The sequence below is a fragment of the Pseudomonas sp. VA159-2 genome (assembly GCF_024126635.1).
Classification (GTDB): Bacteria; Pseudomonadota; Gammaproteobacteria; order Pseudomonadales; family Pseudomonadaceae; genus Aquipseudomonas; species Aquipseudomonas muyukensis.
In genome coordinates this window covers 280,948-366,100 of record NZ_JAMYBV010000002.1, presented here as the reverse complement: position 1 = coordinate 366,100, position 85,153 = coordinate 280,948, and the positions used below count along the sequence as shown (strand labels likewise).

General features: G+C 64.4%; 75 protein-coding genes, 1 pseudogene and 1 riboswitch. Of the genes and pseudogenes, 52 read left to right on the top strand and 24 right to left on the bottom strand.

Annotation, left to right across the window (positions count from 1 at the left end; all coding sequences use genetic code 11):
* Positions 1 to 762: 762 nt before the first annotated feature.
* From NJG22_RS03605 to NJG22_RS03565, 9 genes are all read left to right on the top strand, one after another.
* Positions 763 to 2,406 carry an acetolactate synthase large subunit gene (locus NJG22_RS03605; RefSeq protein WP_134691802.1) on the top strand — a complete coding sequence of 548 codons (1,644 nt, stop codon included), beginning with the start codon at positions 763 to 765 and terminating at the stop codon, positions 2,404 to 2,406.
* 184 nt (positions 2,407 to 2,590) lie between these two features.
* The gene (locus NJG22_RS03600) at positions 2,591 to 4,534 is read left to right on the top strand and encodes an FAD-dependent oxidoreductase (protein ID WP_253092618.1); all 1,944 of its coding nucleotides are present in this window, start codon (positions 2,591 to 2,593) and stop codon (positions 4,532 to 4,534) included.
* 134 nt (positions 4,535 to 4,668) lie between these two features.
* Positions 4,669 to 5,565 carry a nitrilase family protein gene (locus NJG22_RS03595; RefSeq protein ID WP_253092617.1) on the top strand — a complete coding sequence of 299 codons (897 nt, stop codon included), beginning with the start codon at positions 4,669 to 4,671 and terminating at the stop codon, positions 5,563 to 5,565.
* 12 nt (positions 5,566 to 5,577) lie between these two features.
* Entirely contained in the window at positions 5,578 to 6,732 is a 1,155-nt protein-coding gene (locus NJG22_RS03590; RefSeq protein WP_253092615.1) for a hypothetical protein, read from the top strand.
* A complete protein-coding gene (locus NJG22_RS03585; protein ID WP_253092613.1) occupies positions 6,729 to 7,715 on the top strand; it encodes an asparaginase in 987 nt (328 codons plus the stop codon). Before NJG22_RS03590 ends, NJG22_RS03585 begins: the two co-directional genes overlap by 4 nt.
* A 155-nt stretch (positions 7,716 to 7,870) precedes the next feature.
* Positions 7,871 to 8,425: a UPF0149 family protein gene (locus NJG22_RS03580; RefSeq protein WP_253092611.1), complete on the top strand. Its 555-nt coding sequence runs from the start codon at positions 7,871 to 7,873 to the stop codon at positions 8,423 to 8,425.
* A 162-nt stretch (positions 8,426 to 8,587) separates the two neighbouring features.
* Complete coding sequence (locus NJG22_RS03575; RefSeq protein WP_253092610.1) at positions 8,588 to 9,217, top strand: glutathione S-transferase family protein; 630 nt, start codon at positions 8,588 to 8,590, stop codon at positions 9,215 to 9,217.
* An 18-nt stretch (positions 9,218 to 9,235) separates the two neighbouring features.
* Positions 9,236 to 11,251 carry a pyridoxamine 5'-phosphate oxidase family protein gene (locus tag NJG22_RS03570; RefSeq protein ID WP_253092608.1) on the top strand — a complete coding sequence of 672 codons (2,016 nt, stop codon included), beginning with the start codon at positions 9,236 to 9,238 and terminating at the stop codon, positions 11,249 to 11,251.
* A gap of 46 nt (positions 11,252 to 11,297) precedes the next feature.
* Entirely contained in the window at positions 11,298 to 12,197 is a 900-nt protein-coding gene (locus tag NJG22_RS03565) for a LysR family transcriptional regulator (protein WP_253092636.1), read from the top strand.
* A 72-nt stretch (positions 12,198 to 12,269) separates the two neighbouring features.
* Here NJG22_RS03565 and NJG22_RS03560 read toward each other — a convergent pair whose 3' ends face one another.
* Positions 12,270 to 13,751 carry a PLP-dependent aminotransferase family protein gene (locus NJG22_RS03560; RefSeq protein WP_253092606.1) on the bottom strand — a complete coding sequence of 494 codons (1,482 nt, stop codon included), beginning with the start codon at positions 13,749 to 13,751 and terminating at the stop codon, positions 12,270 to 12,272.
* A gap of 358 nt (positions 13,752 to 14,109) precedes the next feature.
* Here NJG22_RS03560 and NJG22_RS03555 point away from each other — a divergent pair, with 358 nt between their 5' ends.
* Together NJG22_RS03555 and NJG22_RS03550 are read left to right on the top strand one after the other, a co-directional pair.
* Positions 14,110 to 14,580, top strand: coding sequence for a GNAT family N-acetyltransferase (locus NJG22_RS03555; protein ID WP_253092604.1), 471 nt, complete (start codon positions 14,110 to 14,112; stop codon positions 14,578 to 14,580).
* A gap of 260 nt (positions 14,581 to 14,840) precedes the next feature.
* Positions 14,841 to 15,158: pseudogene (locus NJG22_RS03550) on the top strand (helix-turn-helix transcriptional regulator).
* A 39-nt stretch (positions 15,159 to 15,197) separates the two neighbouring features.
* On the opposite strand, the gene NJG22_RS03545 reads toward NJG22_RS03550, so the two are convergent.
* Positions 15,198 to 15,737, bottom strand: a complete 540-nt coding sequence (locus NJG22_RS03545; RefSeq protein WP_253092602.1) for a Bro-N domain-containing protein — start codon at positions 15,735 to 15,737, stop codon at positions 15,198 to 15,200.
* A 499-nt stretch (positions 15,738 to 16,236) separates the two neighbouring features.
* On the opposite strand from NJG22_RS03545, the gene NJG22_RS03540 reads away from it, so the two are divergent.
* Genes NJG22_RS03540 through NJG22_RS03530 form a run of 3 tightly spaced genes read left to right on the top strand, consistent with a single transcriptional unit; the run spans position 16,237 to position 19,380 of the window.
* On the top strand, positions 16,237 to 17,286 hold the full coding sequence (locus NJG22_RS03540) for a protein phosphatase 2C domain-containing protein (RefSeq protein ID WP_253092600.1): 1,050 nt from the start codon (positions 16,237 to 16,239) through the stop codon (positions 17,284 to 17,286).
* Entirely contained in the window at positions 17,270 to 18,316 is a 1,047-nt protein-coding gene (locus NJG22_RS03535; protein WP_253092599.1) for a serine/threonine-protein kinase, read from the top strand. The genes NJG22_RS03540 and NJG22_RS03535 overlap by 17 nt, the downstream gene beginning before the upstream one ends.
* Complete coding sequence (locus tag NJG22_RS03530; RefSeq protein WP_253092598.1) at positions 18,313 to 19,380, top strand: serine/threonine-protein kinase; 1,068 nt, start codon at positions 18,313 to 18,315, stop codon at positions 19,378 to 19,380. Before NJG22_RS03535 ends, NJG22_RS03530 begins: the two co-directional genes overlap by 4 nt.
* 102 nt (positions 19,381 to 19,482) lie before the next feature.
* On the opposite strand, the gene NJG22_RS03525 is transcribed toward NJG22_RS03530, so the two are convergent.
* Positions 19,483 to 20,733: a ribonucleotide-diphosphate reductase subunit beta gene (locus NJG22_RS03525; RefSeq protein WP_217853374.1), complete on the bottom strand. Its 1,251-nt coding sequence runs from the start codon at positions 20,731 to 20,733 to the stop codon at positions 19,483 to 19,485.
* Between the two features lie 586 nt (positions 20,734 to 21,319).
* Positions 21,320 to 24,199, bottom strand: a complete 2,880-nt coding sequence (locus NJG22_RS03520) for a ribonucleoside-diphosphate reductase subunit alpha (RefSeq protein WP_253092596.1) — start codon at positions 24,197 to 24,199, stop codon at positions 21,320 to 21,322.
* Positions 24,200 to 24,960: 761 nt separating this feature from the next.
* Here NJG22_RS03520 and NJG22_RS03515 point away from each other — a divergent pair.
* A complete protein-coding gene (locus NJG22_RS03515; RefSeq protein WP_253092594.1) occupies positions 24,961 to 25,656 on the top strand; it encodes a response regulator transcription factor in 696 nt (231 codons plus the stop codon).
* Positions 25,653 to 27,257, top strand: coding sequence for an ATP-binding protein (locus NJG22_RS03510; protein ID WP_253092591.1), 1,605 nt, complete (start codon positions 25,653 to 25,655; stop codon positions 27,255 to 27,257). The genes NJG22_RS03515 and NJG22_RS03510 overlap by 4 nt, the downstream gene beginning before the upstream one ends.
* Here the strand turns inward: NJG22_RS03510 and NJG22_RS03505 are convergent.
* Both NJG22_RS03505 and NJG22_RS03500 read right to left on the bottom strand, forming a co-directional pair.
* On the bottom strand, positions 27,254 to 27,949 hold the full coding sequence (locus NJG22_RS03505; RefSeq protein ID WP_253092589.1) for a 4'-phosphopantetheinyl transferase superfamily protein: 696 nt from the start codon (positions 27,947 to 27,949) through the stop codon (positions 27,254 to 27,256). The two genes, NJG22_RS03510 and NJG22_RS03505, sit on opposite strands and share 4 nt — an antisense overlap.
* Before the next feature lie 158 nt (positions 27,950 to 28,107).
* On the bottom strand, positions 28,108 to 28,899 hold the full coding sequence (locus NJG22_RS03500; RefSeq protein ID WP_253092587.1) for a dienelactone hydrolase family protein: 792 nt from the start codon (positions 28,897 to 28,899) through the stop codon (positions 28,108 to 28,110).
* Positions 28,900 to 29,020: 121 nt separating this feature from the next.
* Between NJG22_RS03500 and NJG22_RS03495 the strand changes: the two genes are divergently transcribed.
* From NJG22_RS03495 to NJG22_RS03480, 4 genes are all read left to right on the top strand, one after another.
* Positions 29,021 to 29,626: a hypothetical protein gene (locus NJG22_RS03495; RefSeq protein ID WP_253092585.1), complete on the top strand. Its 606-nt coding sequence runs from the start codon at positions 29,021 to 29,023 to the stop codon at positions 29,624 to 29,626.
* Positions 29,627 to 29,746: 120 nt separating this feature from the next.
* On the top strand, positions 29,747 to 30,424 hold the full coding sequence (locus tag NJG22_RS03490; RefSeq protein ID WP_253092583.1) for a response regulator: 678 nt from the start codon (positions 29,747 to 29,749) through the stop codon (positions 30,422 to 30,424).
* Positions 30,421 to 31,761 carry an ATP-binding protein gene (locus NJG22_RS03485; protein WP_253092581.1) on the top strand — a complete coding sequence of 447 codons (1,341 nt, stop codon included), beginning with the start codon at positions 30,421 to 30,423 and terminating at the stop codon, positions 31,759 to 31,761. The genes NJG22_RS03490 and NJG22_RS03485 overlap by 4 nt, the downstream gene beginning before the upstream one ends.
* Positions 31,762 to 32,120: 359 nt before the next feature.
* The gene (locus NJG22_RS03480) at positions 32,121 to 33,443 is read left to right on the top strand and encodes a dicarboxylate/amino acid:cation symporter (protein WP_217853383.1); all 1,323 of its coding nucleotides are present in this window, start codon (positions 32,121 to 32,123) and stop codon (positions 33,441 to 33,443) included.
* A 203-nt stretch (positions 33,444 to 33,646) separates the two neighbouring features.
* On the opposite strand, the gene NJG22_RS03475 is transcribed toward NJG22_RS03480, so the two are convergent.
* Together NJG22_RS03475 and NJG22_RS03470 are read right to left on the bottom strand one after the other, a co-directional pair.
* Positions 33,647 to 34,141: a SprT family zinc-dependent metalloprotease gene (locus tag NJG22_RS03475; RefSeq protein WP_253092579.1), complete on the bottom strand. Its 495-nt coding sequence runs from the start codon at positions 34,139 to 34,141 to the stop codon at positions 33,647 to 33,649.
* A 123-nt stretch (positions 34,142 to 34,264) separates the two neighbouring features.
* Positions 34,265 to 34,864: a Yip1 family protein gene (locus tag NJG22_RS03470; protein WP_134691826.1), complete on the bottom strand. Its 600-nt coding sequence runs from the start codon at positions 34,862 to 34,864 to the stop codon at positions 34,265 to 34,267.
* Between the two features lie 260 nt (positions 34,865 to 35,124).
* Between NJG22_RS03470 and ttcA the strand changes: the two genes are divergently transcribed.
* Complete coding sequence (gene ttcA / locus NJG22_RS03465; protein WP_253092577.1) at positions 35,125 to 35,949, top strand: tRNA 2-thiocytidine(32) synthetase TtcA; 825 nt, start codon at positions 35,125 to 35,127, stop codon at positions 35,947 to 35,949.
* Positions 35,950 to 35,953: 4 nt separating this feature from the next.
* Entirely contained in the window at positions 35,954 to 36,625 is a 672-nt protein-coding gene (locus NJG22_RS03460) for a DNA-3-methyladenine glycosylase I (protein ID WP_253092575.1), read from the top strand.
* Between the two features lie 114 nt (positions 36,626 to 36,739).
* Here NJG22_RS03460 and NJG22_RS03455 read toward each other — a convergent pair whose 3' ends face one another.
* The 3 genes from NJG22_RS03455 to arsC are packed head-to-tail and all read right to left on the bottom strand — an operon-like array spanning position 36,740 to position 38,101.
* A complete protein-coding gene (locus NJG22_RS03455) occupies positions 36,740 to 37,153 on the bottom strand; it encodes a DUF2069 domain-containing protein (RefSeq protein ID WP_253092573.1) in 414 nt (137 codons plus the stop codon).
* Positions 37,146 to 37,751: an NAD(P)H:quinone oxidoreductase gene (gene wrbA / locus NJG22_RS03450; RefSeq protein WP_217853388.1), complete on the bottom strand. Its 606-nt coding sequence runs from the start codon at positions 37,749 to 37,751 to the stop codon at positions 37,146 to 37,148. The genes NJG22_RS03455 and wrbA overlap by 8 nt, the downstream gene beginning before the upstream one ends.
* Entirely contained in the window at positions 37,748 to 38,101 is a 354-nt protein-coding gene (arsC, locus tag NJG22_RS03445) for an arsenate reductase (glutaredoxin) (RefSeq protein ID WP_253092571.1), read from the bottom strand. The genes wrbA and arsC overlap by 4 nt, the downstream gene beginning before the upstream one ends.
* 86 nt (positions 38,102 to 38,187) lie before the next feature.
* On the opposite strand from arsC, the gene NJG22_RS03440 reads away from it, so the two are divergent.
* On the top strand, positions 38,188 to 38,655 hold the full coding sequence (locus NJG22_RS03440; protein WP_253092569.1) for a TlpA disulfide reductase family protein: 468 nt from the start codon (positions 38,188 to 38,190) through the stop codon (positions 38,653 to 38,655).
* 91 nt (positions 38,656 to 38,746) lie between these two features.
* Here NJG22_RS03440 and NJG22_RS03435 read toward each other — a convergent pair whose 3' ends face one another.
* The 4 genes from NJG22_RS03435 to NJG22_RS03420 all read right to left on the bottom strand — a co-directional run bounded on the left by NJG22_RS03435 (position 38,747) and on the right by NJG22_RS03420 (position 43,539).
* The gene (locus tag NJG22_RS03435; RefSeq protein ID WP_253092567.1) at positions 38,747 to 39,151 is read right to left on the bottom strand and encodes an META domain-containing protein; all 405 of its coding nucleotides are present in this window, start codon (positions 39,149 to 39,151) and stop codon (positions 38,747 to 38,749) included.
* Positions 39,152 to 39,586: a hypothetical protein gene (locus NJG22_RS03430; protein WP_253092566.1), complete on the bottom strand. Its 435-nt coding sequence runs from the start codon at positions 39,584 to 39,586 to the stop codon at positions 39,152 to 39,154. It lies immediately after the preceding gene.
* Between the two features lie 31 nt (positions 39,587 to 39,617).
* Positions 39,618 to 40,607 (bottom strand): 2-hydroxyacid dehydrogenase, encoded by a 990-nt coding sequence (locus NJG22_RS03425; RefSeq protein WP_253092564.1) that lies wholly within the window; start codon positions 40,605 to 40,607, stop codon positions 39,618 to 39,620.
* Positions 40,608 to 40,782: 175 nt separating this feature from the next.
* On the bottom strand, positions 40,783 to 43,539 hold the full coding sequence (locus NJG22_RS03420) for a response regulator (RefSeq protein WP_253092562.1): 2,757 nt from the start codon (positions 43,537 to 43,539) through the stop codon (positions 40,783 to 40,785).
* 233 nt (positions 43,540 to 43,772) lie between these two features.
* Between NJG22_RS03420 and NJG22_RS03415 the strand changes: the two genes are divergently transcribed.
* The 7 genes from NJG22_RS03415 (at position 43,773) to NJG22_RS03385 (ending at position 52,101) form a co-directional block, all read left to right on the top strand.
* Entirely contained in the window at positions 43,773 to 44,489 is a 717-nt protein-coding gene (locus NJG22_RS03415) for a response regulator transcription factor (RefSeq protein ID WP_217853395.1), read from the top strand.
* A gap of 3 nt (positions 44,490 to 44,492) precedes the next feature.
* Positions 44,493 to 45,881, top strand: coding sequence for a sensor histidine kinase (locus tag NJG22_RS03410; RefSeq protein ID WP_253092560.1), 1,389 nt, complete (start codon positions 44,493 to 44,495; stop codon positions 45,879 to 45,881).
* Positions 45,882 to 45,993: 112 nt separating this feature from the next.
* Positions 45,994 to 46,893, top strand: a complete 900-nt coding sequence (cysM, locus tag NJG22_RS03405; RefSeq protein ID WP_253092558.1) for a cysteine synthase CysM — start codon at positions 45,994 to 45,996, stop codon at positions 46,891 to 46,893.
* Positions 46,893 to 48,251, top strand: coding sequence for a 23S rRNA (uracil(1939)-C(5))-methyltransferase RlmD (gene rlmD / locus NJG22_RS03400; RefSeq protein ID WP_253092556.1), 1,359 nt, complete (start codon positions 46,893 to 46,895; stop codon positions 48,249 to 48,251). The genes cysM and rlmD overlap by 1 nt, the downstream gene beginning before the upstream one ends.
* 99 nt (positions 48,252 to 48,350) lie before the next feature.
* On the top strand, positions 48,351 to 50,591 hold the full coding sequence (relA, locus tag NJG22_RS03395) for a GTP diphosphokinase (protein WP_134691841.1): 2,241 nt from the start codon (positions 48,351 to 48,353) through the stop codon (positions 50,589 to 50,591).
* A gap of 111 nt (positions 50,592 to 50,702) precedes the next feature.
* On the top strand, positions 50,703 to 51,536 hold the full coding sequence (mazG, locus tag NJG22_RS03390; RefSeq protein ID WP_253092554.1) for a nucleoside triphosphate pyrophosphohydrolase: 834 nt from the start codon (positions 50,703 to 50,705) through the stop codon (positions 51,534 to 51,536).
* Positions 51,537 to 51,561: 25 nt separating this feature from the next.
* The gene (locus NJG22_RS03385) at positions 51,562 to 52,101 is read left to right on the top strand and encodes a DUF2058 domain-containing protein (protein ID WP_253092552.1); all 540 of its coding nucleotides are present in this window, start codon (positions 51,562 to 51,564) and stop codon (positions 52,099 to 52,101) included.
* 46 nt (positions 52,102 to 52,147) lie between these two features.
* Here NJG22_RS03385 and NJG22_RS03380 read toward each other — a convergent pair whose 3' ends face one another.
* The 4 genes from NJG22_RS03380 to purM form a co-directional block, all read right to left on the bottom strand.
* Entirely contained in the window at positions 52,148 to 52,330 is a 183-nt protein-coding gene (locus NJG22_RS03380) for a hypothetical protein (RefSeq protein ID WP_217853401.1), read from the bottom strand.
* Positions 52,331 to 52,639: 309 nt separating this feature from the next.
* Positions 52,640 to 53,350: a DUF3108 domain-containing protein gene (locus NJG22_RS03375; protein ID WP_253092551.1), complete on the bottom strand. Its 711-nt coding sequence runs from the start codon at positions 53,348 to 53,350 to the stop codon at positions 52,640 to 52,642.
* 8 nt (positions 53,351 to 53,358) lie between these two features.
* Positions 53,359 to 54,003: a phosphoribosylglycinamide formyltransferase gene (purN, locus tag NJG22_RS03370; protein ID WP_253092549.1), complete on the bottom strand. Its 645-nt coding sequence runs from the start codon at positions 54,001 to 54,003 to the stop codon at positions 53,359 to 53,361.
* The gene (purM, locus tag NJG22_RS03365) at positions 54,003 to 55,061 is read right to left on the bottom strand and encodes a phosphoribosylformylglycinamidine cyclo-ligase (protein WP_253092547.1); all 1,059 of its coding nucleotides are present in this window, start codon (positions 55,059 to 55,061) and stop codon (positions 54,003 to 54,005) included. The genes purN and purM overlap by 1 nt, the downstream gene beginning before the upstream one ends.
* A gap of 319 nt (positions 55,062 to 55,380) precedes the next feature.
* Between purM and NJG22_RS03360 the strand changes: the two genes are divergently transcribed.
* The 6 genes from NJG22_RS03360 (at position 55,381) to NJG22_RS03335 (ending at position 62,551) form a co-directional block, all read left to right on the top strand.
* Positions 55,381 to 56,436: a DUF2066 domain-containing protein gene (locus NJG22_RS03360; protein WP_253092545.1), complete on the top strand. Its 1,056-nt coding sequence runs from the start codon at positions 55,381 to 55,383 to the stop codon at positions 56,434 to 56,436.
* Positions 56,437 to 56,448: 12 nt separating this feature from the next.
* On the top strand, positions 56,449 to 57,522 hold the full coding sequence (locus NJG22_RS03355) for an AI-2E family transporter (RefSeq protein WP_253092543.1): 1,074 nt from the start codon (positions 56,449 to 56,451) through the stop codon (positions 57,520 to 57,522).
* A gap of 205 nt (positions 57,523 to 57,727) precedes the next feature.
* Complete coding sequence (gene hda / locus NJG22_RS03350; protein ID WP_031314897.1) at positions 57,728 to 58,432, top strand: DnaA regulatory inactivator Hda; 705 nt, start codon at positions 57,728 to 57,730, stop codon at positions 58,430 to 58,432.
* 127 nt (positions 58,433 to 58,559) lie between these two features.
* Positions 58,560 to 59,195 carry an NlpC/P60 family protein gene (locus tag NJG22_RS03345; protein ID WP_253092541.1) on the top strand — a complete coding sequence of 212 codons (636 nt, stop codon included), beginning with the start codon at positions 58,560 to 58,562 and terminating at the stop codon, positions 59,193 to 59,195.
* A gap of 141 nt (positions 59,196 to 59,336) precedes the next feature.
* Positions 59,337 to 59,873 carry a C40 family peptidase gene (locus tag NJG22_RS03340; protein WP_253092539.1) on the top strand — a complete coding sequence of 179 codons (537 nt, stop codon included), beginning with the start codon at positions 59,337 to 59,339 and terminating at the stop codon, positions 59,871 to 59,873.
* A gap of 110 nt (positions 59,874 to 59,983) precedes the next feature.
* Entirely contained in the window at positions 59,984 to 62,551 is a 2,568-nt protein-coding gene (locus NJG22_RS03335) for a DUF6543 domain-containing protein (RefSeq protein WP_253092537.1), read from the top strand.
* Between the two features lie 20 nt (positions 62,552 to 62,571).
* Here the strand turns inward: NJG22_RS03335 and NJG22_RS03330 are convergent, their stop codons facing one another.
* The gene (locus tag NJG22_RS03330; protein ID WP_253092535.1) at positions 62,572 to 63,150 is read right to left on the bottom strand and encodes a hypothetical protein; all 579 of its coding nucleotides are present in this window, start codon (positions 63,148 to 63,150) and stop codon (positions 62,572 to 62,574) included.
* Between the two features lie 151 nt (positions 63,151 to 63,301).
* Positions 63,302 to 63,520: riboswitch (cobalamin riboswitch) on the top strand.
* A 110-nt stretch (positions 63,521 to 63,630) separates the two neighbouring features.
* Between NJG22_RS03330 and cobO the strand changes: the two genes are divergently transcribed.
* The 14 genes from cobO to NJG22_RS03260 all read left to right on the top strand — a co-directional run bounded on the left by cobO (position 63,631) and on the right by NJG22_RS03260 (position 76,310).
* Positions 63,631 to 64,242, top strand: a complete 612-nt coding sequence (gene cobO, locus NJG22_RS03325; protein WP_253092533.1) for a cob(I)yrinic acid a,c-diamide adenosyltransferase — start codon at positions 63,631 to 63,633, stop codon at positions 64,240 to 64,242.
* Positions 64,239 to 65,534, top strand: a complete 1,296-nt coding sequence (locus NJG22_RS03320; protein WP_253092531.1) for a cobyrinate a,c-diamide synthase — start codon at positions 64,239 to 64,241, stop codon at positions 65,532 to 65,534. The genes cobO and NJG22_RS03320 overlap by 4 nt, the downstream gene beginning before the upstream one ends.
* Positions 65,531 to 66,181, top strand: coding sequence for a 5,6-dimethylbenzimidazole synthase (bluB, locus tag NJG22_RS03315; RefSeq protein ID WP_253092529.1), 651 nt, complete (start codon positions 65,531 to 65,533; stop codon positions 66,179 to 66,181). Before NJG22_RS03320 ends, bluB begins: the two co-directional genes overlap by 4 nt.
* A gap of 2 nt (positions 66,182 to 66,183) precedes the next feature.
* Complete coding sequence (gene cbiB, locus NJG22_RS03310; protein WP_253092634.1) at positions 66,184 to 67,086, top strand: adenosylcobinamide-phosphate synthase CbiB; 903 nt, start codon at positions 66,184 to 66,186, stop codon at positions 67,084 to 67,086.
* Positions 67,079 to 68,071, top strand: a complete 993-nt coding sequence (gene cobD, locus NJG22_RS03305; RefSeq protein WP_253092527.1) for a threonine-phosphate decarboxylase CobD — start codon at positions 67,079 to 67,081, stop codon at positions 68,069 to 68,071. Before cbiB ends, cobD begins: the two co-directional genes overlap by 8 nt.
* On the top strand, positions 68,068 to 69,531 hold the full coding sequence (locus NJG22_RS03300; protein ID WP_253092525.1) for a cobyric acid synthase: 1,464 nt from the start codon (positions 68,068 to 68,070) through the stop codon (positions 69,529 to 69,531). Before cobD ends, NJG22_RS03300 begins: the two co-directional genes overlap by 4 nt.
* Positions 69,524 to 70,045: a bifunctional adenosylcobinamide kinase/adenosylcobinamide-phosphate guanylyltransferase gene (cobU, locus tag NJG22_RS03295; protein WP_253092523.1), complete on the top strand. Its 522-nt coding sequence runs from the start codon at positions 69,524 to 69,526 to the stop codon at positions 70,043 to 70,045. Before NJG22_RS03300 ends, cobU begins: the two co-directional genes overlap by 8 nt.
* Positions 70,042 to 71,097, top strand: a complete 1,056-nt coding sequence (gene cobT, locus NJG22_RS03290) for a nicotinate-nucleotide--dimethylbenzimidazole phosphoribosyltransferase (RefSeq protein ID WP_253092521.1) — start codon at positions 70,042 to 70,044, stop codon at positions 71,095 to 71,097. The genes cobU and cobT overlap by 4 nt, the downstream gene beginning before the upstream one ends.
* Positions 71,094 to 71,663, top strand: coding sequence for an alpha-ribazole phosphatase family protein (gene cobC, locus NJG22_RS03285; RefSeq protein ID WP_253092520.1), 570 nt, complete (start codon positions 71,094 to 71,096; stop codon positions 71,661 to 71,663). The genes cobT and cobC overlap by 4 nt, the downstream gene beginning before the upstream one ends.
* A gap of 1 nt (position 71,664) precedes the next feature.
* Entirely contained in the window at positions 71,665 to 72,393 is a 729-nt protein-coding gene (locus NJG22_RS03280) for an adenosylcobinamide-GDP ribazoletransferase (RefSeq protein ID WP_253092518.1), read from the top strand.
* A gap of 389 nt (positions 72,394 to 72,782) precedes the next feature.
* The gene (locus NJG22_RS03275) at positions 72,783 to 73,895 is read left to right on the top strand and encodes a cellulase family glycosylhydrolase (RefSeq protein ID WP_253092632.1); all 1,113 of its coding nucleotides are present in this window, start codon (positions 72,783 to 72,785) and stop codon (positions 73,893 to 73,895) included.
* Between the two features lie 42 nt (positions 73,896 to 73,937).
* Positions 73,938 to 74,342, top strand: a complete 405-nt coding sequence (locus NJG22_RS03270) for a MarR family winged helix-turn-helix transcriptional regulator (RefSeq protein WP_253092516.1) — start codon at positions 73,938 to 73,940, stop codon at positions 74,340 to 74,342.
* Positions 74,343 to 74,406: 64 nt separating this feature from the next.
* Positions 74,407 to 75,609, top strand: a complete 1,203-nt coding sequence (locus tag NJG22_RS03265) for an MFS transporter (protein ID WP_253092513.1) — start codon at positions 74,407 to 74,409, stop codon at positions 75,607 to 75,609.
* Positions 75,610 to 75,758: 149 nt separating this feature from the next.
* Positions 75,759 to 76,310, top strand: a complete 552-nt coding sequence (locus NJG22_RS03260) for a glutathione peroxidase (protein ID WP_253092511.1) — start codon at positions 75,759 to 75,761, stop codon at positions 76,308 to 76,310.
* A 66-nt stretch (positions 76,311 to 76,376) separates the two neighbouring features.
* On the opposite strand, the gene NJG22_RS03255 is transcribed toward NJG22_RS03260, so the two are convergent.
* The 3 genes from NJG22_RS03255 to NJG22_RS03245 form a co-directional block, all read right to left on the bottom strand.
* Positions 76,377 to 77,675, bottom strand: a complete 1,299-nt coding sequence (locus NJG22_RS03255; protein ID WP_253092508.1) for an outer membrane protein transport protein — start codon at positions 77,673 to 77,675, stop codon at positions 76,377 to 76,379.
* Between the two features lie 145 nt (positions 77,676 to 77,820).
* On the bottom strand, positions 77,821 to 78,303 hold the full coding sequence (locus tag NJG22_RS03250; protein ID WP_253092507.1) for a hypothetical protein: 483 nt from the start codon (positions 78,301 to 78,303) through the stop codon (positions 77,821 to 77,823).
* A 245-nt stretch (positions 78,304 to 78,548) separates the two neighbouring features.
* Positions 78,549 to 78,773: a hypothetical protein gene (locus tag NJG22_RS03245; RefSeq protein WP_134691870.1), complete on the bottom strand. Its 225-nt coding sequence runs from the start codon at positions 78,771 to 78,773 to the stop codon at positions 78,549 to 78,551.
* Between the two features lie 940 nt (positions 78,774 to 79,713).
* Between NJG22_RS03245 and NJG22_RS03240 the strand changes: the two genes are divergently transcribed.
* Together NJG22_RS03240 and rmuC are read left to right on the top strand one after the other, a co-directional pair.
* Positions 79,714 to 80,124 (top strand): sel1 repeat family protein, encoded by a 411-nt coding sequence (locus NJG22_RS03240; RefSeq protein WP_253092505.1) that lies wholly within the window; start codon positions 79,714 to 79,716, stop codon positions 80,122 to 80,124.
* 214 nt (positions 80,125 to 80,338) lie between these two features.
* On the top strand, positions 80,339 to 81,697 hold the full coding sequence (gene rmuC / locus NJG22_RS03235) for a DNA recombination protein RmuC (protein ID WP_253092630.1): 1,359 nt from the start codon (positions 80,339 to 80,341) through the stop codon (positions 81,695 to 81,697).
* Here rmuC and NJG22_RS03230 read toward each other — a convergent pair.
* Positions 81,669 to 85,145: a PAS domain-containing hybrid sensor histidine kinase/response regulator gene (locus NJG22_RS03230; protein ID WP_253092503.1), complete on the bottom strand. Its 3,477-nt coding sequence runs from the start codon at positions 85,143 to 85,145 to the stop codon at positions 81,669 to 81,671. The genes rmuC and NJG22_RS03230 overlap by 29 nt on opposite strands.
* Positions 85,146 to 85,153: the final 8 nt, after the last annotated feature.

Sequence of the window (85,153 nt, the reverse complement as noted above, 5' to 3'; positions counted from 1 at the left end):
ATCGCCGATGGTAGTGTGGGGCTTCCCCATGTGAGAGTAGGTCATCGTCAAGATTCATTTCGCAAAACCCCTATCTGCGCGAGCAGGTAGGGGTTTTGTCTTTGTGGCGCAAAAACCCCAGGCAGGTGCGGTCCTTGTAGGAGCGGCCTCGTGTCGCGAAAGGGCCGCAAAGCGGCCCCGGCAATCTTGGCATGAAGGCTGCGTCCCGGGTCTGCTGCGCAGCCCTTTCGCGACACAAGGCCGCTCCTACAGGGGGCGTGGCAGGGTTTACGCAGCGCAGGTTAAAGAAAAGTGCTCAACCCTTCGCCAGTTCCGCCAGATTTTGTCTTTGTGGCGCAAAAAGCCCCAGGCAGGTGCGGCCCTTGTAGGAGCGGCCTCGTATCGCGAAAGGGCCGCAAAGCGGCCCCGGCGCTCTTGGCATGAAGGCTGCGATCCTGGGTCTGCTGCGCAGCCCTTTCGCGACACAAGGCCGCTCCTACAGGGGCCATTGCCGGGCCCGGGCCAGACAGACCGCGTCGCTTGGTTCGCCAGCAAGGCTGGCTCCTACACGACCCACACCGCGGTTTGGCTCGTCGGCTATCTCACCGCCCACTCGTCAAGGGTGCGACAATTATTACTGTTCGTTGACGTGACTTCCCCGTACCCACCCTGCGTCAAGACTTAGGTTCGGGGCAATCCTGGCCCCCGGACAGCGCGATGCCAGCGTACCGTGCTGCGCATTTCTGGACTTTCACCGTCCTATTACTTGAGGTAAGAAGCAAGATGGCCAAGGCCGCCGATGTCGTTGTGCAATGCCTGGAAAACGAAGGTGTCGAATATGTGTTCGGCATCCCCGGCGAGGAAAACCTCGACCTGCTCGAGTCCCTGCGCAAATCGAAGATCAAGCTGGTACTGACCCGCCACGAGCAGTCCGCAGGCTTCATGGCTGCCACCTATGGCCGCCTGACCGGCAAGACTGGTGTTAGCCTGTCGACCCTCGGCCCCGGCGCCACCAACCTGGTGACCGCCAGTGCCTACGCCTATCTGGGCGGCATGCCGATGATGATGATTACCGGCCAGAAGCCGATCAAGAAGTCCAAGCAAGGTCGTTTCCAGATCATCGACGTGTGCGGCATGATGGACCCCATCACCAAGTACACTCACCAGTTCGCCTCGGCCGACAACATCCCGGCGCGCATGCGTGAAGCTTTCCGCCTGGCCGAGGAAGAGAAGCCGGGTGCCGTGCACCTGGAACTGCCGGAAGACATCGCTGCCGAGCAGACCGACGCGTTGCCGATCCCGCGCAGCCTGCACCGTCGCCCGCTGGCCGAGCACGTGGCCATCGAAGCGGCCGTCGAGAAGCTGAAGAACGCCCGTAACCCAATCCTGGTGATCGGTGCCGGTGCCAACCGCAAGATGACCGCCAAGGTCCTCAAGCAACTGATCGACAAGACCGGCATCCCGTTCATCACCACCCAGATGGGTAAAGGCGTGGTCGACGAGCGTCACCCGCGCTTTTTGGGCAACGCCGCGCTGTCCTCGGGCGACTTCGTCCATCGCGCCGTCGAAGCCGCCGACCTGATCGTCAACATCGGTCACGACGTCATCGAGAAGCCACCATTCTTCATGGTGCGTGGCGGCACCGAAGTGATCCACGTGAGCTTCCGCTCGGCCGAGGTGGATGCGGTGTACTTCCCGCAGGTGGAAGTGATCGGCGATATCGCCAACGCCGTCTGGCAGATCAGCGAAGCGTTGACCGACACCAGCCACTGGGACTTCACCCGCCTGATGGCCATTCGTGAAGCCAACGAAGCACAGATCGCCGAAGGCGCCGACGACGACCGCTTCCCGGTCTACCCGCAGCGCATGGTCGCCGACATCCGTCGCGCCCTGCCGTCCGAAGGCATCGTTGCCCTGGACAACGGTATCTACAAGATCTGGTTCGCCCGCAACTACAAGGCGCACAAGCCCAACACCGTACTGCTGGACAACGCCCTGGCGACCATGGGCGCCGGCCTGCCATCGGCCATGGCTTCGCACCTGGTCTACCCGGATCGCCCGGTCATCTCGGTCTGCGGCGACGGCGGCTTCATGATGAACAGCCAGGAACTGGAAACCGCGGTACGTTTAGGGATGCACATCACCGTGGTGATCCTGCGTGACGATGGCTACGGCATGATCCGCTGGAAACAGGCCAACATGGGCTTCACCGATTTCGGCCTGGACTACGGCAACCCGGACTTCGTCAAGTACGCCGAAGCCTATGGGGCCAACGGTCACCGCGTGGAAAGCGCCGAAGCCTTCCTGCCGCTGCTCGAGCACTGCATCAAGACCCCAGGCGTGCATGTGATCGATTGCCCGGTGGACTACAGCGAGAACGACCGCATCCTCAACAGCGAGCTGCGTGAGCGCGCGCTGGCGGTCTAAACGCTGATGCACCTATCGCGGGTCAAGCCCGCTTCCACACGGCCAATACAGGCCTTGTGGGAGCGGGCTTGACCCGCGATTGCTTCAGCTTTGGCAACAGGCTCCTCAGCGATATCTATCTACCGATCTCCACTGGCTTGTGCGCAGCATGCTCCATGGTCTCATCACTGAAGAGCCCAAGACCATGACCATCGGATCCACGCACAACCATCCTGCCGATCTGGCGATCGAGCCAATCGCTCCAGTGCTGCCCTGGGCTGCGCGTTTCCCTAACCCCCCCGACCTGTGTTTCGACTACCGCCGTCTGGTCGAGCAGCACGACGGTATTGCCCAGGCCAACCGGCCTGATCATCGCATCTGTATCGTCGGCGCTGGCATCACCGGCCTCACGGTCGCCCGGGAGCTGCTGCGCTGCGGCTTTACCCAAATCACTCTCATCGAGCAGGCACAGCGTGTGGGGGGCCGTCACCTGACCGTGGTCAATCACGATGAGCAAGGTCAACCGTCGGCTCCGTTCGAGATGGGCGCCATGCGCATGCCATTTTTCAATCGCACTGGAGAGCCTCCCAAGGACGGGCGCTCGCTGATGGCGTTCTACGCTGATCTGTTCGACCTGCGCATCTCGGACTTTCCCAACCCAGGGACGCCTTGGGTCAATGCAACGGGTATCTATTTGCGCGAGGGGCAGCTGGATGGAGAGAGCGAGCCCGAACTGTTGATCTGGAAAAACCCTGAAGGGCATACGCCGCCACCTACCGAAAAGCTGCAAAAAGTGCATGGCAAATGGCAGCGCTTTGCTCAACGCTTTGCGCAGCAGGTCGCTGCGATCTACGGTACCGAGCAATGGCGCTCGCAATGGGCTGCCATTGTCGAGCGTTATCACCGGCTGTCGTTCCGTGACCTGGTACTGCTGCCGGCCGTGGAGGTTTGGAGCCCGACAGCACCGGGCGATTTTGGCGGCCTGGGTATGGACGCCGAGGAGTCGTCGATCTTCTATGCAATCGGTATTGGTGATGGCAGTTGGGGCGCGTTCTACGATGTATGTTGCCTTTACCCCTTGCGCACGGCGATTTTTGGTTTCAGTAGCCATTTGCAGCTGGTTCATGGACGGGTGGATGAACAGGGTGTTCCGCTCCCTGCGCCCTATGCGGCGCTGCAAACGGTACCCGACAGCCGAGGGCTGCAGTTCCAGGCTCCGTCCTATATAGGCCTGGCCGCGATGGACGAGGCACTGCTGTTCATGGACATCCAGACGCTGGGCACGTCCTTGTACCGCCAGTGCCTCGAGCGGGAGGATGGGTTGTTGACCGACAGTTCGGTGTGTGGGCTGCACAAGCTAGCCGATGGACGCATAAGGGTCGAATACCGCTGGCAGCATAGCGCTCCGGCCAGGGCAAAAAACCTGAGTGCCGAGTTCGATAGCGTGGTGCTGACCACGCCGTCCTGGCTGATCGAAACAGGAATGCGCCTCGAGGGCTTCAACCGCGAAATGCTGCCGCAATCGATCATCGACGCCTGGAAGCACGCGCATTGGGAAACCAGTTGCAAGGTCTATGCGCCCTTGCACAAGCGCTTTCTGGAGCAACACCCAAACCTGCCGCAGATCTTGGTCACCGACAGTTTCGTGCACGATGTCTACGCCTATCGCTATGACGCCAGCCACGCCCAGGACTGCATCCTGCTCAGCTACACCTGGGAAGACGATGCCACCAAGCTTGCGCTGTTCAGCGACCAGGCGCTCGCAGCCAAGTGCGTGCAGGAGCTCGACCGGATCCTGCTGCGCTGCACCAACGTCGCTGAACCGATCTCGCCTTACATTGATACCCGAAACATTCGCATACAACGGTGGATGTCAGATCGTAATGCACTGGGCTGTGCGAAATTGTACCGGGCGGGGACGTACTACGACGCCGTGAGCCTGATGAAATACAACCGCGACCTGAGCGAGTGCTCGGGGCTCTACCTGGCCGGCGAGTCCTTTTCGGTCGATGCGGGCTGGACGGAGCCCTGCCTGCGTACCGCCATCGATACGGTGATCAACCTGTGCGCCCATACCGGTGCATCGTTCAACGCAGGCTTCACCCTCGACCATTACCCCGAGTACGCACTGGCGCCACAACAGGTTTGAAACAACCTTGTAGGAAAGCCCTTGCCAGAGGTTTCGTAATCTCTGCCAAGGGCAAGCGAGTCGCCTGACTGCCGCACCCGGGGTAACCCAGCTCTACTGACGGCCTTCCACAACAACCACAAGAGGAAGTCGTCATGCAGGAATCCAGCATTCCCGTTAGCCCTGTGCGCATCGCTGTCATCCAGTACGATCCCCAGGTGGGGGTCGAGCATTGCGAAGGTAACCTGAACCGGGGCCTGGCCCTGACCCGGCGCGCAATACGTGAAGGTGCCAACCTGATCGTGCTGCCCGAGTTGGCCAACACTGGCTATAGCTTCCACTCGCGGGCCGAAGCGTATGCCCATGCCGAGCCATTGCAGGGCGGTGACAGCTTGCGGGCCTGGGCCGACCTTGCCCGTGAGCACAAGGTCTATCTGGCTGCGGGGTTCGCCGAACGGGATGGCCTCAAGCTTTATGACAGCGCGGTGTTGTTCGGCCCCGAGGGGTTGCTCGGCCATTACCGCAAGGCCCATCTGTGGAACCAGGAAAAACTTTGGTTTACCCCCGGTGACCTGGGCTTTCCGGTGTTCGAAACCCCAATCGGCCGCATCGGCCTGCTGATCTGCTGGGACATCTGGTTCCCGGAGGTGCCTCGGTTGCTGGCGGCACAGGGCGCCGACATCATCTGCAGCCTGAACAACTGGGTATGGACGCCGCCACCGCTGTTCGATGAAGCGGGGCGCTGCATGGCGTCATACCTGACCATGACCGCCGCCCATGTCAACAACGTCTACATCGCCGCCGCCAACCGCATAGGTCGTGAGCGCGGCGGGCGCTTCCTCGGTTGCTCGCTGATCGCCGGCACCCATGGCTGGCCGCTGGGCGAGGTGGCCAACGCCGAGGAGGAATGCATCCTGTACGCCGATGTGGATTTGAGCGCCGCGCGCTCGGCACCGATCTGGAACAGCCTCAACGACCTGCCTCGTGACCGGCGCACCGACCTGTACGACGCCACGCTGGGTTATCGCCTGCATCCGGCGATGCCACGTTGAGGAGGTGGGCGCATGGAACAGGTTCTCATATTGCGTCGCTCGCCGTTGCCCTTGCTGATCCTTGTCATCCTGGCGGTGCTGCTCGCCGTCAGCCTGGTGATTGGGCAATGGCCTGACTATGCCGCCCTGGCGGCAAGCCTGGATCAGCCGTTGAGCAGGTTGCGCTGGATCATCGGCGACATCAGCGAAGTCGCTTTCTACAAGCACGAGTTGCCGGCCCTCGGCCTGTTGCTGGGGGCCGCCCTGGCGCATTGGGCGCATGTGCGCGGCTATCGCTGGCAAGGCTTTGCGATCTGCTATGGCACTGGCCTGTGGCCCTGGTTGTTCACCAGCTCGCTACTCGGTCTGTTGCTCAGCCATGCGCTATGGGGCTGGACCTTGGCCAGTGGTACCTGGCAGCCGACCTTCGTCGCCTTCGTGTCGTTGCCGGCGGCGATGGTGCTGCTGTTCGGCGGCGGGTGGCGGGTCACGCTCACGGGGGCCATGCTCGGGGCCCTGCTGGTGACCCCGGCCAGCCTGCTGCTGGTCAACTACCTGTGCTATCCGTTGCAACTGCCGGTGGTGATCGGCAACGTCGGCGGCATGGCGCTGGCCAGCGTGTTGGCCTTCAGCTTGTGCAAATACTTGCCATCGCTGGTGCGCGATGCGTTGCCCGCTGTTACCCCGCAGGCCATTGCGCGCAAGCCCGACTACGGTGTGGTGTGGACTTTGCGCCGGGTCCTGGCGGACTTCAGCGAGGCGCCGTTCTTCGGTAACGAACTGGCCAGCCTCGGGCTGCTGTTGGGCGTATTGCTGGCCTATGTGCTGGCACCGGGCGCACCGGCCTACGGATCGCAACTGGTGATACAGATCGTGGCTGGGCAGGCGCTGGCCTCGTTGGTTGGGGTGCTGTTCTGGCGACGCCAGTGGATGGCGCGGGGTTGGTATCCCACCTATATTCCTATCGTCTCGATCGTACCCGCCGCGGTGCTGACCTTGGGTGGCCAGTGGCAGGTGGTGGTGACCAGCGCTGTCCTGGGCGCGTTGATCGCACCGCCTCTGGCCGTCGCTATAAGCCAGCGCTTGCCGGGCCATATTCACGGTTATGTCGGCAATGTCCTGTCCATGGCGATCAGTACTTTGGGTATCGTGCCGTTGGTCGCTCTGCTGGCAGGAGGTCACTCATGAGCCAGGCGCCATTGCCCAGGCTGGTGATCGCCAGCCTGGGTGGCACGGTCAGCATGCAGGCTGTCGCGCCCGGCCAGGGCGTGACACCGCAACTCGATTGCGCAGCGTTGCTGGCCTCGCTGCCGCAGTTGGCCGCACTTGCGCAGATCGATACCGCCACGCTGTGCTTGTTGCCGAGTGCCTCGCTCGGTTTCCAGGGCTTGTTGGAGGTGCTGGCCTGGGCCCGCGCGCAAGTGCAGGGCGGAGCGCAGGCCGTGGTATTGACCCAAGGGACCGACACATTGGAAGAAACGGCCTATTTCCTCGACCTGCTATGGCCATTCGAGGCGCCGTTGGTCATGACCGGTGCCATGCGCGCGGCCAGCCAGCCGGGGGCCGATGGGCCGGCCAACCTGTTGGCAGCAGTGCAGGTGGCTACGACGCAGGCCAGCAGGGGGCGGGGCGTGCTGGTCGTGATCAATGATCAGATCCACCTGGCCGCCCGGGTGCGCAAGACGGCAAGCCTGGCGTTGGCCGCGTTCGAGTCCCCGGGTGAAGGGCCGTTGGGCGTGCTGGCCGAGGGCATCGCCCGCTATCGTCAGCCACCTTCTCCACGTCGAGTCGTGCCTGAACCGGGAAGGGTTGCTCCGCGTATCGCCTTGCTGGAGGCCTGCCTCGATGCCGACACGATGCTGCTCCAGGCCTTGCCCGACCTTGGCTATACAGGGCTGGTGGTCGCGGGCTTTGGTGCTGGGCATGTGTCCGCGGCGTGGGCCGATGCACTGGCCGATATTGCCCGTCACATGCCGGTCATCGTTGCGACGCGCACCGGGAGCGGGCCGACAGCCAGGGCCACGTACGGTTTCGTTGGCGGTGAAATCGACCTGCTGGCCAGGGGGATCCATATGGCGGGTAGCTTGTGTCCGCGCAAATGCCGCATCCTACTCTGGCTGCTGAGCGCTGCGGGCGAGGCGGATTCGCTGGAGGGCTGGCTGCTGAACTAGGGTCTTTATGAAAAGTCTTGAGGCGAAGGTCAGGCATTGCGAGGCGGTTTTCAACGCAGCATGAACGAGTATCAAGGCTTTTCGTTCAGAGCCTAGGCACAGAGCTGGCGGGGACTTGTGCTAGGGTGCTCGGACATTTATCCAGGACACCCGCCATGCTCCCCGCACTCAGCGAAAAAGAACTCGACCGCCTAGAAGACCTGCTTATCACCTACGGCAACGACTATTCGGTGCTGAACCTTGCCGAGCTCAACGGTTTCTTTACCGCTCTGGCCAGCTCTCCCAACAAGGTCAACCCCGAGCAATGGCTGCCCGCTGTCGCTGGCGGCAAGGTGCCGAAGTTCAAGAAGCCTGCCCATGAAGAAGCGTATACCGCGCTGATGCTGCGTTATGCCAGCCAGGTGTCGCAAGAGCTGGCCGATGACCTAGAGCGCTTCGAACCGCTATTCGAGGAAAGCGAAGGCGAACAGGGACCGGCGATCATTCTAGAGGAATGGTGCTTCGGCTACATGCGCGGTACCCAGGTGGCCGAGTGGAGCGAGCTGCCGCCGGAGCAGGATCGCTTGCTCAGGGCCATTTCCCTGCACGGCCTGGAGGACAATTTCGAGCTGCTCGATTCGATGAGCGTCGATGAGCTTCAGGCCTGTGTGCCGCAGGTGGTCGAGGCGGCGCGGGGGGTGTATCAGTATCAGCAACAGCACCGTCATTGAGATCGCAAGCGCGGGCGCCTTGGAGCGGGCGTGCCCCGGGATGATGATTATTCCACTAACCGAAATACTGGATTGCTCCCTGCACTGATTCTGCTGCCCGACGATCCAGTGCAGCATGGTCTCCAGCAGCGCCACCCCCGGCGCTGACCTGGAGCCCCGCACATGCCAAGCCCGATCAAGCTCTACAACTTCCCCAAGTCCGGCCACGCCCACCGCATCGAGCTGATGCTGTCGCTGCTCGAACTGCCTACCGAGCTGGTCTTCGTCGACCTGGCCAAGGGCGCGCACAAGCAGCCCGAGTTCCTCGCCATCAACCCCTTCGGCCAGGTACCGGTGATCGATGACAATGGCATCGTCATTGCCGATTCCAACGCCATCCTGGTCTACCTGGCCAAGGCCTATGGTGGTGCGCGCTGGTTGCCCGAAGACCCAGTCGGCGCCGCCCGCGTGCAGCGTTGGCTATCGGTGGCGGCAGGCCCGCTGGCCTTCGGCCCGGCCGCCGCGCGCCTGGTGACAGTGTTCGGCGCCTCGTTCAATACCGACGAAGTGATTGGCCGTGCCCACACCCTGCTCAAGGTCATCGACGCCGAACTGGCCAAGGGGCCGTTCCTGGTCGGCGACCAGGCGACCATCGCCGACATCGCCAACTACTCGTACATCGCCCACGCCCCCGAGGGCAATGTGTCGCTGGAGCCGTACGCCAATGTGCGCGCCTGGCTGGCCCGGATCGAGGCGCTGCCGGGCTTCGTGCCGATGCCACGCACTGTCATCGGTTTGCAGACCACGCTCTGAACCCAGAGGAATGCCGCCATGCGCTCGCCCTGGCATGCAGGTGAAATACGGCTGCAGGAGCACGCCGGTGTTGCGCAGCGCATGGAGGCATTCGGCCAGAAGGTCATCCGTGACTTCATGCCCGACCAGCATCGCGCGTTCTACCAGCAGTTGCCGTTCCTGGTGGCCGGCGCCGTGGATGCTGCTGGCACCCCCTGGGCGACGCTGCTCGAAGGCGCGGAAGGCTTCGTCAGCTCACCCGATCCCCGGCAACTGCTGATCGGCTCCGCGCTTGCCGCTGATGACCCGGCCACCCCGGGCCTGGTGGTCGGAGGGGCCATCGGCTTGCTGGGGATCGAACTGCATACCCGGCGACGCAACCGGCTCAATGGCCTGATCCGCAGGGCCAGCGCCGGTCAGCTGGAGGTGATGGTCGAGCAGTCGTTCGGCAACTGCCCCCAGTACATCCAGCTGCGCGAATACACCCGCGTCGACGAACCGCCGCAGGCGCGTCGGGACTCATCGGCACTCGATGCCGCAACCCGCGCCATGATCGAAAACGCCGACACCTTCTTTGTCGCCAGTTACGTCGAGCAGGAAAACGGCCACCGTGCCGTGGACGTGTCCCACCGTGGTGGCCGGCCCGGTTTCGTCAGGGTCGAAGGCAATCGCCTGACCATCCCCGACTATGCCGGCAACCTGCATTTCAACACCCTCGGCAACCTGCTGGTCAACCCGGTTGCCGGCCTGTTGTTCGTCGACTTCAGCACGGGCGATGTACTGCAGGTTTCAGGGCGAACCGAGGTGATTCTCGACAGCCCGCTGATCAGCGCGTTCGAGGGGGCCGAGCGAATCTGGACCCTGGACATCGAGCAGGTGGTGGTCCGCCCGGCCGCGGTGTCGTTGCGCTGGGCCTTCCAGGCGTACGCCCCCACCAGCCTGATGACCGGCACCTGGAGTGAAGCCGAACAGCGCCTGCAACAGCGTGAGCGCCAGCGCCAATGGCTGACCTGGCGCGTGCTGCGCATCGAGCAGGAAAGCCGCGATATCCGTTCGTTCTATCTGCAACCCGAGGAGGGTACGACGGTGGCCTTCGCGCCCGGCCAGCATATTCCCGTGCGCTTGCAGGTGGATGGGGAGGCACCGCTGATCCGCACTTACAGCCTGTCCAGCGCACCGTCCGATGGCCACCTGCGTATCAGCGTCAAGGCGCAAGGGCCTGGTTCAAACTATCTGCACCAGCAGTTGCAGGTGGGCGACCTTTTGCAGGTGCGCCTGCCCATGGGCAGTTTCACCCTGGATCACACCAGCGACCGGCCCCTCGTGCTGGTTGGGGCGGGCGTTGGTATCACCCCGTTGATCGCCATGCTGCGCGAACAACTGGCCTTGGGGCTGGGGCGGCGCATCTACCTGTTCCACGGTGGCCGTTCGCTGGCCGACCTGCCTTTCCAGCAGGAACTGACCGAACTCCAGCAGCATGCCGGTGGCCTGCTGAGCATTCACCGCGCGCTGAGCCTGCCCGAACCCCAAGCCGTGCAGGGCCGCGACTACGCCTTCGCCAGCCGCCTGGGCATCGAACAGATCAAGGCCACCTTGCCCCTGGACGACTACGACTTCTACCTGTGCGGCCCGGCCAGCTTCACCCAGGATCTCTACGAGGGGCTGCGCACGGTGCATGTGCCCGACGCCCGCATCCATGCCGAAGCCTTCGGCCCTTCGACTCTGCGCCGCCATACCGACGACAACCAACCCACGCTGCAGCAACCGCCGCCCGCCAGCGAGCCGGTGCCGGTGTACTTCGCCAGCTCAGCCAAGGAAGCGCGCTGGGTGCCGGACAGCGGCACGCTGCTGGAACTGGCGGAAAACCGTGGCCTGTCGCCGGAATTCAGCTGCCGAGGGGGCTCCTGCGGCACCTGTAAGACCAAGCTGGTCAGCGGCCAGGTCCACTATCCGAACCCGCCCGCCGAGCTGCCCGAAGCCGGTAGCGTGCTGATCTGTTGCGCGGTTCCGGCCCAGGCCGAGGACGGCGTGCAGCCCTTGGTACTGGAGCTCTAGCGTGACCACGGCGATAATCACCCCACGACAACGCGTGGGGCGCGGCATGGACCAGATCCACCTGATGAAAGTGTTCGTGGCCGTGGGCGAGCTGGAAAGCTTCGCCGCCGCCGCACGTCGCCTGGCCATCTCGCCGGCGGCGGTGACCCGCGCGGTCACTGCCCTTGAGGAACAGCTCGGGGTCAAGCTGCTGCTACGCACCACCCGCAGCGTGCGCCTGACCGAGGCCGGCGGGCGCTACCTGCAAGACACCCGGCATATCCTCGCCAGCATCGTCGAGGCCAACGAAGCGGCTGCCGGCATCAACGCCGCGCCCAAGGGCGACTTGGCGGTGACCGCGCCTATCCTGTTCGGCAAGAACTTCGTCATGCCCTGCATCGTCCGCTACCTGCAGCAGTACCCCGAGGTGGATGTGTCGGCGTACTTTCTCGACCGCGTGGTGAACCTGGTGGAGGAGGGCCTGGACGTGGCCGTGCGCATCGGCCAGTTGCCCGACTCCGGCCTCAAGGCGCTGCGCGTGGGCAGCATGCGCCGATTGCTCTGCGCCTCGCCCGAATACCTCGAACGCCACGGCACGCCGCGCCATCCCTCGCAATTGCAGGAGCACGAGGTGATCGCCGCCGGGACGCTGTCACCGCGCACGGACTGGCGCTTCGGCGCCATCGACGACCCGACGCTGATCCGCATGAAACCGCGCCTGACCGTGACCAGCAACGACGCCGCCATCGCCGCGGCCAGTGCCGGCCTGGGGATTGCCCGGTTGCTGTCGTACCAGGTGGCCGACGAGCTGGCGGCTGGGCGGTTGCAGGTGATCCTTGCCGAATACGAGGAAGCGCCCTGGCCGATCCATATCCTGCATCGCGAGAGCAAGTACGGCTCGACCAAGGTGCGGACCTTTATCGACATGCTGGCCGAGCATTTGCGTAGCCAGGCGCACCTGGCTTGATGCCATGACCTGAGCGGGCATTCCGGTTACATGCCGCATGGGGGTTGACTGTACTGCTTGCACGCAGCGTGGTTATCTCGCCAAACCTGCCAGCACCTTTCCCAGCTTCAGCACCGCCTCCCTCATCTCGGCGGGCGTGAGTGCCGCAAAGCCCATCAGCACGCCGGTAGCGTTGCTCGGCACTGCGTACAAGCTGCCCAGGCCCAGCAGATCGATTCCTGCTCCGCGTGCTGCCCTGACCACAGCGTCTTCGGCCAAGTCCTGAACGAAGTGGCAGGGCATCTGCAGCCCACCCACCGGCACTTGCGGGCGTAGCAACGCCCCCAAGTGCTGCTGCACCAGGCCCGCCAGCACGTCGCGTCGCTCGGCATAGAGGCTGCGCATGGCCCGCACATGGGCGTTGAAGTGCCCGTCTTCCATGAACCGGGCCAGGGTCAGCTGGGCGATGGACGCGTTGTGGCCATCTTGCAGGGTTCGCGCGGCGGTCATTGGCGCGACGAGCTGGGGTGGCAGCAGCAGGTAGCCGATGCGCAGCCCGGCGCCCAGCGTCTTGGTGAAGGTGCCGATGTACAGCGTGCGTTCGTGCGGGTCCAGGCCCTGCACGCAGGCGGTGGGGCGACCGGCGTAGTGGAACTCGCTGTCGTAGTCGTCCTCGATGATCCACGCCCGTTGCTGGCGCGCCCATTCAATGGCCAGCAGACGCCGGTCCAGCGACAGGGTGGCGCCGGTCGGGTATTGGTGCGAAGGGGTGAGGAACAGCGCCCGGGCATCCGACGCTAGCTGGGCCATGCCGTCCACCTGCAGGCCGTGCGCGTCCACCGGCACCGGCACGCCTTGCAGCCCGGCGGCGCTGATGGCCTTGCGCGTGCCTTGGTACAGCGGGTCCTCGACCAGCACCCGGTCGCCTGCGTCCATGAGTACCTGGGCGCACAGGCCCAGCGCCTGCTGCGAGCTGGTAAGAATCAGGATACGGTCGGCGGATGCCTGCGCGCCGCGTTCGAGGTTGAGGTAGTCGGCGATTGCCCTGCGCAAGGCGAGCAGGCCCTGGGGCTCGCTGTGTTCCAGCGCTCGAGTGCCGTACTCCTTGTACACCTGCCGCTCCAGCTTCTCCCAGATGACCAGGGGGAAATGCCGGGTTTCGGCCACGCCCGGGGCGAAGGGGCGGGGCGACTGGAAGTTGTGGACGCCGCCGCTGTGCAACAGCGCTTCACCCCGGCGGCTCAACTGTACCGGGGCTTCGTTGTGTGCCGGGCGCTGGCGCTTGCGCGACGGCAGGCAGCGGGCCCGTTGCGACACGAAGCTACCGCTGCCCACGCGCCGCTCGATGAAGCCCTCGGCGTGCAACTGGCTGTAGGCCGACTCCACGGTATCCCGCGAGACGCCCAGGGACTGGGCCAGCGGGCGCGAGGCGGGCAGCGCCTTGCCCACCGGCAGTGCGCCATCGAGGATCAGCTGGCGGATCGCCCGCTGGATGCGCACATGCAAGGCCAGCGCGCCATGGGTGGGGTCGTTGATCCAGGCTTTCACCGATTCCAGCTGCGCGTGTTTGAACATTGGCCTGGTTCCTTGGCTGATGGATCTGATTAATGGCTGCCCATGCCGGGGGCCGCTTCGCGGCCTTTTCCGACCGGTCCGGCGCCCCGGCAAGGCCGCTCCTACAGGCGACCGCGCCCCCCTGTAGGAGCGGCCTTGTGTCGCGAAAGGGCTGCAAAGCAGCCCCGGCAATCTCAAGCCTTACGCCTATCTAGACTCGCACAATGGTCTGGCCACTACCGGTCAATTGGCAGGTAAAAACCAACCATTTATCCGCTATAAAACCCAAGCCCGCAAGCAACCACCAAGGAAGGCAAGCGCTACGGGCAGGCCGGCCTCTTACTCATTCACGCAGTCTTGTCCCAAAGGGGTTCCAACCATGACCACCACCCAACAGCCCGTTTTCATTCGAGAAGTGAAGCAAGCCGACCTGCACCCATGGCGCGACCACTGGGCGCAATACCAGGCCTTCTACCAAGTGGACCTGGGCCCAGCCATCACCGAGCGCACCTGGGCGCGCTTCTTCGACCCGGCCGAGCCCATGCACTGCGCCGTGGCCACCGATGGCGAGCGGGCGTTCGGTTTCGTCCACTATGTGTTCCACCGCTCGACCTGGGGCCGCAACGACTTCTGCTACCTGGAAGATCTGTTCGTCTGCCCGAGCGCCCGGGGGCGGATGATCGGCAAGCAACTGATCGAGTACGTCCAGGACCAGGCCCGGCAGCAGCAGTGCGACCGGCTGTACTGGCATACCCAGCAGACCAACAAGACTGCGCAGCGCTTGTATGACTGGATTGCCGAGAAGCCGGGGGTGATTGAGTACCGGATGCAGCTGGATGTCGCTCACTAAGGCCATTGTGCTAAGTCCATTGTGAGCAGATGAGGGCGTGGGAGCGGACTTGCCCCGCGAAGGGGAGCACCGGCTTTGCGGTGCAATCTCCTGGGGCGCAGCGCCGCTCCCACGCCCCAGTCATCAGAAATCTTCCTTCGAAATCTGCCTGATTCTTACGGTGCTGTCAGACCATTCAGAAAGACGACCCCTCCCTGGCAGAGAAATACTTAATCCAATATTTTGTGGTTTAACTGCGATTTTTTGAGATAACACGCATGATGTTGGATTTAAGTCTTACCAAACCCAGCGAACTCATGATGGCCTTGTGCGAGCGCTTGCGCACCGAGCGGCTCGCTCAACAGATGTCGCAAGCGGAAGTGGCTGCTCGTGCCGGCATCGGCACCAATACCGTGTCCAACCTTGAAACGGGACGAAATGTCGGTTTTGAAAATCTGATCCGAGTGGCGATGGTTCTAGGCCGAAGAAAATAGCTTGAGGCGCTGTTTTTGCCGAAGGTGGAGTGCATAGCCGACATCACTCGCTATGAGCTTGGTGCCAAGCGCCAGCGTATCCGGAAGAAGTCAGGGCAGGATTGAACAGGGCTGCATGGCAGCCCTTTCAGTGGATCGTAGGGTTCAATCGCCAACCCCATGCAACCGCAACGCCCGCTGCGCACATTCCTTCCAGCTCAGCTTGCGCCGCTCGGGCACCACCACAGGCCTCTCCGCCGCCATCACCACCGGCATATCCCGCATCCGTACCCAAGGCTCACTCTGCCAATACAACAGACTCGCCGTATGCCCACCCGGCCAGCACATCCTGCCCAGGCGCGGCAGGTCTTCCAGCGCCGAGTCCTGCCCATCGCGCAGCACCGCCACCACCTCATGGGTCAGCCAGTGGCGCAGGTGGCGGTTTTCCGGAATGTGATGATGGGCCAGCAGGGTATAGGCCCCGGACTCGCTGACCATGGTGGTCTCGCCGTACTGGCCGTAGCGCAACAGCTGCACGGTGCGATGCTGGTCCGGGTCGAGCTTGCGGATGCAGTGTTCGTCGAAGAAGCGCCCGGTCATCCGGCCGAGTTCGTGGGCGCAGAACCAGGCTTGGGATTCGAGCCAGAGTGTGTGGAGGGGGCGGTTGTGGCGGGTGAAGAGGGTGGGGTCGTGGAGGTCAGTCATGGCTGGCCTCCCTAGTCCTGAGGGTTTGGAGCAGGCGGGACGCATGTGCGAAAGGCCTGCGAACGCTAGTCTCGATAGGCATTTCCTTTACCTCTACGTGATTACCAGCTTTCTTAGGGCTGGGTGTCGGGAGTTAAGAAAACCCACGTAGAGGCCGGACGTATTTCCCTTTCGGGTCTTGTATTGGTCCACTCCCGACATAACACGTTTTTCGCGCGCAGGATTAGACCACAGGCACAAAAAAACCGCATCTGTCGGGAGCGGAACGACCGCTACGTGAGGCGTTTCTTAGGCGCCGACGGCAAATCTAGGTGCCACACTCGATAAGGTCAATAGCTTTCGTGTAGGAGATTTCCGTAAATGGCTAGAGTTTCTAATGCCAAGGTGTAGACAAACGATCAGAAAAAATTCTAGTCTGATGGCTATTTAATGGCTTTATTTAGGGGTTGTCTATTCAATTTGGTAGAGGTTAAGTGGATTTGAATCATAAGGAGGAAGAGTGGGAATACTATTAAGCGAGTCTATAAGGAAGTGGCTATCAAGAAAGGTGCCAGGTCGTGGTGTTCAGTCATGTTACGACATTCCAGTAATTATTAGTACAGATATAGGCCTTCAAAGGAAGAGCAATCAAGACAGAGCAGCAATGCTCAGGCTTGGAGCAGTAAAAGGTGGTCGTGGGATTTTGGCTGTTGTACTGGCTGATGGTATGGGAGGGATGCAGGAAGGAGATAAGTGTGCTGAGTTGGCTATAGCAAGCTTCTTTAGCTCACTGTTAGCATATAGAGATTTCAATCTCCAATCGCGGGTGAAGTTTTCTATATTGGAGGCTAATGATCGAGTTAATCATGCTTTTGAGGGGAGAGGGGGGGCTACCTTAACAGGGTTGATCGTAGATGACGAAGGGAGAGCTTTAATTGTACATGTCGGCGACTCAAGGGCCTATGAGTTTGGTGGCGGAGGCAGAACCAAACGATTGACTATAGATGATTCTCTACAAGAGGCAGTTGGCGGACATGGGCGGGAACTGCTTCAGTTTGCCGGGATGGGGGCAGGGATCTCACCTCACTTAGTAGATGTCTCGTCAGACGCTCAAAGTATTGCGATTACAACTGATGGGGTGCATTACGTCGATTCCAAAACGTTTGACGATATTTTGCACTATTCGCCTGACATTAAATCTGCGTCAGAAAGAATCTCCGCTCTGTCACGGTGGTGTGGTAGCCCAGATAACGCCTCATCTGCCCTCATGGATCTGCCTGGGCTTAAGGTTAAGGTCTTAGAGTCGGAACCTGATTCGGTGGAGCTTTGGGATGCTTTTGGGCATGTGTCATTCGCTGAAGTAATAGTTCCAAAAAGCAATCTTGAACTGATTCAGCATGAGCTTGGATTGCATGGAAGGAAGGACGAATCTCTAACAAATAATGAGAGCCAGCGCACAAAGAAGATTAAGTCTTCTAAGGTGAAAAAGAGAGCATCTCATGAATTTGAGTTAGATGTAGAGATTAACGGTGGCTCTGCTTCGGAGGGTGGAGATGTTAGTCGCAAATAGGTACGAGGTGTCATCGGGTGGAGCTGCCGGTGGAATGGGGGAGGTAGTACAGTGTTTTGACACTAACCTTCAGCGTCGCGTTGTTATGAAACGGCTCCAGCCAGGGGTGGATACTCGCAGGATTGTTGATGAGCAGATGTCGTTGGCTAAGCTTCGTTCCAAAAACGTGGTGCAGTTATATGATGTTGTTAGTTTAAGTGATCGAGGTGTTTCGGAAGTTGGTATTGTATTGGAGTATATAGATGGCAAGGATTTAGAGCCTGGAGGCTACGAAGTAGGTGTAGAGTATTTAAGGGTTTTGTGGCAGATTGCTTCGGGTCTGTCAGATATTCATGATGTTGGGATTATTCATCGAGATATTAAGCCAGAAAATATTCGAATTGATCATGATGGCGTTGTAAAGATTTTTGACTTCGGGCTGTCTCGTTTCGAAGATGAGGCTAAAACGGTTAGTGTTATTGGTACTGCGGCATACATGGCTCCTGAACTATGGGCGCAGAAACCAATATCTTTCACAAAGGCCGTCGATGTTTATGCATTTGGGGTTCTCTGTGTCTCACTTGTGAATAGAGATTTTTCTCTTGTGAGTAAGCTGAGAAGTCGAAGAGAAGATATTGATGGTGTTTCCTACCATTTGAAAGGTTTGCACGAAGATATATTGCTTATGATTTCAGCATGCCTGAGTAAAGAGCCTGCTGAGAGGCCTGTAATGAGCGAGGTGGCTCGTATGTTGGCGAAGCACCTTTTGAAAAATAAGCATAAGGCTCTAGTTGTGATGAGCGGAAAGGTTCATCAACTTGATGCTGAGAACAAGAAGATTGGTTTGAGAGCTCAGGATGTCGGCGAGATAACTATAGTTTATGATGGCTTTGACTTTAAGGTGGAAACGACTAGTGGTGCGGTTTATTTGAATAATACCAGGGTTTCTCCTGGGGATTTAGTTCCAGGATGTTGTGTCATCACATTCGGTGCGGCGGGTAAGAGAAGGTTTGTGACATTCGATGTCTCAAATCCGGAGGTTTTGGTATGAGCCATATTGTAGCCCAGCGATATGAGATTTTAAGGCATATTGGAAAGGGTGGGATGCAAGATGTCTTTCTTGCTAAAGACCATTTATTGCAGTGTGAAGTTGCGCTTAAAACACCTCAGGCAGGCCAGGTTCTGAGGCGATTCAGTCAAAGTGCAATTATTGCGGCAAAGGTAAATCATCATAATGTCGCAAAAACATTAGATTATTTTGAGAGTGAAGGAAAAGCTTACCTGATTGAAGAGTATGTTCCTGGGCGGACACTTGAAAAGGTAATTGAGGAGTTTGGAGCGGTAGATCCTCATCTCGGGGCACGAGTATTTCTCCATTTGGCAAAGGGTGTTGCCGCATCCCATTACGTAGATGTCATTCATCGTGATTTGAAACCTAGTAATATAATTGTCGGTCCAGGAGTGAATCTTCATCAGCTAAAAATAACAGACTTTGGTATTGCTACTTTTACCAAGGAGGTGTTGGATGAGGCTGCAAAAGATGGTGGTGATCTGACAAATTCAACCTCAGGCACTATTAAAGGGGCGCTGCCTTATATGGCGCCAGAAATGATGTTCCGCACTCCTGGGGATCATCCAGGGAAAAGTACAGATATCTGGTCACTTGGTGCTTTGATGTTTAGAGTGTTGACTGGAGACTACCCGTTTGGTGTGTATTTAGAGGCGGCTGTAAATGTTAAGACTGGCCAGCGTGCCGCTTGGCCAGGTTTTATGACGAGTAATCCTCAGTATAAGATTCTTTCAGAGCAACTGCAGTTGATAGTTGAAAGCTGTTTGCAATCTGACTTAAAGGCACGACCTACTGCCGGGGAGCTTGTAAAGTCGTTATCGGATCTTTGCTTTATTTGTGGCGACCGCTACGAGGGAGAGTTACTTAATCTTATTCAAAATGGTTATAGTGGTTTTGTAATGGGCGGGGATGGGTTGCAATCATTCTTTAGTATGGAAAGTATTTATGGGTTGCAGAAGCCTTCAAATGAGCGAAAGAGGGTTTGCTATTCAAGGTTCCCTGGGTCACCTCATTTCAGAGGGCATCCGATGGTCGTTATGAGATAATGTGGTTTTAATTAATGAATTTTCGTGTTGCTAAGTTTTGAAGATGAATGGTTGCCGAATATAAAAAGGCTGCCTTGGGCAGCCTTTTTATTCAAATAAACGTCAATCCCAGCTCAACGCCCCACCAGTCTGATACTCAATAACCCGAGTCTCAAAGAAGTTCTTCTCCTTCTTCAAGTCCATGATCTCGCTCATCCAAGGGAACGGGTTGGTAGTCCCCGGATACTCTTCCTTCAGACCAATCTGGGTCAGACGACGGTTGGCAATGAACTTGAGGTAATCCTCCATCATCGCCGCATTCATGCCCAGCACGCCGCGTGGCATGGTGTCACGGGCGTATTCGATCTCAAGCTGGGTACCCTGCAGAATCATCTGGGTAGCCTCTTCCTTCATCGCGGCATCCCACAGGTGCGGGTTCTCGATCTTGATCTGGTTGATCACGTCGATGCCGAAGTTCAGGTGCATGGACTCGTCACGCAGGATGTACTGGAACTGCTCGGCGACGCCGGTCATCTTGTTGCGGCGGCCCATCGACAGGATCTGGGTGAAGCCGCAGTAGAAGAAGATGCCTTCCAGTACGCAGTAGTAGGCGATCAGGTTGCGCAGCAGCTCTTTGTCGGTTTCGACGGTGCCGGTGTTGAACTCCGGATCGGAGATGGCGCGGGTGTACTTCAGGCCCCAGGCGGCTTTTTTCGCGACCGATGGGATCTCGTGGTACATGTTGAAGATCTCGCCTTCATCCATGCCCAGCGACTCGATGCAGTACTGGTAGGCGTGGGTGTGGATCGCCTCTTCGAAGGCCTGGCGCAGGATGTACTGGCGGCACTCCGGGTTGGTGATCAGGCGGTACACGGCCAGGGCCAGGTTGTTGGCCACCAGCGAGTCGGCGGTGGAGAAGAAGCCGAGGTTGCGCATCACGATGCGGCGCTCGTCTTCGGTCAGGCCGTCCATGCTCTTCCACAGGGCGATGTCGGCGGTCATGTTGACCTCTTGCGGCATCCAGTGGTTGGCGCAGCCGTCGAGGTACTTCTGCCAGGCCCAGTCGTACTTGAACGGCACCAGCTGGTTGAGGTCGGCGCGGCAGTTGATCATGCGCTTTTCGTCAACGGCGACGCGGGCCGAGGAGCCTTCCAGCTCGGCCAGGCCTTCGGCGATGTCCAGGGCGTCCAGGGCAGCCTTGGCGCGCTTCACGGCGTCGGAGTCGGCGGCGGTGGCGGCGCGGGCTTCCAGGGCGGCGGCACCGCCGGCGCTGTCGAGCTTGTCCAGCGTGGTGGTGGCAGTGGCCTGTGCGGCGGTGTTGCCTTTGGCGGCGACTTCACCGTCTTCTTTGTCGAATTCGTCCCAGCTCAGCATGGTTTGGCTCCTGCTTGAGGGTCGCCCTGGGGCAACCGGTTGGATTTTAAGAATGTGATGCCTGACGCAAGGCCGTTACGGCGTATGGACAGCTCGAGAGGCTGACTCTCGTTACATCTGGACTCGTGCCTGGCCAGGCCTCGGGGAGGGGCCAGGGACATGAATGGGTGCCCTTTTCAGAGGGGGCGCAGTATACCGGAATTCGCTTTCGATCGGGGCGCGTGTCTGGCGGGCGAGGGTAAATTTTCGACCGGTTCTGTGCGCGTCCGTTCAGGGAATCTCGTGTCGTACTTTACGGTGAGGGAGTTTAGCGGCAAATAGTGCGAAACACTACATGTGGTGGCTTTTTATTTTTTACAGCACAAGATGCTGGGTTAGCGAAACCCTTGTAGGAGCGGCCTCGTGTCGCGAAAGGGCCGCAAAGCGGCCCCGGCAATCTCGCGGTGGGGTCGAGATCCTGGGGCTGCTGCGCAGCCCTTTTGCGACACAAGGCCGCTCCTACAAAGGCGGCGTTTCAGCGGGCCATTTTGCGGATGCAAAAATGCCGCAAGGGGCACCCATTGGGCACCCCTTGCGGCATCAGGCCTTATTGGCAGGCTTCGCAATCCGGCTCGTCGATGGCGCAAGCCTTCGGTACCGGGGCAGGGCCCGCGGCCTGGACCGGGGCGCTGTCGCCGCCGCTCGACACGGCATTGAGCTTGCCGGTGTTGATGGTCGACTTCTCGGTGCTGGTCGCGGCCAGGGCACGGAGGTAGTAGGTGGTCTTCAGACCACGGTACCAGGCCATGCGGTAGGTCACGTCGAGCTTCTTGCCCGAAGCGCCGGCGATGTACAAGTTCAGCGACTGGGCCTGGTCGATCCACTTCTGGCGACGCGAGGCGGCATCGACGATCCACTTGGTCTCGACTTCGAACGCGGTGGCGTACAGGTCCTTGAGCTCTTGCGGGATACGCTCGATCTGCTGCACGGAACCGTCGTAGTACTTCAGGTCGTTGATCATCACCGAGTCCCACAGGCCGCGGGCTTTCAGGTCGCGGACCAGGTACGGGTTGATCACGGTGAACTCGCCCGACAGGTTCGATTTCACGTACAGGTTCTGGTAGGTCGGCTCGATCGACTGCGACACGCCGGTGATGTTGGCGATGGTCGCGGTTGGCGCGATGGCCATGATGTTCGAGTTACGAATACCTTTCTTGACCCGCTCGCGCACCGGGGCCCAGTCCAGGCTCTCGGTCAGGTCGACGTCGATGTACTTCTGGCCACGGGCCTCGATCAGGATCTGCTGGCTGTCCAGCGGCAGGATGCCCTTGGACCACAGCGAACCCTGGAAGGTCTCGTAGGCGCCGCGCTCGTCGGCCAGGTCGCAGGAAGCCTGGATCGCGTAGTAGCTGACCGCTTCCATCGACTTGTCGGCGAACTCGACGGCAGCGTCGGAGCCGTACGGGATGTGCTGCAGGTACAGCGCGTCCTGGAAGCCCATGATCCCCAGGCCGACCGGGCGGTGCTTGAAGTTCGAGTTACGCGCTTGCGGCACCGAGTAGTAGTTGATGTCGATCACGTTGTCGAGCATGCGCACGGCGGTGTTCACGGTGCGTTGCAGCTTGGTGGTGTCCAGCTTGCCGTCGACGATGTGGTTCGGCAGGTTGATCGAGCCCAGGTTGCAGACCGCGATCTCGTCCTTGTTGGTGTTCAGGGTGATCTCGGTGCACAGGTTCGAGCTGTGGACCACGCCCACGTGCTGCTGGGGCGAGCGCAGGTTGCACGGGTCCTTGAAGGTCAGCCACGGGTGGCCGGTCTCGAACAGCATCGACAGCATCTTGCGCCACAGGTCTTTGGCCTGGATGGTCTTGAACACCTTGATCTTGTTGTACTCGGTCAGGGCTTCGTAGTACTCGTAGCGCTCTTCGAAGGCCTTGCCGGTCAGGTCGTGCAGATCAGGCACTTCCGATGGCGAGAACAGGGTCCACTTGCCGTCATCGAAGACGCGCTTCATGAACAGGTCGGGGATCCAGTTGGCGGTGTTCATGTCGTGGGTACGACGACGGTCATCACCGGTGTTCTTGCGCAGCTCGATGAACTCTTCGATGTCGAGGTGCCAGGTTTCCAGGTAGGCACACACCGCGCCCTTGCGCTTGCCACCCTGGTTCACGGCCACGGCGGTGTCGTTGACCACTTTCAGGAACGGCACGACGCCTTGCGACTTGCCGTTGGTGCCCTTGATGTACGAGCCCAGTGCACGCACCGGAGTCCAGTCGTTGCCCAGGCCACCGGCGAATTTCGACAGCATGGCGTTGTCGTGGATCGCGTGGTAGATGCCCGACAGGTCGTCCGGCACGGTGGTCAGGTAGCAGCTGGACAGCTGCGGACGCAGGGTACCGGCGTTGAACAGGGTCGGGGTCGAGGCCATGTAGTCGAAGGACGACAACAGGTTGTAGAACTCGATCGCACGGGCTTCCTTGTCTTTCTCTTCCAGCGCCAGGCCCATGGCCACGCGCATGAAGAACACCTGCGGCAGCTCGAAGCGCACGCCATCCTTGTGGATGAAGTAGCGGTCGTACAGGGTCTGCAGGCCCAGGTAGGTGAACTGCTGGTCGCGCTCGTGGTTGATCGCCTTGCCCATGCGCTCCAGGTCGTAGCCTTTCAGGGCTGGGTCGAGCAGTTCGAACTCGACGCCTTTCTCGACGTAGGCCGGCAGGGCCTTGGCGTACAGCTCGGCCATCTCGTGGTGGGTGGCGCTCTCGGCGACGTTCAGGAAGCCCAGGCCTTCGGCGCGCAGGGTGTCCATCAGCAGGCGGGCGGTGACGAACGAGTAGTTCGGCTCGCGCTCGACCAGGGTACGGGCGGTCATCACCAGGGCGGTGTTGACGTCCTTCAGGGCCACGCCGTCGTACAGGTTCTTCAGGGTTTCGCGCTGGATCAGCTCGCCGTCGACTTCGGCCAGGCCTTCGCAGGCTTCGCTGATGATGGTGTTCAGGCGCGCCATGTCCAGCGGCGCCAGGCTGCCGTCGGCCAGGGTGATGCGGATGCTTGGGTGCGGCTCGACCACGCTGTCGGCGTTGGAACGGGTGGCACGCTCCTTGGCGCGCTGGTCGCGGTAGATCACGTAGTCGCGGGCGACTTTCTGCTCGCCGGCGCGCATCAGGGCCAGTTCGACCTGGTCCTGGATTTCTTCGATGTGGATGGTGCCACCCGATGGCATGCGACGCTTGAACGTGGCGGTGACCTGCTCGGTCAGGCGCGCGACGGTGTCGTGGATGCGCGACGAGGCGGCGGCGGTGCCGCCTTCAACTGCGAGGAACGCCTTGGTGATGGCCACGGTGATCTTGTCGTCGGTGTAGGGGACGACAGTGCCGTTGCGCTTGATCACGCGCAGTTGGCCAGGCGCGGTGGCTGCCAGATCCTGGTTCGAATCGGCGGCCTGCGGCGCTTTGCCCTGCGGGTTCTCGCGAGTTGTGTCGGTTTGCATGGGTGGGTGTCTCCACAGTTTCTATAGTGTTCAGGCGCCTGTTGGGCGCCCACCGTTCCGTCCACTTGCTCGATGGCCGTCGCGGGGATGCGGCATGCGCACGCATCCGCCGCTCGGGCTTACCGACTTCGGGACAGATCAGGAATAAGGGGCAATAACCTGCCGCTCCCTGGCCGAAGTCAAAGGTTCTGGGCGTACCCAAAATCTGTTGCTGATGAGTGCTGGGCCTTGCCTGCAACACTCATACCCGAACAAGGGCATCTAGGGCCTTGCCTCGGTCGCCGCCGCTGGAGCGGTTTGGCTGCTGAAATCACGTTAAGTTCAGCCAGAAAATTCGCTTGAATTTGCCTGTTGACTTGTGTTTGTGATTTTGCGCGAAACCCAATATCTAGTGGTTCGCTGCGATGGGGATACAAGATAATGCGGTCTTGGGGGCTTTGCAACTCGATCGCCTGTGGATAAGTTGTGTGTACTTTGTGGGTCATTCGTGGGTATCGGCTGTAGGCCTTGTCCCAAGTGGTTTGCACTATTTTTCCCGCTGCCGCGCCCCCGCGCAGATTTCTGCGGGCGCGCACCCTATCACAAAAAACGGTTCAGTCCAGCGCCATGCGATGTGGTTGGCAGGGGTGGGGGCGGGACGTAGTATCGGCAGGCGATGTTGCGCTTTGGTGAAGGTGGATTTTCGCTGGAATCAAAGGGTTGTATCGGCCTTGATACAGCCAACAGCAAGGCCCGACAAAAACCAGAAGAAGGGTAAGGCCATGGACCAGCCAATCAACCGCATCCTCATCGTCGAGGACGACCAGCGCCTCGCCGAGCTTACCGCCGAGTACCTCCAGGCCAACGGCTTCGAGGTGGCGGTGGAGGGCGACGGTGGCCGCGCCGCGCGGCGCATCATCGACAGCCAGCCGGACCTGGTGATCCTCGACCTGATGCTGCCCGGCGAAGATGGCCTGAGCATCTGCCGCCGGGTACGCGGCCAGTACCCTGGCCCCATCCTCATGCTCACCGCCCGCAGCGACGAGCTCGACCAGGTCCAGGGCCTGGACCTGGGCGCCGACGACTACGTGTGCAAGCCCGTGCGCCCGCGCCTGCTGCTGGCGCGCATCAATGCCCTGCTGCGTCGCAGCGAGGCCCCCGAGCGCCGCCCGGACCTGAGCTTCGGCCCGCTGCATATAGATAGCCGCCAGCGCGAGGCGCGCCTGCACGGCCAGTTGATCGAGCTGACCGGCGCCGAGTTCGACCTGCTCTGGCTGCTGGCCAGCAACGCCGGGCGGGTGCTGTCGCGCGAGGAGATCTTCACCTCGCTGCGCGGCGTCGGCTACGACGGCCAGGACCGCTCCATCGATGTGCGCATTTCCAAGATCCGCCCCAAGATCGGCGACGACCCGATCACCCCGCGGCTGATCAAGACCCTGCGCAGCAAGGGCTACCTGTTCGTCGGCGAGGCGCCATGAACTCGATCTTCCTGCGCATCTACGGCGGCATGCTCGCGGTGCTGGTGCTGGTGGCCGTGCTCGGCGTGCTCAGCCTGCACCTGCTCAACGAGATCCGCGCCGGCCAGCACCGCGAACGCCTGGCCCAGGGCACCTTCAGCCTGATGGCCGACAACCTGGCACAGCAGAACGCGGTGGAGCGCACCCGTTCGCTGGTGATCTGGGCGCGCCTGCTCGGCGTGCCGCTGGGCCTGCAACCGCAGTCGGCGTTCACCCTCGACGGCAGCCAGCGAGCGCGCCTGTACCGCGACCTGGTGGTGGTGGAGAAGACCGGCCCCCATGCCGCCCGGGTGCTGCGCCGGGTCGGCCACGAAGACCTGCTGCTGGTGGCCGAGGTCAAGCAGATCAGCGAGCAGCTGGCCCGCGCCACCCTGTACCTGCTGGCCGACGAGCTGGTGCGTTATCCGGTGACCGAGCAGCCGGCTCGCCTTGCGCAACTGCGCCGGGACAAGGGCTTCGGCTTCGATGTGGCCTTGCAGCGCATCGAGCGCGCCGCCCTGGACGACGACCAGCGGCGCCGGGTGGAAGAGGGCGACACGGTGATGGCGCTGGGCCGCGATGGCGACTCGATCCGCGTGTTCTCGGGGCTGTCCGGCTCACCCTGGGTGCTGGAGATCGGCCCGTTGTACCAGCTCAACCCTTATCCGCCGCAGCTGCTGATCCTGATCGCCTTTCTCGGTCTGTGCCTGATCGGCCTGGTGGTCTACCTGCTGGTGCGCCAACTGGAACGCCGGGTCTCGGGCCTGGAGGTGGCGGCCACGCGCATCGCCCAAGGCAGCCTGGACACCCGCGTGCCGGCCGGCGATGCCGACTCGGTGGGGCGCCTGGCCGAGGCCTTCAACGGCATGGCCGAGCACCTGCAGCGCTCGCTGACCATGCAGCGCGAGCTGGTGCGGGCGGTGTCCCACGAGCTGCGCACACCGGTGGCGCGGCTGCGCTTCGGCCTGGAGATGATCGAGAGCGCCAGCACCGAGCAGGCCCGGGCCAAGCACCTGGCCGGCATGGACGGCGACATCCAGGACCTGGACAAGCTGGTCGACGAGATGCTGACCTACGCGCGCCTGGAGCAGGGCGCGCCGGCGCTGAGTTTCCAGGCGGTGGACCTGGACGCCTTGCTGGCGCGGGTAATCGACGAACTGGCGCCGCTGCGCGCCGAGGTGCGCGTGCTGCGTGGCCAATGCCACGGCCTGGACGGCGGCGGCGCCTGGGTCGAGGCCGAGCCGCGCTACCTGCACCGGGCCCTGCAGAACCTGGTGCGCAACGCCATGCGCCATGCCGAGGGCGAGGTGCGCCTGAGCTACCAGCTGGGGCAGGAGCGTTGCCGGATCGATGTCGAGGACGACGGCCCGGGTATTCCAGAAGGGGTGTGGGACCGCATCTTCACCCCCTTCACCCGGCTGGACGACAGCCGCACCCGCGCCTCGGGCGGGCATGGGTTGGGCCTGTCGATCGTGCGGCGGATCATCTACTGGCACGGTGGCCGGGCGCTGGTCGGGCGCAGCGAGCAGTTGGGCGGGGCGTGTTTCAGCCTGAGCTGGCCGCGGGAGCAGCCACGCGATTAAACGCTGACCAGGCTCAGCAGATGACCGTCCTGCAGGCAGAACTGGCCGCCCAGCTCGACGCCGTGGCGCCACTCGGCCGACAGGTCGGTGAGCAGGCGCAGGCGGGCGTGGCCGTCGGCGGACCATTCCAGTAGTTCGGCATGCTCGAAATAGAAACGCTGGCCGGTGATGGGGTACAGCGCCTTGAACAGGCTTTCCTTGAGCGAGAAGGTCAGGGTCACGGCCAATGCCTGCTGGCCGCGATCCAGGCGTTCGAGCTCGGCGGGGGTGAGGATCTCTGCGGCCAGGCGTGCGGCGCGCTCTTCGCTCAGCAGGGTTTCCTGGTCCAGCCCCAGCCCTGTGCCTTGGGCTGTCACAACGGCTGCCGCCCAGCCCTGGCCATGGGTGATCGACCCATGGATGCCCGTCGGCCAGATGGGCGAGCGGTCTTCGTGGGTGGCTGGCACATAGTCACGGCCATCCAGCCGCCGCAGCGCCTCGCGGGCGCATACCCGGCCGGCCAGGTATTCGGCCTGGCGCTTGGCCACCGAGCGTTGCAGATTGGCGGTTTGTACGACGCCGGCGCGCTGGAAATCGTCGGCTGCCAGCAGGGCTGGGTCGAAGGCGCAGCTGACCAGCACCGCGCCAGGGACCGGGTGGGGCAGGGGCCAGTGGTGCTGGAGCGGGGCGCAGCAGGTGGGGAGTCTGTTCATGGCGAGTATTGTGCCAGCCTGTTGGCGGGTGGTGGAGTACAGATTTTGGGGTCGCTTTGCGGCCCTTTCGCGACGCAAGGCCGCTCCTACAGGAGAGCGCATATCCCTGTAGGAGCGGCCTTGTGTCGCGAAAGGGCTGCACAGCAGCCCCAAAATCTTCAGTCAAACGCGGTCTTCAAGAACGCCTGCATATCCTTCCACGAACGCTCATCAGCCGCCTTGTCATAGCCGATATCCGGCCCGCCATGCCCACCATGGCTCAACCGATCGGCATCCGGGTTGGTGAACCCATGCTTGGCCCCAGGGATGCCGACGAACTTCATGTCGGCCCCGGCATCGTGCATTTCCTTCTTGAACGCCGCCACCTGCTCCGGGGTGACCATGCTGTCGGCCTCGCCATGCTCCACCAGGATCTTGGCGCGAATCACCCCAGGCTTGGCTGGGGTCTGGGTCACCAGCGCGCCATGGAAACTCACCACGGCATCGAGCTTCTCGCCCCGGCGCGCGGCATCGAGCACCACCTTGCCGCCGAAGCAGTAGCCGATGGCTGCCAGCTGGTGCTTGTTGGTGTTGGGCTGGATCTTCAGCAGCTCCAGCCCGGCATCGAAGCGCCGCGCCGCCGCTTTCGGGTTCTTCATCGCCGCGGCCATGAACGCCTGGGCGTCGGCGGGGTGCTCGGTGTGCTTGCCGTCGCCGTACATGTCGATGGCCAGGGCGTTATAGCCCAGCGCCGCGAGGTCGCGGGCGCGGCGCTTGGCGTAGTCGTTCAGGCCCCACCACTCATGCACCACCACCACCCCCGGGCGTTTGCCCTCGAGGGCGTCGTCGTAGGCGTAGTAGCCGACCAGGCGATTGCCGTCATGGTCCTGGTAGGGGATCTCGCGGGTCTGCACCGCCGCCTGGGCGAGGGCGGCGCTGCACAGCAGCGCCAGGGCAAGCAGGGTACGCATGGTCAGGTTCCTCGTTCGATTCGTTCAGCCTGGGTTCAGGCCGGGTTCAGCCAGGGTTCAGGGCGACCTCCCTACTCTAGTCCCCAGACAGAAACAACGCATCCAACCGGAGTACCCAACCATGAAAACGCTCAACACCCTGATCGCCGCCATGGCGGTTTGCGCCGCCGGCCTCACCACCGCCGCCCAGGCCGACGATAACTTCGCCAGCCTGACCTACGGCCAGACCAGCGACAAAGTGCGCAAGTCCGGCATGCTGCAGAGCAACACCGATGGCCTGAACGCCGACGGCATCATCGGCAAGGACGGCACCTGGGGCGCGCGCCTGGGCAAGATCAACGACCAGGGCCGCTACTACCTGACCTACGACAACGTCTCGGGTGACCACGGCGGCGTCAAGCTGCGCCAGGAAAACCTGCTCGGCAGCTACGACCTGTTCCTGCCGGTGGGCGATACCACCAAACTGTTCGGCGGTGGCAGCCTGGGCGTGACCAAGCTGACCCAGGACTCGCCAGGCGCTCGTCGCGACACCGACTACGGCTACGCCGTGGGCCTGCAGGCCGGGGTGATCCAGGAAGTCACCGACAATACCGCGGTGGAGCTGGGCTACCGTTACCTGCGCAGCAACGCCGCCACCGAGATCGGTGCCCATGGGGGGCCCAAGGACGGTACCCTGCGCCTGAAAAGCAGCGCGCAGACCTACCTGGCGGCTACCTACAAGTTCTGAGGCCGCTGTTATCCTGTACTGGCTTCAGCGCGGGGCAAGCCCGCTCCCACGTATCGCCGTGGGAGCGGGCTTGCCCCGCGCTTACAATCGAACAGGCGTATCCACGTTAAGGAGATCTGCATGAAATTGCTGGTGGTCGAGGATGAGGCGCTGCTGCGGCATCACCTGTTCACCCGCCTCGGCGAAGGCGGCCATGTGGTCCAGGCGGTGGCCAATGCCGAAGAAGCCTTGTACCAGGCCGAACAGTACAACCACGACCTGGCGGTGATCGACCTGGGCCTGCCGGGCATGAGCGGCCTGGACCTGATTCGCCAGTTGCGCAGCCTCGGCCAGACCTTCCCCATCCTGATCCTCACCGCCCGCGGCAACTGGCAGGACAAGGTCGAAGGCCTGGCCGCCGGCGCCGACGACTACGTGGTCAAGCCGTTTCAGTTCGAGGAGCTGGAGGCGCGCCTGAACGCCTTGCTGCGCCGTTCCAGCGGTTTTACCCAGTCGACCATCGCCGCCGGCCCGCTGATGCTCGACCTCAACCGCAAGCAGGCGACGCTGGACGAGCAACCACTGGCGCTGACCGCCTACGAATACCGCATTCTCGAATACCTCATGCGGCATCACCAGCAAGTGGTGGCCAAGGACCGCCTGATGGAGCAACTGTACCCGGACGACGAGGAGCGCGACCCCAACGTCATCGAGGTGCTGGTCGGACGCCTGCGGCGCAAGCTCGAGGGCGCCAACGGCTTCAAGCCGATCGACACCGTGCGTGGCCTGGGCTACTTGTTCACCGAGCGCTGCCGATGATCCGCTCGCTGCGGCTGCGCCTGATGCTGGCGGCGGCGCTGCTGGCGCTGTTGTTCATGCTGGCGCTGCTGCCAGCGTTGCAGAAGGCCTTCAGCCTGGCGTTGCAGGAGTCGATCGAGCAGCGCCTGGCCTCGGACGTGACCACCTTGATCTCCGCCGCGCGCATCGAGCACGGCCAGTTGCAGATGCCGGCGCTGCTGCCGGACGAGCGCTACAACCTGCCCTACACCGGCCTGCTCGGCTACATCTTCGACCGCCAGGGCACCTTGGTGTGGCAGTCGCGGGCCACGCGCAACCGCAATATCAACTACCACCCGCGCTACGACGGGCGCGGCAACGAGTTCGCGCGCATCCACCAGGACGATGGCGAGGAGTTCTTCGTCTATGATGTCGAGGTCAAGCTGCTGGGCGGCAAGAGCGCGGCGTTCAGCATCGTTGCCCTGCAGCCGCTGCGCGAGTACCAGGACACCCTCAATGGCTTGCGCGAAAAGCTCTACTTTGGCTTTGGCGCGGCGTTGCTGGCGCTGATGGTGCTGCTGTGGGCCGGCCTGACCTGGGGCTTGCGCTCGCTGCGCCGGCTCAGTTCCGAGCTGGACGAGGTGGAAAGCGGCGCCCGCGACGGCCTGAGCCGCGAACACCCGCGCGAGTTGCTGCGCCTGACCGGCTCGCTCAACCGCCTGCTGCACAGCGAGCGCGAGCAGCGCCAGCGTTACCGCGACTCGCTCGACGACCTGGCCCACAGCTTGAAGACCCCGCTGGCCGTGTTGCAGGGCGTGGGCGAGAGCCTGGAGCACGGTGACCGCGAACAGGCGCGGGTGTTGCAGAGCCAGATCGAGCGCATGAGCCAGCAGATCGACTACCAATTGCAGCGCGCCAGCCTGCGCAAGAGCGGCCTGGTGCGCCACCAGGTCGAGCTCAAGCCACTGCTCGACAGCCTGTGCAGCACCTTGGCCAAGGTGTACCGCGACAAGCAGGTGCTGGTCAGCCTCGAGGTCGCGGATCAGGCACGGGTGCCGATGGAGCAGGGCGCCTTGCTCGAGCTGCTCGGCAACTTGCTGGAGAACGCCTACCGGCTGTGCCTGGGGCAGGTGCGGGTGCGCCTGCATGAGGCGCCGGGGCAATTGGCGCTGTGGATCGAGGACGATGGCCCGGGCGTGCCGCCCGACCAGCGCGAGCGCATTCTCGAACGCGGCGAGCGGCTGGACCGCCAGCACCCGGGGCAGGGGATCGGCCTGGCGGTGGTCAAGGACATCATCGACAGCTATGACGCTGAGTTGAGCCTGGGCGATTCCGAGCTGGGCGGGGCTGCGTTTCGTATCCTGTTCCGCCTGGATTGACACCTTGTAGGCGCCCGCGTGCTGGCGAAGCGGGCCGACGCTGTGCGCCCGCACGCGGCTTCCCAGAGAGCGTGTGCGGGCGGAAAACCGCCAATGTCCCTGTACGATTTCCGCCATCAGGCGGGAATCCGCCATTCCCTATCGGCTTTTTCGCTCCGTCCCGGGGCACTCACACCCTGTAATCATGGGCTATGCACCGCGAGCGGGCATTTTGGCATCGCCCTTGCTATTCACCTGGCAGACGCCTGCCCAGGCGCTCAAACACAACGACAAATCCCTCCGGGTGCAGGAGGGTTCGCGATTCAGGTGCCCCGACATCCTGGGAAGGATGCGCCGGCCCACTTGAGGAAAATCTAGCCATGACGACTCGTCAGCCGCTGTACAAATCGCTGTATGTCCAGGTGATCGTCGCCATCACCATCGGTATCCTGCTCGGCCACTACTACCCGGAAACCGGGGTTGCCCTCAAACCGCTGGGTGACGGCTTCGTCAAACTGATCAAGATGGTCATCGCCCCGATCATCTTCTGCACCGTGGTCAGCGGCATCGCTGGCATGCAGAGCATGAAGTCGGTCGGCAAGACCGGCGGTTACGCGTTGCTGTACTTCGAAATCGTCTCCACCATCGCCCTGATCATCGGCCTGGTCGTGGTCAACGTGGTCCAGCCTGGCGCCGGCATGCACGTCGATGTCAGCACCCTGAACGCCAGCAGCGTGGCCGCCTACGCCGCCGCCGGCGCGCAGCAGACCACCGTCGGCTTCCTGCTCAACATCATCCCCAACACCGTGGTCGGCGCCTTCGCCAACGGCGACATCCTGCAAGTGCTGATGTTCTCGGTGCTGTTCGGCTTCGCCTTGCACCGCCTGGGCAGCTACGGCAAGCCGGTGCTGGACATGATCGACCGCTTCGCCCATGTCATGTTCAACATCATCAACATGATCATGAAGCTGGCCCCGGTCGGTGCCTTCGGTGCCATGGCCTTCACCATCGGCCAGTACGGCGTGGGCTCGCTGGTGCAGCTGGGCTACCTGATGGCCTGCTTCTACATCACCTGCCTGCTGTTCATCCTGGTGGTGCTGGGCGGTATCTGCCGCGCCCATGGCTTCAGCGTGCTCAAGCTGATCCGCTATATCCGTGAAGAACTGCTGATCGTGCTGGGCACCTCGTCCTCGGAGTCGGCCCTGCCACGCATGCTGGCCAAGATGGAGCGCCTGGGCGCGAAGAAATCCGTGGTCGGCCTGGTGATCCCTACCGGTTACTCGTTCAACCTCGACGGTACTTCGATCTACCTGACCATGGCCGCGGTGTTCATCGCCCAGGCCACCGACACCACCATGGACATCACCCACCAGATCACCCTGCTGCTGGTGCTGCTGGTCGCGTCCAAGGGGGCTGCGGGCGTTACCGGCTCGGGCTTCATCGTCCTCGCCGCGACCCTGTCGGCGGTTGGCCACCTGCCGGTCGCCGGCCTGGCGCTGATCCTGGGTATCGATCGCTTCATGTCCGAAGCCCGCGCCCTGACCAACCTGATCGGCAACGCCGTGGCCACCGTGGTCGTGGCCAAGTGGGTCAAGGAACTGGACACCGACACCCTGCAGGCCGAACTGGCCTCCGGTGGCGCGCCGTTGATCGACACCCGTCCGACCGACGACCTGGGCGTCGCGGAAGGCCCGGCGCGTTGAGCGACGTGTGAAAGGCCAAGAGGCGACCTTCGGGTCGCCTTTTTTGCGTCTAGGGGATACGCCTACCCCTGTAGGAGCGGCCTTGTGTCGCGAAAGGGCCGCGCAGCGGCCCCGGCGCTCCTTGCATCAACGCCGAGATCCTGGGGCCGCTTTGCGGCCCTTTCGCGACACAAGGCCGCTCCTACAGGGGGGGCAACCGGCCTCTACTCGACGCGGGTCTGGCCGCTGTACACCAAAATCTCCCGACACCGCCGGCACAGGTAGCGTCGCCCCTGGCGCACCAGCTTGTGCCGCTGGGCGGTGAACGGGAAATCGCTTTGCGGGCACGGGCACCGGTAGATGTAGCGCGTGGCCACGCGCCGCTGCACTTCGTAGTTGTGGCAACGGTTCGGCGGCAGCTCGTACACCCCGCGCATGATCAATTGCCATTCCTCGCCATGGGCCTGGATACGCTCGCCAAACAGCTGGTGGGCAACCAGGTGGGCCACTTCGTGGGCCACGGTCTGACGCAGGAAGTCGTCCTGGTTCTCGCGGTACAGCTGCAGGTTGAAGCGCAGCAGGTTCTCGTGCAGGTGGGCGACGCCGGCTTTTTGCCCGCGCAGCTTGAAGCTCACCTGTGGGCGCGGGAAGGGGCGTTTGAAGAAGGCTTCGGCTTGCTGGTAACAGGTTTCGACGCGTTGTTTGAGCAGCTCGGGCATGGCGGGGCAATTCTCCTGACCGGGCATTATGCCGCAAGCGCGGCCCAGGCGCCGAACCGCTGGTCAACACGAAACGAGGCCGCCTTGCGGCGGCCTCGGCTGATGCCCCAGTGTTGGTTCGATCTAGTTGGTGTACACAGGCCCCACGCCCAGGCCCCAGATGATCACGGTGGCGGCCATGATCGCCACCAGTACCACCAGGCCTACCGCCAGCACGGAGCTGGAGAACAGGAAGCCTTCGTCGGACGGAATGTTCATGAAGGTCGGCAAGCCGACATACAGCAGGTACACGGTGTAGCAGATCGCCGCGGTGCCGATCAGCATGCCCAGCCACAGGTGCGGGTACAGCGCCGCGAGGCCGCCGATGAACAGTGGGGTGGCGGTGTAGGTAGCGAAGGCGATGCATTGCGCCATGCTCGGGTTGGCGTCGTAGGTGCGTGCCATCCAGTGGATGAAGGCGCCCATCACCGCCACCCCGGCGAGCATCGCCAGGTACGACATGATGCTCATCCAGATCGCGCTTTCCATGGTCAGCATCACCGCCGGCCGGTCACCGATCACCCAGCCGACCTGGGTGGTGCCGATGAATGCCGAGACGGCGGGAATCGCCGCGAGGATCAGGGTGTGCGTCAGGTACATGTGGCTGATGCTTTCTTCTTCGCCACGGATTTCCCGCCACTCCTGGTCGGGATGGGTAAACAGCCCCACAACGTGATGAATCATGCCGGTCACTCCTATTGGTTGCCAAACGCCCCCCAGATGGAGCGCCTGCGGCCCGAGGCCGAACACCGATGCAAGCGGTAATGTGGCCTTATGTCGCAGTATAGGAAGCCGTTCCCCGCATAAAACCGGCTTTTTAGAGCAAATTGCGCTGTCAGGCCCGGTGCTGATTCCCTTGAAGTCTTTATCGGATTGGCCTACTGCCCCGCCCGGTTTGTGCGTAAAATAGCCGCCTTTTGTCACACCTCGCGGATTCAAGCGCTATGGGCACCCTCTCGGTCAACCAGAACAAACTGCAAAAACGCCTGCGTCGTCTCGCTGGCGAAGCCATCACCGACTACAACATGATCGAGGATGGCGACAAGGTCATGGTCTGCCTGTCCGGCGGCAAGGACAGCTACACCATGCTCGACGTTCTGTTGCACCTGCAGAAGGTGGCGCCGATCAAGTTCGACATCGTCGCGGTGAACATGGACCAGAAGCAGCCGGGCTTCCCCGAGCACGTGCTGCCGGCCTACCTGAAGGAACTGGGCGTCGAGTACCACATCGTCGAGAAGGACACCTACTCGGTGGTCAAGGAGCTGGTACCCGAGGGCAAGACCACCTGCTCGCTGTGCTCGCGCCTGCGCCGCGGCACTCTGTACACCTTCGCCGACGAGATCGGCGCGACCAAGATGGCCCTGGGGCACCACCGCGACGACATCGTCGAGACCTTCTTCCTCAACATGTTCTTCAACGGTGCGCTCAAGGGCATGCCGCCGAAGCTGCGCGCCGACGATGGCCGCAACGTGGTGATCCGCCCGCTGGCCTACTGCAGCGAGAAGGACATCCAGGCCTATTCGGACATGAAGGAGTTCCCGATCATCCCGTGCAACCTGTGCGGTTCGCAGGAAAACCTGCAGCGCCAGGTGGTCAAGGACATGCTGGTGGAGTGGGAGCGCAAGCACCCGGGCCGTACCGAGAGCATCTTCCGCGCGATGCAGAACGTGGCGCCGTCGCAGTTGGCCGACCGCAACCTGTTCGACTTCACCAGCCTGAAGATCGACGAGAGCGCCACCCCGCGCTTCCTTGACGTGGTGAACCTCTGAGCCCATGCGCGACTACCAGTGGCTGCATGCATACTGCCTGAACCGCTTCGGCTCGGCCCAGGCACTGGAGGCCTTCCTGCCGCAGCCGCGCACCGCGGCGCAGCTGCGCGACATCGCCGACGACCGCTACCTGTCGACCCTGGCCCTGCGCGTGTTCCGCGCCGGGCTCAAGCACAGCCTGGTGGATGCCAAGTGGCCGGCCTTCGAGCAGGTGTTCTTTGGCTTCGACCCGCAGAAAGTGGTGTTGATGGGCGCCGAGCACCTGGAGCGGTTGATGCAGGACGAGCGCATCATCCGCCATCTGGGCAAGCTCAAGAGCGTACCGCGCAATGCGCAGATGATCCTCGACGTGGCGAAGGAGAAGGGCAGCTTCGGCGCGTTCATCGCCGACTGGCCCGAGACCGACATCGTCGGGCTGTGGAAGTACCTGGCCAAGCACGGCAACCAGCTCGGCGGGTTGTCGGCGCCGCGCTTCCTGCGCATGGTTGGCAAGGATACCTTCATCCCCACCGATGACATGGCGGCGGCGTTGATCGCGCAAAAAGTGATCGACAAGGCGCCGACCAGCCAGCGCGACCTGGCGCTGGTGCAGCAGGCGTTCAATCAGTGGCAGGCAGAGAGCGGCCGGCCGCTGTGCCAGTTGTCGGTGATGCTGGCGCATACCGTCAACCACTGAGATCGCTGGGGCCGCTGTGCGGCCCTAGCGCGACACAAGGCCGCTCCTACAGGATGATGCGTTCCCCTGTAGGAGCGGCCTTGTGTCGCGATGGGCTGCAAAGCCGCCCCGGAATCAGCTCCCTTCGCCGGCCATGCGCCGCTCGAACTGAAACTTCCAGCGCACATACAAAAGCCCGGCCACGAACAACCCCAGGCTCACCAGCACCTCGACCCAGCCGAACAGCGCCCGCGCCGGATCGAACGCCGCCAGCACGCCCTTGATGAAGTAGATGTTGACCACGAAGCAGGTCCAGGCATGCGCCCGGGCGCTGCCCATGAGCATGCCCGGCAGCAGCAGCAACAGGGGGATCAGCTCGATGGCCAGGATTACCTCGACCCGCGCCCCGTGCAGGTTGGCGAACCACAGGTTGTTCACCACCAGCAGGGCGATCAGGCCAAAAAAGCAGGCCAGGCTCAGGGCGCGGGCGACCCGCACCCGCGGGGCTAGCCAGTCCAGTGGCGGCAGGATCTTGGGTTTTCTAGCCACGCTGGCCACCCAGGGCCTTGGCGGTATTCGCCAGGCGTTGGCCAAGGGCGCGGCACAGGGTGATCTCGTGTGGGTCCAGCTCACGCTTGCCGTCGGCGCCGGCATGGTGGCTGGCGCCATAGGGGGTGCCGCCGCCGCTGGTCTCGAGCAGCGCCGATTCGCTGTAGGGCAGGCCGGTGACCAGCATGCCGTGGTGCAGCAATGGCAGCAGCATCGACAGCAGGGTGGTTTCCTGGCCGCCGTGCAGGCTGGCGGTGGAGGTGAACACTGCCGCCGGCTTGCCCACCAGCTCGCCGCCCAGCCACAGGCTGCTGGTGCCGTCGAGGAAGTACTTGAGCGGTGCGGCCATGTTGCCGAAGCGGGTCGGGCTGCCCAGGGCCAGGCCCGCGCAGTGGCGCAGGTCGTCGAGGGTGGCGTACAGCGCGCCGCTGGCCGGAATGTCCGGGGCTACGGCTTCGCACTCGGTGGAAATCGCCGGCACGGTGCGCAGGCGTGCTTCCAGGCCAGCCATCTCGACGCCACGGGCGATGTGCCGGGCCATCTCGCTGGTCGAGCCATGGCGGCTGTAATACAGCACCAGGATGTAGGGCTCGCTCACGGCAGGATCTCCAGCACTTTCTCCGGTGGCCGGCCGATCACCGCCTTGTCGCCGACGACCAGGATTGGCCGTTCGATCAGCTTGGGGTGCTGGACCATGGCGTCGATCAACTGGGCGTCGCTCAGGGCCGGGTTGGCCAGGTCGAGGGCCTTGTATTCATCCTCGCCGCTGCGCAGCAACTGGCGCGGGGCGATGCCCAGCTGGCCGAGCAGGCGCTTGAGGGTAGCGGCATCCGGCGGGGTCTCGAGGTAGCGCACGATGGTCGGCGCCAGGCCGCGTGCCTCGAGCAGCTCCAGGGCGCCGCGGGATTTCGAGCAGCGCGGGTTATGATAGAGGGTCAGTTCGGTCATGACGGGTCGCATCCAGCAGGGTGTGGCGGCTATTCTAACCGCAGCGACCGACTTCAATGCTTGAAAACTTCGAGAAGGATTGACCCATGGCAAGGCGTTTGGCAGCTGCACTGGCCATCACCGCGAGCCTGCTGCTCGGCGGCTGCGGTGCCGACTACGGCGTGGACCAGCACGGCAACACGGTAAAGGCCGAGCAGATCGACGGGCACTGGCTGGTGCTCAACTACTGGGCCGAATGGTGCGGCCCGTGTCGTACCGAAATCCCCGAGCTCAATGCTGCGGCCAAGCAGTGGGATGCCCAGGGCATTCGCGTGGTGGGGGTGAACTTCGATGGCCTGCAGGGGCCGGACCTGAAAGCCGCCGCCGATACGCTGGGCATTGGTTTCACCGTGCTGGCCCAGGACCCGGCCGAGCGCTACGAGCTGCCGCGTAGCGAGGCGCTGCCGGTGACCTACATCATCGACGACAAGGGCAAGGTACGCGAGCAGCTGATGGGGGAGCAGACGCTAGAAGGGCTGCAGGCGAAGATCAAGGCGTTGAAAGGCGGCGCCTGATCGATCTTGGGGCTGCTTTGCAGCCCTATCGCGACACAAGGCCGCTCCTACAGGGTTTCGCATTCACCTGTAGGCGCGGCCCCGGCGGTTGTCAGCCTTCCTCGGGCCAGAACCGCAGCGGCTTGCCTTCGGCAGGCCAGAAGCGAATCTGCTCGATCGGCGACACATCCCAGCGCTGCACCGTCTCCAGTGCCTGCAGGAAGCGTTTTTCCTGGTCCATCAGCGCCGGGGCGCACAGCTTGCGGGTCTTGCCGACCTTGCCGAAGCTGATGCGTTGGCCGTCCAGCGTGTAGGGCGCGAACCAGTGGTTGCAGCCGGCATTGCCATAGGCCCGGCCATCGCTGGCCAGGGTCAGGGTCAGATGGCTGTAGTCGATCAACGGGCGTTCGCCGATCCACTCCAGCAGGTAGCTTTGCTCCTGCTGCAGTTTCGACGGCTGCGCGGCACAGCCCAGCAGGCCGCTGGCGATCAGCACGGCGGTCAGTAGCTGTTTCACTCAGGTGCGCTCCTGGCACTGTGGGCACAGGTGCTTGTCGCCCAGGCTGGTCCAGCCCAGTTCCTGGATCCGGGCGCTGGCCGCCGGCGCGTGGCCCTTCTTGCCGAGCTTGGCTTCGGCGGCGAACTCGAAGTCCAGCACGGCGTCGCAGCGATCGCACTTGACCTGCCACTCGTGGATTTCCAACTCATTGAACACTGGCCCTTGGGCCACGGCCACCCACTGCCCGGTGGGGTTGATCAGGTGGCGCACGCTGTCCACGGTCAGGCGCATGCAGAGGGTTTTGCTGCCTTTGAGCGAAACCAGCAGGGCGTCGCCCTTCTGGATCGAGCCGCCGTTGCCGGTAACCTGGTAGCGGCCCGGTACCAGGGCGCGGCACTCGATCAGGGTGTGTTGCGGGTTGAAAAGGGTGTAGCGGAAATCGTGTTCGACCATGGGTCCTCCAGAAATGCCGCGTATCCTAGCATCATCCCGTGACCAGATTCTGCGGATTGCCTGCCGCCCAGCGGGCGATGTTGTCCAGGGTGGTGGCGGCGATGGCATCCAGCGCCTCGTGGGTGAGGAACGCCTGGTGCGCGGTGACGATCACGTTGGGGAAGGTCAACAGCCGCGCTAGCACGTCGTCCTGCAGCGGCTGGTCGGAGCGGTCCTCGAAAAACAGCTGCGCCTCTTCTTCGTACACATCCAGCCCCAGGTAGCCGAGTTGGCCGCGCTTGAGCGCGTCGATCAGCGCCGGGGTGTCGACCAGCGCGCCGCGACCGGTGTTGATGAGCATGGCGCCGGGTTGCAGCTGAGCCAGGCTCTGGGCGTTGATCAGGTGGCGGGTGTGCTCGGTCAGTGGGCAGTGCAGGCTGATGATCCGCGCTTCGCGCAGCAACTCGGGCAGCGTCAGGTAGCGGGCACCGAGTGCCAGCAGTTCGGGGTTGGGGTAGGGGTCGTAGGCCAGCAGCTGGCAGCCGAAACCAGCCATGATACGGGCGAAGGCGGCGCCGATCTGGCCGGTGCCGACCACCCCGACGGTCTTGCCATGCAGGTCGAAGCCGGTCAGCCCGTGCAGGGTGAAGTCGCCTTCGCGGGTGCGGTTGTAGGCCCGGTGCAGGCGTCGGTTGAGGGCCAGGATCAGGGCCACGGCGTGCTCGGCGACCGCGTGCGGCGAGTAGGCCGGCACCCGTACCACGGCCAGTTTCAGGCGCTGCGCCGCGACCAGGTCGACATGGTTGTAGCCGGCCGAGCGCAACGCCACCAGGCGCGTGCCGCCGGCGGCCAGGCGCTCGAGTACCGGGGCGTCGAGTTCGTCGTTGATGAAGGCGCAGACCACCTCGAAACCCTGGGCCAGCGCGGCGGTGTCGAGGGTCAGGCGGGCTGCCTGGTAGTGCAGCTCCAGGGCGCTGCCCTGGGCGGCGCGGGTGAAGCTTTCCTGGTCGTAGTGCTGGCTGCTGAACAACAGGGCGCGCATGGTTGGGTTCCTTTCATGAGACCGTTGCCAGTCTAGGCCAGTGGGCCGGCTCGGTATTGATCTGCGCGGCTCTACAGTGTTGGCGTACCAGTGCAGGAGCCAGCTTTGCTGGCGAAGGCTGCCTGATTGGGCATTCGCATCGCCTGTCGGCGCCTACAGACCCAGGCGACAGCGATCAGGCATGCTGGCGCGCTTGTTCGGCCAGCCGCTCGATGGCCTGGTCGAGATCGTCGAGCGCCGCTTGGGCCTGTGGGCTGTCCTGCTTGAGCAAGGTTTCGCTGCGCTGGCAGGCCGCGCGCAACTGTGGTACGCCGCAATAGCGCGAGGCGCCGTTGAGGCGGTGCACGCGCTCGATGATCGCCGTGCGATCGGCGGCATTGCGCGCGGCCTGGATGGCTTCGCGGTCGGCCGCCAGCGAAGCCAGCAACATGGCCAGCATGTCTGCCGCCAGGTCCGGCTTGCCGGCGGCCAGGCGCAGGCCTTCCTCCGGGTCGAGCACTTTCAGTTCACCGCTGTCCGGCAGCCGTTCAGGGCTGCGCTCCGGGGGTGGCGCGCCGAGGCTCAGGCCGGTCCATTTCATCACCACCTGGGCCAGCTGGCGTTCGCTGATCGGCTTGGTCAGGTAGTCGTCCATGCCGCTGTGCAGCAGGGCGCGTTTCTCGTTGGCCATGGCGTGGGCGGTCAGGGCGACGATCGGCAGCGGCTGGCCGCTCTGGCTGCTTTCCCAGCGGCGAATCTGCTCGGTGCAGGCGCGTCCGTCCATGCCGGGCATCTGCACGTCCATCAGCACCAGGTCGAAGGGTTCGTCCTGCACCACCTGTACCGCGGTGTAGCCGCTGTCCACCGCCAGCACCTCGGCGCCCATGCCTTCGAGCAGGGTCTGTACCAGCAGCAGGTTGGCCGGGTTGTCGTCGACGCAGAGGATCTTCGGCATGCGTTGCCCGGTGTTCACCCGTTGTTCGCTCAAGGGGCGGCGCGGTTGTACCAGCTCCAGTAGCAGTCGGCGGATCTTGCGGGTACAGGTGGGCTTGGCCAGCAGTTGGCCATGGGCATTGGGCAGGTACGGCAGGTAGAGCGGCTGCTCGGTGGTCGGGCACAGTGCCACGCACTGGCAGCCCAGGCCTTCGAGTTGCTGCAGGTACTGGCCGAGCTGTTCCGGGCCGAGGCTGCCGAGGTTGACCCCGAGCACGGCGAAGTCGAACGGCTTGCCGGCCTGGTTGGCTGCCTGGACCGCCTGCAACAGTTGCTCGCAGGAGGAGAACAGGGTCACCGACAGGCCGCAGTCCTCGAGCTGGTGTTCCAGCGCCTGGCGGGCCAGGTCGTGGCTGTCGACGATGGCCACGCGACGACCGAGCAGGGCCGGCAGCGGTTGCTCCTCGCCGTCGTCGTGGGCCTTGGGCAGGTTGAGGCTGATCCAGAACTGCGAGCCTTCGCCCGGGGTGCTGTCGACACCGATTTCACCGCCCATCTGTTCGATCAGGCGCTTGGAGATCACCAGGCCCAGGCCGGTGCCGCCGGGTTGGCGCGACAGCGAGTTGTCGGCCTGGCTGAAGGCCTGGAACAGGGTGCGCACATCCTGCGGCGACAGGCCGATGCCGGTGTCCTGCACACTGATGCGCAGTTGCACGCTGTCTTCCTGTTCGTCGTCGAGCATGGCGCGCACGACGATGGTGCCTTCGCGGGTGAACTTGATGGCGTTGCTCACCAGGTTGGTGAGGATCTGCTTGAGCCGCAGCGGGTCGCCGACCAGCGACAGCGGGGTGTCGCGGTACACCAGGCTGAGCAGTTCGAGCTGCTTGGCGTGGGCGGCCGGGGCGAGGATGGTCAGGGTGTCCTGGATCAGGTCGCGCAGGTTGAACGGAATGCTGTCGAGCACCAGCTTGCCGGCCTCGATCTTGGAGAAGTCGAGGATCTCGTTGATGATCCCCAGCAGGTTGTCGGCGGACTTTTCGATGGTACCCAGGTAGTCGAGCTGGCGCGGGCTCAGCTCGCTTTTCTGCAACAGGTGGGTGAAGCCGAGGATGCCGTTGAGCGGGGTGCGGATTTCATGGCTCATGTTGGCCAGGAACTCCGACTTGATGCGGCTGGCTTCCAGGGCTTCCTTGCGCGCCATGTCCAGCTCAATGTTCTGGATCTCGATGGTTTCCAGGTTCTGGCGCACGTCCTCGGTGGCCTGGTCGATGCTGTGCTGCAGCTCTTCGTGGGCGCTGTGCAGGGTTTCGGCCATGCGGTTGATGCCGCTGGCCAGCTCGTCCAGCTCATGGCTGCCCATGGCCGGCAGGCGTTCGTCGAGATGGCCGTCCTTGAGCTGGTTGACCGCGTGCTTGATGCGGTTGATCGGGCTGTTGATGGTGCGGCTCATGCGCAGGGCGAGCAGGGCGGTCAGGCTCAGGCAGGCGAGAATCAGCAGCAAGCTGGTGAACAGGTTGCGGTAGCCGCGCAGCAAGGTGCCGTCATGGGACAGCTCGATCTCGACCCAACCCAGCAGCCGTTCGGCCTCGGCGGGCACGGCGTCGGTGGCCAGGTCGCGGTGATGGCCGAACACCGGCATCAGGTAGCGGGTGGCATCGTTGCCGGTGCGCTGCAGCAGTTGCGTGCCGGTGCCACCGCTGGGCGGCTGGTTGAGCATGCTCGGGCCGGCGTGGGCCAGGCGGGTGCGGTCGGCGGCGAGGAAGGCCACCGCGCGCACATCGGATTGCTCCAGGGCCTGGGCGGCGATGCGCTCCAGCTGCGCCGGGGCCTGGCGGGCCAGAGCCGGGGCCGCCAGCGGGGCCAGTTGCTCGGCGATCATCTTGCCGCGTTGCAGCAACTGCGTGCGCAGGTCGCTCTGCTGCAGCCAGGTGAAGTAGCAGCCCAGCACCAGGGCCATCAGGCTGGCGGGCAGCAAGGCCAGCAGCAACACGCGGCTGCGGATTCCCAAACGGTCGAGCACACCTCTCTCCTGTCATGTGCTTAAGGGCGCGGTTTGCGCTTCAGGCCGAACGTTACTCCGGGTAGGGGGGCAATGCACCCATTTGTGTTTGATTTTGTTTCAAGAAGCCCCGGTGCGGGCCTGTTTCTCACGTGTGCGCCGGATGCGTCCTACGTGGCGCTGGTCGTACTGAGGTTGCCTGGCGTTGGTGCTTGTCGAATAATCACGTAATTGAGAATTGATGGCAGTTGCCAATGCATCCTGTATCTATCCACGCCACTCATATCCTCGCCATCGAGGACGACCCCGTGCTGGGCGCCTACCTGCACGAGGAACTACAGCGCGGCGGCTTCCATGTCACCTGGTGCCGCAATGGCCTCGAGGGCCTGGAGGTCGCTGCCCGGCAAGCTTTCGACCTGGTCCTGATGGATATCCTGCTACCGGGGCTCAACGGCCTCGACGCCCTGGCCAGCCTGCGCCGGCACAGCGCCACGCCGGTGATCCTGATGTCGGCGCTGGGGGCCGAGGCCGACCGTATCAGTGGTTTCGAGCGCGGCGCCGACGATTACCTGCCCAAGCCGTTCAGCTTCGCCGAGCTGCGCGTGCGCATCGAGGCGATCCTGCGCCGGGTGGCGTTCGAGCGGCGGGCCCAGGCGCCGCGCGAGGCCGATGCCGGGCAGTTGCAGTTCGATGAACAGGCGTGTGATGTCAGCCTGGCCGGCACGCGCGCCGGCCTCACCCCCAGCGAGTACCGTCTGCTCGATACCTTGCACCGCAGTAGCGACGAGGTACTGAGCAAACCCTTCCTTTACCAGCAGGTCTTGCAGCGTGGCTATTCGCGGCATGACCGCAGCCTGGACATGCACGTCAGCCAGATCCGCCGCAAGCTCAAGGCCATCGGCTACCACGAGCGCCAGGTGCGCACGGTGTGGGGCAGGGGCTATGTGTTCGGTGCGGGCGAGGCAGACTGAGGCATGCTCGATCGTCATTCGCTGTTCTGGAAACTGGCTGTGCTGCTGGTGGGGTTCTGCCTGCTGATGATTGGCCTGAGCTACAGCTGGGGCCGGCACATGGAAACCCAGGACGCCTTCCTCTCCGAGCCGGCTCGCCAGGTGCTGCGCGGCTACGCCGCAGAGGCCGAACAGGCCTGGCGCAACGGCGGGCAGGCCGGCGTCGATGCCTGGTTGAGCGGCATGCATGAGCGCGAGCAGGGCTGGGTGGGAGTGCTCGATGGCGACCTGCAGCCCCTGGGCAGCGCCAACCTGAGCAGCAGCCAGACCCAGCGCCTGACCCGCCTGCGCGGCGTCGACTGGCCCATGAGCCGGCGCAGCATCGGCCAACCTTGGTTGCGCCTGCCGTTTCCCCAGGCGCCGGAGCAGGGCATGCTGGTGATCGAGTTGCCCGAGCGCTTCAACCCCGGCCAGTACCGCTTGTTCTGGCGGGTGGTCACCAACGGCGTGATCCCCGGGCTGTTCACCTTGCTGCTGTGCGTGGGCCTGTACCGCATGCTGATCGTGCCGCTGAACCAGCTGCGCGAGCAGGCCAATGCCTGGCGCGCCGACCAGTTGGCCGCGCGCCTGGACGCACGCACCACCCAGCGGCGCGACGAGCTGGGCGAACTGGCCCGCGCCTTCGACCAGATGGCCGAACGCCTGCAGGGCACCGTGACCTTGCAGCAGCAGTTGCTGCGCGACTTGTCCCATGAAATGCGCACCCCGCTCAGCCGCCTGCGAGTGGCCTGCGATGGCGAGACCGACCTGCATCGCCTGCGCGAACGCCTGCACCGTGAGGTGGATGCCATGCAGCAATTGGTCGAGGACACCCTGCAACTGGCCTGGCAGGATGCCGAGCGGGCGCCGATGAACCTCGAACCGATCCAGCTGCAGGCGCTGTGGGACATGCTCAGCGAGAACGCCTGCTATGAAAGTGGCTGGGCCCCGGCGCGGTTGCGTTGCGAGCTGCCGGCCGATTGCTGGGTGCAAGGCAATCTCAACCACTTGGCCCAGGCCCTGGAGAACGTGCTGCGCAATGCCGTGCGCCATTCGCCGGCCCAGGGCGTGGTCAGGCTCAGTGGGCGACGCCACGGCCATTACTGGCATATCGAGCTGGAAGACGACGGCGGTGGTGTGGCCGAGGCCGACCTGGAGCGGATCTTCGCGCCGTTTTCGCGGCTCGATGGCTCGCGGCCGGGGGATGGCGGCTTCGGCCTGGGGCTGAGCATTGCCCGCAGTGCCATCGAGCGTCAGGGCGGACGGGTGTGGGCGGTCAATGGCGCGCAGGGCCTGCGGGTGTGCCTGCGCCTGGTGGCGGCGCCAGGGGGCGTGTCGCCTGGTTCGCCAGCAAGGCTGGCGCCTACGGGTTGATCAACCCTCGACTTATAGCCGACGGTTATACTGTCCGACGATTGCGTGATATGGCCGCGCAGGGTTTGCCGGTATGATAGTCGCCCCTGCCGTCCGGATTGCGAAAACGCCCATGACCCTGCAGTACCCAACCATCGCCGATTGCGTCGGCCAAACGCCTCTGGTTCGCCTGCAGCGCATTGCCGGGGCCACCAGCAACACCTTGCTGCTCAAGCTCGAAGGCAACAACCCGGCGGGTTCGGTCAAGGACCGTCCGGCGTTGTCGATGATCACCCGCGCCGAACTGCGTGGGCAGATCAAGCCAGGCGACACGCTGATCGAAGCCACCTCGGGCAACACCGGCATCGCCCTGGCCATGGCCGCGGCGATCAAAGGCTACAAGATGATCCTGATCATGCCCGACAACTCCACCGCCGAACGCAAGGCGGCCATGACCGCCTATGGCGCCGAGCTGATCCTGGTGACCAAGGAAGAGGGCATGGAGGGCGCGCGCGACCTCGCCGAGAAGCTGCAGGCCGAAGGCCGCGGCCTGGTGCTCGACCAGTTCGCCAACGGCGACAACCCGATTGCCCACTACAACAGCACCGGCCCGGAAATCTGGCAGCAGACCCAAGGCAGCATTACCCATTTCGTCAGTTCCATGGGCACCACCGGCACCATCATGGGCTGCTCGCAATACCTCAAGGAGCAGAATCCGGCGGTGCAGATCATTGGCTTGCAGCCAATGGAAGGCTCTGCCATTCCTGGCATCCGCCGCTGGCCCCACGAGTACCTGCCGAAGATCTTCGATGCCAGCCGCGTCGACCGGGTGGTCGACATGTCCCAGCAGGAGGCCGAGGACACCACGCGCCGCCTTGCCCGCGAAGAGGGCATTTTCTGCGGTGTGTCCTCCGGCGGTGCAGTGGCGGCGATGTTGCGCCTGTCCCAGGAAGTCGAGAACGCGGTGATGGTCGCCATCATCTGCGATCGTGGCGACCGTTACCTGTCCACCGGCCTGTTCGACGCGACCTGATGTCCAGAAAGAAAAGCAACGGCGGCCTGCGCTTCCAGCCGGCCGGCGGCAACCGTACCCCACAGGTTCCCGTGGGCAAGAAACAGCGCCTGCTGATCGAGCGCGTGTCCGGCGATGGCCGGGGCATTGCCTTCGTCGAAGGGCGCACCTGGTTCGTCAGCGGCGCGCTGGATGGCGAGGACGTCGAGGCGCGCGTGCTGGCGGCGCGCGGCAAGGTGGTCGAGGCGCGCCTGGAACGTGTGTTCCAGGCCAGTGCGCAACGGCGCGAGGCGCCCTGCCGGCATTACGCCCGCTGTGGCGGCTGCAACCTGCAGCATGTCCCCCATGCCGACCAGCTGGCCCTCAAGCAGCGCCTGCTGGCCGAGCAGTTGCAACGGGTTGCCGGCCTGCAGCCAGACGCCTGGGCCGTGCCCCTGAGCGGGCCGGAGTTCGGCTACCGGCGCCGGGCGCGGGTGGCGGTGCGCTGGGATGCCAAGGTCCGCCATCTGGACGTGGGCTTTCGCGCCGAGGCCAGCCAGGACATCGTCGCCATCGACGACTGCCCGGTGCTGGTACAACCCTTGCAATCCATTTTCCGCCACTTGCCCACCGTGCTGCGCAGCTTGAGCAAGCCGCAGGCGCTGGGGCATGTGGAGCTGTTCAGCGGCACGGCGCAAGCGCTGCTGGTGCGGCACGTGGCAGCGTTGCCTGCTGAAGACCTGGCGCGCCTTGCGGCATTCTGTGCCGAAGCCGGCGCCCAGCTGTGGTTGCAGGGCGAAGGCCAGCCGACCCCGGTGGACGCCGCGGCGCAGCTAGGCTTCGCCCTCGAGCCTTGGGGCCTGGAGCTGGCCTGGCGGCCAGGGGATTTCGTCCAGGTCAACGCTCAGGTGAACAGCCTGATGATCCAGCAGGCCCTGGCCTGGCTGGCGCCGCAGGCCGACGAGCGGGTGCTGGACCTGTTCTGCGGCCTGGGCAACTTCGCCTTGCCCCTGGCGCGCCAGGCGCGCGAGGTGGTGGCGGTGGAAGGCGTGCAGGCCATGGTCGAGCGCGCCGAGGCCAATGCCCGCAACAACAATGTGCATAACGCACGGTTTTTTCAGGCCGATTTATCGCAGCCTTTGGCGGGCGCCGGATGGGTCGCCGAAGGCTTTTCTGCGGTACTCTTGGATCCACCGCGCGACGGCGCTTTCGAGGTGGTGCAAGGCATCGCCCGGTTGGGTGCGCAGCGGCTGGTCTATGTATCGTGCAACCCGGCCACCCTGGCGCGAGACGCCCAGGTGCTGGCGGGGCAGGGGTACCGGTTAAAAAGGGCCGGGATTCTCGACATGTTTCCTCAGACGGCACATGTCGAGGCCATGGCGTTATTCGAAGCGGGCTAGCGCGACTGGCCCCCTTGGTGTCGTGTTCAGGGAACGAACGCGGCACAGGTGATAGTCAGCGTGTCCGCGTGGCGCGCTGTATGGAAAGGTAAAGCAAAGATGGTACAGGTGAGAGTGCACCAGCCGGTCAACAACGACGGCAGTATCAATCTCGAAGCATGGCTCGATCATGTGGTGAGCGTCGATTCGCAGCTCGATCGCCCGGCGCTCAAAGAGGCCTGCGAGTTCGCCCAGGAAGTCGAGAAGAAGGGCAACCCGGCCAAGCATTCCTGGGCGGACGGGACGTCCAGTTTCCAGGCGGGGCTGGAGATCGCGGAAATTCTCGCCGACCTCAAGCTCGACCAGGATTCGCTGGTCGCCGCGGTGATCTACCGCTCGGTGCGCGAAGGCAAGGTGACCCTGGCCGAAGTCGGCCAGCGCTTTGGCCCGGTGGTGTCCAAGCTGATCGACGGCGTGCTGCGCATGGCCGCCATCAGTGCCAGCCTCAGCCCGCGCCAGTCGCTGGTGCTCGGCTCCCAGGCGCAGGTGGAAAACCTGCGCAAGATGCTGGTGGCCATGGTCGACGACGTGCGCGTGGCGCTGATCAAGCTGGCAGAGCGCACCTGCGCCATTCGCGCGGTCAAGGCCGCCGATGACGAGAAACGCCTGCGGGTGGCCCGCGAGGTGTTCGACATCTATGCGCCGCTGGCCCACCGCCTGGGCATCGGCCATATCAAGTGGGAACTGGAAGACCTCTCGTTCCGCTACCTCGAACCCGACCAGTACAAGCAGATCGCCAAGCTGCTGCACGAGCGCCGGCTGGACCGCGAGCGGTTCATCAGCGACGTGATGAACCAGCTGCAGAACGAATTGCTGGCCACCGGGGTCAACGCCGATATCAGTGGCCGGGCGAAACACATCTATTCGATCTGGCGCAAGATGCAGCGCAAGGGCCTGGAATTCAGCCAGATCTATGACGTGCGCGCAGTGCGCGTGCTGGTGCCGGAGGTGCGCGACTGCTACACCGCGCTGGGCATCGTCCATACCCTGTGGCGGCACATCCCCAAGGAGTTCGACGACTATATCGCCAACCCCAAGGAGAACGGCTACCGCTCGCTGCACACCGCGGTGATCGGCCCTGAAGGCAAGGTGCTGGAAGTGCAGATCCGCACCCACGCCATGCACGAGGAAGCCGAGCTGGGCGTGTGTGCGCACTGGCGCTACAAGGGCACTGACGTCAAGCCAAGCTCCAACCACTACGAAGAGAAGATCTCCTGGCTGCGCCAGGTACTGGAGTGGCACGAGGAGCTGGGCGATATCGGCGGGCTGGCCGAACAGCTGCGCGTCGATATCGAGCCGGACCGGGTCTACGTGTTCACCCCCGACGGCCACGCCATCGACCTGCCCAAGGGCGCCACGCCACTGGACTTCGCCTACCGCGTGCACACCGAGATCGGCCACAACTGCCGTGGCGCCAAGATCAACGGGCGCATCGTGCCGCTGAACTACAGCCTGCAAACCGGCGAGCAGGTGGAGATCATCACCAGCAAGCACGGCAGCCCGAGCCGCGACTGGTTGAACTCCAACCTGGGCTACGTCACCACTTCGCGGGCCCGGGCCAAGATCGTCCACTGGTTCAAGCTGCAGGCCCGCGACCAGAACGTGGCCGCCGGCAAGACCCTGCTCGAGCGCGAGCTGAGCCGCCTGGGCCTGCCCCAGGTGGACTTCGAGCGCCTGGCCGAGAAGGCCAACGTCAAGACCGCCGAGGACATGTTCGCCGCCCTCGGTGCCGGCGACCTGCGCCTGGCGCACATGGTCAACGCCGCCCAGCAGCTGCTCGAGCCCGAGCGCCTGGAGCCGGTCGAGCTGATCCCGCGCCAGGCCCGTGGTATTCGCGCCGGCAAGCGCAGCGACATCCAGATCCAGGGCGTCGGCAACCTGCTCACGCAGATGGCGGGCTGCTGCCAGCCGCTGCCGGGCGATGCCATCGTCGGCTACATCACCCAGGGCCGCGGGGTGAGCATCCATCGCCAGGACTGCGCCTCGGTGCTGCAACTGGCGGGCAAGGAGCCGGAGCGCATGATCCAGGTGAGCTGGGGGCCGATCCCGGTGCAGACCTATCCGGTGGATATCGTCATCCGCGCCTACGACCGCCCGGGGCTGCTGCGCGACGTGTCGCAGGTGCTGCTCAACGAAAAGATCAACGTGCTGGCGGTCAACACCCGCTCGAACAAGGAAGACAACACCGCGCTGATGTCGCTGACCATCGAGATCCCCGGCCTGGACGCCCTTGGGCGCTTGCTCGGGAGGATTTCGCAATTGCCCAACATCATCGAGACGCGGCGTAATCGCACCCCTTGATACCGCCCTCGCGGGGCAAGTCGCATCGGCGCACCGCCGCTCCCACGCTGTTGTATCCTGGGAGCGGCGGTGCGCCGATGCGACTTGCCGAGGGGCTGGTAAGGACAACCCATGACCTACACCCTTGAAGACCTGCTGCATCTGATGGCCCGCCTGCGTGACCCGCAGTACGGTTGCCCCTGGGACCTCAAGCAGGACTACGCCAGCATCGTCCCGCACACGATCGAAGAGGCCTATGAAGTGGCCGACACCATCGAGCGCGGCGATTTCGAGCACCTGCAGGGCGAACTGGGCGACCTGCTGTTCCAGGTGGTCTACTACAGCCAGCTGGCCCGTGAAGAAGGGCGCTTCGAGTTCGACGGCGTGGTCGATTCGATCACCCGCAAGCTGATCCGTCGCCACCCCCATGTATTCCCCACTGGCGAGCTGTATGCGCCACTGGACACCCCGGCGCTGAGCGAGGCCCAGGTCAAGTCGCGCTGGGAGGCGATCAAGGCCGAGGAGCGTGCCGAAAAGAGCGAGCCCGAGCAGTTGTCGCTGCTCGATGACGTGCCGGCGGCCTTGCCCGCCCTGTCCCGCGCCGCCAAACTGCAGAAACGCGCCGCCACGGTCGGCTTCGACTGGCCCGAGGCGTTGCCGGTGCTGGACAAGGTCCGTGAGGAGCTCGACGAGGTGCTGCAGGCCATGGCCGACGGCGACAGCGACGCGCTGGAAGACGAGCTGGGCGACTTGCTGTTCGCCACCGTCAACCTGGCCCGTCACCTCGCGCACGACCCGGAAAACGCCTTGCGCCGCGCCAACCGCAAGTTCGAACGGCGTTTCCGATTTATCGAACAGGCATTGCGCGAGCAGGGCCTGACCCTCCAAGATCGTACCCTCGACGAGCTGGACGCCCTGTGGGGCGAGGCCAAGCGTCAGGAAAAGAACCTGCCCAGCTGCGGCTGAGCTGATGCATAAGTGAGTGAACACGATGAGCCTTTCCCTTCGCGACCAATTGCTCAAAGCCGGTCTGGTCAACCAGAAACAGGTTTCCCAGGCCAACAAGGCCGAGAAAAAACAGAAACGCCTGGAACATAAGGGCCAGGTCGAGGTGGACGACAGCCAGCAGCGCCTGGCCAAGCAAGCCCAGGCCGAGAAGGCCAAGAAAGACCAGGAGCTGAATCGCCAGGTCCAGGAAAAGGCCGAGCAGAAGGCCCGCGCCGCGCAGGTCAAGCAATTGATCGAGGCGACCCGCCTGCCCAAGCTGACCACCGAGGACTACTACAACTTCGTCGACGACAAGAAGGTCAAGCGCATCGCCGTCAACGCCCTGATGCGCAGCAAGCTGAGCAACGGCGCGCTGGCGATCGTCGCCCACGGCGGCGGCTACGAAGTGATCCCGCGCGAGGCGGCGGTGAAGATCCAGGAGCGTGACCCCAAGCGCATCCTGCTGCTCAACAGCCATGTCGAGGAGGCGGACGAGGACGACCCGTACGCGGCCTACAAGATCCCTGACGATCTGATGTGGTAAGCATGGAAAACCCCGCCTAGGCGGGGTTTTTTCTTTGAAGAGGGTGTCACTGCGAGGATCGCTGGTTCTCCAGCACTTCCAGCTCCTGGCGGTACTGGTGGGCCTGGTGTTCGTCGTGGAACATGCCGACCAGTTGGCCTTGCTGGTGTACATCCCAGATCCGCACGCCGGCGGCCAGGCCTTCGTGGGACATTTTCGATTCGTCGCGTTCGGTTACTTGGACTGTCATCGTTAAACTCCACTTCTTCAGTTGGCTGCGACAGTGTGTCGCACACCCTCTTTATAGAGTTTGTTAGCAGGCTAAGTAAATAAAACGGCGATTAAACAAATTTCATCAAGCGCGAGGCATCCCCTGTAGGAGCGGCCTTGCGTCGCGAAAGGGCTGCGCAGCAGCCCCGGCAATTTCGATGCTGGCTCGAAATCAGGGGCCGCTACGCGCCCCTTTCGCGACGCAAGGCCGCTCCTACAGAGGTCGCCGAAGCCCGGGCACAAAAAAGCCCCGCACAAGGCGGGGCTTGGGGCGTTGCCGGTAGCGGTATCAGTTACCCTTGACCGCCTTGCCGTCCACCGTGCCATCCTGCAGCACGATCACGTATTCCTTGCCGTCGGTCTCGACCTGGCGCAGTTGCACCAGCAGGTAGTCCCAGTCCTTGGCGAACCACAGCTCGGTAATACGCTTGCTCTGGCTCGGGTCGCGCACGCGCTCGACCTTGATCGCCTCGACCTGGCCGGTCTTGGTGGCGACTTTCTCGGCACCCAGCACGCGGAAGTCGTAGGTGTCGATTTCGTCACCGTCGACCACCTGGTAGGTCATGCTCTTCTTGCCGGCGGCCACGTCATGCTGCAGCGCCAACTGGTACGACGACTTGTCCAGCACGCCACGGTTGAGCGGCAGGCTGACAGCATCGCCACGGTCGCTGCCGGTGACTTTCTTGCCGGTCCAGTCGAAGGTCAGGTCGACTTTCTTGGCCTTGCCCAGGCCGCCGCGCTCGAAGTGGTACTTCTGCGGCAGCAGGGTGTCGTTGTCCATGCGCAGGGTGCTTTGCTCAGTCAGGCTGGCGATCATCATGGAGGCCTTGAAGTTAAGGTCCCAGGTACCGTTGGCGTTCTTGACCAGGCTGCGCTCGGCGGTGCCGCTCATGGGCAGCTGTTTCCAGTCGGCGGTGTAGCTGGCGGCGAAAGGCTTCAGATCAGCTGCCTGGAGCGGCAGGGCAAGCACGGCGAGAGCCAAGAGCAGGGCACGACGCATAAATTCTCCTAGGATCGAATCAAGTGACCGCTGGCCGCCAGCGGCTGGCCATCCAGTAATGCACCCTGTTCGCCCAGACGCAAGCGTCCTTCGGCAAACCAGCGCACCGCCAGCGGGTAGATCAGGTGTTCCTGCCGGTGCACGCGCTGGGCGAGTGACTCCGGGGTGTCATCCGTTGCAACCGGGACCACAGCCTGTACGACCAGGGGCCCGCCATCGAGTTCCTCGGTGACGAAGTGCACGCTGCAGCCGTGCTCGGCGTCGCCAGCCTCCAGCGCGCGCTGGTGCGTGTGCAGGCCTTTGTACTTGGGCAACAGTGACGGATGGATGTTCAGCAGACGGCCTTGGTAGTGGCGCACGAAATCGCCACTCAAGATGCGCATGAAGCCGGCCAGCACCACCAGGTCGGGCTTGAAGCCGTCGATCAGCGCCATCAGCGCTGCGTCGAAAGCCTCGCGACCTTCGAAGCCGCTGTGCGACAGCACCGCAGTTTCGATGCCGGCTGCCCGGGCGCGCTCGAGGCCGTAGGCATCGGCGCGGTTCGAGATCACCGCGCCGATGCGCGCCGGGCTGTCACTGCCGTTGTTGCTGTCGATCAGCGCCTGCAGATTGCTGCCGGAACCCGACAGCAACACGACTACATGACAGGGCATCAGTGTGCCTTGAGGTTCTGCAGCTCGACCTGGGCGGCGCCTTCGGCGGCCACGTCGATACGGCCGATCACCCATGGCTGCTCGCCGGCGCTGCGCAGGACGTTCAGGGCATTGTCGACCTGGTCCTGGGCCACGCAGATGACCATGCCCACGCCGCAGTTCAGCACGCGGTGCATTTCATGCTCGTCGACGTTGCCTTTGGCCTGGAGGAAGTCGAATACCGCCGGGCGTTGCCAGCTGGCCACGTCGACCACCGCCTGGGCGCCTTTTGGCAGCACGCGCGGGATGTTGTCCAGCAGGCCGCCGCCGGTGATGTGGGCCATGGCCTTGACCGCGCCGGTCTGCTTGATCAGTTGCAGCAGGGGCTTTACGTAGATGCGGGTCGGCGCCATCAGCAGGTCGGCCAGGGGCTGGCCGTCGAGCTGGGTGTTGTCGATGTCGGTGGCGGACACTTCGAGGATCTTGCGGATCAGCGAGTAGCCGTTGGAGTGCGGGCCGGAGGAGGGCAGGGCGATCAGGGCGTCGCCCGCGACCACTTTCGAGCCGTCGATGATCTCGGCCTTTTCCACCACGCCAACGCAGAAGCCGGCCAGGTCGTAGTCTTCGCCTTCGTACATGCCAGGCATCTCGGCGGTTTCACCACCGACCAGCGAGCAGCCGGCCAGTTCGCACCCGGCGCCGATGCCGGTGACCACGGTGGCGGCCACATCGACGTTGAGCTTGCCGGTGGCGTAGTAGTCGAGGAAGAACAGCGGCTCGGCGCCGCAGACGACCAGGTCGTTGACGCACATGGCGACCAGGTCCTGGCCGATGCTGTCGTGCTTGTTCAGGTTCAGTGCCAGGCGCAGCTTGGTGCCGACGCCGTCGGTGCCGGAGACCAGCACCGGCTGCTTGTAGCCGGCCGGGATCTCGCAGAGGGCGCCGAAGCCACCCAGGCCACCCATGACTTCAGGACGTGCGGTGCGCTTGGCGACGCCCTTGATGCGTTCGACCAGTGCTTCGCCGGCGTCGATGTCTACACCGGCGTCTTTGTAGCTCAGGGAGGGTTGCTTGCTCATTGATCCAGGCCTTTAAGAGGGAGGGATTCTAGAAAACGACCATGACGGCCAAGGCCGACGGGAACGCGTGCGGCTGCCTGTACGTCACTGGTCTGCGAAGGCGCGCGATTTTATCAGGGTTGCCCCCAAGCGGCCATCCTCAGGCCGACGGGCAGGCGGCAAATATGGGTAAAAAAACGCTTTCACCCGCTGCGGCTGGTTGCCGCGCCAGTGCCTGTATAAGGTATAGGCATGGCGAGGGCGTATTCGTGCGCGCCGCGCGGTCACAGCCGACAGCTTCGCGCGCCTCGCCCCTTGGTTATCTGGACAGGAATCCCCAATGCGTCTTTTCAACTACCTCGCTGGCGCCTGCCTGGCCTTGGCCGGTACCTTGGCCCAGGCCGAAACCGTCTCTGGCCTGTACCAAGTGCGCGAGCCCCTCGACGGACAAGGCGTCGAGGCCCGCACCCAAGCCACCGCCAAGGCCCTGGACACCCTGGTGCTGCGCCTGACCGGCGACCCCAAGGCACCGCAGAACGCGGCGCTGGCCAGCTTGCGCAAGGATCCGCAGCAGATCATCAACCAGGTCGGCACCGAGGCCGGGCCGCCCGAGGCGGTGCTGGTCGAATTCGACCCCGGTAGCAGTGAACGCGCGTTGCGCCAGGCAGGCCTGGCCCTGTGGGGCAGCAACCGGCCGTCGATCCTCGGTTGGTGGCTCAACGACAGTGTCGAGGGCAGCAGCCTGGTCGGCGACGGCCAGGCTGCCGCCGAGCCGTTGCGCCGCGCCGCCCAGCACCGTGGCCTGCCACTGCGCCTGCCGCTGGCCGACCTGCAAGAGCAACTGGTGGGCAACGCCGAGCATATCGACGGCAGCGACCCGGCGCCGCTGCGCGAGGCATCCGAGCGCTATGGCGCCGATGCGCTGCTGGCCGTGCATGCCCATGAGGCGGATGGCAAATGGCAGGGCAAGTGGCAGTTGTGGCTGGGCGACCAGCGCGAGCAGGGCAGCGCCGAGGGCGTCGACCAGGCGGCCCTGGCCGATGCGGTGCTGCTGGCGGTGAGCAATCGCCTGGCGCCGCGCTATGTCACCCGGCCAGGGGCCAGCGGCGATCTGCAGCTGCAGGTGCAGGGCATGAGCCTGCAGCGCTACGCCGAACTGAGCCGTGTGCTCGAGCCGTACGGCGCGCGCTTGCAAATGGCCGATGGCGCGACCCTGACCTACGGCGTCACGGCCAATCGCGAGCAACTGCGCGCCCAATTGAGCCTGGCCAAGCTGCAGGAACTGCCGGCCGAGCCGCAGCCAGCCGGGCCTGGGCCGGCTGCCCAGGGTGAACCCGGTGCGGCTGCCCCAGCCGCCACGCCAACGCCGTTCGACGGCCTGCGTTTTCGCTGGTAAGGAGCACCACGAATGACTGACATGCGTCGCTGGATCTGGCTCGGCGCGGCACTGCTGATCGCCGTGCTGCTGTATTTTCTGCACAACATTCTGTCGCCGTTCTTGGTCGGCATCCTGCTGGCTTACCTGGCCGATCCGCTGGTCGACCGCCTGGAGCGCCTGGGGCTGTCGCGCACCTGGGGCGTGGTGGTGGTGTTCAGCCTGTTCACCCTGATCTTCCTGGCATTGCTGCTGGTGCTGGTGCCGATGCTGGCCAAGCAGCTGGTGCGCCTGTACGAACTGGCGCCGCAGATGCTCGACTGGTTGCAGCATGTGGCGTTGCCCTGGGTGCAAAGCCGCCTGGGCCTGGCCGATGGCTTCTGGAAGTTCGACAAGATCAAGTCGGCCATCGCCGAGCACATGGGCCAGACCACCGATATCGTCGGTGTGCTGCTGTCCCAGGCCACCGCCTCGAGCCTGGCGCTGATCGGCTGGCTGGCCAACCTGGTGCTGATCCCGGTGGTGGGCTTCTACCTGTTGCGCGACTGGGACCTGATGATGGCCAAGCTGCGCAGCCTGCTGCCGCGCCAGCGCGAACCGCAGGTGGTGGGGCTGGCCGGAGAGTGCCACGAAGTGCTGGGCGCCTTCGTGCGCGGGCAGTTGCTGGTGATGCTGGCGTTGGGCGTGATCTATTCCACCGGGCTGATGCTGGTGGGGCTGGAGCTGGGCCTGTTGATCGGCATGCTGGCGGGGCTGGCGGCGATCGTGCCGTACATGGGCTTCATCATCGGTATTGGCGCGGCGCTGGTCGCCGGGTTGTTCCAGTTCGGCGGCGAGCTGTACCCGATGCTGGGCATCGTCGCGGTGTTCATGGTTGGCCAGGCCCTGGAGGGCATGGTGCTGACACCGTTGCTGGTGGGGGATCGCATCGGCCTGCACCCGGTGGCGGTGATCTTCGCGATTCTCGCCGGTGGCGAGTTGTTCGGCTTTACCGGCGTGCTGCTGGCGCTGCCAGTGGCGGCGGTGATCATGGTGCTGCTGCGGCATGTGCACGACCTGTACAAGGAGTCGGACATGTATGCCGGGGAGATCGATCCGGATCTGTGACCGATCGCGGGGCAAGCTGGCGCCTGCAGTGGGTGTGCAGGGCAGGTGGTTGTGGGGCTTGCCCTGCGCACGGGTTGAAATGGTGCAACTGCTTGATTTTCCTTGTGCTATTTCCCTGGCCGATTGTGCCGCCCGCGCTGCGGGTATAGACTTTGCAACACTGTTCACCAAAGGCCCCCTGTGGTCCCTGCGACCGCCAGCCAGCATGAAACCGATCCAGTTGCCCCTGGGTGTGCGTCTGCGCGACGATGCCACCTTCATCAACTACTATCCGGGCGCCAATGCCGCGGCATTGGGCTACGTCGAGCGGCTATGCGAAGCCGACGCCGGCTGGACCGAGAGCCTCATCTACCTGTGGGGCAAGCAGGGTGTTGGCCGTACCCACCTGCTGCAAGCCGCCACCCACCGTTTCCAGCAACTGGGCGAACCTGCCGTCTACCTGCCCCTGGCGCAACTGCTCGAGCGTGGCGTCGAACTGCTCGACCACCTGGAACAATACGAGCTGGTGTGCATCGACGACCTGCACGTGATTGCCGGCAAGGCGGATTGGGAAGAGGCCATGTTCCACCTGTTCAACCGCCTGCGCGACAGTGGCAGGCGCCTGTTGCTGGCCGCCTCCAGCTCGCCGCGCGAGCTGCCGATCAAGCTTGCCGACCTCAAGTCGCGGCTGACCCTGGCGCTGATCTTCCAGATGCGCGGCATGTCCGACGAAGACAAGCTGCGCGCCCTGCAGTTGCGCGCGTCGCGCCGCGGCCTGCACCTGACCGACGAGGTCGGCCACTTCATCCTCACCCGTGGCACCCGCAGCATGAGCGCGCTGTTCGACCTGCTCGAACGTCTCGACCAGGCGTCGCTGCAGGCCCAACGCAAGCTGACGATACCCTTCCTCAAGGAAACCCTCGGCTGGTAGTGGCCTGAAAACACGGGGCCAGAGCCTCGAAACGGAAAAGTCACAACTTTTTCGATAAAATTTGCAAATGGGTTCGATAGAAGGCATAGTTTCCCCCTTCTAAAGGACTACAGACACGGTCGTGCCCATGCTGAAGCGCTTCGCACCCCTCGTGCCACTTGCACTTGTCACCCTTCTTTACGGCTGTGCCTCCACCGGCCCGGTCACGCCCTCGCAGGATCATTCTCTGGCTGCCGAGCAATCGGTCAAGGCCAAGGCGTCGGCTTCTTCGGTATTCACCGAGCAAGAGCTGGCCAGCGAAGATGATCTCGAGGCCTTCTCCAGCAACAGCAAGCCTTACCAGCTGCCGGTCCTGGCCGACAGCATCCTTGAGCGCGGCATGTCGCTGATCGGCACCCGCTACCGCTTTGGCGGCACCTCCGAGAAGTCCGGCTTCGACTGCAGCGGTTTCATTGGTTACCTGTTCCGCGAAGAGGCGGGCATGAACCTGCCGCGTTCGACCCGCGAAATGATCAACGTCGACGCCCCCAAGGTGGCCCGCAACAAGCTCAAGCCCGGCGACCTGCTGTTCTTCAGCACCAACGGCCGCGGTCGTGTCAGCCATGCCGGCATCTACCTGGGTGACAACCAGTTCATCCACTCCAGCAGCCGCCGCAGCGGTGGCGTGCGCATCGACAGCCTGGGCGATCGTTACTGGAGCAAGACCTTCATCGAGGCCAAGCGCGCGCTCGCCATGGCGCCGACCACGATCTCGCGCAATTGATTTGATATCAAAATGCTGTAACCTCGCACGGCGGCGTAGCTGAAAAGCTCGCCGCCGTGCGCATTTACAGAAAGCGTCTAATCTAATTTCTCAACTCGGCTTCGGCTGCGGCCGGACGGTCTTCGACAGGACGTTACCCTCATGGCGATGTTGGCGCGCTTCGCACTCCTTTCCCTCGTGGCTCTGCTCGGCGCGTGTTCGAGCCGTGCCCCGGCGCCTGCTCCGACGACCAAGCCCCCGGTGTCCTTCAATCAGCAGCCGGCCGCCTCGCCGGCTGCGGACGATGTGCTGTTCCGCGCCATCGGCCTGGTGGGCACGCCCTACCGCTGGGGCGGCAACACCCCGGACTCTGGCTTCGATTGCAGTGGCCTGATTGGCTATGTCTACCGTGACGCCGCCGGTATCAGCCTGCCGCGCACCACCCGCGACATGATCGTGATGCGCGCGCCGAACGTGGACATCAACGCCCTGCAATCGGGTGACCTGGTGTTCTTCGCCACCGGCGGCGGTTCGCAGGTCAGCCATGCCGGCATCTACGTGGGCGAGGGGCGCTTCGTGCATGCGCCATCGACCGGCGGCACCGTGCGCCTGGACTACCTGTCCAGCAACTACTGGTCGCGCGCCTACCTGCAGGCCAAGCGCGTGTTGCCGCCGGGTCACTTGGCACAGAATCCCTGATCAGGCGGGTGGGTCCTCGATCGAGGCCGCCCGCACTATTCTTCTACCGCTGCTCCCGGCGCTGTGCCGGTCAGGATGTCTGTCCCATAACGACATCTCTGGAGCGGTTCATGAGCACCATCAAGGAACGGGTCGAGCGTAGCCTCGACGCACTGGACGCAGCACGACCGCTGGCGGCCCTGGTGGACGAGATCATCCGCGAGTATCCCGATCCCTCTGTATTGGCAACTCGGGAGGCGGCGCGTCTTCTGGCCAAGCATACCGGCAAGGCGATGGACCCGCGTTTTGTCTGGTGGCATCAGTTCGACAGCGGCAGCAGCAGCCCGCGTACCTTCAATGGCTGGAAGCATTCTGGAACACCGGTCAAGTCGATGGGCCTGGCCGAGTTGGTGATCGAGCGCTTCGATGTGCAGTTCCAGGAGGTACCTGACCAGCTGGACCAGGTGGGAGGCTTCTATCGGCAGGGCGCGCGGGTCGGCCGGTTCGATGAGCGCAATGAAGTGCGCTTGCTCGGGCGCGAGGTGCAAAAGGATTTGTGGGCGTTGGATTTCGCCGAGGTCTACCGGGCTGCGATCGAGCGCTTCTGGTCCGTCCATGGGCGGGATTTCCGGGTAATTACCAAGATCAACTTGCTTGGGCAGGCCGCCAAGGCCCTGGACAACGGCCAGCTCAGCCTGCTCGACTGGCAGCGTCTGCGGGCGGTGGCGGCGGATGGCCTGGGCCCGGGGGTACTGCCGACCCTGGCGCTGTTGCAGCAGGACGCGACCGCTTCGCCGTTGGCCGTCAGCCGCTATGTCTTTGGTGACGCCGACCGCGGTAGCTTGTACCGACTGACGGCCGCGGATGGGCGGGTGGTCCTGTATATGCCGTGGTCGCACGAGGCTGTGCGTGGTTTCGATGGCGAACTGGCCATGGCGCGCTGGCTGCGTCGGCACCTGCAATCGGCCCAGGCGCTGCAGGCATTTGTCGACGGCGCGCACGTCAATCCGCGCGATGACAGCGGCAGGCGGCTGATCAAGCTGCACCTGCAAGGCATTGCTGACAGTCGTTCCGACGAGATGGCCGTGACGGCGCTCACGCTGTTCAAGCGCGAGCCAGGCAAGCCGTTGTTCGAGGTGCTGGCCGATCAGGCCTCGCTCGAGATGCAGCAGGCTGCCGAGGTCATTCAGAGCAATGCCGACCTGCGCAAGGCGATGTGGCGGGGTTACCTGTCGGCCTTTCTCAAGGTATTCGGTGGTTTCGCTCCCTTGGGCTGGCCCATGAGCCTGACGCTGCTGGGTGCCGGGGTAGGCAAGGTGGGGTTGGATGTGGATGCCGCGGCCCATGCCGTGGACGAGCAGGCGCGTCGCAGTGCGCTGCGCGACGCCATGCTCGACAGCCTGTACACGGCCTTGAACATGGTCGACATCAGCTTCACGTCAAGCTTCGCCTCGTTGGCTTACGACGCGCCGCCCCACGAGCTCAGGGCGTCACTTGGGCAATGGGCTGGGGTGCGTAGCGCCACCTTGCCGGTCGAAGGGCTTGAGGCCAACACGCTGGTGGCCAGTGAGCTGGGGCAAAGTGGCCGTTTGCGTGGCGTGCGCGTAGGCAATGATGGCAGTTGCTGGATTACCCTCAACGGCTTGATCTATCGGGTGCGCTATAGCCATGAGTTGTCTGTCTGGCTGATCGTGCCGCCGGACAACCCGTTCGCGTTCACCGCGCTGCACCCGGTGCGTCTGAGCGATGAGGGCGAATGGGAGCTGTTGGAACCGCCACGGCTGCTGGCTGGGGCCCCTCCGGCACAGGCGGAGCTAGCCAGCCTGCGCTCGGAGCTTTGGGATACCTATAGCCGGACCGACCTGTGGCAGAGCGCCAAGCTGTCGACCAAGGCCATCGTGCGGCAGAAGGATGTGCTGATCCAAGCGGGCGTGGCCGAGATTCCGCCCGGCCAGGTGTACGACCTGGATACCCGTGGCCTGCCGTGCGTGCTGGTCGCAGGCAAGCCGGTGTACTCCTATCGCCAGGGGCGACAGTTTGCCAACGCGTTGATCGAGGATTACACCCACGAGGCCTCGAAGATCAACGATGTGTTCCGCCACGGCATCTACGCGCACCCGGACATGGACGACTACATCATTCGTCTTGCCGACACCTTGGAGACGTTGCCCAAGAACAATGCCGTCACGCTGTATCGCGGTGGTAACGCCGCGCGGGGCACCGGTGGCGAAGGTTATCGCAGGGGACGCCTGCAAGTGGGCGATATCCTGGTCAACACCGACCTGAGCTCTTTCACCGAGAACCCCTACAAGGCCTGCGAGTTCGCATCGACCAGCAGTGGCGCAGAGGATGATGGCGCGATACGCGCGTTCGATGACAGCTCGGTGATCTTCGAGTTGCCGGCGCAGCGTTATCAGGGCGGCACACCGATCAGCCCATTCTCTGTTTACCCGATGGAAGCGGAAACCCTGTTTCTGCCGGGACATTACTTTCGAATAGAGGGGTTGCAGCAAGCATACGGGGAGGGCTATCGCTTCATTCATGTGCAGCTGGCCCGCGTGGCCGAGCCTGGTACGGCGCTGGTGCATGACCTGCGGACCGGCCAACCTTTCAACCAGGAGGCCTACCGCGGGCGCTTCAGGAGCCAGGCGGTGGTGGACCGGTTCTTCCCGCCGGCATTGGCCAGCGCTGAGGCGTAGCGACTCGCCGAGGTGTGTCCTCAGGCCTGTTTGAGCAGCAGTGCCACGCCGGGGAAATACTGCCCCAGCTCGTTGTGCAGCTTGCGGTAGGCGTAGGGGAAGTACCAGGCGATCGCGCAGGCGGTGTGTTTTTGCAGGTCGTCGACCAGGTCCTGCAGTTCTTCGGGGCTGGCGTGCTGGGCGGCCTTCCATGGGGTGACGAACAATGCCCCGGCCTTGAGCTGGCTGGCGTAGGCGATCGCCTTGGCCTGGTTGGCGCTTTCCTGCAAGGCCGCCGCCAGGTCGAGCCGGGCGATGCGTGGCCAGCGTTGACTGGCGTGCAGGTGTATCGAGTCCTCGGCATTGCCGATGAACAGGTCGCCGCGTCCCTCGCGCTCGCCTTCGTCACGCTGTTTCTTGCTGGTGTACTGCTCCAGCGCCACCAGCTCGGCCTGCCAGGCCGCTGCCGCGAGCAACCCGGTGTTGGCTGCGGCGCCGTGCCAGTAGGGGGCCTCGCTGTCGCCCTGGAACTGGTTGAAGCGGTCGATGCAGTCGACCCAGCGTTCCAGGGCCGGGCGCAGGAACTCCAGGCGTGGGTTGTTGATGATCAGGCCTTGCATGCTGCGCGCTCCTTGTCATTGTGGTCGCGGTCGGTCGCGGTGATGGCTATGTGATATCACTGCTTTGAGTGTGGCACAAGCTGGCGGATCGGCCATTGATCCAGGCCAGATCGGTCCATGCTCGATTGACGCTCCTGATGCAACCCTCTAACCTTCGCGGCGTGTTTCAGGTGCCCTGCGAGCCGTGGCTCGGCAGGGTGAAACTGGGAAGCCGGTGGGCGCCAAGCAAGGTGCGAGTCCGGCGCTGCCCCCGCAACGGTAGGTGAGTCAACGACCGCGCACAGCCACTGGGTTATTGCCTGGGAAGGCGCGCGGCCTGGGCCTGGCCCGCTCACAAGCCCGGAGACCGGCCTGCAACTGCCAACGGCATCACGGAGGGTGGTGCGCTCAGCGATGTGGCCTGCGCCACGGCCCCTGCGCGCTCTCCGTCTGCCCTGCCTTTCACCTGTCGCCCCACGCGGCAGCCTGCGGAGAACCCTGATGAGCGAATCCACCGAGCGCGACGAACGTCACCTGGCGCGCATGCAGCGCAAGAAGGCGGTCATCGACGAGCGCATCGCCAATTCCCCCAACGAATGCGGCCTGCTGCTGGTGCTGACCGGCAACGGCAAGGGCAAGAGCAGCTCGGCCTTCGGCATGCTGGCCCGCGCCTTGGGCCACGGCATGCAGTGTGGCGTGGTGCAGTTCATCAAGGGCCGCGACAGCACCGGCGAGGAGCTGTTCTTCCGGCGCTTCCCCGAGCAGGTGCGCTACCACGTGATGGGCGAAGGCTTCACCTGGGAAACCCAGGACCGTCAGCGCGACATCGCCGCCGCCGAGGCCGCGTGGGGTGTGTCGCGCCAGTTGCTGCAGGACCCGTCGGTACAGTTCGTGGTGCTCGACGAGCTGAACATCGCCCTCAAGCACGGCTATCTGGACCTCGACCAGGTGCTGGCCGACATCCAGGCCCGCCCGCCGATGCAGCATGTCATCGTCACCGGTCGCGGCGCCAAGCCGGAGATGATCGACCTCGCCGACACCGTGACCGAGATGGGCATGCTCAAGCACGCCTTCCAGGCCGGCATCCGCGCGCAGAAGGGCGTCGAACTGTGAGTGAACCACGCCACTGCCCGGCGGTATTGATCGCAGCGCCCGCCTCCGGCCAGGGCAAGACCACCGTCACCGCCGCCCTGGCGCGCCTGCACCGTAACCTCGGGCGCAAAGTGCGGGTGTTCAAGTGCGGGCCGGATTTTCTCGACCCGATGATCCTCGAACGCGCCAGTGGCGCGCCGGTGTACCAGCTCGACCTGTGGATGATTGGCGCCGACGAGAGTCGTCGCCTGTTGTGGCAAGCGGCCGCCGAGGCCGACCTGATCCTGATCGAAGGGGTGATGGGGCTGTTCGATGGCACGCCGTCCAGTGCCGACCTGGCGCGGCACTTTGGCGTGCCGGTATTGGCGGTGATCGATGGCACGGCCATGGCCCAGACCTTCGGCGCCCTGGCCCTGGGCCTGGCGCGCTATCAGCCTGACCTGCCGTTCGCCGGGGTACTGGCCAACCGGGTCGGCAGCCTGCGCCATGCGCAATTGCTCGAAGGCAGCTTGACCGAAGACCTGCGTTGGTATGGCGGCTTGTCCCGCGAGCGCGGCATCGAGTTGCCCAGCCGCCACCTCGGGCTGGTCCAGGCCAGCGAGCTGAACGATTTGGACGCCCGCCTGGATGCCGCCGCCGAGGCCCTTGGCGCCAGTTGCGATGCCGCCTTGCCACCGCCGGTCAGCTTTGCCGCGGCCGAACCGCAACGGCTTTCACCGCTGCTGGCCGGGGTGCGTATCGGCGTGGCGCGCGACGAAGCCTTCGCCTTCACTTATGGCGCCAACCTGGACCTGCTGCGGGCGCTTGGCGCCCAGCTGGAGTTCTTCTCGCCATTGCACGAGCAGGCCTTGCCTGTGGTGGACAGCCTCTACCTGCCGGGTGGCTACCCGGAACTGCATCACCATGCGCTGGCGGCGAATGCGCCGATGCTGGAGGCGATCCGTGCTCATCACGCCCAGGGCAAGCCATTGCTGGCCGAGTGTGGCGGCATGCTCTATCTGCTCGAGGCGCTGACGGATGTGGCCGGTGGGCGTGCGCCCTTGCTGGGGCTGCTACCGGGCGAGGCGACCATGCAGAAGCGCCTGGCAGCCTTGGCCTTGCAGGCCGTCGAGCTGCCGGAAGGCACCCTGCGTGGGCACACCTATCACCATTCGCTGACCAGCACCGAGCTGGCGCCGATCGCCCGCGGCCTGAGCCCCAACGGCGGGCGCGGCAACGAAGCGGTGTACCGTGTGGGCCGCCTGACCGCCTCCTACGTGCACTTCTATTTTCCCTCCCACCCCGAGGCGACGGCGGCGCTGCTGCGACCATGAGCGAACATGCCTACAGCGCCGCGGAACGTGCGGCAATCTACCGGGCCATCGGCGAGCGCCGCGACATGCGCCATTTCGCCGGCGGCGAAGTGGCGCCCGAACTGCTCGGGCGCCTGCTGGCCGCTGCTCACCAGGCGCCCAGCGTCGGCCTGATGCAGCCTTGGCGCTTCATCCGCATCAGCCAGCGGGCGTTGCGCGGGCGCATCCAGGCACTGGTGGAGGAGGAGCGGGTACGCACTGCCGAGGCCCTGGGCGAGCGCTCCGATGCGTTCATGCAGCTCAAGGTCGAAGGCATCAACGACTGCGCCGAGGTGCTGGTGGCGGCATTGATGGACAACCGCGAAGCGCATATTTTCGGCCGCCGCACCTTGCCCGAGATGGACCTTGCTTCGTTGGCCTGCGCCATCCAGAACCTCTGGTTGGCGGCGCGCGCCGAAGGTCTGGGGCTGGGCTGGGTGTCGCTGTTCGACCCACAGGCGCTGGCGGATCTGCTGGGCATGCCGGCAGGCGCCAAGCCGATGGCGGTGCTGTGCCTGGGGCCGGTGACCGAGTTCTACCCGGCACCGATGCTGGTGCTGGAGGAGTGGGCCAGCGCCCGGCCCTTGAGCGACATGCTGTACGAGAACCAATGGGGAGAACGCGCTTGAGCATGGCCTTGCTGAGCGTGGCGGGCGTGGCCCTGGATGCCTTGCTGGGCGAGCCCCGGCGGCGTCATCCGCTGGTGGGCTTCGGCAACCTGGCCAAGCGCCTGGAGCAGCGCTTCAATGCCGGCGGCCGTGGCTGGCGCAGCCATGGCGTCAGCGCCTGGTTCCTGGCCGTGGTGCCGCTGACCCTGGCGGCGTTGATCCTGTCCTGGCTGCCGTATATTGGTTGGCTGGTGGATGTGCTGGCGCTGTACTGCGCCCTGGGCCTGCGCAGCCTGGGCGAGCACGTGCTGCCGGTGGCCCAGGCCCTGCGCCAGGGCGACCTGGACGAGGCGCGGCGGCGGGTGGGCTACCTGGTCAGCCGCGAAACCGCTGAGCTGGACGAGCCGGCCGTGGCCCGGGCAGCCACCGAGTCGGTGCTGGAGAACGGCAGCGACGCGGTGTTCGCCGCGCTGTTCTGGTTCATCGTCGCCGGTGCTCCAGGGGTGGTGCTGTACCGCCTGAGCAATACCCTGGATGCCATGTGGGGCTATCGCAACGAGCGTTTCGAGCGCTTCGGCTGGTGCGCGGCGCGGGTCGACGATGTGCTCAACTACCTTCCGGCCAGGCTGGTGGCGCTGACCTATGCGGTGCTGGGCAACACGCGCCTGGCGCTGGCCTGCTGGCGCAAGCAGGCGCCGTTATGGGACAGTCCCAACGCCGGCCCGGTAATGGCGGCAGGCGCCGGGGCGCTGGGCGTCGAACTGGGTGGTCCGGCGGTGTACCACGGTGAACTGCATGAGCGGCCACGCCTGGGCGAAGGGCCGATGGCCGATGCCGACGCCATCGAGCGCGGCTGGAACCTGGTGCAGCGCGGTGTATGGCTGTGGTTGCTGGTAATTGGCCTGGGAGCCTACCTGTATGCTTGAACACGGTGGCCGCCTGCTGCGGGCGGTGAAACAGTACGGCATTGCCCGGGAGCAGTGGCTCGACCTGTCCAGCGGCATTGCGCCCTGGGCGTATTCGATAGCGGCGATACCGCTGGACGCCTGGGCGCGTCTGCCGGAGACCGAGGATGGCCTGGAGCAGGCGGCGCGGCGCTACTACGGGGTCGAGCAATTGCTGGCGGTGGCTGGGTCGCAGGCTGCGATCCAGGCGCTGCCGCTGCTGCGCCCGGCTGGGCGGATCGGCGTGTTGTCGCCATGCTATGCCGAGCATCCGCATGCCTGGCGGCGCGCCGGGCACACCCTGGTCGAGCTGGACGACAGTCAGGTCGATGCTGCCCTCGACAGCCTGGACGTGCTGCTGCTGGTCAACCCCAACAACCCCACCGGCCGCCGCGTGCCCCGCGAGCGCCTGCTGGCCTGGCATGCCCGCCTGGCCGCCCGTGGCGCCTGGCTGGTGGTGGACGAAGCGTTCATGGACAACACTCCGGCGCACAGCGTGATTCGCCAGGCGGGGCAGGCGGGTTTGATCGTGCTGCGCTCGTTCGGCAAGTTCTTCGGCCTGGCCGGTGTGCGGCTGGGCTTCGTCGTCGCTCCGGCCGAGGTGCTGCAAGGCCTGGCCGAGTCGCTGGGGCCGTGGACCGTCAGCGGCCCGAGCCGGGTGGTGGGGCAGGCCTGCTTTGCCGATGAGCTTGCGCACCTGATGCAGATCGCCCGTTGCCGCGCCGCCAGCGAACGCCTGGCCAGCCTGCTCGAAGATGCCGGCCTGGCGCCTGCTGGCGGTTGCGACCTGTTCCAGTACGTGGCCGACGAGCGCGCCGCGCAGCTGCATGAGTTTCTCGCCCGGCGCGGCATCCTGGTGCGTCTGTTCGAGCAGCCAGCGGCGCTGCGCTTTGGCTTGCCCGCCCGTGTCGCCGACGAGCAGCGCCTGGCCCAGGCCCTGGCGGACTACCAGAAGGAATCGGCATGACCACCCTCATGGTGCAAGGCACCACTTCCGATGCCGGCAAGAGCACCCTGGTCACCGCGCTGTGCCGCTGGCTGCTGCGCCAGGGCGTCGGCGTGGTGCCGTTCAAGCCGCAGAACATGGCGCTCAACAGCGCGGTGACCGCCGATGGCGGCGAAATCGGCCGCGCCCAGGCGGTGCAGGCCCAGGCCTGCCGGCTGGCGCCGCACACCGACATGAACCCGGTGCTGCTCAAGCCCAACAGCGACACCGGCGCCCAGGTGATTGTCCATGGCCGCGCGGTAACCTGCATGAACGCCGTCGCCTACCACGACTACAAGGCCATCGCCATGCAGGCGGTGCTGGCCTCCCACGCGCGTCTGCAGCAGGCCTACCCAGTGGTGATGGTCGAGGGCGCGGGCTCACCGGCCGAGATCAACCTGCGCGCCGGCGATATCGCCAACATGGGCTTTGCCGAGGCGGTCGACTGCCCGGTGATCCTGGTGGCCGACATCAACCGCGGCGGGGTGTTCGCCCACCTGGTCGGCACCCTCGAACTGCTGTCCTCGAGCGAGCAGGCGCGGGTCAAGGGCTTCGTCATCAACCGTTTTCGCGGTGACCTCGCCCTGCTGCAACCAGGCCTGGACTGGCTTGAGCTGCGCACCGGCAAGCCGGTGCTGGGCGTGCTGCCCTATGTCACCGACCTGCACCTGGAGGCCGAGGACGGCATCGACACGCGCCAGGGCGAGAAGGGCGAGCGCTTGCTCAAGGTGATCGTCCCGGTGCTGCCGCGCATCAGCAACCACACCGATTTCGACCCGCTGCGCCTGCACCCGCAGGTGGATTTGCAGTTCATCGGCCCAGGCCAGCCAATCCCGCCCGCCGACCTGATCATCCTGCCCGGCTCCAAGAGTGTACGCGGCGACCTGGCGCAATTGCGCGCGCGGGGCTGGGACACGGCCATCGCCCGGCACCTGCGTTATGGCGGCAAGCTCATCGGTATTTGCGGCGGCCTGCAGATGCTCGGCCAGCAGGTGCACGACCCGCAGGGGCTGGAAGGGCCGGCGGGGTCCAGCGCGGGGCTTGGCCTGTTCGACTACAGCACCGTCCTGGAAGCTGAAAAGCAGCTGCGCAACGTATCCGGCCAGCTCGAGCTCGAACAGGCAGCGGTAGCGGGCTATGAGATCCATGCCGGGGTCACCAGCGGGCCAGCCCTGGAACGACCGGCCGTGCAACTGGCCGACGGCCGCTGCGATGGCGCCATCAGCGCCGATGGGCAAGTGCTTGCCACCTACCTGCATGGCCTGTTCGAGGGCAGCCAGTCGTGCGCCGCGCTGTTGCGCTGGGCCGGGCTGGCCGAGGTCCAGGCCATCGACTACGAGGCGCTGCGCGAGCGTGATATCGAGCGCCTGGCCGACCTGGTCGAGCAGCACCTGGACACCGCGCGCCTGCGCCAGCTGTGTGGGGTGCGTGGCCATGCATAGCCTGATCCTCGGCGGCGCCCGCTCGGGCAAGAGCCGCCTGGCCGAGCAATTGGCCAGCGATAGCGGCCTGCCGGTGACCTACATCGCCACCAGCCAGCCACTGGATGGCGAAATGAACGACCGTGTGCGCCAGCACCGCGAACGTCGCCCAGCGCATTGGCGGCTGATCGAAGAGCCCCTGGCCCTGGCCGCGGTACTGCGCGGCGAAGCCGCCGAAGGGCGCTGCCTGCTGGTGGACTGCCTGACGCTATGGCTGACCAACCTGCTGATGCTCGAGAACCCCGCGCGCCTGACGCAGGAGTGCCAGGCGCTGCTCGACGGCCTTGCAACACTGCCCGGCACGCTGATCCTGGTCAGCAACGAAACCGGCCTGGGCGTGGTGCCCATGGGCGAGCTGACCCGCCGTTACGTCGACCTGGCCGGCACCCTGCACCAGGGCGTCGCCGCGCGCTGCCAGCGCGTGGTGCTGACCGTGGCCGGCCTTCCCCTGCTGCTCAAAGGACCTGCTCTATGACCCAGATGTGGTGGCGTGACGCCTGCCTGCCCCTCGACACCGCCGCCATGGACCAGGCCCGCGTCCGTCAGCAGCAGCTGACCAAACCCGCCGGTTCGCTCGGCCAGCTCGAAGGCCTGGCGATCCGCCTGGCCGGCATGCAGGGCCGTGAGCGGCCAAGCCTGGAGCAAGTCGCGATCACGATTTTCGCCGCTGACCATGGCGTGGTGGCCGAGGGCATTTCCGCCTACCCCCAGGCGGTGACCGGGCAGATGCTGCGTAATTTCGTCGGCGGCGGCGCGGCGATCAGCGTGCTGGCGCGCCAGCTGCAGGCCAGCCTGGAAGTGGTCGACCTCGGCACTGTCGACTCAAGCCTGGCGTTGCCGGGCGTGCACCACCTGCGCCTGGGCGCCGGCACCGGCAACTTCGCCCGCCAGCCGGCAATGACCGACGCCCAGTTGGTCGCGGCGCTGCAAGCGGGGCGCGACAGTGCCCTGCGCGCCCTGGGCAACGGCGCCCAGTTGTTCATCGGTGGTGAGATGGGCATCGGCAACACCACCGCCGCCGCTGCCCTGGCCAGTACCTTGCTGGGCTGCCCGGCCCATGAGCTCAGTGGCCCCGGTACTGGCCTGGACGGCGCCGGTGTGCGCCACAAGGCCGAAGTGATCGAGCGCGCCCTGGTGCTGCATGGCCTGCGCGCCGATCAGCCGCTGCAGGCCCTGGCCTGTGTCGGTGGTTTCGAGATCGCCGCCCTGGCAGGTGCTTACCTGGCCTGTGCCCAGCAAGGCGTGGCGGTGCTGGTCGATGGCTTCATCTGCAGTGTCGCCGCCCTGCTGGCGGTGCGCCTGAACCGGCAATGCCGGCCCTGGTTGCTGTTCGCCCACCAAGGCGCCGAACCTGGGCACAAGGCCGTGTTGGCGGCCCTGGAGGCCGAGCCGCTGCTGGCCCTTGGGCTGCGTCTGGGCGAGGGCAGCGGGGCCGCCCTGGCTGTGCCGCTGCTGCGCTTGGCGTGTGCCCTGCATGGGCAGATGGCGACCTTCGCCGAGGCCGCGGTGGCGGACCGCCCGGCATGATCCTCGACCTGCTGCGCCATGGCGAGACCGAGAGGGGCGGCGGCCTGCGCGGCAGCCTGGACGATGCCCTGACAGCCAACGGCTGGGCACAGATGCGCCAGGCGGTGGCCGCGGCCGGGCCGTGGGATGTGCTGGTCAGCTCACCCTTGCAGCGCTGCGCGGCGTTCGCCGACGAACTGGGTGCGCGCCTGGGCTTGCCGGTGCAGCGCGAGGCCGATGTGCGCGAGTTGCATTTCGGCGCCTGGGAGGGCTGCAGCGCGGCGCAGATCATGCAGACCGAAGCCGACGCCCTGGGGCTGTTCTGGAACGATCCCTATGCGTTCACCCCCCCGGCCGGCGAGCCGGTGCTGGCGTTCGCCGAGCGGGTCATTGCCGCGGTCGATGGGTTGGCGCAGCGGCATGCCGGCAAGCGCGTGTTGCTGGTCACCCATGGCGGGGTGATGCGCCTGTTGCTGGCGCGGGCCCGCGGCTTGCCGCGCGAGCAGTTGCTGCAGGTCGAGGTCGGGCACGGTACGCTGGCACGCCTGGCCCTCGACGGCAATGGCCAGTGGCTCGAGGTGGTCTGAGATGCTGCCGTTGTTGATCGCCTTGCAATTTCTCAGCAGCTTGCCGGTACGCCTGGCGGGCATGCCGGCGCCCCAGGACATGGGGCGCTCGCTGTTGTACTACCCGCTGGTGGGGCTGCTGTTCGGCCTGTTGCTGTGGTTGGCCAGCCATTTGTTGCAGGGCACGCCTGCGCCGTTGCATGCGGCCTTGCTGCTGACGATGTGGGTGTTGCTCAGCGGCGCACTTCACCTCGATGGCCTGGCCGACAGCGCCGATGCCTGGCTCGGTGGCTTTGGCGACCGCGAGCGGACCTTGCAGATCATGAAGGACCCGCGCAGCGGGCCGATTGCCGTGGTTACGCTGATGTTGGTGCTGCTGCTGAAGTTCTGCGCGCTGTGGGTGCTGGTCGAGCGCGGCGTTGGCGGGCTGCTGGTGTTGGCACCGGTGGTGGGGCGGGCGGCGCTGCTCGGGTTGTTCCTCACTACGGCTTATGTGCGCCCGGGCGGGCTTGGCGCGGCCTTGGCCGAGCACCTGCCGCGTCGCGCTGGCGTTGCGGTGTTGCTGGGTTGCGCGGTGCTCTGCGTGGCGCTGGGGGGCTGGCCGGTATTGTGGGTGATGCTGCTGGCTGGCGTGGCGTTCGCCTGGTTGCGGCGGTTGATGTGCCAGCGCCTGGGCGGCACCACGGGGGATACTGCGGGCGCACTGCTGGAGTTGCTGGAATTGCTGGTGTTGCTGGGATTGGCGCTATAAGGGCGGCAGCGCGAAGCAGGCGACGCGAGGGCACCGGCCTTGCCGGTGTTCGCCGGCAAGCCGGCTCCTACAGGTTTGCGGCGTACCCCGCCCGTAGGCGCCAGCTTGCTGGCGAAGCAGGCGGCGCGGTGGATGGCACCGGCCTTGCCGGTGTTCGCCGGCAAGCCGGCTTCTACAGGTTTGCGGCGTACCCCGTCCGTAGGAGCCAGCCTTGCTGGCGAAGCAGGTGACGCGGTAAGCCGGAAATATCCCACGGGCAACTCGGAGCCTTGTCTGGGCCTCTGCGGTTATCCTCGACCGTCTCGACCACTTGGAGTGTCCCTATGCACCACTGGATCCTCGCCAGCCTGCTGGCCCTTGCCGCCATGCCTGCCAGCGCCGCCGACCTGATGGATTTCTGGGACACCCCGCGCCATGGCGGCAACAGCTTCAACCGCCTGCCGCCGGACCAGGCCTATTTCGATGCGCTCAAAGGCTACGGGGCCAGTTGGGTGCGGCTGTCCTATGACAAGTGGCGCCCGGCCGGGCGCGACTTCCTGTTGGGCAACGCCGATGCTTACCAGGGCTTGGCGGCTGCCGACCTCAAGCAACTCGTCGCGGTGCTCGACCGGGCCCATGCCGCGGGCCTGAAGGTCGTGATCACCCCGCTGTCGCTGCCCGGCATGCGCTGGAGCCAGAACAACCAGGGCCAGTTCGACGATCGCCTGTGGCAGGACAAGCGCTTCTGGACGCAATCCGCACGCTTCTGGCGCGATATTGCCCAGGCGCTCAAGGATCACCCGGCGATCGCCGCCTACAACCTGATCAACGAGCCTGCGCCGGAGAAACTCGGCGGGCTGGCCGAGCATGCATCGCCTGGGCAGATGCAGCAGTGGTATGCCCGCCAGCAGGGCGGTGCGCGCGACCTGCCGGCGCTGTACCGGCAATTGCTGGCGGCAATCCGCGAAGTCGATGACAAGACCCCGGTCATGCTCGATGCCGGCTGGTACGCCGCCGCCGATGCCTTCGGCTATTGGCCCGCGCCACTGGCGGACGCCCGGGTGCTGTACAGCGTGCACATGTACGAGCCCTATGCGGCCACCAGCGCGCCGAACCTGGCCCGCCAGCGGCCATATGCCTACCCGGGGCCGGTGCCTTTCGCCGGGCAGGTGCAGCCGTGGAACGCGCAGCGGATTGCCGACTACCTGCAGCAGCCCCTGGACTGGGCCCAGCGCATGAAGCTGCCGCGCTCGCGCCTGGTGGTCGGGGAGTTCGGCTGCATGCGGCGCCTGCCAGGGTGTCGGCAGTACCTGGAGGACGTGCTCAGGGTTCTGGACCGGCAACAATTGCATTGGGCGTTCTACAGTTTTCGCGAAGACAGTTGGGACGGCATGGACTACGAACTGGGTACAGGCAAGGTGCCATGGCGCTATTGGCAGGCCATCGAAAAGGGCCAGGCCGACCCTTTGCCGCGCCAGGCGACCCCGGCATTCGAGCCCATTCGACGCCGGCTGCAGCCGTGAAAGCTCTTGCAACACTCGATATGCGGGTATATACACGTATTCATGCTGACCAGTGAATGCATCTGCACCCACCTGCGTCGCGCCGCCCGCGGGGTGAGCCGGCACTATGACGAAGCCCTGGCCGGTTTCGGGATCAATGTCGCGCAATTTTCCTTGCTGCGTCATGTGCAGCGTCTGGACCGGCCGAGCATTACCAGCCTGGCCGAAGCCATGGGTCTTGAGCGCAGCACCCTGGGGCGCAACCTGCGGGTACTGGAGGCCGAGGGCCTGGTGCAACTGGCCGAGGGCGATGATCAGCGCAACCGTCTGGTGCTGTTGAGCGCGGCCGGCAAGGCCCGGTTAGAGGCGGCCCACCCAGCCTGGGAACAGGCTCAGGAGCAGTTGGTGGCGCGCCTGGGTGAAGGGCAGCGGGACGAACTGGTGCGCTTGCTGGAACGCTTGGCCTGAAACACCACGACTATAAGCGGGTATATACCCGCATAAACCTTGCGATGTGCCGGAGACGATGACAATGACTTCCCTATGGCGGAGCAGCGGGTGGGTGTTGCTGGGGGCGGCGCTGATCCTGGCGTTATCCCTGGGCGTGCGGCATGGCTTTGGCCTGTTCCTGGCGCCGATGAGCGGCGAATTCGGCTGGGGCCGAGGGGTATTCGCCTTCGCCATTGCCTTTCAGAACCTGATCTGGGGCCTGGCCCAGCCGTTTTCCGGGGCCCTGGCCGACCGGCTCGGCGCGGCCAGGGTAGTGGTCATTGGCGGCATGCTCTATGCCGCCGGGCTGGTGCTGATGGCCCTGGCCGATTCCCCCTGGTCGCTGTCGCTGAGCGCTGGCTTGCTGATTGGCATCGGCCTGTCCGGTACCTCGTTCTCGGTGATCCTCGGCGTGGTCGGCCGCGCGGTGGCGCCGGAAAAGCGCAGCATGGCGATGGGGATCGCCAGCGCGGCGGGGTCGTTCGGCCAGTTCGCCATGCTCCCAGGCACCCAGGGCTTGATCCAGTGGCTGGGCTGGTCGTCGGCATTGCTGGTGCTGGGCTTGCTGGTGGCGCTGATCGTGCCGTTCGTCGGAATGCTGCGCGACCGCCCGCTGCCCAGCCATGGTGCCGAACAAAGCCTTGGCCAGGCACTGCGCGAGGCCTGTTCGCATTCCGGGTTCTGGCTGCTGGCCCTGGGCTTTTTCGTCTGCGGCTTCCAGGTGGTGTTCATTGGCGTGCACCTGCCGGCCTACCTGGTCGACCAGCATTTGCCGGCGACCACCGGCACCACGGTGCTGGCGCTGGTCGGGCTGTTCAATATCGTCGGTACCTACACCGCCGGCTGGCTGGGTGGACGGATGTCCAAGCCGCGCCTGCTGACCGGTCTCTACCTGTTGCGGGCGGTGGTGATCGTGCTGTTTCTGTGGGCGCCGGTGACGCAATACAGCGCCTACCTGTTCGGTATCGCCATGGGCCTGCTGTGGCTGTCCACGGTACCGCTGACCAACGGCACCGTGGCCACCTTGTTCGGCGTGCGCAACCTGTCCATGCTGGGCGGTATCGTGTTCCTGTTCCATCAGCTGGGGGCCTTCCTGGGCGGTTGGCTGGGCGGCGAGGTGTATGACCGCACCGGCAGCTACGAGCTGGTCTGGCAGTTGTCGATCCTGCTCAGCCTGCTGGCCGCCGCCCTCAACTGGCCGGTACGCGAACGCCCGGTGGCCCGGTTGCAGGCCCAGGCCGCATGAAGCGCCTGTTGCTAGGCGTGGCGGCATTGCTGGTGCTGGCCCTGGTGTGGTGGGGCTGGCAGGTGAGCGGCTTGGCGCTGCTGCAGTTGGGCATGAGCCTATGTTAGGGCTACCCTGCACCTGAACGTACGATTCGCAGGAGACTGACAATGCATGCACGCTGGCTGACGCTACCCATCCTGGCCCTGGCCGCCGCCACCTCGAGCTGGGCGGCGGATTGCCCGGCCCTGCTCCAGGGCAGCCTGCCCGAATTGCGTGGCAAGGAGCAGATCGACCTGTGCCAGCGCTTCGCCGGCAAGCCGCTGGTGGTGATCAACACCGCCAGCTACTGCGGCTTTGCCCCGCAGTTCGAAGGGCTCGAAGCGATCTACCAGGACTATCACGGCAAAGGCTTGGAAATGCTTGGCGTGCCGTCCAACGACTTCAAGCAGGAAGACGCCGACAGCGAGAAAACCGCCAAGGTCTGCTATGCCAACTACGGCGTGACCTTCAGCATGACCAAGGCCCAGCCAGTGCGGGGCAAGGACGCGATTCCGCTGTTCGTCGAGCTGGCCCGGCAGAGCAGCGCGCCGAAATGGAACTTCTACAAGTACGTGGTGGACCGCAAGGGCAAGGTGATCGGCAATTTCTCCAGCCTGACCAAGCCGGATGACCCGGCGTTCAAGGCGGCGATCGACAAGGCCATTGCTTCCCAGCCGTGAGCCCGGTGGCCATGCAGGCATGAAAAAACCGCCACGAGAGCGGTTTTTTCATGCGGCGGGTGTCACTCAGAAGCGATAGGTCAGCGAAGCACCAACGCCGTGGGCGCTGTTTTCGTACTTGGCCTTGTAGCTGCCCTTGAGCGCGCCTTCCTGCAGGTTGTGCGGCTGGTTGTTGACCTTGGTGTCCTCTTCCCACAGGTAGGAGTAGGCCACGTCGATGGTCATGTCGTCGGTCGGGCTCCAGCCGGCACCCACGCTGAAGATCTTGCGATCGCCAGTGGGAATGCGCGGGGAGCGGTTGGTGTTGTTGGTCGGCGACTGGTCAACCGAGAAGCCGGTACGCAGGGTCCACTGCTTGTTCACCTTGTAGGACGCGCCAATGGCGTGGGCCCAGGTGTCGTGCCAGTTCTGCTCTTCGGTGATGGTTCCGAACGCGGCGGTCAGCGGGTTGCCTGCCAGGGCAGCCGGCAGCTCGTTGTTGACGGTGATCTCTTTGAGGCGGCTCCAGCGGGTCCAGGTGCTACCGGCGTACAGGGTCCACTGGTCGTCGAGCTCATGGGTGACCGAGAAGTCCACCGACTCGGGGGTCTTGATCTTGAGCTTGGCATCGTACTTGTTGTTGAGATTGATCAGGCCTGGCACGCCATAGCTGACCTTGGTCTTGCCTTCGAGCTTGTAGTCGACCATCGAGTGGTAGGTCAGGCCGACACGGGTGCGATCAGTGGCCTGGACCAGGATACCGATGTTGTAGCCAACGGCAGTGTCGTCGCCCTTGATCTTGATTTCGCCGTCAGCACGATTCAGTGGCGAGATACTGGCCAGGTTCGAGCCCAGTTCGCCCTTGATGCGGTTGATGGTCGGACCGAAACCGATCGAGACCTTGTCGTTGAACGCATAGCTCACGGTCGGCTGGAAGGTCACGACCTCGACATGGCTCTTTTTACCCCAGTAGCGTGCGGCATCGTCGCTACCGTAGTCGGTGACCAGGCCGAATGGCACGTAAACACCGAAACCGACGCTCCAGTGGTCATCGATCGACTTGACGTAGTAGCCCATCGGTACTCCGACCACAGGCACCATGTCACCGTCTGTTTCCCCCCCCTTGCTGCTGCCTGGGCCCGAAATATCGGACTTGGCAATCACAGCGGCGCCACCGACGGTCATCTGGTCGCGCTTGAGGCGCGACATGCCCGCGGGGTTGCCGTACACGGTGCTGGCATCTTCGGCAGAAGAAGAACGACCCGCGAAACCTGTCCCCATACCGCTGACGCTTTGTTCGTTCAGGGCGAAACCACTGGCGAGCAATTGGCTGGAAGCGAGGGCAACGGCAATGCCGAGAGAGGTTTTGAGCATTACTTTTTTCATTATTAGAAACTCCTTGGGATCTCCGGGGCGAAAAGCTACCAACAAATGCCGCTCCACGCTATAGGCGCAAACACTGGAGATAGAGCGGTTTTGTAGGACAATCCGACCAAAATTCCGTTTTTTCGTGGTAGAGGGGCGGGTGCTTTCAGGACGCCAGAACCTGAACCGGCTCGATGCAGTGCCGCCAGGCCTGGGTGAAATCACGCAGGCGGCCCTGTGGATGGAAGGTTTGCCGCCAGATCCGCGCCAGGCCCAGCAAGTCGTCGGCGGGCGGCAATGGCACGGCCTGTTCCTCGATGAGCATCCAGGCGATGGCGGTGGCGTAGCGCAGGTTCACCGTCAGTTCCAGGTGCGGGCCGCCCAGGAAGGCGTGCTGGCTGGCCAGGCCGCGGACCAGGCTGGCCAGCGCTGGGTCGCGGGCCAGGAACTGATCCCACAGGCAAAGGTGGCGCTGCTCGCCAATACGGTACAAGCCATGGCCGCGTCGGTCGTGCAGGGCTGAGCCCAAGGCTGATTGGCTGGCGGCAACGCCCAGCAACAAAGCTTCGGCGCTGGCGCAGTGACGATCCAGATACAGCAGGGTCGGACGGATCACATATTGACTCAACTCGTTCGCAGCGATGCCCATGATGGCCTCTGGCTAAGAAGGACCGACGGGCGCTGGAGCTTGGCAGCTGGTGAGTGGTCAGGCCCGCCGGAAGCGGCAAGCGCCGCTCGAGTTGAAGTGTAGTGTGATAAGCGTGGTGTAAAGGGCTGTTTTTAAATCGATTGCTGTCTGAGGGCGCGGGCTATATGCCCGCTGGCAATTAAGCCAATTACCTTCAGACAGGCTGTTGCGTGACCTATTCATGGCGTGAATTGCCCGCCATTCATTCATGCGGTCAGCGACTGGCGGGTACGATCAATCACCGCTTGCAAGGGTTCTGCCCGGTTGTATTGGTCCGGGTAGAGACGCTCGCTGTGGCAGGCGATGCCGTGTTCATCGACCAGGGTGAAGCTGAAGCTGCCCTTGCGGGGTGCGACGATCAGGCACTTCAGTGGGGCGAAGGCCTGGGAAAGGGTGCCGAAGGCAGCCTGGATTTGCTGATGGTTACTCATATTGTTGGATGTTCCTGCGTAAGACACGGTATTCGATCCGTGCACAATAGAAACGTTCCAGTGACATCTTTATTAAGGAGACGCAGAACCTGACTGGAACAGGGCAGCCAGAGGGGCGCATGCATAAGTGGGCGCTGGGCTGACTGGTAGGTACGACAGAAGGCAGGCAGCACACCGGGGCCAGGGTTCTAGGCACCGGGGGAGATCCTGATCAATCTGAAATCGTGATTCGCGCAGGGCAGGGATTGCCAAGTGAATCATCGAATGGGCCGGTCCGGTGAGGCAGGGCTTGCTCGGGTACGCGTGCGGGCTGCGAGGACGTAAGTGGCCAGAATTGACTTTCAGCTGGGTACTAACGGTGCATAACCTACACGAACAATCGTGGGTTGGCAAGTGTTTGGTTCATTTGCGCGAAGCCGACCATTATGGCGGTAATCGTGGCTGCTGTGAAGGGGGTAAACTGCCCAAAGACGGCGCCGCCTGTGCTGTTTTCGTGCAGCGCCGTGCCACCGGTCAGCGCACTTGTACACACTCGAATGGGGACTTGTAACCCTCTTGCAACATCCTCTGGACGCTTCGCCAATGACTTGACTGAACGCTTAAGTCAATGAAAAAAAACACTAATTTTTGCTGGTGAAAAAATCGTCAGTTTGACTGAAAGCCCCATTTCACAGGGGTTTGCGGCCTACATGAAGGGGTTGTCCACCGAGTTATCCACAGCTTCTGTGGATTGTCCCGGGGGCTTGCTCTAGGACGGGCGTGCCAGCTGTTTCATCGGGTGTCCGACAATCGGAGGGCAATAGGCTGGCCGGCATTTTCAGGTGTGAAACGTCAAGAAAAAAACATCGAATTTTTTTCACATCAGCCGTATGTCGAAGGGGTCACTGGCGACAAAAAGGAGTAGAGTGGCGCGCCTTTCGAGTCACCAACGCTGTCGGTCATGAAGCTTCGCGGTAAACACCTCGCTCCCTCGGTTGCAGCCCCCTCGTTGCCCTCTTCCAAACGGTTCTCCCTGAAAGTGGCCCTGTGGCTGCTCGACAGCCCGCGCCTGGGCGACAAGCCCAGCGTCAAGCACCTGGCCGGGCGCATGCTCAAGCAGCCGGCGCGCCAAGGCGTGGTGGTGGCCCAGAGCCGCCTGGGGCAGATGCTCTGCCGGGATTGCGGCAACGCTCGCGACCGGCGCATCGGCCATGAGCTGTTGCGCCAGGCTGCCCGGGCCGGCGACCGGCGCGCCCAGTTGGAGTACGGCCGCCTGTGCCAGGCGCAGGAACCGGAGCAGGCCCGCTATTGGCTGGAGCTGGCGGCCGGGCAGGGCTCGCAGGAGGCTCGGCGGTTGCTGCGCCAGCTTTAGCGTTGCGGGCGCTGGGCGGTTCGCCAGCAAGGCAGGCGTGGTGGCGGGCAGCCGAGCTGATAAGCTGCTCGGCAATCGTCAACGTTCGTTCGGGGTAGGCATGACAGTAGATCTGACCAGCATTCTGCTGGGCTTGGTGGCGGGCGCAGTGCCTTGCCTGGGCTGGGTCATGCAGGTGCAGCGCGGCCAGGGCGCGCGCAAGGCCGAGCAGGCCCTGCTCGAGGAGCGCCTGAATGCCGCGCAACTGGCCCAGGCCGGCTTGCAGGCGCAGTTGGAGGCCTGTCGCGACGAAATCAGCGACCTTGGCGAGGCCAACACCGTCAAGCAGACCCAGCTGGCGGCCCAGGGCCGAGAGCTGGAACTGCTGCAGATCGACCGCGACAACGCCCGCGACGCCGCCCATGCCTGGAGCCTGGAGCGGGCCAACCGCGAAGCCGAGCTGCGCCGCCTGGAGGCCCAGGCCGCGCGCCTGGAAGCCGAGCTGCGCGAGCAGCAGGAAAACCACCAGCAACGCCTGGAAGACCTGCAGGAGGCCCGCGATACCCTGCGTGCGCAGTTCGCCGACATGGCCACGAAGATCTTCGACGAGCGCGAGCAGCGCTTTGCCCAGACCAGCCAGCAGCACCTGGGCCAGTTGCTCGATCCGCTCAAGGAGCGCATCCAGGCCTTCGAAAAACGCGTCGAGGAAAGCTACCAGCAAGAGGCCCGCGAGCGCTTTTCGCTGGGCAAGGAGCTCGAGCGCCTGCAGCAGCTCAACCTGCGCCTGTCCGACGAAGCCACCAACCTCACCCAGGCGCTCAAGGGCCAGAAGACCCAGGGCAACTGGGGCGAGCTGATCCTCGAGCGGGTGCTGGAGCACGCGGGCCTGGAGAAGGGCCGCGAGTACCAGACCCAGGTCAGCCTCAAGAGCGCCGATGGCGAGCGGTTCCAGCCCGATGTGCTGATCATGCTGCCGGGCGACAAGCAGGTGGTGGTCGACGCCAAGGTCAGCCTGACCGCCTACCAGCAGTTCGTCGGCAACAACGACGAGGCGGCGCTCAAGCAGCATGTGCAGTCGCTGCGCAACCACGTCAAAGGGCTGTCGAGCAAGGACTACAATCGCCTCGAAGGCCTGCACAGCCTGGATTTCGTGCTGTTGTTCGTGCCTATCGAGGCGGCGTTCTCGGCGGCGTTGCAGGCCGAGCCGAACCTGTTCCAGGAAGCCTTCGACCGGCAGATCGTGATCGTCAGCCCCACCACCTTGCTGGCCACCTTGCGGGTGATCGACAGCCTGTGGAAGCAGGAGCGCCAGGGCCAGAACGCCCGGGAGATCGCCGAACGCGCCGGCTGGCTGTACGACAAGTTCGTGCTGTTCATCCAGGACCTGGACGAGCTGGGCGCGCGCCTGGCCCAGGTCGACAAGGCCTATGCCGCGGCACGCAACAAGCTGTGCGAGGGCCGTGGCAACCTGGTCAGCCGCAGCGAGCAGCTCAAGCTGCTCGGCGCCCGGGCCAGCAAGAGCCTGCCGGCCGAGTTGATCGAGCGCGCCCTGAGCGACGAGGCGCTTACTGAACCAGGCTCAGATGGCGGTTGAGCAAGGCGCGCAAGGCCGCCGGCTTGACCGGCTTGGCCAGGTAGTCCAGGCCGGCGGCATGGACCATGGCAATGGTTTCGTTGCGCCCGTCGGCGCTGATCACCACACCGGGCACCGGTTCGCCCAGGCGCGCGCGTAGCCAGCCCATCAGCCCGGTACCGGTTTCGCCGTCGTCGAGGTGGAAGTCCACCAGCGCCAGGTGCGGGCGCAAGCCCTTGGCCAGCAACGCCTCGCATTCGGCCTGGTTGCGCGCGGTGGACACTTGGCAGCCCCAGCGGCTGAGCAGGCTGTTCATGCCGATCAGGATGCTGTCTTCGTTGTCCACGCACAGCACCTGCAGCCCGCCCAGGGGCTGGCCTGCCTGCTCCACCGGTGCTGGCGCTGCGGGGGCGGCGCTACGGGCGATGGGCACGCCAACCCGGAACACACTGCCCTTGCCTGGCCAGGAACGTACCTCGAGCTGGTGGCCGAGCACCCGGCACAGGCCGTCGGCAATCGCCAGGCCCAGGCCCAGGCCTTTCTCGGCGCGGGTCTGGTGGCTGTCCAGGCGCTTGAACTCCTGGAAGATCACCGCCAGCTTGTCGTCGGCGATGCCCGGGCCGCGGTCCCATACTTCCAGCCACAAGCGCTCGCCCTGGCGACGCACGCCGAGCAGGATTGGCCCCTTGCCATAGCGCAAGGCATTGGTGAGGAAGTTCTGCAGCACCCGGCGCAGCAGCTTCATGTCGCTGTCGACCCGCAGGCGGCTGCCGCGCAGGCGAAATGCCAGGCCTTTTTCGGCGGCCAGCAGCTTGAACTCGGCACCGAGGGTATCGAACAGCTGGTTGAGGGCGAAGGGCTTGACGTCCGGGGTGACCCGGCCGTTCTCCAGGCGCGAGATATCCAGCAGGTCGCTGATCAGCTCTTCGGCCGAACGCAGCGAGCTGTCCATGTGCTGGACCAGCTGGCGGGCTTCGTCGTTCATGCCCTCGGCCTGTTGCGACAACGCCGCGGAGAACAACCGCGCGGCGTTCAGCGGCTGCATCAGGTCATGGCTGACGGCAGCCAGGAATCGGGTTTTCGACTGGCTGACGGCCTCGGCGCGGCTCTTGGCCTCGCTCAGCGCCTGGTTGAGCTGCGACAGCTCGTGGGTGCGTTCGGCGACCCGCTGCTCGAGGCCCTCGTTGGCGTCGCGCAGGGCCTGCTCGGCTTCGCGGAACGGGGTGATGTCGGTGAAGCTCATGACGAAACCACCGCCGGGCATCGGGTTGCCGATCAGCTCGATCACCCGGCCATTGGGGAACAGCCGTTCGGAGGAATGGGCGCGCCCCTGGCGCATCCAGTGCAGGCGCCGCGCCACATGCACCTGGGCCTCGCCCGGGCCGCACAGGCCGCGGTCGGCGTTGTAGCGGATGATGTCGGCAATCGGCCGGCCGACGCTGATCAGCCCGTCGGGGTAGTTGAACAGTTCGAGGTAGCGACGGTTCCAGGCCACCAGGTGCAGGTTCTGGTCGACGACGCTGATGCCCTGGTTGATGTTCTCGATGGCCCCTTGCAGCAATGCGCGGTTGAACTGCAGCACCTCGCTGGCCTCGTCGGCGATGCGCACCACGTCCTCGAGCTGCATGTCGCGGCCTTCGATGGCGGCCTTGACCACCGCGCGGGTCGAGGAACTGCCGAGCACGCCGGCCAGCAGCCGTTCGGTGTGCTCGATCCAGTCGCCGTCGGCGTTCTGGTTGGGGTTGAAACCCTTGCCCTGGCGATAGGCGAAGCGGATGAAGCTCTGCCGGGCGCGTTCCTCGCCGACGAAGCGCGCGGCAAGCTTGAGCAGGTCGTCGATCTGCACCGCCAGCAGCGGTTTGCTGCTGGGGCGGGCGCTGGTCTGCTGGCCGATGAAGCGCCCGGCCTGCCAGTGCTCGGAAACCCGCGTGCGCGACAGGATCGAGACCCAGGCGAAGAGGGTGAAGTTACCCGCCAGCGACAACACCACGCCCTGGGTCAGCGGGGTGATCGGCAGGTTCAGCGGATTGCCGTGCAGCCAGGCCAGGCCCGGGAACAGCGCCAGCGACCAGCCCAGGCTATGGGCGGTGATCGGCAGCACCAGGGTGTAGAACCACAGGAAGATACCCGCGGCGAGGCCGGCGAACACGCCGCGGCGGTTGGCCTGCTTCCAGTACAGCGCGCCGAGCATCGCCGGGGTCAGCTGGGTCACTGCGGCAAAGGCGATCTGGCCGATGGTGGCCAGGCTCGCGGTGGAGCCCAGCAGGCGGTAGCTGACGTAGGCCAGCAGCAGGATCACCACGATGGTCACCCGGCGCACCGAGAGCATCCAGTGGCGGAACACCTCGAACGGCCGCTCGGCGTTGTTGCGCCGTAGCAGCCAGGGCAGCAGCATGTCGTTGGAGACCATGGTCGACAACGCCACGGCCTCGACGATGACCATGCCGGTGGCCGCCGAGGCGCCGCCGATGAAGGCCAGCAGGGCCAGGCTCGGGTGCGCCTCGGCCAATGGCAGGCTGATGACGAAGGAGTCGGAGATCACCGTGCCTGGCAGCAACATTTGCCCGGCCAGGGCGATCGGCACCACGAACAGCGCGGCCAGGGCCAGGTACAGCGGGAACACCCAGCGCGCCAGGCGCATGTCCTGGGGCTCGATGTTCTCCACCACGGTAACGTGGAACTGCCGCGGCAGGCAGATGATCGCCATCATCGCCACGGCGGTCTGCACCACCATCGACGGCCAGTTGATGGTCTCCTGCCAATAGCTGTCCAGGTGCACCGACTGGCGTGCCTGGGTGAACAGGTCGTCGAAGCCGTCGTACAGGTTGAACACCACGAACACGCCCACCGCGAGGAAGGCCAGCAACTTGACCAGCGACTCGAAGGCGATGGCCAGCACCATGCCGCGGTGGTGTTCGGTGACGTCGAGGCTGCGGGTGCCGAACACGATGGCGAACAGCGCCAGCACCAGCGACACCACCAGGGCGGTGTCCTGCACCCGGCTGCCGGTGGCATCGGCGCTGGCGCCGATCAGCAGGTTGACGCCCAGCACGATGCCCTTGAGCTGCAGGGCGATGTAAGGCAGCACGCCGACCAGGCAGATCAGCGCCACCACCACGGCGAGGGTCTGCGACTTGCCGTAGCGCGCGGCGATGAAGTCGGCGATCGAGGTGATGTTCTGCTGCTTGCTGATCAGCACCATCTTCTGCACCACCCAGGGCGCGAAGATCAGCAACAGCACCGGGCCCAGGTAGATGGGCAGGAATGCCCAGAGCTGCTCGGCGGCCTGGCCGACCGCGCCGAAGAAGGTCCAGCTGGTGCAGTACACCGCCAGCGACAGGCTGTACACCCAGGCGCGCAGGCGCGGCGGCAACGGTGTGCTGCGGCGGTCGCCGTAGAAGGCGATGGCGAACATGATGGCCATATAGGCCAGGGCGACCACGGCGATCAGCCCGCTGGACAACGACATGCAAACTC

What these genes read in the sequence shown, in the direction of transcription:
- NJG22_RS03605 (WP_134691802.1), top strand. Translation starts at nt 763, where the DNA reads ATGGCCAAGGCCGCCGATGTCGTTGTGCAATGCCTGGAAAACGAAGGT.
- NJG22_RS03600 (WP_253092618.1), top strand. Translation starts at nt 2,591, where the DNA reads ATGACCATCGGATCCACGCACAACCATCCTGCCGATCTGGCGATCGAG.
- NJG22_RS03595 (WP_253092617.1), top strand. Translation starts at nt 4,669, where the DNA reads ATGCAGGAATCCAGCATTCCCGTTAGCCCTGTGCGCATCGCTGTCATC.
- NJG22_RS03590 (WP_253092615.1), top strand. Translation starts at nt 5,578, where the DNA reads ATGGAACAGGTTCTCATATTGCGTCGCTCGCCGTTGCCCTTGCTGATC.
- NJG22_RS03585 (WP_253092613.1), top strand. Translation starts at nt 6,729, where the DNA reads ATGAGCCAGGCGCCATTGCCCAGGCTGGTGATCGCCAGCCTGGGTGGC.
- NJG22_RS03580 (WP_253092611.1), top strand. Translation starts at nt 7,871, where the DNA reads ATGCTCCCCGCACTCAGCGAAAAAGAACTCGACCGCCTAGAAGACCTG.
- NJG22_RS03575 (WP_253092610.1), top strand. Translation starts at nt 8,588, where the DNA reads ATGCCAAGCCCGATCAAGCTCTACAACTTCCCCAAGTCCGGCCACGCC.
- NJG22_RS03570 (WP_253092608.1), top strand. Translation starts at nt 9,236, where the DNA reads ATGCGCTCGCCCTGGCATGCAGGTGAAATACGGCTGCAGGAGCACGCC.
- NJG22_RS03565 (WP_253092636.1), top strand. Translation starts at nt 11,298, where the DNA reads ATGGACCAGATCCACCTGATGAAAGTGTTCGTGGCCGTGGGCGAGCTG.
- NJG22_RS03560 (WP_253092606.1), bottom strand. Translation starts at nt 13,751, where the DNA reads ATGTTCAAACACGCGCAGCTGGAATCGGTGAAAGCCTGGATCAACGAC.
- NJG22_RS03555 (WP_253092604.1), top strand. Translation starts at nt 14,110, where the DNA reads ATGACCACCACCCAACAGCCCGTTTTCATTCGAGAAGTGAAGCAAGCC.
- NJG22_RS03545 (WP_253092602.1), bottom strand. Translation starts at nt 15,737, where the DNA reads ATGACTGACCTCCACGACCCCACCCTCTTCACCCGCCACAACCGCCCC.
- NJG22_RS03535 (WP_253092599.1), top strand. Translation starts at nt 17,270, where the DNA reads ATGTTAGTCGCAAATAGGTACGAGGTGTCATCGGGTGGAGCTGCCGGT.
- NJG22_RS03530 (WP_253092598.1), top strand. Translation starts at nt 18,313, where the DNA reads ATGAGCCATATTGTAGCCCAGCGATATGAGATTTTAAGGCATATTGGA.
- NJG22_RS03525 (WP_217853374.1), bottom strand. Translation starts at nt 20,733, where the DNA reads ATGCTGAGCTGGGACGAATTCGACAAAGAAGACGGTGAAGTCGCCGCC.
- NJG22_RS03520 (WP_253092596.1), bottom strand. Translation starts at nt 24,199, where the DNA reads ATGCAAACCGACACAACTCGCGAGAACCCGCAGGGCAAAGCGCCGCAG.
- NJG22_RS03515 (WP_253092594.1), top strand. Translation starts at nt 24,961, where the DNA reads ATGGACCAGCCAATCAACCGCATCCTCATCGTCGAGGACGACCAGCGC.
- NJG22_RS03510 (WP_253092591.1), top strand. Translation starts at nt 25,653, where the DNA reads ATGAACTCGATCTTCCTGCGCATCTACGGCGGCATGCTCGCGGTGCTG.
- NJG22_RS03505 (WP_253092589.1), bottom strand. Translation starts at nt 27,949, where the DNA reads ATGAACAGACTCCCCACCTGCTGCGCCCCGCTCCAGCACCACTGGCCC.
- NJG22_RS03500 (WP_253092587.1), bottom strand. Translation starts at nt 28,899, where the DNA reads ATGCGTACCCTGCTTGCCCTGGCGCTGCTGTGCAGCGCCGCCCTCGCC.
- NJG22_RS03495 (WP_253092585.1), top strand. Translation starts at nt 29,021, where the DNA reads ATGAAAACGCTCAACACCCTGATCGCCGCCATGGCGGTTTGCGCCGCC.
- NJG22_RS03490 (WP_253092583.1), top strand. Translation starts at nt 29,747, where the DNA reads ATGAAATTGCTGGTGGTCGAGGATGAGGCGCTGCTGCGGCATCACCTG.
- NJG22_RS03485 (WP_253092581.1), top strand. Translation starts at nt 30,421, where the DNA reads ATGATCCGCTCGCTGCGGCTGCGCCTGATGCTGGCGGCGGCGCTGCTG.
- NJG22_RS03480 (WP_217853383.1), top strand. Translation starts at nt 32,121, where the DNA reads ATGACGACTCGTCAGCCGCTGTACAAATCGCTGTATGTCCAGGTGATC.
- NJG22_RS03475 (WP_253092579.1), bottom strand. Translation starts at nt 34,141, where the DNA reads ATGCCCGAGCTGCTCAAACAACGCGTCGAAACCTGTTACCAGCAAGCC.
- NJG22_RS03470 (WP_134691826.1), bottom strand. Translation starts at nt 34,864, where the DNA reads ATGATTCATCACGTTGTGGGGCTGTTTACCCATCCCGACCAGGAGTGG.
- ttcA (WP_253092577.1), top strand. Translation starts at nt 35,125, where the DNA reads ATGGGCACCCTCTCGGTCAACCAGAACAAACTGCAAAAACGCCTGCGT.
- NJG22_RS03460 (WP_253092575.1), top strand. Translation starts at nt 35,954, where the DNA reads ATGCGCGACTACCAGTGGCTGCATGCATACTGCCTGAACCGCTTCGGC.
- arsC (WP_253092571.1), bottom strand. Translation starts at nt 38,101, where the DNA reads ATGACCGAACTGACCCTCTATCATAACCCGCGCTGCTCGAAATCCCGC.
- NJG22_RS03440 (WP_253092569.1), top strand. Translation starts at nt 38,188, where the DNA reads ATGGCAAGGCGTTTGGCAGCTGCACTGGCCATCACCGCGAGCCTGCTG.
- NJG22_RS03430 (WP_253092566.1), bottom strand. Translation starts at nt 39,586, where the DNA reads ATGGTCGAACACGATTTCCGCTACACCCTTTTCAACCCGCAACACACC.
- NJG22_RS03425 (WP_253092564.1), bottom strand. Translation starts at nt 40,607, where the DNA reads ATGCGCGCCCTGTTGTTCAGCAGCCAGCACTACGACCAGGAAAGCTTC.
- NJG22_RS03415 (WP_217853395.1), top strand. Translation starts at nt 43,773, where the DNA reads ATGCATCCTGTATCTATCCACGCCACTCATATCCTCGCCATCGAGGAC.
- NJG22_RS03410 (WP_253092560.1), top strand. Translation starts at nt 44,493, where the DNA reads ATGCTCGATCGTCATTCGCTGTTCTGGAAACTGGCTGTGCTGCTGGTG.
- cysM (WP_253092558.1), top strand. Translation starts at nt 45,994, where the DNA reads ATGACCCTGCAGTACCCAACCATCGCCGATTGCGTCGGCCAAACGCCT.
- rlmD (WP_253092556.1), top strand. Translation starts at nt 46,893, where the DNA reads ATGTCCAGAAAGAAAAGCAACGGCGGCCTGCGCTTCCAGCCGGCCGGC.
- relA (WP_134691841.1), top strand. Translation starts at nt 48,351, where the DNA reads ATGGTACAGGTGAGAGTGCACCAGCCGGTCAACAACGACGGCAGTATC.
- mazG (WP_253092554.1), top strand. Translation starts at nt 50,703, where the DNA reads ATGACCTACACCCTTGAAGACCTGCTGCATCTGATGGCCCGCCTGCGT.
- NJG22_RS03385 (WP_253092552.1), top strand. Translation starts at nt 51,562, where the DNA reads ATGAGCCTTTCCCTTCGCGACCAATTGCTCAAAGCCGGTCTGGTCAAC.
- NJG22_RS03380 (WP_217853401.1), bottom strand. Translation starts at nt 52,330, where the DNA reads ATGACAGTCCAAGTAACCGAACGCGACGAATCGAAAATGTCCCACGAA.
- NJG22_RS03375 (WP_253092551.1), bottom strand. Translation starts at nt 53,350, where the DNA reads ATGCGTCGTGCCCTGCTCTTGGCTCTCGCCGTGCTTGCCCTGCCGCTC.
- purN (WP_253092549.1), bottom strand. Translation starts at nt 54,003, where the DNA reads ATGCCCTGTCATGTAGTCGTGTTGCTGTCGGGTTCCGGCAGCAATCTG.
- purM (WP_253092547.1), bottom strand. Translation starts at nt 55,061, where the DNA reads ATGAGCAAGCAACCCTCCCTGAGCTACAAAGACGCCGGTGTAGACATC.
- NJG22_RS03360 (WP_253092545.1), top strand. Translation starts at nt 55,381, where the DNA reads ATGCGTCTTTTCAACTACCTCGCTGGCGCCTGCCTGGCCTTGGCCGGT.
- NJG22_RS03355 (WP_253092543.1), top strand. Translation starts at nt 56,449, where the DNA reads ATGACTGACATGCGTCGCTGGATCTGGCTCGGCGCGGCACTGCTGATC.
- hda (WP_031314897.1), top strand. Translation starts at nt 57,728, where the DNA reads ATGAAACCGATCCAGTTGCCCCTGGGTGTGCGTCTGCGCGACGATGCC.
- NJG22_RS03345 (WP_253092541.1), top strand. Translation starts at nt 58,560, where the DNA reads ATGCTGAAGCGCTTCGCACCCCTCGTGCCACTTGCACTTGTCACCCTT.
- NJG22_RS03340 (WP_253092539.1), top strand. Translation starts at nt 59,337, where the DNA reads ATGGCGATGTTGGCGCGCTTCGCACTCCTTTCCCTCGTGGCTCTGCTC.
- NJG22_RS03335 (WP_253092537.1), top strand. Translation starts at nt 59,984, where the DNA reads ATGAGCACCATCAAGGAACGGGTCGAGCGTAGCCTCGACGCACTGGAC.
- NJG22_RS03330 (WP_253092535.1), bottom strand. Translation starts at nt 63,150, where the DNA reads ATGCAAGGCCTGATCATCAACAACCCACGCCTGGAGTTCCTGCGCCCG.
- cobO (WP_253092533.1), top strand. Translation starts at nt 63,631, where the DNA reads ATGAGCGAATCCACCGAGCGCGACGAACGTCACCTGGCGCGCATGCAG.
- bluB (WP_253092529.1), top strand. Translation starts at nt 65,531, where the DNA reads ATGAGCGAACATGCCTACAGCGCCGCGGAACGTGCGGCAATCTACCGG.
- cbiB (WP_253092634.1), top strand. Translation starts at nt 66,184, where the DNA reads ATGGCCTTGCTGAGCGTGGCGGGCGTGGCCCTGGATGCCTTGCTGGGC.
- cobD (WP_253092527.1), top strand. Translation starts at nt 67,079, where the DNA reads ATGCTTGAACACGGTGGCCGCCTGCTGCGGGCGGTGAAACAGTACGGC.
- NJG22_RS03300 (WP_253092525.1), top strand. Translation starts at nt 68,068, where the DNA reads ATGACCACCCTCATGGTGCAAGGCACCACTTCCGATGCCGGCAAGAGC.
- cobU (WP_253092523.1), top strand. Translation starts at nt 69,524, where the DNA reads ATGCATAGCCTGATCCTCGGCGGCGCCCGCTCGGGCAAGAGCCGCCTG.
- cobT (WP_253092521.1), top strand. Translation starts at nt 70,042, where the DNA reads ATGACCCAGATGTGGTGGCGTGACGCCTGCCTGCCCCTCGACACCGCC.
- cobC (WP_253092520.1), top strand. Translation starts at nt 71,094, where the DNA reads ATGATCCTCGACCTGCTGCGCCATGGCGAGACCGAGAGGGGCGGCGGC.
- NJG22_RS03280 (WP_253092518.1), top strand. Translation starts at nt 71,665, where the DNA reads ATGCTGCCGTTGTTGATCGCCTTGCAATTTCTCAGCAGCTTGCCGGTA.
- NJG22_RS03275 (WP_253092632.1), top strand. Translation starts at nt 72,783, where the DNA reads ATGGATTTCTGGGACACCCCGCGCCATGGCGGCAACAGCTTCAACCGC.
- NJG22_RS03270 (WP_253092516.1), top strand. Translation starts at nt 73,938, where the DNA reads ATGCTGACCAGTGAATGCATCTGCACCCACCTGCGTCGCGCCGCCCGC.
- NJG22_RS03265 (WP_253092513.1), top strand. Translation starts at nt 74,407, where the DNA reads ATGACTTCCCTATGGCGGAGCAGCGGGTGGGTGTTGCTGGGGGCGGCG.
- NJG22_RS03260 (WP_253092511.1), top strand. Translation starts at nt 75,759, where the DNA reads ATGCATGCACGCTGGCTGACGCTACCCATCCTGGCCCTGGCCGCCGCC.
- NJG22_RS03255 (WP_253092508.1), bottom strand. Translation starts at nt 77,675, where the DNA reads ATGAAAAAAGTAATGCTCAAAACCTCTCTCGGCATTGCCGTTGCCCTC.
- NJG22_RS03250 (WP_253092507.1), bottom strand. Translation starts at nt 78,303, where the DNA reads ATGGGCATCGCTGCGAACGAGTTGAGTCAATATGTGATCCGTCCGACC.
- NJG22_RS03245 (WP_134691870.1), bottom strand. Translation starts at nt 78,773, where the DNA reads ATGAGTAACCATCAGCAAATCCAGGCTGCCTTCGGCACCCTTTCCCAG.
- NJG22_RS03240 (WP_253092505.1), top strand. Translation starts at nt 79,714, where the DNA reads ATGAAGCTTCGCGGTAAACACCTCGCTCCCTCGGTTGCAGCCCCCTCG.
- NJG22_RS03230 (WP_253092503.1), bottom strand. Translation starts at nt 85,145, where the DNA reads ATGTCGTTGTCCAGCGGGCTGATCGCCGTGGTCGCCCTGGCCTATATG.